We start from the raw sequence: 115,343 nt of genomic DNA, 5'->3' as shown, positions 1-115,343 counted from the left end.
ACGACCGATTGAAGGTCAGCGTGCCAACGGAAAGCCAGGGCGACGTTTCCTCGCGTTTCTGGGTTCGCTACAAGGAATTGCGCGCCGGGCTGCGACTGCTCGGCGATCTGCTCGAAGGGATGCCCGAAGGCGAGCGGGTGGCGCGCTGGCAGGTCCCGGCCGAGGGCGCGGAAGGGTTCGCAGCCATCGAGGGCTGGCGCGGCGAGATTCTCTGCTTCGTGCGTTTCGGTTCGGACAACGCCATCCGCCGCTACTGGCCGCGCGATCCCAGCGTCATCAACTGGCCTGCGCTGGAAAAACTCATACTCGGCAACATCGTTCCCGACTTCCCGGTGTGCAACAAATCGGTCAACGGGTCCTATTCCGGCCACGACCTTTAACGAGGCATTTTCATGCTGCAACTGTATGGCAAGATTTTCAAGACCGGTGTCCTCACCGAGAAAGTCCCGAAACTGGCCAAACCCGGCATCAGCGCCACCGAGCGCGAGGAACCGATCGAGCAAGTCGGCCAAGCGCTCAAGGTCGTCGTGGACAAACGGTTTCGCGGAAGTCTCGCCATTCGGCAAGTGGACGCGGGCTCCTGTAACGGCTGCGAGCTGGAGATTCACGCCCTCAACAACGTCTACTACGATGTCGAGCGCTTCGGTGTCCATTTCGTCGCTTCACCTCGCCATGCCGACGTTCTGATGGTGACGGGACCGGTGTCGCGGCACATGGAAGCCGCCTTGAAGCGTACCTACGCAGCCACCGCCGATCCCAAATGGGTGATCGCCGTGGGCGACTGCGGCGCTTGCGGTGGTGAGTTCGGGGTGTCCTATGCCAGTTGCGGGGCGGTGAGTAACGTCATCCCCGTCGATCTCGCCGTGCCGGGTTGCCCGCCGACACCCCTGGCGCTGTTGCAGGGCCTGCTGTCCTTGTGCGGCCGGTTGTAAGGTCCTGCGATCCCGCCCATGCCGGGCACTTCAAACGCAAACAGCATTGCGGAAACACCGAAGGCTGCCCGATCGCTGCGATTCCACCACCCTGGGTGAAGCGACAACGCCAGTCGAGAAGAACGGCTGAAGGGTGTTTCCGTCAGGCGAGTGCCGCGGCGCGCAAGCGAACGGCTTGGATGCGCTGACCCAGCTGGTCCAGCAGGGCCAGTTGCCCCTCCAGCCGCTGAAGCCGGGGACCCGCTTCCCGTGAGGCCCGGGCGTGTTCCCCGGCGCCCCGCGCCAATGCCTGCTCCAGGCCGTCCGCCGCGCCCTCCAGGCGCTGGGTCAGATCGGCCGAAATCTCTTCCCGCACCTGTTCCAGGCGCCGAAGAAAGTCGCTGCGGATGCGGCCCGTGTGCATTTCGATGGCTTCGGCCAACTGGCTTCTGCGCCGCCGGACGATGCCGCGTTTGGCCCAGCGTTCAGCCAGAACCTTGAGCCTTCCGAAGCGCGGTGTCACCCAAGCCGGTCCCCGTCTCAGCGCCTGCTCCGCGAGCAGTTCCAACCCCATGGGCTCGCCGGCGGGACGGAAGCCGGGACGGGATCTCGCCGGCCAGCGTGCTTCCGGGGCGGCGGCCGGCATGGCGAGCCGGAAAAGATCGCCGGCGAAGCGCTGGAGTTCGGCGATCGACTCCTCGATGCCACGGCTGAATTCCTCGGTCATCTCAGCGACCGCCGCGGCGCCTTGCCGTTCCAGCGCATCCCGCCAGTCGACGAAAGCCGCTTCGACTTCCTCCCGGATGAAGGTGTCGAGCCGTTCGTCGAAGTCCTTGGGCGTCAGAAGGTCCTGATTCAGGACCAGCCCGTCGAACTTCCTTCCCAGGTGTGAAGCCAGTTCGCTCTGTCGGTCCTTGAGGTCGCGCTCGAAGAGGCGGGTGGCCAGCAGGCGGAATTCCTGCCGGAGATGTCCGTCGAGGCGCTGCATCTCGCGGACCGCCAGGGTACGGCGAGCCGCGAACAGCGCCATCTTTTCGTCCAGTTCCGCCATCGATGCCGTCAGCGAGCGCCGCTCCAGTTCGATCTCCAGGCGATTCCGAGCGATCAGGCGCGCCACGCCGGCGGCCGCGGCATCAAGCAGCAGCTTGCCTTTTTCCTCCATCAGGAAGCGCTCCAGCGCCTCGGTGAAGGCCGGGAGGCGGCTCCTCGCCAGCCGGGCTGGATCATTTGCGGTTTTTCCCGCCAGCGCCTCCGCGGCGGAAATGGGGAAGAGACGGATATCCGACCCGACGGCCCCGGCCAGGACGCGGCGGGAAAAGGTCTCGATCTCGGCCGCGTCCGCTTCCTTCAGGATGTCGATTTTATTCAGCAGGAAAAAGATGCGTCCGGCGTATTTCCGGACCTCGCGCAGGAATTCCAATTCGGCTTCGCTCACCGGCTGGTCGGCGGACAGCACGAACAGGGCCGCGTCGCACTGCGGCAGCCGCGCGCAGGCGGTGTCGGTATTGTGGCGGAACACCGAGCCGACACCGGGTGTATCCACGATGCGTACGCCATTTCTGAGCAGGGGCGAAGGCATTCGGATCAGCACTTCGCTGACGCCTTTTTCATTGCCCGGGTTGCCCGGCTCCGTGACGTAATCCGCCAGGGCCTCCTCCGCAATGTCGAGCGAGCCGCCATCCAGAAAATGGACGGTGATTCGGACGGCATCGCCGTGGTCGAGGATCGTCACCACTGAAGTCAGCGGTACGGCCCCGACGGGAAGCAGACTTTCTCCCAACAAGGCGTTGATCAGGCTGGTCTTGCCGCGCTTGAACTGGCCGACCGTCAGGACGTCGAAATGCTCGGCCTGCAGCTTGTCCCGCAAGGCGAGGGCAGGACGGAGGCTGGCGGGAAAGTTTTCCGCCAGCTCGTCGATCAGGCCCATCAGTTCCGACTTGAGGTCTGCGTAGCCGGGCGCCGGCGGCGTTCCGGCTGGCGCGGAGAAACGGGCGATGGCGTTCATTCCGCCGTGGTGGGATCGATGACGGTACGGACCCGCGCGATCGAGTCGGCAGGAAAACCGCCCTCCAGGGCATGTTGCAGCAGCGTGGCCTCGTCCGGCGCGATGTAGATGCAGTACACCTTGTCGTCGGTGACATAGCTCTGAAGCCATTGAACCTGTGGTCCCATGGCGTTGAGGACGGAACAGGATTTCCGGGAAATCCGTTGCAGCTCGTCGGCCGACAGGTTTCCGGCGCCGGGAATCGTACGCTCTATCACATATTTGGGCATGTTGATTCGCTTGATAAGGTCTGGTTTATGCAAAAGCGGCCTGTTTTGTGCACGTCGATCGGTGCACCTATGGCCTTACCCCATTTTGCCGTAGATCGATATCTCGTTGAATGCGGCGAAATGTCTCATATCCCCATGACGATGGATGACTGTTCGCCAAGATACCAGTGGCGATGTTATGTCCGATGTTATGTCCGATCGCTGTCCGGATATCGGACACATGTCGCATTATCGGACACATCGTCCATTCAAGGCGGTTGCGGCGGGATAGTCGGGCTGTCGGATCAACGTATTGATATTCCTGTCTATCGGGCCTAAACGAATAGTTGGCACGATCCATGTAATGAGATTGTCACGACCTCCCCGGAGGCCGTATGTCCGAAGGCTCGTAACCGCCGCCGGACATTCATCACTCATAGAATGTGTTATTGGAGGAAACAACAAATGCCACTTAGCACCGCAACCAAGGCCGCGACGGACGCGCTGGCCGCCCATCGGGCGCCCACCAGCGTGAATGCACAGGAAGTGCACCGTTGGCTTCAAAGCTTCAACTGGGAGTTCAAGAACAACCGGACCAAGTACGCCACCAAGTACAAGATGGCGAACGAGACCAAGGAACAGTTCAAGCTCATCGCCAAGGAATATGCGCGCATGGAGGCCGTCAAGGACGAGCGCCAGTTCGGCAGCCTGCAGGATGCGCTGACCCGGCTGAACGCAGGCGTCCGCGTCCATCCGAAATGGAACGAGACCATGAAAGTGGTCTCGAATTTCCTGGAAGTGGGCGAATACAACGCCATCGCCGCCACCGGGATGCTGTGGGACTCCGCCCAGGCCGCGGAACAGAAGAACGGCTATCTGGCCCAGGTGTTGGACGAAATCCGCCACACCCACCAGTGCGCCTACGTCAACTACTACTTCGCCAAGAACGGCCAGGACCCGGCCGGCCACAACGACGCCCGCCGCACCCGTACCATCGGGCCGCTGTGGAAGGGCATGAAGCGCGTGTTCGCTGACGGCTTCATCTCCGGCGACGCGGTGGAATGCTCGCTCAACCTGCAGTTGGTGGGCGAGGCCTGCTTCACCAACCCGCTGATCGTCGCGGTGACCGAATGGGCCGCCGCCAACGGCGACGAGATCACCCCGACGGTGTTCCTGTCGATCGAAACCGACGAACTGCGCCACATGGCCAACGGCTACCAGACCGTGGTGTCCATCGCCAACGATCCGGCCTCCGCCAAGTACATGAACACGGACCTGAACAACGCGTTCTGGACCCAGCAGAAGTACTTCACCCCGGTGCTGGGCATGCTGTTCGAGTACGGCTCCAAGTTCAAGGTCGAGCCCTGGGTCAAGACCTGGAACCGCTGGGTGTACGAAGACTGGGGCGGCATCTGGATCGGCCGTCTGGGCAAGTATGGCGTGCAATCTCCGGCCAGCCTGAAGGACGCCAAGCAGGACGCTTACTGGGCGCATCACGACCTGTTCCTGTTGGCCTACGCGCTGTGGCCGACCGGCTTCTTCCGCCTGGCTCTGCCGGATCAGGAAGAAATGGCCTGGTTCGAAGCCCACTACCCGGGCTGGTATGACCACTACGGCAAGATCTACGAGGAATGGCGCGCTCGCGGCTGCGAGGATCCGTCCTCGGGCTTCATTCCGCTGATGTGGTTCATCGAAAACAACCACCCGATCTACGTCGATCGGACGTCCCAGGTGCCGTTCTGCCCGAGCCTCGCCAAGGGCGCCAGCACCCTGCGGGTGCACGAGTACAACGGCCAGATGCACACCTTCAGCGATCAGTGGGGCGAGCGCATGTGGCTGGCCGAGCCGGAGCGCTACGAGTGCCAGAACATCTTCGAACAGTACGAAGGCATGGAGCTGTCCGAAGTGATCGCGGAGCAGCACGGCTTGCGCAGCGACGGCAAGACCCTGATCGCCCAGCCTCACGTCCGTGGCGACAAGCTGTGGACGCTGGACGACATCAAGAGGCTGAACTGCGTCTTCAAGAACCCGGCGAAGGCGTTCAACTAATCGCGTGTCGGACTCCGTCCCGGGACGGAGTCCGATCCCGCCATCGCCTGATCAACATCAAACGAAAGGAACATTGATATGAGTATGTTAGGAGAAAGACGCCGCGGATTGACCGATCCGGACATGGCATCAGTGATTCTCAAGGCGCTTCCCGAAGCTCCGCTGGATAGCAACAACAAGATGGGCTATTTCGTCACGCCGCGCTGGAAGCGCCTGACGGAATACGAAGCCCTGACCGTCTATGCCCAGCCCAACGCCGACTGGATTGCCGGCGGCCTGGACTGGGGCGACTGGACCCAGAAGTTCCATGGCGGCCGCCCGTCCTGGGGCAACGAGACCACCGAGCTGCGCACGGTCGACTGGTTCAAGCACCGCGACCCGCTGCGCCGCTGGCACGCGCCGTATGTCAAGGACAAGGCCGAGGAATGGCGCTACACCGACCGCTTCCTGCAGGGCTATTCCGCCGACGGCCAGATCCGGTCGATGGACCCGGCCTGGCGCGACGAGTTCGTCAACAAGTACTGGGGCGCGTTCCTGTTCAATGAATACGGATTGTTCAACGCCCACTCCCAGGGTGCCCGCGAGGCTTTGTCGGATGTGATTCGGGTTGACCTGGCTTTCTGGGGCTTCGACAAGATCGACCTGGCCCAGATGATCCAGCTGGAGCGCGGGTTCCTGGCCAAGATCGTGCCCGGCTTCGACGAATCCACTGCGGTGCCGAAGGCCGAATGGACCACCGGCGGCATCTACAAGGGCGCTCGCCTGGCGGTGGAGGCGCTCTGGCAGGAGGTGTTCGACTGGAACGAAAGCGCCTTCTCGGTCCATGCCGTCTACGACGCGCTGTTCGGCCAGTTCGTCCGCCGCGAGTTCTTCCAGCGGCTGGCGCCGAAGTTCGGCGACACCCTGACGCCGTTCTTCATCAACCAGTCCCAGACGTATTTCCAGATCACCAAGCAGGGCGTACAGGACCTGTACTACACCACCCTGGGCGATGATCCGGAATTCGGAGACTACAACCGCACCGTGCTGCGCAACTGGACCAGCAAGTGGCTGGAGCCCACCGTGGCCGCGCTGCGCGACTTCATGGGGCTGTTCGCGAAGCTGCCGGCCGGCACCACCGACAAGGAAGAAATCACCGCTTCGCTGTACCGGGTGGTCGACGACTGGATCGAGGACTACGCCAGCAAGATCGACTTCAAGGCGGATCGCGACCAGATCGTCAACGCCGTTTTGGCAGGACTGAAATAGGACATATCACGATGAGCGTAAACAGCAATGCATACGACGCCGGCATCATGGGCTTGGACGGCAAGGATTTTGCCGATCAGTTCTTCGCCGAGGAAAACCAGGTGGTCCACGAGAGCGACACGGTCGTTCTGGTGCTCAAGAAGTCGGACGAGATCAACACCTTCATCGAGGAGATTCTTCTGACCGACTACAAGAAGAACGTCAATCCGACGGTGAACGTGGAAGACCGCGCCGGCTATTGGTGGATCAAGGCCAACGGCAAGATCGAAGTCGACTGCGACGAGATCTCCGAGCTGCTGGGCCGGACCTTCAACGTGTACGACTTCCTGGTCGACGTTTCCTCCACCATCGGTCGGGCCTACACCCTGGGCAACAAGTTCACCATCACCAGTGAACTGATGGGGCTCGACCGGAAGCTCGAAGACTATCACGCATAAGGAGATCGACATGGCCATACACAGCAACGCCAACCGCGACGCCTGGGTGAGCAAGATCGCGCAGCTCAACACCCTGGAGAAGGCGGCCGAGACGCTGAAGCAGTTCCGGATGGATCACACCACCCCGTTCCGCAACAGCTACGAGCTGGACAACGATTATCTTTGGATCGAGGCCAAGCTCGAGGAGAAGGTCGCCGTCCTCAAGGCGCGCGCCTTCAGCGAAGCGGATTTCCGCCACAAGACCGCCTTCGGCGAGGACGCCAAGGCCGTCCTGGATGGCACCGTCAAGAAAATGAACGCGGCCAAGGACAAGTGGGAAGCCGAGAAGATCCACATCGGTTTCCGCCAGGCCTACAAACCGCCGATCATGCCGGTGAACTACTTCCTGGACGGCGAGCGCCAACTGGGAACCCGGCTGATGGAGCTGCGCAACCTCAACTACTACGACACGCCGCTGGAAGAGCTGCGCAAGCAGCGCGGCGTGCGGGTAGTGCATCTGCAGGCGGCGCACTGACGGGAGGAAGTCTCCGGCCGGCCTCGACGGCCCTGCCGTAAAGGCCGGCCGGGCAGGGATGCCGCTTCGGGCCGGTCCCGCCGGCCCGGAGCCTCCGGCTTTCAAGGAACGCGCGGGTTCGCCGCACGCTTCTCCATTTTTCGTAAGGAATTCACCATGGTCGAATCGGCATTTCAGCCATTTTCGGGCGAAGCAGACGAACGGTTCGAGGAATCAAGGCCCCAGGCCGGTTTCTTTCCTTCCGCGGACTGGCATCTGCTGAAACGGGACGAGACCTACGCGGCCTACGCGAAGGATCTCGATTTCATGTGGCGGTGGATCATCGTTCGGGAGGAAAGGATCGTTCAGGAAGGCTGCTCGATCAGCCTGGAATCGTCGATCCGCGCCGTGACGCATGTTCTGAATTATTTTGGCATGACCGAACAACGCGCTCCGGGAGAGGACCGGACCGGCGGGGTTCAACATTGAACAGGTAAGTTTATGCAGAGAGTTCACACTATCACGGCGGTCACGGAGGACGGCGAATCGCTCCGCTTCGAATGCCGTTCGGACGAGGACGTCATCACCGCCGCCCTGCGCCAGGACATCTTCCTGATGTCGTCCTGCCGGGAAGGCGGCTGCGCGACCTGCAAGGCCTTTTGCGCGGAAGGCGATTACGATCTCAGGGGGTGCAGCGTTCAGGCCCTGCCCCCCGAAGAGGAAGAGGAAGGGCTGGTTCTGCTTTGCCGGACCTATCCGAAGACCGATCTGCAAGTCGAGCTGCCCTACACCAGTTGCCGGATCAGTTACTGCGACGTCGGCAGCTTCGAAGCGGAAGTGGTTGCGGTCAATTGGGTTTCTTCCAACACCGTCCAGTTCCTGCTGCAGAAACGGCCCGATGAATCCGGCAACCGGGGGGTGAAATTCGAGCCCGGCCAGTTCATGGATCTGACCATTCCGGGTACCGATATTTCCCGCTCCTATTCGCCGGCGAATATCCCCAACCCGGAAGGCCGGCTGGAGTTCCTGATCCGCGTGCTGCCCGAGGGCCGGTTTTCCGACTATCTGCGCAACGAGGCGCGCGTGGGCCAGGTGCTTTCCGTCAAGGGGCCGCTCGGCGTGTTCGGGCTCAAGGAACGGGGCATGGCGCCGCGCTATTTCGTGGCCGGCGGAACCGGGCTGGCGCCCGTGGTCTCGATGGTGCGGCAGATGCGGGAGTGGAGGGCGCCGAACGAGACGCACATCTATTTCGGCGTCACCACCGAGCCCGAATTGTTCTACATCGACGAGTTGAAGTCTCTCGAACGATCCATGCGCAATCTCCAAGTGAAGGCTTGCGTATGGAAGCCAGGCCCGGATTGGGAGGGACAGCAGGGTTTGCCCATCGACCTGCTGCGCCAGGATCTGGAATCCAATGGGTCCAATCCGGACATCTACCTATGCGGCCCGCCCGGCATGATCGACGCCGCCTTGGAGGTGACGCGCAGTCACGGCATTCCCGGCGATCAGGTCTTCTTCGAAAAGTTCCTGCCGTCCGGCGCCGCCTGATCCGGAGAAGCGTCATGAGCACCGAGCCATTCCCGCCCCAATTCCTGCGCGAAATGATCGAGCAGCTGGATGCCAGCATCCAGGAGCTCGCGCGCAAGGAGAAAGGGCTCGCGGCATCCCTGGGCACCTGCCGGGTCGCCGAACTCAAGGAGTACTGGGACCACGACCTCAGTCCCGAGGAAGAATGGGAACTCAAGCGGACCATGGACTTCCGCGACCGCGAACTGGTGTGGATCTGGTCTCGGCTCAAGCGTGCCCGCGCCAGCCGCGCCAACGCCGGGGAGGCCTACATGCGCCACCTGTCGCCTTCGGCGCGTAAAAACAATCAATCCTGACTGGAGTCGACCCAACATGGCAAAGGAAGTGGTTTACCAAGGGGATGCGCGGCGCCGCATGATGCAGGGCATCGAGATCCTCGCGCGCGCGGCGATGCCGACGCTGGGCGCGACCGGCCCCAGCGTCATGATCCAGCACCGGGCCGACGGCCTGCCCCCGGTTGCGACCCGGGACGGGGTCACGGTGGCGAATTCCATCGTGCTCAAGGACCGGATCGCCAATCTCGGGGCCCGGCTGCTGCGGGACGTCGCCGGCACCATGTCACGGGAGGCAGGGGACGGCACCACCACCGCCATCGTGCTGGCCCGCCATATCGCCCGGGAGATGTTCAAGAGCCTCGCCGCCGGGGCCGATCCCATCGCGCTCAAGCGCGGCATCGACCGGGCCGTCGCCTGCGTGACCGAGGACATCCGGGCCCGCGCCTGGCGCGGCGAACAGGAATCGCTCATTCTGGGCGTGGCCGCGGTGGCGACCAAGAACGAACCCGGCGTCGGCCGGCTGCTGCTGGAGGCGCTGGACGCGGTCGGCGTCCACGGCGCCGTGTCGGTCGAGCTGGGGCAGCGGCGCGAGGACGTGCTCGATGTCGTCGACGGTTATCGCTGGGAGAAGGGCTACCTGTCGCCCTATTTCGTGACCGACCGGACCCGGGAGCTGGCCGAACTCGACGACGTCTACGTGCTCATGACCGATCTGGAGGTGAACGATTTCGTCGATCTGGTGCCGCTGCTGGAGCAAGTCACCGAGGCCGGCGGGAGCCTCTTGATCGCCGCCGACCGCGTCCAGGAAAAGGCCCTGGCCGGCATTCTGCTCAATCATGTGCGCGGCGTGTTCAAGGCGGTTGCCGTCACCGCTCCGGGGTTCGGCGACAGGCGGCCGGACCGGCTCTTGGACTTGGCCGCGCTGACCGGCGGAAGGGCGGTCCTGGAGGCTAAGGGCGACCGGCTGGATCGGGTCACGCTGGCCGACCTGGGGCGGGTGCGCCGGGCGGTGGTCAGCGCCGACGCAACGGCCCTGCTCGGCACGCCAGGCACCGAAGCCTCCCGCGCCCGTCTGGAGGGTCTGCGCCTGGAGGCCGAGCAGTATCGTGCCCTCAAGCCCGGCCAGGGATCGGCGACCGGGCGTCTGCACGAACTCGAGGACATCGAGGCACGCATCATCGGCCTGAGCGGCAAGTCAGCGGTTTACCGCGTGGGCGGCGTGACCGACGTGGAGATGAAGGAGCGGATGGTGCGGATCGAAAACGCCTACCGCTCGGTGGTTTCCGCCCTGGAAGAAGGCGTACTGCCCGGCGGCGGCGTCGGGTTCCTCGGCAGTCTCCCCGCATTGGCCGAACTCGGGGCGCACGGCGCGGACGAAGCGCGCGGCATCGACATCGTCCGGTCGGCGCTGGCGGAGCCCTTGCGAGTCATCGGCGAAAACTCGGGGCTATCGGGGGAGGCCGTCGTCGCCAAGGTCATGGATCACCCGAATCCCGGCTGGGGCTACGACCAGGAAAGCGGGAGTTTCGGCGACCTCCATGCCAAGGGGATATGGGACCCCGCCAAGGTGCTCAGACTGGCCCTGGAGAAAGCCGCGTCGGTGGCCGGCACTTTTCTCACCACCGCGGCGGTGGTGCTGGAAGTCCCCGATGCGGATGCGTTCGCCGGCTTCAGCGCGGAATGGGCCGCCGCGACCCGGGAAGATCCGAGGGCCTGAAGCCGCGCACCGGACCTGCAACCGCGTCACCGGTCGAGCGCGCGATGCGAGGTGACGCCTATGCCCCGTGTCCGGCGTAATGGACGCCGTTACGGCCATTCTGTTTGACATGGTAGAGGGCATCGTCGGCTTTCAGCAGCAGGTCCTTCACGCTGGCGGTGGCGGACGTGGAATCGGCCACGCCGATGCTGGCGGTCAACGGCCGGGATAGCGTCAGTTCCCCGGGCTGGCGCCGTTCGATCGCGCTGCGGATGCGTTCGGCGGTCTGGAGTGCGGAGGAGCCGCTGGTATCGGGCGTGATGATCAGAAATTCCTCGCCGCCCATCCGGCAAACGATGTCGCTGCTGCGAACGGTTTCCCGCATCACGCGGGCGGCATGAACGAGCGCCTGATCGCCGGCGTCGTGGCCGAGGGTGTCGTTGATGGATTTGAACCAGTCGAGGTCGAGCACCATGACGCTCAAGGGCCGGCCGAACGTGCGCGCCTCCGCCCACTCCCGTTCCAGCTTGCCCATCGCGTAGCGGCGGTTCGGCAGCCCGGTGAGCGGGTCGGTATGGGCCATGAGTTCCAGGCGGCGGTTGGCGGCGGCCAGTTCCGAGGCGTAGCGTTCGATTTCCTTGCGTTCCCGCGCGAGCTTCTTGTGCAGGCTGATGATGCGCTGGCCGGCCCGGATGCGGGCCTTGAGAACCCTGACGCTGGGCGGCTTGGTGACGTAATCGTCGATGCCGGCGCCGAAGGCTTCGACCAGGGCGTCTTCGCTCTCGGTCGCGGTGAGCATGACGATGTAGACATTGCTGCCCAGCGCGGACGCCCGCAGCGCCTTGCACAGCGCCAGGCCGTTCATGGGCTTCATGTGCCAGTCGGTGATCACCATTTCCGGCTCGTGCTCGAGCGCGTATTCCAGCGCCGCTTCCCCATCCCGCCGTGAGGCGACATGATGTCCATCGGCTTCGAGCTGCCGGGACAGTCGCGTCAGCATGATGGGGTCGTCGTCCGCCAGCAGCACGTGCAGCTTTTCCTCCGCTTGCAGCCCCGGACCGGAAGGCTCGGTCGTGGTGGTCCGGTCTTCCTCGGCGATCCCGATCACCCGCGTCCAGTCGTTCCACTCCTCCTGCTGCCCGCCGAGCAGAAGCGCCAGATCCTCGTCGTCGAGGTTGCATTTTCTAGCTTCCGCCGCCAGAGCCGGCGCCAATCCGATGCGCTGCGACTCGTCCGCGAGGCGGTAATCCGCGACCCGCCGTGCCAGAGCGATCTGCCGGGCCAACCGGCCGGTGCGGCCTTCTTCCAGGATTTCGTTCTGCTGGCTGCATTTCAGCGCATCGATGAAGACCTGCGGAAAACCCCAATCGGTCAGCAGCATGAGGGTCAGGTCGTCGTGATCCGTGGCGAAACGCTCCCGCTCCAGCGCGTTCAGCCTTTCGTCGTGCGCCTGCCGCAGACATTCGCTGTATTCCTCCGGCCAGGCCGTCGCCAGAGCGAGGCGGCCTACATCGGCCAGCAGGCCCAGCGTGAAGGCTTCTTTCGGGGCGACGGTGGGAGCCTGGGCCATGATCGTCTGGAGCGTGATCGCGCAGGCGAGGGATCTCTTCCAGTAGGCCGTGTAGTCGAACGCTTCGCATTGGCCTTCGCGATGGGCCTCGATGAGCGAGAGGCTCAGCGCGAACTGGCGAATGGCTTGGAGACCGAGGAGGTTCATGGCGTCGATCACGCTGGCGATCGGGCGGCGCGTGCCCTTGGCGGGGGCGTTGGCGAAGCGCAGGATCCGGCCGGTGAGCGCCGGGTCGGTCTGGATCAATTGGGCCAGCGCTTCCGCTGTGACGTCTTCGCGCTGGGCCAGGCTCAGGATCGCGGCGGCTGTGCGCGACGGGGTGGGCAGCGAGTCGCACAGCTTCTGCTTATGCATCTTCCGTAGGTCCGAGTCCAGACGCCAAGGGGGTTTTCGATCTCCCGGCAGGGGGCTTCGGGCGTTTATCGTGGCTCACCGTCGCCGCCCTTTTCCGGGGACCCCAGGGAGGGGCTGCTTCGCATATCGTCCAATAACCTGGTAGCTGCGGTTTCCAGCGCCCGCATCAGCGCCGGATCTGCGGCCGATCCCGCCGTCCGGGCCTGGTCTTCCAGCCGTGTGGCCAGCTCCCGGACCGCTTCGGCGCAGAAATGCCCCGCCATGCCTTTGATGGCATGCGCCGCATCGGCCAGCGCGGCCGTGTCCGCCCTCGTTCCCGCTTCACGCAAGGCGGCGAGGTGCTTGGGGAGTTCCTCGATACAGAGACCGATCATTTCTGCCAGGAGCTCCTCGTCGTGGTCCAGGCGCGCCAGTGCTTCCGCCCTGTTCCAGGAAGGACCGCCCGGCCCGGGGCCGCCATCTCTTCCCTCGGGGCCATCTGCCGTCTTCTCGATATTCGAGACGGAAAGTCCCAGCCAGCGCTCGAGCGCCTCGGCGAGCCGGTCCCTGGAAATCGGTTTGCTCAGATAGTCGTCCATGCCGGCCGCCAGGCATTTTTCCCGCTCGCCGGTCGCGGCATGGGCGGTGAGCGCGACGACCGGCGTGCGTCCAGATCCCGCGGACCGCTCCCTTGCGCGCAGTTCCTGCGTGGCCTCGTAGCCTCCCAGAACAGGCATCTGGCAGTCCATCAGGACCAGATCGTAGCGGGACCGGGCCAGCCGCTCCAGGGCGGCCTGGCCGTTGTCGGCGACGTCCGGAACGATGCGGAACTTGGCGAGCATGGCGACGATCACTTTCTGGTTGACCCGGTTGTCTTCCACCACCAGGACCCTGCGGCCTTCATAAGCCGGCAGGATGGTCTCCGACTTGTCGGGTGTGCGGGGTTTCTCCCTGGCCTGGGTGGCGAGCACGTCCGCGATGGCGTCGAACAGCAGCGATTGCCGCACCGGTTTCAGCAGGCTGCGCGCGATGCCGAGCGCCCGAAGCTCGGCTTCGCTGGCTAAACCGCCCGAGGACAGCAGCAGGCGCGGAATCTCCTTGAGACCTGGTTTGGCATTCATGGCCCGGGCGAGTCCATAGCCGTCCATGTGCGGCATGTGGAGATCGAGCAAGACGAGGTCGTAGGGTCTCGATTCGCGCTGGGCGGCCTCCAGCTCGGCCAGGGCCGTGTCGCCCCGGTTCGCTTCGTCGACTTCCAGGCCCCAGTGGGTCAGATAGTGGGCAAGGATGACGCGACTGGTGGCGTTGTCGTCCACCACCAGCACCCGCCGGTGGGAGAAGTCCGGCAAGGCCGGTGCGGCCGCACCGGCGACGTGTTCCAGGGGGAGCGTGAACCAGAAGCGGCTGCCTTGGCCGGGTGCGCTTTCCAGGCGGATGTTGCCGCCCATGAGTTCGACCAGGTTCCGGCAGATGGACAAGCCGAGGCCGGTGCCGCCGAAGCGGCGGGAGGTGGAGCCGTCGGCCTGGGTGAATGGCTGGAACAGCCGCTCCTGAACCTCCGGAGCGATACCGATGCCGGTATCGCTTATTTCGAAGCTCAGATGCGTCCGGCCCTCGCCGGCATCCGCTTGCGTCACTTGGACCGAGACCTCTCCCTTTTCGGTGAACTTCACGGAATTGCCGATCAGATTGGTGAGTACCTGCCGGATGCGGGTCGGATCGCCGATCCACATCCGGGGCAGGTCCGCGGGCAGGAAACAGTTCAGCTCCAGGCCCTTATCGTGGGCGCGGCCGGCCAGCAGGGCGCAGACTTCCTCGACCAGGTCGGGCAGATTGAATTCGGTCCGCTCGATGTCGACCTTGCCCGCTTCGAGTTTGGAGAAGTCGAGAATCGAGTTGATGATTTCGAGCAGGGATTCGGCAGAATTCGAAGCGGTTTCCACCAGATCCCATTGCTCGCGGGACATGTCGGTATCCTTCAGCAATTCCAGCATGCCGAGCACGCCGTTCATCGGGGTGCGGATCTCGTGGCTCATGTTGGCAAGGAATGCGCTCTTGGCCTGGGTGGCCTCCACCGCGGCATCATGGGCGGCTTTCAGTGAGGCCTTGGCGCGGTCTTCGAGTATCGCCAGCGCCAGCATTTCGCCCACCTGCCGGAGCATCGCCATCCGCGCCTCGTTGCGTGCGGGGGTGGGATCGGTGTAAAGAAACATCACGCCCAGCACGTCGCCGCCGGATGCGATCGGCACGATGTAATGGCCATGGGCCTCCATGCCCTCGAAGCGGTGTTCGTGCCGGGCGTCGCTGAAGCAGTCGTCGGACACCAGGATTTCGCCGGAAACGGCGGCTCGGCCGCACAGGCAGGCGCCCATGGGAATGGCCTGTTCGCGCCGGATGAATTCGTCGCTGAATTTTCCTTGCAGCACGAACAGGTTCAGGCAGTCTTTGTTTGTCGCCTTCAGGAATATTCCTCCCTTGCGCTGCAGGTCGAGGCTGCCGAGCCCGAACAGGATGTCCAGGGCGCGCCGGCAGCGGTCGTGCAGCGGGTCGCTTTGCTGCAGGGTTTGGGTGATGCGGAGGCGGGCGGCGGTGTCCTCCTGTTCCATCGTCAGCGCGCGTTCCCGTTCGACCGCGGCGCTCACGTCGTGCTGGATCTGGACGTAGCCCACCAGCCGGTCGCCTTCGGTATGGATGGGCGTGGTGCTGATTTCCGCCCAGTAGTCCCGGGCATCTTGAGGGTCCGGTCCGGCCCGGCGCCGGTTCAGGAGCCGTCCGGACCAGGGCTGGCCGGCCCGGAGTGCCGCCTGCATCGCGGCCAGCGTCTCCGGATCGGCGAGCGGGCTGTCGAGGACGCTGGGGCTCTGGCCGAGCAGTTCGTGTTCCACCATCCCGCTGAAGCGGCACAGCGCCGGGTTCGCATAGATGATGCGCCCGGCACGGTCGGTGATCAGGATCATCTCGCTGTTGGCGTCCATCGCCTGCTTGAAGAGGGCGAGCTGAGCCTCGGTTTCCTTTTGCACGGTGATGTCGCGGCGTATGGAAATGTACTGCCGCGGCTTGCCGGCGCTGTCCATGAGCGGGACGATGGTAGTGTCGACCCAGTAGCGGGTCCCGTCCTTGCGGCGATTGCAGAACTCGCCCTGCCAGATATTGCCGCGGGCGATGGTGCGCCACATGTCGCGGATGTAGGCCTTGCCGTGGTAGCCGGCATTGACGATGCGATGGTCCTGGCCCACGAGTTCGTCGCGGCCATAGCGCGAAACCGCGCAGAAATTGTCGTTGGCGTACAGGATCTTGCCCTGCAGGTCGGTGATGCTGACGAGGGCGTGTGCGTCCAGCGCTTCCCGCAGCTCCTTGTTCTGCTGGATTTCCCGCTCGATCCGCCGCGCCAGGGGCCGCAGCGCCAGCAGCCACGACAGAGGGGTGCTGAACAGCGCCAGCAACAGGCCGTCCAGCGCGGTTTCCTGCCAGGGCGGCAGTTCCAGACCGGCGCGCCGGATCGGCTCCAGCAGCGTCATCACGACGATTTCGGTCAGGATGACGATGAGGCAGATGCTGCCCAGCGACCACAGGAAACGCTGCTTCATGACGGGGGGTGAGGTGAAATCTCCGGACATGGTTTCCTTACTCGTTGTGGGCAGGGATGGTCCTTGACCTGGGCGGCTTCCGAGGTGCCATGCCCTGCTTGGATTGCGGTGCAGTCTAAGGTGAAACCGTTTCGCGCTTCAACATTGTCCGACAGTAGGAAACAAGGTTTGTGCAGGCGCGCCCCGTTTCGACCAGCCGGAGCCATGCCATTGATTCTCTGCGACAATCAGCCGCATTGAAGGCTCGTGATCGAGTTGCTACCGTGTCACCCACAAGCCCCGTTGCCGATGAACGGACATCGGTCCCGCACAGGGGCGGCCCTACATATAAGAAATCGAGTTGTGGTTATGCATGACCGGCCGCGCCTGGAAGGGTGGCCGTGGTACGAATGGTCGATCGTAGCTTCATGCCAAGGAGATAGCCACAGATGGTGAACGAACAGTCCCTGTCTTCCGTTTCCAGCCCCGTCGAATTTCCCGATTGGAACCGTTTCAGCAGCTTGTACGTGGACCGGCCCGATCAGGCGTGGGAGTGGATGCGCCAGACGGGTGTTCTGCCGGCCGCCCTGGATTGGGTCCGTCCCGAAGTAGCGGATGCGTGGTGCCGCTGCTTCGAGGACTACCGGCTTCCTCCGGGCACCGATGACTGGCCGCGCAAGCTTGACGATCCCTCCGAGCCCGGTCCGTCGGCTTCATCGGACTTGGCGGCCGTCTGGGAGCGGGTCCGCGGCGTTTTCGATTTTCTGAAGGGTGCCCAGGCCGCGCTGGTCGTCGCGGACAGCCGCTGCCGGATTTTCCGGGTGCTGGATGACGGGCTGCGGATGGCTCCCGTCGCCAGGGAGGTGCTCAAGGCGGGCGGGGACTGGCGGGAGGAAGTGCTCGGCAACAACGGCATCGGCAGCGCCGCCGTGCTGGGTACGGCCGTCGCCTTCGAAGGCAAGGAACACTACGGAGCGAGACTGCACGCCTTGGTGACCGCCGGCTGCCCGGTCAGGAATGCGGCCGGTGAGGTGACCGCCCTGGTTGGCCTCGTGAGCGACAGGCGCGGTTCCGCGGGGGCGCTCCTCGCCTTTCTGCGCATGGCCTGTGAGGGCCTGGCCGCGAGCGAGCGAGATGTCTTCCGGGCCAGATCTGATGATTCGTTCGCAGCGCCGCCGGTTCCTGTTGCCGGCGAACACGGCCTGATCAGCGACTCGGCGGTGAAAGTCCTCCTCGACAAGGCCTTGCGGTTGCAGGAGCGCGGGATTCCGCTTCTCGTCAGCGGCGAATCGGGCACCGGAAAGGAATATCTGGTGCGCTTCGCCCATCGCCTGGGGCCGCGGCGGAAAGGCCCGCTGGTGGCCGTCAACTGCGCTTCGATTCCGAGGGACCTCATCGAAAGCGAGCTGTTCGGCTATGAAGCCGGCAGTTTCACCGGCGCCAGGAGCCGCGGCAAGCCGGGCAAGTTTCTTCTGGCCGACGGCGGGGTGCTGTTCCTGGACGAAATCGGCGATATGAGCTTCGATCTTCAGGCGACGCTGCTGCGCGTGCTGGAGACCGGCGAATTCGTGCCTGTCGGTGGAGCTAAACCCTTGCACGTGGATGTCCAGGTCGTGGCCGCGACCAACGTCGACTTGCAGGACGCGATCCGCCAGGGACGTTTCCGGCGCGATCTGTATTACCGGCTCAATGGGGCACGCCTGCATCTGCCGCCGCTGCGGCAGCGGCCCGATCGGTCCCGCATCGTGCAGGCGGTTTTCGAACAGGAAGTCGCGGCGGCGGGAGTCCGGCAGATTCGTTTGGGCGATGAAGTCATGGCCTTGTTCGAGCGTCACCCCTGGCCGGGAAATCTGCGTGAGCTGCGCAACGTGATCCGCAATGCCCTGTTCGTCTGTTCCGGCGCCGTGCTGACCTTGGAGGATCTGCCGGCGGATTTCCTCGAAGAGGCCGAGCAGGGCGGCTCCCATGCCGGTGCGGAAGGCTGGGGGGTTTCCCATTCCGCCGGTGGAATCAGCCTGTCGAAAATCGAATCGGAAAGCATCGCCGCGGCCATCTGCAGGTGCCGCGGCAACATGAGTCAGGCCGCCCGTGTTCTCGGCATCGCGCGCTCGACGCTGTACAAGAAGGTTTCCCGTTACGGGTTGAGCTGATCGGCCTGGGAGCCATGTTTGGAGCGCGGGAAATCCCGCAGTCAGGGCATGATTTCGCGCGGTTTCCGGCGCCGGGAGGCGGCCCGGTTCCGCAAGGGACGGCGCCGCGCTGGTGGTCCGGGATTTGCTTGAGTCATTGGCAGTGGTCGTCCGGGGTCCATGCGTCGAAGGCCCTCTCCCTTCCCCGGCCGGCCGCGCCTCCTAGTCTTCGCACTGCTCGCAGGTGCCGGCGACATCGTGTTGCTGGGAACCGAGCACGAATTCCCTACCTTTTTCCGTGAACCCCGCGGTGGTCGCGAGGATTTCCCGCCGGTACTTGTGCACGAGATAGCCGGCGGCGATGCCCAGACCGAAAACGACCAGTGGATGCTTGAACAAGAATTTCATGGATTCATTCCTCAAATCAGGTTGCCAATAGCCGTTGCGCGCTCCGGGCGGCGCCGCGCATCCGGCTCCGCGCGATGATAGCACCGTTGCCGGACAAGGATCTGACGCCGCGGGGTTTACGGCGCGTAAACCGTGGCCCCGATCCGGAACAGGTAAAACAGCAGTTCGAGCGCGGCGATGCCGATGGCGATTTCGACCAGCTTGCGCAGATAGGGTGAGCCGAGCTTCATGCCTTGCCACCCCTCACTGTCCGGTCACTCAGGTGAGACTTCATCCGAAATGGCACACGTAGTGGAGCGTATCGCTCACCTCGATCTGGAAGCTGCTATCGCCCGGAACACCGAATGAATCGCCGGCCTGATAGTTTTGCCACTCGCTCTGCCCGGCGAGCTGCACACGGCAACGTCCGGCAGTGATTTCCATGACCTCCGGCGCGCCGGTGTTGAAGTTCAGGCTGGCGGGCAGGATGACCCCCAAGGTCTTGCGGCTGCCATCCGGGAACAGCACGGTGTGGCTGACACATTTGCCGTCGAAATAGACATGGGCTTTCTTGACGACGCTGACGTTGTCGAACTGGCTCACGAGTGAAGTCCTGGTCTGTAAAAAGGCCCGGTATTATAGACCGGGCGGCGGCGTCCGCCAGTGTCCGTGCCTATTTCCCGCCGATCACCCGCCGGTACCAGCCCGGATGATGCTTGCGTGCCCAGGCCCGGGTCACGGTGCCGCGGACCATCGCGCCGATGGTGCCCTTGATCCACAAGGCGGCGTAGATGTGGACGATGATGCCGGCGATCATGACGAAGGCACAAACCGCATGGAGCAGCAGCGCCAGGCGGACGATGTCGATGCTGAAATAGGGAGCGAACCAGGGCCGCCAGATCGCGATACCGGTGAGGAGCAGGGTCGGGAGGGTGGCGATCATGGTCCAGAACAGCATCTTCTGGCCGGCGTTGTAGCGGTCCACCTCCGGCAGCCGGTCCTCCCGGTTCCTCACCACATCGGCGATCCGGCCGAGCCAGACGATGTCGTTGCGGGTCAGCAGGTTGTGATGCCAGAACTTGAGCGCCAGGCCGGAGAACGAGAGGAACAGTACGATGCCGATGTAAGGGTGCAGGATGCGGGTCCAGGTGGGCCCGCCGAAGAACTGAGTGAACCAGAACATGGAAGGGTGGAACAGCGCCAGGCCGGAGAAGCTCAGGAGCAGGAAGGTGAGGGCGGTGACCCAGTGGTTGAAGCGTTCCGCCGGGCTGTAGCGCTCGACGGGTGGCGGGTGGCGGTCGGTGCTCATGCCTTTTCCTCCTCTTCGTCGTCGTCCTCGGTCTCGTTGGGGCCGACCGTGACATAGTGGAAAAACCCGGCCAGCGCCGTGAACGCCAGGGCGGCCGTGGCCAGGGGCTTGAAGATTCCTTTCCACAGGCCGACCGTGGGGGAGATGGCCGGGTCTTTCGGCAGGTCGTTGTAGAGCTGCGGCTTGTCGGCATGATGCAGCACGTACATGACATGGGTGCCGCCCACGCCGGCCGGGTCGTAGAGCCCGGCATGGTCGAAGCCGCGCTCCTTGAGGTCGGCGATACGCTCGTTGGCGTGCTCGATCATGTCCTCCTTGCTGCCGAACACCAGGGCCTGGGTCGGGCAAGCCTTGATGCAGGCCGGTTCCAGCCCCACCGACACGCGGTCCGAGCACAGGGTGCACTTGTAGACCTTGCCGTCCTTGTTGGACAGGCGGGGGATGTCGAACGGGCAGCCGGCGATGCAGTAGCCGCAGCCGATGCAGTTCTCCTCGTGGAAATCGACGATGCCGTTGCTGTACTGGATGATCGCGCCCGGCGAGGGGCAGGCCTTGAGGCAGCCGGGGTCGGCGCAGTGCATGCAGCCGTCCTTGCGGATCAGCCATTCGAGGGTGCCGTTTTCCTCGGTCTCGGCGAAGCGCATCAGGGTCCAGCTGTTGGCGGTCAGGTCGTGCGGATTCTGGTAGGAACCCTCGTTGATGCCGACCTCCTCGCGCAGATCGTTCCACTCCTGGCAGGCCGACTGGCAGGCCTTGCAGCCGATGCACTTGGTGACGTCGATGAGCTTGGCCACCTCCGTCGTCTGCCGCTGCTGGGGGCTGGGCGTGGTGGTGGCGGAGCGCCGGACGATGTCCAGGGATTGCAGTGCCATGGTTCTATCGCTCCCTAAAGAAATGGATGGGAGATCGAAAATGCGCGCGTTTTCATGTCTTTCCGCTTCATTCGAAGGGATCCACGATCATCAGGCCGGGAATCCGCTGAAAGTCACCGGTGTTGCGCGTCATCAGCGGGAGATTGGAGAGGACCGCCGTCGCCGCGATGATGGCATCGGGCAGTTTGACATTGAACGCTCGGCGCAGGCCAATGCAGTGCTGTATCACGGATTCGGACAAGCCGAACTCTCGACAAAGGCCGAGCAGAGCCGTGGCCTGGAATGCCGTTTCATCGGTGTGTCCACGCCAGGCCAGCACCTCGATTCGTGTGATCACGGAAATACCGGCTCCCGCTTGCAACGTGGACCGGAAACGATCGACAAACCTGTCTCCTCCTTGATTATTCATGTGGTAAATCAAGACGTTCGTATCGAGGAGCGTCGTGACGGGAGTCATGGGGAGGTTGCATCCCACTCGCTTCGCATGGTGGACAGCTCCGCATCGATTTCATCGGCGGAGTGCCGGCCCAAGATGCCCTGGGTTCGAATCAGGATCGCCTCGATTTCATCATCCCGGCTGGGTTCTGTTTGGGGCGTTTCTTCGTAAAGCACGATCACCCTTGCTTTTGAAACGTGCTCGGGAAGTGCTGGGCTGGTCAATTCCAAATGATGCCCGGTGATCGATGTTTCGAGTTCGACGGCAATCATAGGGGACTCCAAAGCTCGGTGGTATTCATCGTAAACCTTTTGGAACGCCGCTCGGTTACGCCGTTCATGATTCGGCTCTGCCCTTCAGCACACGTAGCCACCAGGAGGAGGACGCCTGGACGATGCCGGTTTCCGCTGCGGCCTCCGCCCGCCTGCGTTCCTCGTGCTCCTCGCCCGGCTTGTGGGTGTGCGGCATGAGTTCGGACAGGTCCTTTTCCACATTGACCAGAAAGGCCTTGAACTCCGGCGTCTGGGTATTGGCATCGCCCAGGAACGGCGTCAGGGTGTTGGCGATGTAGCCCTTCCGGGTCGCGCCGGTGAAGCCCCAGTGGATCGGGATGCCGATCTGGTGCACGGTCTGGCCCGCGACCTTCAGCGCCTTGATGCGCCTGGTCACCAACGCCACCGCCTTGATGCGGCCGCGCCTGGAGCGCACGACCACCTTCTCGCCGTTGGCGATGCCGAGTTCCGCCGCCAGCGCCTCGCCGATTTCCACGAACTGCTCCGGCTGGAGCGAGGCATTGATCCGCGCATGCTTGGTCCAGAAGTGGAAGTGCTCGGTGAGGCGGTAAGTGGTGGCGACGTAAGGGAATTCCTCCCGGCTGCCGAGCATGGCCTTGTCGCCCGCGAACACGCGCGCCGCCGGGTTGCTGATCACCTTGCTGTGCAGGGGGTTGGCCGCCAGCGGCGTTTCGAACGGCTCGTAATGCTCGGGGAAGGGGCCTTCGGCCATCAGGTGCCGCGCGAACAGCCGGGCCACTCCTTCGTCGGTCATGATGAAGGGCGACACGCCGCTGTCGGGGCCGGCGTCGGTCTTGAAGTCCGGCACGTCCAGCCCGCTCCACTTGCTGCCATCCCATTCGATCAGCTTGCGCCTTTCGTCCCAGGGCTTGCCGGCGGGATCACAGGAGGCGCGGTTGTAGAGGATCCGCCGGTTCAGCGGCCAGGCCCAGGCCCAGTGGGGCGCGATGCCGAGTCCGGTGGGGTCCGAGGTGTCGCGCCGGGCCATCTGGTTGCCGGCCTCGGTCCAGGCGCCGCAGAAGATCCAGGTGCCGCTGGCGGTGCTGCCGTCGTCGCGGAGCTGGGCGAAGCTCGAGAGCTGCTGCCCGGCTTTGACCAGCACTTTCGTCGGGTCTTTGGGATCGGTGAGGTCGGCCAGGGCGTAGCCATTGAACTCCTTGGCCAGTTCGTCCGGCCCCGGCGCTTCCGGAATCCGGTAAGGCCAGTGCAGGCCGAGGATCGGATCGGGGAAGGCGCCGCCTTCCCGCCGGTACAGTTCACGGATTTTGATGAACAGCTCGGCCATGATGTCGATGTCGGTGCGGCATTCCCCCGGCGGTTCGGCGCCTTTCCAGTGCCATTGCAGCCAGCGCGAACTGTTGACCAGCGAGCCGTCCTCCTCGGCGAAGCAGGTGGTGGGCAGGCGGAACACCTCGGTCTGGATGGCTTCCGGCGTTGCCTCGTGGTATTCGCCGTGGTCCTGCCAGAACTCCGAGGTTTCCGTCGCCAGCGGGTCCATCACCACCAGGAACTTCAGCTTGGACAGCGCCGAGGTGATCTTGGCCTTGTCGGGAAAGGACGCCAGCGGGTTGAAGCCCTGGCAGAAATAGCCGGTCAGCTTGCCCTGTTCCATCTGGTCGAACACCCGCAGGCCGTCGTAGACCTGATCGAGCTTCGGCAGCCAGTCATAGCAGAAGTCGTTGTCCGCGGTCGCCGCCTTGCCGTACCAGGCCTTCATCAAGCTGGTATGGAACTTGGGGTAGTTCGACCAGTAGTTGACCTGTCCCGGCCTCAGGGGCTTGGGCGTGTGCTTTTCCAGATAGGCGGCGCGGGTGGTCTCCTCGTCATGGGCGAGCGTCATATAGCCCGGCAGCTGGTCGGACAGCAGCCCCAGGTCGGTCAGGCCCTGGATGTTGGAATGGCCGCGCAGGGCATTGACCCCGCCGCCCGGCATCCCGATGTTGCCCAGCAGCAATTGCAGGATCGCCAGCGTCCGGATGTTCTGGGCGCCGATGCTGTGCTGGGTCCAGCCGAGGGCGTACAGGCTGGTCAGGGTTCGGGTCGGGACCGCGGTGGAGGCGATCGTCTCGCAGACCTCCAGGTACAGCTCCCTCGGCGTGCCGGTGAGGTCGCAGACCATGTCGACGGTGTAGCGGGAGACATGCTGCTTCAGCAGGTTCAGCACGCAGCGGGGATGCTGCAGGGTCTCGTCGACCCGGGCATAACCCTGGCCGTCCAGCTCGTATTGCCAGCTCGCCTTGTCGTACTTGCGGGCGCTCTCGTCGTAGCCGGAGAACAGCCCGTCGTCGAAGCCGAAATCCTCGCGCACGATGAAGGCGGCGTTGGTATACGCCTTGACGTATTCATGCTGGAGCGCGTCGTGCTCGAACAGGTAGCGGATCACCCCGCTCAGGAAGGCGATGTCGGTCCCCACCCGGATCGGCGCGTACAAATCCGCCACCGAAGCCGTGCGGTTGAAGCGCGGATCGACCACGATCAGCTTGGCCTTGTTGTGCGCCTTGGCTTCCACCACCCATTTGAAGCCGACCGGATGCGCCTCGGCGGCATTGCCGCCCATCACCAGAATGACGTTCGCATTCTTGATGTCCATCCAGGTATTGGTCATGGCGCCGCGACCGAATGTCGGAGCAAGACTTGCCACCGTCGGTGCGTGTCAGACCCGTGCCTGGTTGTCGAGTGCGACCACTCCTAAGCTGCGGAGAACCTTGTGGGTGAGGTAGCCGGCTTCGTTGGACGAAGCGGAAGCCGCCAGGAAGCCGACCGTCGGCCAGCGGTTGACCGTCTGCCCCTGGCCGTTGCGAGCGACGAAATTCCGATCGCGGTCTTCCTTGACGAGCTTCGCGATGCGTTCCAGCGCGAAATCCCAGCTGACGCGGGTCCACGCCTTGGCGCCCGGCGCCCGGTACTCGGGGAACCGGGTGCGGGTCGGGCTGTGGACGAAGTCGAGCAGCCCGGCGCCCTTGGGGCAGAGGCTGCCGCGGCTGACCGGGTGATCGGGGTCGCCCTCGATGTGGATGATCTCGGCCTTGGCGTTCTTGGCGCCGTCACCGAGGCTGTACAGGATGAGACCGCAGGCTACCGAGCAATACGGGCAGGTATTGCGGGTTTCCGTGGTGCGCGCCAGCTTGAACGCGCGCACTTCCGCCAGCGCCTCGCGGGGCGAAAACCCCATGACGGCCAGCGAGGAACCCCCGAGCGTTGCGGCACTCAGTCTGAAGAACTGGCGCCGGGTGACTTGCATGACGTCCTCCTGCGAAAAAAAGTCTGACAACGGAGCAAGGTTATCGTGTGGCGATTGTAAGCCTTCGCCGACTCTTCAGCCATCGCATTTCCAACGCTATAGGCTCGACATGATTTAGGCATTCCGAGTTTGTTCGCCGTTCGGCGTCTCGTCCCGTCAGGCTCCTGCTGTCACATTTTCCGTCCATTCGTTTGATACGTGCAGGATGAATGCTGATGTGACGTCGGTGTCCTGTCCGGCATAGTCTAGCCAGGTCATGAAAACTCGGGAGCACGAGCATGGCAAGGCAAGGGTTTCTTTCCGATTTCGCGCGGGAGACGAACGGGAAAAAAGATGTCTCGTATGGGTCGTGGCGCCCTGGCCGTCGGCTTGTTCACAGGGCGGCGGTGGAAATGGCGTGCCATCGGCAAGCGTCGTGGTCAGTTCGCTGCTGGCCGATAGCGGAACGGCTCACCAAGAACGGCGGAGTCTCCGGCATGGCCTGCGCCGCCCATGGCTGCGCCCGTCGTTGATCGAGGTTTCCAACGGGCCTTCGACCGCCAGGCTGGGGAAAAGGGTTATATTGTCCAGCATTATCCCCACCCGAAGCGAGGCATGGGCGATGAGTCTGTCCCAGATGATGCGAGACCTCGAGGCGGAGGTCGCGCTGACGCGCCATCTCACCGGCCGCAGCACGCTGTCGCCCGGCGTGATGAAAGCCATGCGCAAGGTTCCGCGAAATCGCTTCGTGCCCCCCGACCGGGTGCCGTTCGCTTTCGACAACGGGCCGGTCCCCATCGGCTGCGGCCAGACCATCTCCCAGCCCTTCATCGTCGCGCTGATGACCGATCTTCTGAATCCGAGGGAGGACTCGGTCATCCTCGAAATCGGCGCCGGTTCCGGCTATCAGGCGGCGATCCTGTCGCGGCTGGTGAAGCAGGTCTATACCATCGAGATCATTCCGGAACTGGCCGAACTGGCGGCCGAAAGGCTGAAGAAGCTCGGCTACCGCAACGTGGAAGTCCGCATCGGCGACGGCTATTTCGGCTGGCCCGAACACGCGCCTTACGACGGCATCATCGTCACCGCGGCGGCGCCCTACCTTCCCGACCTTTTGATCGAACAGCTCAAACCGGGGGGACGCATGGTGATTCCGGTCGGCCTGCCTTACCACCATCAAGAGTTGATGACGGTGGACAAGAACGCCCAGGGCGAAATCGAGACCTGCAGCGTGCTGCCCGTGGCTTTCGTGCCGTTGACCGGCGAAGGCGGGTACCGGCCGGAACGGGAATGAGATGGCATTGCTCCGCATCGATGGTTCTCACGGCGAAGGTGGCGGGCAGATTCTTCGCAGCGCCTTGAGTCTGGCGGCATTGACCGGCAGAGCGGTGCGCCTGGAGAACATCCGTGCCCGCCGCCCGAAGCCAGGGCTGGCGCCGCAGCATCTCACCGCGGTGAGGGCGGTGGCCATGCTCTGCGACGCCCGGATCGAGGGCGCCGAGCTCGGCTCGCAGACACTGGAGTTCGTTCCGTGCAGGCCCGTGCGGGCGGGCGATTATGCGCTGGACGTGGGGGATGCCCGCGAAGGCGGCAGCGCAGGCGCTGTGATGCTGGTGCTGCAGACCGTCCTGCTGCCGCTGGCCCTGGCCGAGGGCACCTCGACGGTCAGTCTGAGCGGCGGCACCCATGTGCCGATGAGCCCAGCCTTCGACTACGTCCTCGACGTCTGGCTGCCGACTCTGGCCCGCATGGGCCTGCGGGCCGAGCTGTCGCTGATCCGGTCCGGCTGGTATCCCGTCGGCAAGGGGGAGGTGACGCTGACGGTGCAAGGAGGCCGCCGAACTCTGCGAGCCTTGCGCGTGGAGGACCGCGGCGTCCTGCAATCGGTCACCGGGCGGGCCCTGGCGGCCAATCTGCCGGCCCACATTCCGGAACGCATGGCCGCCCGAGCCCGGGCGGTCCTGGCGGAAGCGGGCATTGCCGCCGCCATTGAACCGGCCGTACTGCAAGCGGCCTGTGCCGGTGCGGGCTTGTTCCTGACCGCCCGCTACGATCATTGCCTGGCCGGTTTCACGGCGCTGGGACGAAGAGGCAAGCCTGCCGAACGGGTCGCCGAGGAAGCCTGTGTGGCGCTGCTGGCCCACTATCGTTCCGGCGCGGCCCTGGAGCAGCATCTGGCCGACCAGATCGTCCTGCCCGCCGCCTTGTGCCCGGAGGAGTCTTTGTTCAGCGTCGAGCGCATCAGTCCGCACCTGACCACCCATGCCTGGGTCGTGGAGCGCTTCGGGCTGGCGCGGGTGGATGTCCGGCCGGCGGAGAACGGGACCGGCCTCGTCCGAATCCGTGGAAATCCAGCGGGAGTGTGCCATGCCCATCCATAATGCCGATATCGCCGCCATCTTCGAGGAAATCGCCGACCTGCTGGAGATCGAGGGCGCCAACGTGTTCCGGGTGCGGGCCTACCGCAATGCCGCGCGCACCCTGCAGGAGCTGGGTCGGGACGTGAGGGCCATGCTGCACGAGGGCGAGGATCTGACCGAGCTGCCCGGCATCGGCGACGACCTCGCCGGCAAGATACGGGAGATCGCCGAGACCGGCCGGTGCGCGGCGCTGGACAAGCTCCACAAGAAGCTGCCGCCGGCCATCACCGAACTGCTCAAAATCCCCGGATTGGGGCCGAAACGGGTGAAGGCCCTCTACCATGAACTCGACATCCACACCGTCGAGCAGCTGCAGCGCGCGGTCCGCGATCACCGCATCCGGTCCCTGGCCGGCTTCGGCGAGAAGACGGAAAGCCGCATCGCCGAATCCCTGGCTGCTCAGGCCGGCGGGGCGGGACGTTTCAAGCTGGCCACCGCCGCCCAGTACGCCGAGCCGCTGGCCGCCTGGCTGCGCGCCGTGCCCGGCGTGCACGACGTGGTGGTGGCGGGCAGCTACCGCCGGGCGCGGGAGACCGTGGGCGATATCGACATCCTGGTCACCGCCGGGCCGGACAGCCCGGTGATGGAGCGCTTCACCGCCTACGACGAGGTGGCGGAGGTGCTCTCGCACGGTTCCACCCGCGGCAGCGTCGTGCTCGGCTGCAAGCTCCAGGTCGATCTCCGGGTGGTCGAGCCGGAAAGTTACGGCGCAGCCCTGCACTACTTCACCGGCAGCAAGGCGCACAACATCGCCGTCCGCCGGCTGGGGCAGGAGCGGGGTCTGAAGATCAACGAATATGGGGTGTTCGAGGGGAAGGAACGCATCGGCGGCGAGACCGAGGAATCGGTGTTCCGGGCGGTGGGGCTGCCCTTCATTCCGCCGGAGCTGAGGGAGGATCGGGGCGAGATCGAGGCGGCCAGGGCAGGGCGCTTGCCGAAACTGGTGGAACTGGGCGACCTCAGAGGCGATCTCCACGTCCACACACGGGCCACGGACGGCCACAACACTCTCCGGGAAATGGCCGAAGCCGCCCGCCAGCGGGGCTTCGAATACCTGGCCATCACCGAACATTCGCGCCGGCTGACCGTCGCCCACGGTCTCGACCCGCTGCGCCTGGCGCAGCAGATCGACGAGATCGACCGGCTCAACGGCGAGCTGCGGGGCATCACCCTGCTCAAGGGCATCGAGGTCGACATCCTGGAAGACGGCCGGCTGGACTTGCCCGACGAACTGCTGGGGCGGCTCGATCTGGTGGTCGGGGCGGTCCACAGCCGTTTCGAGCTGTCGCGCGCCAGGCAGACCGAGCGCATCCTGAAAGCCATGGATCACCCGCATTTCACCCTCCTGGCCCATCCCAGCGGCAGGCTCATCGAGCGGCGCGAGCCTTACGACGTGGACATGCCGCGCATCATCCGCAAGGCCAAGGAACGGGGCTGCTACCTGGAGCTGAACGCCCATCCCGAACGGCTCGATCTGCTCGACACCTACTGTCAGGCGGCCAAGGCCGAAGGGGTGCTGGTCAGCGTCAACTCCGATGCCCACAGCGTCCTGGATTTCGACCATCTGCGCTTCGGCGTCGGCCAGGCGCGGCGCGGCTGGCTGGAGAAGGGCGACGTGCTGAATACCCGTTCGCTCGATGCGCTGAAGCCGCTGCTGAAGAAGACGATGTAGGCCGCCGCCGCTCGTCGAAGCCATTCGGCCCCCGGGACCCGGGTGAGACGGCACGCCAGTCGACCGGAGACCTTCTCTTTCCACACATCATTACCGCTTTTGAGAGCCGTGCTGCGCTTGTTCGAGAAACTGCTCCATCCCTATCCCGAGGCGTTGCCGCCCCATCCGCCGCCAGGCCTGTTTGCCTTCCTCTGGGCCTGCACGGCGGGGTTGCGCGGTTTCATCGCGGGCATGATGCTGCTGACGGCCGGCATCGGCGTGTTCGAAGCGCTGCTGTTCAGCATGCTGGGCAATATCGTCGACTGGCTCAGCCAAATCCCGCCGGACCGGTTCTGGATCGACGAACGCAAGCATTTGCTTCTGCTGGCGGGCGTGCTGCTGGCCAGTCCCCTGGTCATCGCGCTGCAGACGATGATCAAGCACCAGACGCTGGCCGGAAACTTCCCGATGCGGCTGCGCTGGAATTTCCACCGGCTGATGCTGGCCCAGAGCATGAGCTTCCATCAGGACGAGTTCGCCGGGCGGGTGGCGGCCAAGGTGATGCAGACCGCGCTCGCCGTGCGCGACACCGTGCTCATCGTCACCGACATGCTGGTCTTCGTCGTCATCTACTTCACGACCATGAGTCTGGTGGCCGCCGGGTTCGACCGTCTGTTGCTTTTGCCGTTCCTGGGGTGGGTGCTGCTGTACCTCGCCATGCTCAGATTCTTCGTGCCCCGGCTGGGCCGGGTGGCGGCCCAGCAGGCGGACGCGCGCTCGCTGATGACCGGGCGCATCACCGACGCCTACACCAATATCGCCACGGTCAAGCTGTTTTCCCACGCGCGGCGCGAGGCCGAGTTTGCCCGCGGCGCGATGAACGAATTCCTGGCGACGGTGTACCGGCAGAGCCGCCTGATCAGCGGCTTCGAAATCGTCAACCATTCCCTCAGCATGTCGCTGATCGCCAGCACCGCCGGCGCGGCGCTGTGGCTCTGGACCCAGGGTATGGTGGGAATCGGCGCGGTCGCAGCGGCCACGGCGATGGCCTTGCGCCTCAACGGCATCTCCCACTGGGTCATGTGGGAGATGGCTGCGCTGTTCGAGCATATCGGGACCGTGCAGGACGGCATGAACACCTTGTCGAAGGGCCACGCGGTGACCGACCGCCCCGATGCGAAGACACTCCAAGTGAGCCGCGGCGATATCCGTTTCGAATCCGTCGGCTTCGCCTATGGCGGCGGCGCGCCGGTATTCCGGGATTTCTCGCTGCATATCCGCCCCGGTGAAAAAATCGGCCTGGTCGGCCGCTCCGGCGCGGGGAAATCCACCTTGGTCAACCTGTTGCTGCGGTTCTACGACGCCGATAGCGGCCGCATCCTGATCGATGGCCAGAACATCGCGAAAGTGACGCAGGACAGCCTGAGGGCACAGATCGGCATGGTGACCCAGGACACATCGCTCTTGCACCGCTCGGTGCGCGACAACCTCACCTACGGCAGGCCGGATGCCGATGAGGGCGCCATGATGGCCGCGGCCGAAAAGGCGGAAGCACACGGCTTCATCCTCGGCCTGGCCGATCTCCAGGGCCGCAAGGGCTACGATGCCCACGTGGGCGAACGCGGCGTCAAGCTCTCCGGCGGCCAGCGGCAGCGGATCGCCATCGCCCGGGTGATGCTCAAGGACGCGCCGATCCTGATGCTGGATGAAGCCACCAGCGCCCTCGATTCGGAAGTGGAGGTCGCCATCCAGTCCAGCCTGTACCGGCTGATGGCGGGCAAGACCGTGGTGGCGATTGCGCACCGCCTGTCCACGCTCGCCGCCATGGACCGGATCATCGTCCTGGACCAGGGCCGGATCGTGGAGGAAGGCAGCCACCGGAGCCTGCTTGCGGAAGGAGGCCTCTACGCCCGTCTTTGGGCGCATCAGAGCGGCGGTTTTTTGGGCGAGGATGTTTGACGCAAGGCCGGCAGCCGCAACCGGGCAAGATTCGATTCCGCAGCCTCGCCGCTATTGAACTTATGAACTTATACCCCGGCAGGATCGTTCAAACCTTGGTCAGTATGCTTGATTGATAGCGAAGCTGTCTCTTGGCCAGCGCCTCACGATCAAGTTCCTCGATCCGCCGGTCGATCGCGCCGATGACGTAACGGGAATACGGTCCGAGATGGAGGTACATTGCCATGAGCATGACAACGTATCCCTGAATCCGTGTTCATGATCCCGAAATAACAATCCAACGCATTGATTTAATGAACTCATTGAGCGCACTTCAACCTCACCCAAGCGACCATGGCGCACTTTGAAGTCAAGCAATCCGGCAAGCTTCAACTGACCTCGTATTCTGGACGGCTGGCCGGGCGTTGATCGGCCAATGCTGTCAGGCGGCGCAGGTAGAGGCGGTGATCGACCCGAAGCTCCTGGTATCGCAAGGCATGCGCAGCTTGCAACATCGTCAAGAGCGTGGTGGGGTTGTTGAGCCTGGGCAAGAGCGACTTCGAAGCGATCGAGGCGTTTCGGCAAGACCGCTTCTTCCATGAAGCCTTGGGGCTGTCCAAGGTCCCCGGCAGTGCTGGATGCGCCAACGGCTCGACGCCAAGGCGTCGGCGATCCGCGACTTGGCCGACGAGGTCGTCCTGCATCTGCGGGAGGTGGCTTCGGGATGAGACCGATCGAAAGGCGAATCCCTGGCATGAACCCATCTTCCGACAGGGCGGAAGGGAGAACCCTGCGCGGAGCGCTGAGAATGACCTCATTTCAGACAGAATAGAGACCCCCTTTGCCATGGCTACCTGATCGATTGGTTCCCCGGATCGTGGTGGCCCGCGGCAAAAACAGGACTTGGTTGCTGAAAAATCATGCAATCAGGTGCGGATTCTTGGCTTCTAATCTATTGTAATGACTCAAAATTAACAAACCTAATGGCATGGAAGCCGAGCATCCTTGGCCAGGATTTTTCGAAGCGAATCGGCGCAGACTGATCACATCCAGTTTACTATTCGCAGACCAGTGAATCGTACGCTTAAAATGTATACCCCGCACCGACGAAGAGAGAGTAGTTGAGCAGACTGCCGAATTCACTTTTCGACCCGCCCGTGTAGCCGTTGGCGATCACATAGAGCAGCGTATTTCTGTTCGCTTCGTATTCGAATATTCCTATAATCTGATTCGATTGGTCGTTGATGTCATGGATCCAGCGGAGGTTCAGGTTCAAGTCGCCGATGATCTTGTTGTCCGTGAACTGTCCCATCAGGTAATCCTGTCGATAATAAACGTCCCTATAGGTGATCTGGCGCGTGGTGAAACAGCTCCTTATGTTGTCGAGCAGACATCCATTTTCATTATGATAATACTCAAGGTTAACAGTTTCGCCTTCCTCGAAGGTATAGGAGGTGCCGATTTGCACCTCGAAATCCCGCTGCTCGCCTGCCGAGCCTTCGGAATACAGAAGAAGTGCGTCGGAGACATTCCAGCCGCCTAAGTATCCGACCTGATAGCCGTTCTGGTTCCGGTAGGTGGGAATAAGGGAAAAGTACTTTCCGTCTCCCGTAAAATCTGTCTTGAGGGCGTAGCTTTGTTCAAAGCGTCTGCCTTCGACATTGGTTGCAGGGCCGATGAACGAGGTTTGATCCAGACCGAAGAGTTTCGCACTGAAGAGCCTTCCCGGACTGGTGTTGGCGATAAACGACACCGACCAGTTTGAATCCGGTACCCATACGGCGCGGGCGTAGTCGAGGCCTGGGACTTCCACGCGGGGATTGTTCCGCCCGTTCTGGGGGTTGAACGGGTTGGAGGAAGAGAGGAGCACCGAAGGTCCCCATTGGAGGTTTTCCCGGCCGAAGGAAACGAAGAGGTCATCCAGAAGGCGATAACGTGCGAATCCTTCGTTGAGGTAAAACTGCGCCGTGCTGTCTTCCCGCCCCGAGGGAAGGCCTTCTTCCCAGCGCTGCCAAACATAGAGGAACCGTTCCTTTACCGATAATTCCAGTCGTTGGAAATCGAGATTGAGATCGATGCGTGGGTTGAGGACTGCCTGATATCTGGAGATACCCAAGACATTGTTCGTGTTCAGGGCCGACGGATCGGCAGGTTGCTGCGTAATACCAAAGGCCAGCACGTTCACTCGGGAGTAGAATCCGCGTTCGATCTCGTCATAAAGAGACTCTTCCTCGGGAAGGCTGGACGTCGAACTCGGCTCGTCACTCGCGTTTGCCGTGCCAAGCGAGATAGCGATCAGCGACGAAAAGACAATCCAGCGATGCGGTTTCATTTCATGAAGAGATTGAGGTTGAATATGTAATCCGGGAGCGGCTCCAGCCGCGGCTTGTTCATATTCATATAGGTTACATTCTCGTTAATAAGCGTGTCACGCATGGTGATCTTGGAAATAAACGGCCTGGTCTTTCCATCAACCTTCACGGTATTTGAATATTCCATATTGGCTGTCTTGAATTTCTTCCCTGAGACTGTGTAGTAGTCGGCCTTAATCCCGACGAGACGCTTCTTGGATACCCAGTACTTGATCTTGTCATAGGTCGTTTTATCACTCTTGCTCTTGAGATCGAAGACATAGCAATCTTCGCCGTCGACGATCTCGTCAGGAAGAGCGGCGGGTTCGTAGTCTTCAGCATAATTTGTGGACGCGATGTCGCCATAGGCTGCGTTACCCATGAGCTTTTGTCTCTGCGCAATGGGTATGGGTTTGCTCAGTCCTGGCTTGTAGAACCACATGTTGTTATTTGTCATAAGGACCTTGTTGCCTTTATATTTTGGTGGTTCCAGACTCAGGCCCGATATATCGAATCCGCGTGCTTTGATGTTGTACACGACGGTATCTGTGGTGCGATCTGCCTCAATCGATTCTATGACAACCTCCCAGGAAATGCCAACGACATTGCCTCGGGATTCATCAGCTTTCTTGAGGATATCGTAAACGCTTTGCGTCGCATGTCCCTCATTGGATAAAAATAAAGAAATAATACTCAGAAGGAACAAATATCCACTTCTCATTTTATTTGCCTCTCAGGTATGCCCTAACGCGGTTACAATTTCCATCCGAGCCGCTTTTCTAACCGGAAGTGTCGCCGCCATCAGCGACAAGACACCCAGCAATATGACGCTGAAGGCCATGTATTCAGGCACCAGGTAGATTTCGAGGGGGACCCGCCCGGTGATCATGGGGGGAACCCAGGTGGGTTTGAACAAGGCGATACCCGACCATGTCAGCAGGGTGAGAACCACGCCCAGGGCGGAGCCGAACAGGCCGAGCATCAGGCTTTCGGCGGCAAACAGTACGACGATGCCACCGCGCTTGAGTCCCAGGGCGCGCAGCGTGCCGATTTCCCGGGTTCGTTCCATGATGGCCATGCTCACGGTGTTGATGACGCTCATCACGACGATCGTGAATACGATCAAAAACGTGAAAAGGAAGATGATGTCGAACATCTGCTTGACTTTCACATAAAAGGTGGAAAGCTCGTTCCATGTCTTGATTTCCAGATTCAGGCCACGAGCGTTGAAATCTTGCGCCATCCGTTTCCGGATCGGTTCGGTCTGTGTAGTGTTTTCCAGCAGCACGATCAGGCGGTCGACGCTGCTGGTGTCGTAAAGGCTTTGGGCAAACTTGAGCGGAACCAGCATGAGCTTGTCATCCAGAGCCTCGATCGGGGCCGAAAATAACTGGAATACCTGGGCATCGAGCGCATTGACCTGACCTGATACGGTGGGCGCCATGGCGACGCCCGTGGCGCCGATGTCCAGATTCAGCTGCTCCGCCAAGCCTCTGCTGAGTCCGACGCCGTAAACGACGTCGTCTTCGAGCGGCCTGCCGGTGAACTGTTGGAATTTGCTTGCGAGTCCCCGGCTGTGGCTGTTGATGGTGCGGATATCGGAGGGAATGCGCCCTGACGCCAGGAATATGGTCGAAACCTTGCCATTGCTGAGAAGTCCGGAAATATGCAGTTGGGGCGTAACGACCAACACCTCGGGGTAGTGATGCAGGATCTCTTCGATGGTTTTGGTGGATTCCTCGTCCAATAGATAGCGGGTCGGGTCGAGTTTTCCTTCCTTCAGGAATCCCGGCTTGAAAATCGTGAGGTGGCCGTTGGCCTGAACGTGGATGTACGAATTCTCGAGATTACTGAAGATGTAGTCGGTAAACCCTCCCAGAACGTTGACCGCGGCAAAGCCCAGGGCAATGGCCAGGATGGTGAACAGCGACCTGCGCCGGTTGCGGAAAAGGTTTCTTACAGCGAGCTTGAGCCAAGTCATCACAGTGCCACCTGAACTCGTCGGCAGGACTCCGTCGGCTCGGCTATCCGGTCTTCGATGATTTGGCCGTCACACATCTGTAGCTGACGTTCGACGCGTTCCAGCAAGCGATGGTCGTGGGTGGAAAAGATGAACGTGGTGCCGTTTCTCTGGCTGAGTTCCCGCATCGTTTCGATCACTTTGATGGCGTTTTCGGAGTCCAGATTGGCGGTGGGCTCGTCGGCGATCACCAGTGAAGGATTTGCGACAAGCGCGCGGGCGATGGCGACCCGCTGCTGTTGTCCGCCGGACAGTTTGGCCGGCCGTTGTGACTCGTGTTCGGCCAACCCCACCTCGGCGAGCCGCTCCTTTGCGAGCTGTTTCGCTTGCATCGTAGGGATTTTGGCGATCTGCAACGGCAGCATCACGTTTTCCAGGGCTGAAAGTACGGGAATCAGGTTGAAGCTCTGAAATACGAATCCTATGGTTTTGTTTCTGATGTCGCTGCGTTTTCCGTCGGAGAGCATGGTCACATCCTGCCCGAGAATCTGGACGGTGCCGGAGGAGGGGACGTCGAGCATCCCGATGAGATTGCAAAGCGTCGATTTGCCCGATCCCGACGGCCCCCATATGGCGACGAATTCGCCGGAAAAGATACGGAGGCTGACGGCTTGAAGCGCCGTGATACTCCGTTCGCCGAGGCTGTAGACCTTTCCGACCTGGCGAAGCTCGACCAGGGGCGTGGTGTCCTTGGGCGTCATTGTCTGGGCTCCGCTGGTATCGGGTTCAGGCAGGATCGCACGGTTTTGTTGGGGAGGCATGTCAGGGTTCGGGGGTGGCGTAAGCGATGATGCATTCCTGATCTCTGAGAGTCCGCACCCCGACGAGCCGGCCGCTCTCGCCATGCGTGATCTGCATTCGTCCCTCGGGGCTGACGGTTTTCAGTTGGTAGTTCCGCGGGGAACCGTTCAGTCCTTGACCGAGCAGCTTTCCCGTGGCCTCCTTGGCACACCACAGGCGTGTGATCCATTCGTCCGGTTTGTCGGTAAATTCGCCGTCCAAGGCCTCCAGCAATGCGGTTTCGGTGTCGATGGCGATAGATCGGAGAAAGCCGGGATCGCGGACCTCGATCGTTTCGATATCCACGCCGATCGGTTCGCCATGTGCCACGGCGATCGCGCCGGACTCGCAATGAGAAATGCTGATGTAGGGTGCGACTCCCGGAGCCGTGGGCAAGGATGCCACCTGCGGCTGGCCTGCCTCGGTATTTCGCAGGGCGAACGCGGCGGGATGCAGCATTGCGGACGCTCCCTGCCGTCGGGCCCACCAGGAACGCACGGCGTCCTTCGCGGCAATGCGCCCGAGCAACCAGTGCAGTTGACGGCGGGGTTGCGCCTTCTTCTCGGAAAATGCCGTCGTCTCTTCCCTCTGAAGGTAGAAGCATGCCAGGAGCCGGGCATCGAAATCCGAGACGTCGGCGGGCGATATCGTGCAGCAGACCGCATCTTGGGCAAGCCCCGGCAGCGGCACGGACTTGCTCAGGAGATAGCGGGTCGGCATGCGGCGGAAATCGACGAGCCTCCGCTCCCAGCGGAATTTCCAGTCTTTCCAGTCCTTGATTCGCATCCAGACGGCACCCGCACCATCCTGAATTTCGACGTCGCAATCCAGCGTCTTGCCCTCGTTCCGGGTGACTTCGATGCGCACCGGGACGTTCGTTCCGGCAGGTGGCGGAGGCCGGTAAAACTCCATTTTGCCGATGCCGATGGGAAAAACATAACGTTCCTGCTCCATCGCCCAGATACCGATCAACTGGCCAACGGCGTCCAGCAGCGCGGGGTCCGTCAGGAACTGGGGGCGGGCCGTGGATCGAAAAAAATCCGTAGGCGCTTTGACCGCCAACTCACCGACAGCCCCGCGGTCGCCCAGTACGATTCTCCCGGTCAGGCATTGGTAGACGGGGCCGTGGAACAAGTAGCGATCCGCATAGATTTCCTTGGCATCCCGAGGATGGACGCGCGGGTTGCCGAGCTCGGTGAAGCTCAGAGACAGCTCGAGACGATAATGCGACGCAAACAACACTTGGGCCTGAATGGCGGGGCCGCTCCGGCCTTCGGCCTGGATGGCGGCTGCGATCCGGCAGTATTGTTCCTGCGCGTCGGATTCCAGCGTGCGGGCCGAAATCGTCAGGCGCAGCTTGTCGGTGTCGGCCAACTCGATCCAGCTGGTGGCTTTCACGTCTTCAAAGCCGATGAGGCCCAAACCCGGCGCCAGGCAGGCTGCCGTTTCCGCCAGCATTTCCAGGCTGAGTGTCATGGGCACCACCGGCAGGCAAGCGGAGACCGGTTTGACTCCCTCGGCGCTCACAAAGGCGTGATCCGCGAGATGGAGGTCCTCTTCCAAGTCCAGCCAGCGTTCGACGAGGATCGAATTGTTAGCGACGTAATCGACTATTCGACCGACGAAGGGCAGCTCGGCTCCATATTGCGGCTCAATTGTTTCCGAATGGCCAGCGGTTTCTCCCGTTGCGTCCGGCAGCGAACTTCCCATGGCCTCCGATGCTTCACGGAAAGCCTCCATTTCGTATAGCCGTCCTATCAAAGGAAGGGGATTGCCGTCGTCGGGCAGCTTGGCTGGATCAGCCATAATCAAAGTTTCTCCAAAACCAATCCAGTCACGGTGAGGCCTGGTCCGAAACCGAGGCAGACGACTCGTGTTCCGCATTTGATGGATCGTTCCTCCAAAATAGACTTTAAGATATGGGGTACAGTAGCTGAAGACATATTGCCATTTTCAAGAAATACCTCCTTGCTGATTGCAACTTGGTCTTCGTCAAGACCAAGTTCGTTTTGGATGTGTTCGACGATTTTTGGACCGCCGGGATGAATAGCAAAGGTGAGCGTGTGTTTTTCGTGGGCAAAGTCCACCCCAATCCGGCGCAGCAGAGCTTCTACAAAGCGTTTCACATGATTCTTGATTACCACGGGAACCATTACCGAAAGGGTCATGTGAAACTGATGGGATCCCGGCACCCAAGTCATGTCGTCGGCGGAGTCAGGCAAAAGATGTTCGTGGAAGGTCAGTATCTTCAAACCAGCAATACCTTTCTCGCGTGCGACCCCCTCAGGAAGTGCGGAATATCGGATAAATCCGTCAGCGAACAGTGACATCGTGATGATATTTTCGGCGCTTAGATCCGTAATATCGTTGTGGCCGGATAGGAGCTCGGTATGGATGATATCAATACGCTCCTTCGGGGGAGTCGCGGCACAATGCGAGGAGGCCAGAAATCCATGGGCCATTCTGATAGCAGGGAAGGCCCCATAACATCCCATGTGATAGCTGTGGGTCACTGTGGTATCGAACCACTCTTTCCTCGCCACCATTCGTTCCACGGGGCTGGGGGCCACGTAACCAGAGCAGGTGACATGGATAACATCGTCCGGCGCTTTCACTTCCTTGGGTGGATACATCTTTTTCAGACATTCGTCCACCACTTTGGCGTAGTTTTCGTGTCGGCTCTTAAGATCCAAACCACGGGGGTCGCTCTTGTCCTTAAAAAGACGCAGGTACTCGTGTTTCGGTTCGGCAAGAACGAATTCTCCATCGACCATCCGAATATCGGTGAGGCGCGGGAAGAATACCAATTGCCTGCGCTTGATGTGAGACGGCGACAACGCGTACTTCTCGAACCGTTTTTTCACTTCTTGATACGCTTGGCGAAAACCTTCTTTGTCCTCGATAGAGTTATTCAAGCAATGGGCTTTCGCAAAGCCGAAAGCTGACAATTCCAGCGAGATACGTTGAGGGACCGGCTTGGAAAACTGTACCGGGACAAAGTCGCCTAATACGGTAGAATCGAAATTTGGCATATTGGTCTTGAATTCAGTATATGATTGGGGGCTTCCATAGAGTTGTTGCCAAGCATAAGTTATTGATTAGCAAGGTGTCAAGTCCTTGGGGATATTTTCACGCAATTTTGTTTTCCGATTTACCGCAGCGATGGAATCCAGGCTTGCAGTGATCACGAGTTCTGGAGCTTGTCCCGGGGGATTTCCTAGTGCTTCCATGAAACGCCTCGTCCCAGTCGCCACTGGGATGAGATGGATGTTGCGCGTAGCGTATAACCGCCGTAGCTCGTCGTTCACCATGCCGGAGTCCCAAGGTCCCCAGTTGATGGAAACCGTATGGACATTCGGCCATTCCAGACTGAGGCGATCCGCCAGTTTATTGAGCACTTCATTCGCCGCACTGTAATCGCATTGGCCGATGTTTCCAAACCGTCCCGCCACCGATGAGAAGAAAACTAGAAACTTCAAACTCTCAAACCTTAGCTTTCGTTCCAAAGTCAGGGCCGGAACAACTTTAGTCTGGTAGACGGCATCGAAAGAAGCCTCGGACTTATCACGAACCAGCTTATCTTCGATGATTCCGGCACCATGCAGGACACCATCAATGCGCCCCAGCCGGGCGTAGAGATCATCGATCAATTGGCCGAACATTTCGGCATCGCGGACATCTACAGCGTGGTATTCCACCTTGACACCGGCCTCCTTCAGGAAGTCCAGATTACCCCGGAGCTCTCGTATCTTGAGAATTCGCTTCAGTTCCGCTTCCACTTCTGCTGGCTTGACTTTATGTTCGCTTTTTGCCTTTTGTTCGCCGATAAGAAATTGACGTAATTCTCCTGGATCGGTGATATGTCGGGTCGATTCCCCTTCTTCCTTAGGAAGATGCGTCCGCCCGACCAGTACGAACTGTGCCTGGTACCGTTGCGCCATGAATTTCACGATGTCGCTTGTGATTCCCTGAGCGCCACCCATAGCCAGTATTACTGCGCCAGGTTCGAGCTCCGGTCCAGAAAGACCGCTTTCGCTATCGTAAGATTCCAGCTCCAGCCGCCAGCGCCCGGAAGTGGTGAAGCCCACCTCCGGTGCGGAATCCCCACAATGCAATTCCATGACCAAGTTTTCCGCCCATTGGGAAGGACTCAATGCTGTCTGAAGGTCGACGCATTTAAGCCGTAACTGAGGCCACTCCCGTGCTGCCGACTTGGCAACGCCGTGACTGCCCGCACCCCCCACGGAAAATATTCCGGTGCCTCCGAGGCCAAACTGCCCATCCATGGCAGTAACATTGACGAGCCAGCCCCCACCGGCAGATACGCCTTCCTCAAGGCTGCTTCCCAATGCTTTCATAGTGAGAAACAGGATCCGTGCCGGATCGGTTCTGCCGCCCAACGAATCGTCGGGCGTTGCTACGCCGAGAACATTGATGAGGCCCCCCGGCGTCTTTCCCGTATTCGCCACCAAAGCTTTCAGTTTCTCGACTGTATTCGGTGAAGTGAAGTCTACCTCGAACAATCCGTCTTCCCGGCTGACCGTTTCCTGGCCCGGGACGATCCGCCATACGGTATGCCCTTCATCCGCCAATGTTTGCCTGAAAGTCTCGGTGACCTCCCCGGCCGGTCCGAGTAAGAGCAAGGGTAGCTCGCAGAAACCAGTAAGCGTTCCGTTCCAGGGTGCCGGCACCGGTTTTAACGCATAACATCTTACGGGATCCGCCGGCTCGTATGCAGTCGGTCTGGACTCCGCCGTCTCAACCGGCGAGACTGACGGCGGAGTCTGGGATTTTTTTGGGGATGGAATCCCTCCTTCCTTCGCTTCCGACCCCGATTCACGCAAGCGGTCATACCAAGCGATGATTTCATTCAGGGTCTTCAGGCCCGACAGCTCCTCGATGACGGTTTCTTCATCCCGCCCTTCCAGAAGGTTGTGCTGGTCCTTCAACATGCTGAACACTTCGATGCGCTTGATGGAGTCGATGCCGAGATCCGCCTCCATGTGTGCATCCAAGTCGAGCATCTCTTCCGGATAGCCGGTACGCTCCGCGATCGCCCGAAGCAAATCGGCCTTGAATTGTTCCGTAGGCGCGAGATTACCTCCAGCCTTGGCTGCTTGGGGAGGGAACGCATTGGGTAAGGGAACCACGTTGTGGGCCTTGGATGCCGACTCCTGCGGACGAACTGATGCATTCTGGACGATCGGAGCGCTTGGAGTCACCGGGCCACTCGCGGCAAGTATCTGGTTGGGCAATACTGGGGCGGGTGGAACCGCGGCGAGGACCACTCCTCGTGGCGGGCTGGGTGGGACTGCCTGTGTTTGCAAAGGTTGCGGTGCGATGGCCTGAGATTCCGTCTGCCATCCCTGCAGTGGCAGCTCCGTACCGGCAAGATTCGCGTGCAAAAAGCTCAGGAAATGGCGCAATGTCTGCTGTTGCTCCTTTTGCAGGTCGATGAATTGGGCAAGACTTTGCTGCACAAAGGCGAGGCGGGCGTCGCTTACTGCCGGTGGGGGGACTGCCGGTGGGGGGCTTGCATGTTCGGTTGTCTCTGTCCAATGGGTCATTTCCGTAGTATTCATGATGTTACTCCTTTGATTTGGGGCAAGGATACGGTTTTCCTGGTGTTCCGGACCGACAGTTTTGGCCGGGGCCGGCGCGTCAAGGGCGGCTCCTTGCTCAGGTAGAGAAAGAGGAACGGTATCCTGGATTCCGTCCGCTTTGTCCGTTTTGATCTCCCAAGGCGCTGCCCTGCCTCCGTTGATTCTCCAGGTTAGGGGGCCTGGATGGGCTTTCCTCTCTGCCTCGGCGAACGAATCGGCCGGAGCGAAATCCTTGAATCCTCGGCCTTGGAACCACGTTTGGAAGGTTACCGGCACCCCTAGGGTGAACAAATGGGTCATTGCATGGGCCAGTTGCAGCCAGCCGGGACGCCCCGGAGCATCGATCCCCAAGGCCGTGTGGGGCCGCTCTGCCAGAATGCGGTCTACAATCCCAGTCAACACCGAGCCCGGTCCGACCTCGATGAAAACGCGGGCACCCGCCTCATAGAGGTGGTTCACCTCTTCCACGAAACGCACGGGTTCGACGATATGCCGGGTCAGGAGAGCACAAACGTCTCCGGGTTTGTCGGGATAACGGCCCGCCGTGGTGTTGCTGTAAACTGGGATGGTCGGTGTCGTGAACTTGATCCGAGACAGTTCTGCCGCGAGAGCATCGCGCGCATCGCTCATCATAGGACAATGGAACGCACCGCTCACCTGCAGTTTGGTGACCCGTAGCGATCCCCCACTGAGAACGGCCACCGCCTGATCGATCGCCGCACTGGGCCCGGCGATGATCGTTTGATCGGGGGTATTGAAATTGGCGATATGCACGGGCAAACCATGTTTGGCGATGAGCGCTTCGGTGCCGGGACCATCACCGCTTACCGCCGCCATCGCTCCACCGGATTCGCGCCCTGCGTTGGCGGCGATGCGTCCGCGGATTTCTGATAGCCGGATGAGGTCATCGGGGTTGACTCCCCCTGCCGCACACAGGGCCACGTACTCGCCGTAACTGTGCCCGGCGACGAAGTCGGGTCTGATGCCGAAGGATTCCAGGAGCCGGGCCGCAGCCAGCTCCACGACTCCGAGAGCGGGCTGCGCGATCTGGGTGGCATTTAGGGCAGTTTGCTGACGTGCCCGCTCTTCGTCGCTGAATACGGGGAGTGGGTAAATGTACCTGGAAAGCGGCTGGGGGAGACGGTCCGCCAGGAGCCGATCTGCGCGTTCGAAAAGTTCATGCAGGGCGGGACGAGCGAGAATCAGGTCGCGGAGCATATTGATCTTCTGCGACCCTTGACCAGGGAACAGGAAACATACCGCCATCGGATCGATATTTTCCCGGAAGTAGATTCCCTGCGGATATTTGAATTCCGTTTTGCCGTTATCGGCCAGAGCTCGCAATGCCAATTCGAGCTTTTGCCTCAAGTCGATCGTCGAAGTTGCCACCAAGGCCAAGCGGCACTTGCGGTCGGAAGACGGAATGCGCTGTTGTTCCAAGTGCACGGCATGAGCCAGTTGCCCGAAATCCAGGTAGTCCGGATGTTCGAGCCCCTCCAACAGGCATCGTAGGGTCTGCTCGATATGCTTGCGGTCAGCCCCCCAAAAGGCGAAGGGTTCGGCGTCGCGTGGATTGAGGTCCACCGTGTCCGTATCGCGATATCCGCGCGTGTACTCCTCCAGCACGACATGAAAATTGGTGCCGCCGAACCCGAAGGCACTCACCCCACAGCGGCGGGGATGACCCTTGGGGGGAGCGAGCCAGGGACGAGGCTCCGTGCAGATATAGAACGGGCTGTGGGCAAAATCCACGCTGGCATTCGGCTTTTCGACGCCCAGTGTCGGCGGCAGTACACGGTGCTCGAGGGCGAGTGTCGCCTTGGCGAGCGCTGCCAGACCGGAGGTCACCTTGGTGTGACCGATCATCGACTTCACTGAACCGACCGCGCACGTTTGCGGCTCGGCCCCTGATTCACCGAAAACGGTGTTCAGTGTCTCGATCTCGGATTTGTCGCCCACGGCGGTCCCCGTGCCATGCGCCTCGATCAGCGTCACTGTGGATGGTTCGACGCCGGCATCCTCGTAAGCCCGATGCAAGGCCCGGGCTTGGCCCTGAGGGTGCGGAGCCGTCAGACTGCGGTTGCGGCCGTCGGCGGAACTTCCGATGCCCTTGATGATGCCACGAATGCGATCGCCATCGCGTTCGGCATCCGCCAGGCGCTTGAGAACCAACGCAACCACGCCTTCGCCGATGGCGATGCCGTCGGCGCTATCGTCGAACGGGCGACACCGGCCGCGTGGCGAGAGCGCATGGGTTTGCGCAAAGGCCATGAACGACGTGGAATTATTGGTGCCATCGACCGCCCCAACCAAGGCTACGTCGGCGTCACCATCACGCAACTGCCGGATGCCGGCGTCCAGCGCGGCTAGAGAAGAGGCGCAGGCTGCGTCCACCGTGAAGTTGGTTCCACCGAGATCGAGCCGGTTGGCGACCCGACCCGCCACCACGTTGCCGAGGAACCCTGGAAAAGAGTCCTCGGTCCAGACCGGCAGCTCCTTTTCATAAAGTGACTTAATGATGTGTTGCCGCGTTGACTCCGGAAGACCCGGGACCTTGGGAAGGTATTGAGCGAGGAGGGTGCGGAAGATATAGAGTGTACCAAGGTCATGCATACCGCCCGCCCCGAAAATGGTCGCCGTGCGTTCACGGGCAAACGGTCGCCGCTCCAAGGCAGCATCTTCCAGCGCTTGCCGGGCCACCACCAATGCCAGCAATTGCATCGGTTCGATGGCTTTCAGGCTGGCGGGAGGGATCCCCCATGCAGTCGGGTCGAATTGGATGTCGTCGAGAAAACCGCCCCATTTTGAATAAATTTTGTCCTTGATCCCGCGTCGGGGATCGAAAAAGTCGATGGGACGCCAACGGTCCTCGGATACTTCGCGAATGGCCTCCACTCGGTTGATGATATTCTGCCAATACGTGCGCAGGTTCTGAGCCTTGGGCAAGAGGCAAGCCATGCCGATGATGGCGATATCTCGTTGCGTCACTCCGCGACCCGCGCGCATCGGACGCTGGCGCTCATTCTCATTAGCGTGAACAAGTACCTCGCCGCTCCCTTCCGACACTGACTGGTGCAGTTCGGCGATCTTCAATGTACTATTACGAAGCCGCGCGACTTCCCCGAGCATGTACATCCCTTCGCGTCGCTGCGTCGCAACGTCCACCTTGAAATATCGATCACCACTACTCTTCGCCGTCGGATCCAGATCATTGCGGGTGATACCCTTCGATGCGATGCGCAGACGGCCGATATTGAGCATCTCCAACGATTTCAGGATATCGTCATCGCTTTCCTGTGCCAACAACAGCTCGCGTCGTTTGCGATTGAACTCATCGCAGAAATCCGTTTTGGCGCAACGGGTGTAGACTCCCACGCCCGATTGCAGCAAAACCGTTTCCTTGCAAGTAACGGCATGCGCCTGAAATTCCTCGACGATTGCTCCGGTGCGCACGATCTCTTCGGTGAAGAGATACGCGGTGCCCATCAATATCCCCACTTTCATGCCTCGGGCAACGAGCGGGGCGGCGAGAACCGAAAGCATGGCGGTCGATACCGCGTCATGAATGCCTCCGGCGAATAAGACATGGACCGATTCGGCATCCGGGATCTCGGCTGTCAGCAGGATCTCGATGGCAGACTCCCACAGGATGAAACTGGTCCGTGGCCCCGTGTGCCCGCCGCATTCACTGCCTTCGAAAATGAACTTCCGTGCGCCTTCCTTGAGGAATCCATGCAAGAGCCCCGGGGACGGCACGTGCAGATAGGTGGCGATCGACAGTTCTTCCAGCTCACGGGCTTGGCTGGGTCGACCGCCGGCGATGATGGCGAAGGGCGGCTTGATCTCTCGAATCACCTCGATTTGCTCTTGGCGAAACTCGAGCGGCATGAAGCCCAGCAATCCCACGCCCCAAGGTTGCTCCCCCAACAAGGATCGGGTCTCCGTCAGCAGTTCCCGGACTTGCGGCTTGCGCATCACGGACAGCGCGAGAAAGGGCAGCGCCCCGCCATCGGCCACCGCCTTGGCGAAAGCGGCCGTGTCGCTGACCCGTGTCATGGGACCCTGCACGATCGGATACCGGGTGCCGTGGCTACGCGCCAATGGGCTTTCCGGAGAAAAAACCCTCTGAGAGCGGGCAAGTCGCACGGTCGACTCCATGTCGTTGCGGATCGCCGTGACGATGCGGCCGACCGTGCCGTAACGTTTTGCCAATGGGGCGGCAAAGGTAATATCTTGGCCTAACGGCAATAGCGGATCGTCCGCCTCGCCCAGGTATTGGGACAACCGTTCTCGCCACGGCTCGCCGTGCAGAATCCGTTGCTCCAGTTCGCGAAGTTTGCCTCGGCCCCAGCGGCTGAACAGGCGATAGGGAACATCATCGGGTCCAAGCAGGATGGTTTCACTTCCGTCGAGCCGACTCCAGGCATTGCGCATATCGGTGCGGGAGAAAGGACTTTCGTCGGCAAGCCAGAGTTGTTCGCACAATACCACGCCTCTTGCTCCGGCTAAGATCGCCGCGGCGGCGCTGCGCGGGCCGATCCCTCCCTGTACCCAATAGGGAGCGTTCAGTTTGCCATGGAGTTCTTGGAGCAGGATGAAGGTCGAGTGCTTGCTCACCAAGCCGCCCGCCTCGTGTCCCTTGACGATCAGACCGTCGTATCCGGCGGCAATGGCGCTTCGGGCAGACTCCAAATCATGAACCTCGACGAATGCTTGTCGAGCGATCCGTCGCGTTAGCTCGCGGAAACGGGGGAATTCAGCGGGTTGCTGGCCCGCCAACACGAGAATCGGAACAGGACGAGAACGGCGAAATAATTTGAGTAATAGTTCCGGACTGCGCTGCGGCAAACCCAAGGTATCCCAGCGGACACCCCAAAGCGAGGTGCGATCGACGCTGGATTCAATACGGCCTAAATTAGCGACCGACCAATCGAATATGTCGCGGTAGCCTAGATCCACCACCCCTATGCCCCCGGCTCTGCATGCCGCGATCACCATTTCGGGGCGGGTACAGTGAGGAGGAGTGATTGCAATGACTTTTTCCATAGAAGGGCTCCAGAAGGCTTTCATACTACTTAAGAAAACTCACAAATTAAGGGTCTCGCTCCGTTTCACATCCCCCACGACGTATCCGAAAAAATTAGAATTAATACTATATTAAGTCTAGTGTAACGTCCCCAACGTCACTTTAGGGAACCTCTGAACAAACCCGATTTGGCCGGTAAAAACACATCCCGCTGATAATCAGGCTTTGAAAATGGGTGAAGGGTACCGAAATTCCTTACTTACCGTGGCGATCCCCCCCGGATGCGCCCGTCGGGGCGGATGCCGGGCGCACCTCGCCCCTCAGGTCATCAATGCGCGCATCTTTAGGTAAAGATGGGTCAACCCTATCAGGGTCAACACCTGGGCGGCGTTCTTAGCCAGACCCCGGTAGCGCGTCTTGGTGTAGCCGAACTGCCGCTTCATCACCCGAAAAAGGTGCTCGACTCGGCTGCGGATCGACGACATTCGCCGATTGCGGCGTTTCTGCGCAGCCCCCAAGCGCCGTTTCGGACGGGCTTTCAAGGCGACGCCCCACACGACCCCGGCCTGCCGCGCAGCGCGCTTATAGGTGTCGTTGACGTAGCCGGCATCGCCGAGGATCAGCCGGTCGTCCTCGCGCAGCAGGTTCGGCAACTGGCTGATGTCGGCGGCATGGGCCGGTGTCACCGAGACCGTGTGGGCGACGCCGGTGTGAACGTCCGCTCCCACGTGCACCTTCATGCCGAAGAACCACTGATGGCCCTTCTTGGTCTGGTGCATCTCGGGGTCGCGGGTCTTGGCTTTGTTCTTCGTCGATGGCGCGGCGTGGATAATCGTCGCATCCACCATCGTGCCCCCCCCTTGAGCAGCAACCCTCGCGCTTCCAACACGTCATTGATGGCGTTCATCAACTTCGCCGTCAGCTCGTGACGTTCCAGCAGGCGCCGGAAGTTGAGGATCGTGGTTTCATCCGGCAGCGCGTCATCGGCCAACTCCAGACCCGCAAAGCGCCGCATCGATTCGATCTCGTACAGGGCATCTTCCAGGCCCGGGTCGGACAAGGCATACCATTGCTGGAGGAAGTAAAGCCTGAGCATCGTCGCCAACGGGTACGGTTGACGACCGCGCCGACCCGCTTTCGGGTAATGCGGTTCGATCACCGCCAGCAACTCCGGCCACGGCACCGCCTGCTCCATCTCGGCCAGGAACTTCTCACGCCGGGTCTGCTTCTTCTTCCGGTCAAAGGCTAAGGAGGCGAAGGTGGTCTGTTTCATCGGGGCTCCGCGTTCAGGGGTTCTGGGCAGGAATAGCTTACCCGCAGGGTTTGTTCAGAGGTTCCTTAGCTTTGGCGACTTTTGCCAAAATCGCGTCGGGCTTGGCAGTCCAGTGGTACGGCTTTGGATTGGCATGGTGGTGCTCCAGGTACTCCATGATGGCCGTCTTCAGTTCCTCAACGCTACGAAAGACGCCACGACGGATGCGTTCCTCGGTGATGTCGCGGAAGAAACGCTCCACCAGATTCACCCAGGATGCTGACGTCGGCGTAAAGTGCAGATGAAAACGTGGATGCTTGCCCAGCCAATCTTTCACGTTGGGATGCTTATGCGTGGCATAGTTGTCGACGATCACATGCACCCCCCAAAGCCTTGTCCGTAAGTTTATCGAGCTTCTTCAGAAATTTGAGAAACTCATCGTTGCGGTGCTTGGGCAGGCATTCGCCGATGACGGTCCCCGCGTGGACATTGAGGGCCGCGAACAAGGTCGTGGTGCCGTGGCGCTTATCGTCGTGCGTCATGGTGCCGTTCTTGCCCGGCTTCATCGGTAAGCCCGGTTGCGTGCGATCCAGTGCCTGGATCTGGCTTTTCTCATCGACGGAAAACACGATGGCCTTCTCCGGTGGATCGAGATACAGTCCCACGACATCCCGCAGCTTCTCCTCAAATTGCGGATCGTTCGACACCTTGAAACCCTTGACGCGGTGTGGCTTCAACCGATGCTCCCGCCAGATGCGATGCACCGCCATGCGCGAAATGCCCACCTGCTCGGCCAAGGTTCGGCAACTCCAGTGCGTAGCTGCCGCTGGCTTTCCACTCAGCGTCAGGGTCAGCACTTCCTGGACTTTTTCCACCGGCAAAGGCGGCACCCGCGACGGGCGCGTCTTCCCATTCTTCAAGCCCTCGATGCCGCACTCCAGATAGCGCCGGCGCCAGAGATTCAGCGTCGGATTGCTCACCTTGAGCGTCTCCATGATCTCCTGGGTCGAACAACCCTCCGCCGTCATCAGAACGATACGCGCCCGTAAGGTTGGTTTATCGCCCACCGCCCGACTCTTTACCCAACGCGTGAGTATCGCAAGGTCACCCTCTCTCAGTTCAATCGTCATCGGCTTTCGCATCAGCCAATGATAACATTTATAAATTTATGTCAGGGGACGCTACACTAGCATAATTCTATGCCCTTCTCAATAGGGTTGCTTCCAATGATAACCATATGATCACAAAGACATTTTTAGATTCCAAAGGCCAGCGGCAAGGCCGAAAAACCCATCGATGAATATGTTGAGTCGGTTTCTAATCCGATGCATCAAGCAGTGAAAGGTCTTCATTCCTCCAATGGAGTGCTCGACTGAGATTCGGGTTCGTGCTTGCTTTTTATTCTCTCGTATTGGTTGAACTGTCAACGCGGCATGAGGATTGTTCTTGGATGTCCTGGGTTTCTTGTGAGGAAGGTGAATTCTGGCTTTATTCCCATCATCGGCAGCGGCACCAAAGAACCCCAAATCCAACCAGACATCGGCGCCATCAAACCACGATAATGCAGGATCGAACAGTTGCTTCATCAGCGCATCATCATGAACGCTGCCGGCCACCATACCTCCAACGAATAGAATTTGCCGCTCAAGGGTCGAAATGACTAAGGTTTTAACCGTATGTCGTTTTTTTTGCCGCTATAGCGGGCTTTTTGCTGATCGTCATCCTGCGGCCTGACGCAACCGCATTCCACTCCGTCAATGATGAGATCGCCATGTTTTTCAATCAGTTTCATCATCTCTCCCGGTGTCGTCAGCGCCCGCTCTGGCAGCAGATCGAGCTTCGCCAAGCTGCGCCGCAACACGGGCAGAAGTTGTTCCACATGTCGATGCGCATGCCCCGAACTCAAGCCAAAATGAAAGCCCAGGACATCGAAGGTACAGTAGGTCTTGAGGTAATACAAAATGAAGAACAGCTTCTTATCCATCCGATCGAGATAGCCAACATGACCTCCTTTTTGTACCCGTTTTATTTCGCCTTGCCTAACACGTTCTTGCTGAATCTCCGCATAGGCCTCTTCAAAGATAGGGTAGAGCTTGGCGAATTGAGCCTTGTTCATTCCGATCAGGGCTCTGACAGTACGTTCGCTGGTTTCTTCCATGAACTTTTCAAAAATCACTGACTGACACCATTCGATTGTTGTTAATGGGTATATTTATACCACAATAAATCCATTTTTATCATCGGAAGCAACTCTAATATATCGCACGGGATGATGTTTTCGTCTACACCCTCTTATTGCCGAAAAATGAGCCGGCCAATTGGGTGCCTGTGGTGCACTTCGCTGCCAGGAATGGAATGACGGTAAATGCAGGCTACTTTGGCAGAGCCGATAACGCCAAGATCGATCGCGTCAGACGCGATCTGGCTTTGTCCCTGTCCCGCAATGAACTGTCTCGGGATGCGTTATACGTATTTGAAGACGACCCGTTATGGGCGCTGGCCTCTGGGCGCGTTTCCAAGGCGGATTTGGCCGGAGAAGTGGATGGTTTGCGCATCATTGCCCCGAATTTCAGATGAGGTTTGCGCCGTCGTGCACCTCAATCCCTGGGATGCACCGGCGGGCCGTGTTCGAAGCCGTGCCGGGGCAGGTCCTCGCGGCTATTTCCCGTCTTGGCCCCGGGTGCTCCCCGGCGCCTTCGGGAAACAGGTGTCGTTTGCCGCTGCCTTGGCGTCCTTGAGCTTCTTGCGCAGCTGTTCGGATTGAGGGGGATCGCGGAAGACGCTGCCGCGTTCGCCCGCCATGCCGAACAGGTTGGTGAAGGTCACGGCCTGGTCGTACTCTTCCGGGGCCATGGCCTTGGCAATGACGTCGACGGCGCAGGCGCAGTGGTACATGTTGTCGTAGTTCTGCCCGCCGTGCTCCTGCATGCATTGCAGGACGTATTCGACCCGTGTCAGCGTCGGGAAATCGTTGGCGCCTTGGGGAGCCGCCGCCCCGGCGGGAGTTTGCTCGGAAGCGGCCGAGGTCTGGACCGTCGGTTGCACCGGTTGGGGGTCACAAGCATTCAGGCCCGCCAGCAGCAGAGTCAATGCGACGGGCCGGGTCGTTTTAGCGGGGAAGGTCTTCGCCATGGTCATGTCGGATCGGTGAGGAGGTATGAGGAGGTATAAGGAACTAATTCTCGGCGGCAAAGTCGACGATTTTCTTGAGTTTTTCATTCATCCCCCGGGCGAAATCATCGAGGGGCGGGTTTCGGGTGGTTTCGGGCAAGAGATGCGCCGTGATCCGAGTGCGTCCACCCTCGAAGCGGACGGCGACGTTGCAGGGCATCCACGCCACCGCCGCCGGCTCGATTTCCAGCATCTGCCGGGCCAGGGTCAGATTGCAGAATTGCAGCGTATCATAATCGGGAAAGTCTATATGATCCCGCTGGCGTATCACACTGCCGATCTTGTTGTGGCCGGTGATCCGGAAATTCCGTTCGGTGATCGCCAGCTCCAGTTCGGCCATCACGTCGGCGTAAGGCTTGGTGGTTTCCACTTCGTAGTAATCCGCGCGCCAGTCCGGCGTTTTCGCGGCGCAGCCGCTCAGGACCGCTACCGCGAGGATCGGCAGCAGGCGTCGCATGGGTTGTTCGGTCATCTTAAAGGATCAGCGTCGTGAATTACCCTTCCCCCAAGATTACCGGATGCGTGCTGGCCGGCGGAAGAGGAAGCCGCATGGGCGGCCGGGACAAGGGGCTGGTGCCGTTCAGGGGCAGGCCGCTGGTGGTCTACGCGCTGGAGGCCTTGCGGGCGGTGGCAGGGCAGGTGGTGATCAGCGCCAACCGTAGCCGGGAAATTTACGCCGGGTTCGGCTGCCCGGTCATCGCCGATGAGTGCCGTGAATTCGAGGGGCCGCTGGCGGGGCTCTTGAGCGCGATGGCCTGGGCCGACACGGAATTCGTTCTGACAGTGCCTTGTGATACGCCGCTGGTCACCGCCTGCGTGTTGAAACGCCTGGTCGAGGATCAGGTGGCGTCGGACTGTGATATCGCCGTGGCGCACGATGGCGAGCGCCTGCATCCGGTCTTCCTCATCGCGCGGCGGTCCTTGCTGGCCGATCTCCAGGCATTTCTGGCCTCGGGAGAGCGCAAGGTCGAAGCCTGGCTGGCCCGGCACCGGACGCGGCGGACCGACTGCAGCGATGTGCCGGAGCTGTTCGCCAACGTGAATTCCCTCGAGGAGCTCCGGGCGCTGGAAGCGCGCGACGGTCAGGCCAACACCTGACCGGACCGGTCGAAAAAATGCAAATCTTCCGGCGCCAAGGTGAGGCGGACGGCATCGCCCCGGGAATGGGGCTGCAGGCCGGGGAGGCGGCCGATCAGGCATGCCGGACCCGATTCATGGGCGAAATGCAGCAGGGTCTCATGGCCCAGATATTCCACGTCCTGGACGCGGGCATCGATCCCCTCGGCCGGGTCTCCCGCCAGCCGGACCGCTTCCGGCCGGATGCCGGCGACGGCCGCCTGTTGCGGTGCCCTCGCCCTTCCCAAGAGCAGGCGGCTGTGACCGAGACTCGGGAATACGATCTCGCCGGGCCGTTCGACCCGGACCGGCAGGAGGTTCATCGGCGGATTGCCGATGAAGCCGGCGACGAAGGTATTGACGGGACGGGCATAGAGTTCGCGGGGCGAGGCGGCCTGCTGTAACCGTCCGCGGTCGAGAACCGCGATGCGCTGGCCCAGGGTCATGGCCTCGACCTGGTCGTGGGTGACATAGATCATGGTCGTCCCGGTCCGCCGCTGCAGTTCGGCGATCTCGGCGCGAACCTGGGCGCGCAGGCGGGCGTCCAGGTTGGCGAGGGGCTCGTCGAGCAGGAACACTGCGGGCTCGCGGACCAGCGCCCGTCCCATGGCGACGCGCTGGCGCTGGCCGCCGGAGAGCTGGGCGGGGCTGTGGTCGAGGAGCGGCAGCAGATCGAGCATTCCGGCCACCCGTTCGATTCGCCGCTTGCGTTCGGCGCCGCCCATGCGGCGCATCTTCAGCGGAAACTCCAGGTTGCCGCGCACCGTCATCGTCGGATAGAGCGCGTAATCCTGGAACACCATGGCGACGTTGCGCTCCGCCGGGGACAGGGCGTCCACGTTCGTGGCGCCGATCCGGATCGAACCGCCGGTGGGCTGGTCGAGCCCGGCCAGGAGCCGCAGCAGGGTGGATTTGCCGCAACCCGATGGGCCGACGACGACGAGAAGTTCACCGTCGGCGATTTCGAGGCTCAGCTCGGACAGCGCCGCGAAACCGCCCGGATAGGTCTTGCTCAGGCGTTCGAACGCGATGCTGCTCATGTGAATTCGCCGGATTCGGTGTCGGCATGGCACTCGACCCGATTGCGGCCGGCCTTTTGGGCCGCGTACAGCGCCCCATCGGCGGAGCGGATCAGCAGGTCGCCGGTGACGCCGAAAGACGCCGTAACCTGCAAAACCGCATCGCCGCGATCGAACGGCACCGCGGCGCAGCTTTTCCGCAAGTGTTCCGCGCGTTCCGCCGCCTTGGCCAGCGGCATGCGCGGGCAGACCAGCACGAATTCCTCGCCGCCGCAGCGGCAGCCCATGTCGCTGCCCCGCATTGCCTTTTCGTCGCGCACCCGCTCGGTGATGAGGATGCCGACCAGTGACTGGTCAAGCACGGCGCGGAATTTCGCTTCGGATTCCTTCAGCACCCGGTTGATCTTTTCGATTTCGCGCAACGCCGCGCCCAGCTCCGGGGTGCGCTGCCTGACTTGGTTCTCCAGCACGATCTTCCCCTGGAACAGCCCGAAGTAGGAGGTCGGCCGCAGGTTCGGATTGTTTTCCACCCGGTCCATGATGATATCGATGATTTCGTTCAGGCGAGCGATTTCCGCGCGCAGGACCTGCTCATTGTCCGTCATGCCGAGGTCTCCCGGGGGCGCCGATAGCGATTCCGGTAAAGGTCTGGTTGATATGTACGCCGAGATATTGCTCGCCGTAGGTGCTGAAGCCCACGGCGTGGTTGTTCTGAAAAATCCTGCCCACCTGCTGCTTGACGCCGCAGCGGGTCATTTCCAGGTTGCGGAAAATGCAATCGCAGGCAATCACGCCTTGCAGCGGACCCAGGGTTTCCCGCAGCTGCTCGAAGGTCTGCGCCACGTTCCGTTCCAGGTCTCCGCTACGGCCCAGGCGCAGCACCATGCCTGTCTCGATGGCGCAATAGAAGGTCAGGCTGCCGTCGGCGTTGGCTTTCTGGATCGAACGTACATAGTCCGTGCCGCCGATGCGCACCACGACGGGCGAGGCCGCGAAATGCTCGGAACCGACCTGCGCGGGATCGATGCCGATCAGCCGTGCATATTCCTGAAGAGCCGGCCTGCCGTTGATTTCCCGGACGATGCGGTGGGCGGTATCGGCTTCGGTGACCATCATGCGTTCGTCGGTGACGGCGAAATGTTCGGTCATGAACGCCTTGAAAGGCAAGGGCGTGCTGAAAAGCGTCAGAACCGCGGTGTCGGTGTGGAAATGGCCGTCGAAATAGACCTGGGTCTTCGCGAACTTCATGCCGTCGCCGGCCGAGCCGCCGATCAGCGGAAGTTTGCCCAGAGCATCCTGCAATACATGGGCGACCTCTTCCTCGCGAACCGATAGGCCATCGATCATCAAGAGGGCGAAACTGTTCTCCGGACGCGCCCCTGGGGCCGAAACCTCAAGCCGTTGCAGGAGTGCTTGCGCCAGGGCATAAGCTCTGGCCGCGACGAATTGCTGCAGACCGGTCAGGATATCCGCCACCGCATGGAAGCTGTCGGCCTGGAAGCTCGCACCCGCGAGGCTATGTTCGCGGTAGCCGGCCGGTCCGATTTCTCCGGCCGTGGTGCAGCCGACGACCTGGAGACCGGCGAACAGACGGCGCATTTCAGCGGCGATCGCGTCGAGATCGTATTCGCTGGAGCAAAAGAACGTCACCAGCGCCGGCTGCTGAGATTTGACGCCTGCGTGGAACTCCCGCACGGCTTCGCGGGGATCGGCGGCGCACGACTGGGCGATTCGGATGGAGGAGGAATTTTTTCCTCCCGTAGCTGAGCGGGAATTCCGGTTTTTCATGAAAGGGCGCTGGCTATTTTTGCCTTTCTATCGGTTGAGCGGGTCAACATGAGCGTCATCGCGCCGGTGAAAATCCGGAAGTGCATGGCGATGCCGCTTGGCTCGAACAGGATGGGACCGCTTTAGGTCACGTCACTTGACATGCTTGGCTGTCTCAGCCAACATTCGAGCGGGTTTAAGGAATTCTCCAATCGTGCTGAATTCGTTCAGATACAGAAGACATCGATGCTGGATATGCTTTCTGGCGCTGATGTTAATTGCCGCGCAGTTTTCGTCCATGCTGCGGGTGAGCTGCGTCGTGCCTGTGACACACGATGAACATCCTGTCTTGCTGGATTGTGCCGGCCAATCTTCCCATGCGCATGACGGTCGCGATCATCATGCCCAGGTACCACTGGATTGTGCGGCCCATCCTTGTATAAACGCTATCTCCGGCAGCGACGACGATGCCGTCCTGAAAAAACAAACCGCGCCTGAGATGGTTATCTGGATAGCTATCGCTATCCTACAGACTCTGATATCCGTCGCGCTCATTGAGATTTCCAGTTGCGCGCGTAATCCACGCGATTTCCGGCTGCGCGCGCGCGAAACTCCCCTCATCTACCAATTCTGCAGTCTGCTCAACTAGCCCCTCTCCGTCTAAAAACCTCGGGATATAAGGTTTTTACGATGGGGAGTGGCTATGTCTTTGTCATGCCGGTTTTCCCCGGCAAACTCAAGTTCGTTCATTGCTGCGCTTTATATAATCGGGATTTATCCGAGGAACGCGTTCGCCTGCGTTGACGACCCTCTGTTAGAAGAAAACCTATGCCGTAGGGCGCGCTCCGGAAAAAATTCCGGGAGGCCCACGACAGCATCACGGTTGCAAGTCCAACTTCCGGAACATCATTCAGAAATGGAGGAGGTAACATAAAGCGGACAGTTAATCATATTTTGTGTTTCAACAAATAAGCCCGTAATTAATCTGACATTGATCAATGAGGTATGCCATGAACAATATGATCAAAATATTGCTGCCAGTTGCTCTAACTCTTGGGCTGCTGGCCAGCTGCGCCCAATCGAATCTCCACCCTATGGACATGACTGCCGCGGTACAGAGCGCCAAGACCAGGGCCGACCACGAAGCGCTGGCGGCGCATTATGAACAAGCTGCCAAAGATGCCGCGATCAAAATTGACGAGCACAAGAAGCTTCTCGAGCAATATAAAACACGGGGCTACCTCTATGGAAAACAAGCCTTGAACTTCCAATCTCATTGTGAAGCGATTATTCGCTCTTATCAGCAGATCGGGAATGCCAACTCGGAGATGGCGAAGATGCATCGGCAGTTAGCTGAAAGTGCGAAGTAATCAGTAAGACCAAGGAGTCGCGGCAGAGGCAAGTTTCGGAACTGCCGCGTATCTCCTGGTAATTATTTGTATAAGGATGAGATATGAGTATACATGGTATCAATCGGAACAGACGTAGAGCACTTAAATGTATTGGAGCCAGCGTGGGGCTGTCCTTGCTGGCTTCTCAAAATTGGTTGGTCAGAGCCTCTGAAAATGACATGGCGACTTCGTCCGATGCAGACTTTCAGCCCAATGTAGAAATCAAACTTACGGCCCGGAAAGTAGATGTGCCTATCTTTCAAAAAGGGAGAAATACATCGTGCTATAAATATGTTGGTGAAGTTATTAAAGGGCCTGCGGATACGCTGATTGATATGCCTAGCTATCTTGGGCCAACTCTGAGATTTCGCAAAGGTGATAAAGTCAAAATATACTTTACGAATGATCTGCCGTCCGAGCAAAGCAATATCCATTGGCATGGATTGCATGTGCCAGAAGCGGCCGATGGGCACCCCAAAGATCAGATTGGCCACGGGGACATCTATGTTTACGAGTTCGAAGTCATAAATCGCGCGGGAACCTATTTCTATCATTCTCATGCGCATGGCGCGACCGCCACCCAGGTTTACAAGGGATTGGCAGGCGCCTTGATCATAAGTGACGACGACGAAGAAGCCGTAGATTTGCCACGCGGCGAATATGATATCCCCTTGTTGATTCAAGATCGCAGCTTCACAAAAACAAACAAACTTAGTTATTTTGGGGGCGTTGACGGCTTCTTCGGTAACCGTATTTTAGTTAATGGCAAGCCAAACGCAAAGCTCAGTGTGAACCGAGGGCAGTACCGCTTCCGTTGCATAAATGGATCAAATTCCAGGATTTACAAACTGGGCTGGAGCAATAAAATGCCGCTTGTCGCCATCGGTGTGGATGGCGGCCTATTGGCGCAGCCGGAAACGCGGCCTTATATCATGCTTGCACCTGGTGAGCGTATCGATTTATGGGTCGATTTCAGCCACATGAAACCCGGCACTGAACTTCTATTAAGGAGTCTGGCTTACGCTGGGTTCATGCCACATCAAGGCATGCAGAATAATGAACACGGGGGCATGGGGATGAGCGGCAAGGGAATGGACATAGTAGATATGCCCAGCAAGAAGCCTGGCCACCTCATGAGGCAGAGCGCTGCAGTGGATATTCTAAAGATCAAGGTAGGAAAAAACAGCGCGGCAAATCAGCTGACTTTGCCGAATAAGTTGTCGGAGATCGAAGCCTTGGGGATTCAGGATGCGGATAACGGCAGCACACCGCGCGTCATCCGCATCACCCAGGCAATGGATGCCACCATGACCCCTCTGTTCAATGACGAGCCTTTCCCGCAAGACCTGGTGTCCGTAGACCCGGATGAAATCATTAATATTAACTCAGCGCAATACTTTTCAATTACCCATGACCATGGTGGCATGGGAGTGCAAAATATGACGATGATGTCGATGGCGCATCCCATCCATATGCATGGATCATCGTTTCAGATAGTCAAGCGCTCATTCAAGGAAAGCGGAGACCATAGAAACTACGCGACCATCAAGGATGGTTTCATCGACGCCGGATGGAAAGACACGGTTCTGGTCGTCGAGGGTGAGGAGGTGGCGCTACTGAAGCGGTTCGATACCTATTCAGGACTCAGCCTATACCATTGTCATAACCTTGAACATGAAGATAACGGCATGATGCGAAATCTTCTCATCCGGTAAATCGTTTCGCTCTTTTTTCCGGTCGGTTTTCTGTTTTATTAGAGGCGACCTGCCGCCGTTGCGATCCTTCTGCGTTTGCAACCTTATTCTAAAACAGGCGGAGGGCGGAATGAGAACTTTAGGAAATATAGGCCAGGATGTATTGACCCTGTGGGTGGCCAATCCGACGGCTGCCGTGGACTACATGATCGGTCAGGTGCCATAGGGTCGGAAAGGGACACTCAGTCTCAGGACCGGCCCGCTGCCGGTCCTGCGGCTCCGCCGAAAAAATCATTATTCGGGAGATGTTTCGATGGTTCTGGAGCGTAAATATCACGGCGTCCCTCCGACGCAATCCAGCTGGCGCCATAAGGCGGCGTTGATGGGTTTTTTGGCTCTGAGTCTCTATTACCTGGTGATGGAGCACACGGCCCATTTGTTCGGTCTCTTGTCCTATTTGTTGGTACTGATCTGCCCGCTGATGCATTTCTTGCACCATGGAAGTGAAGGCATTCATTCCGAGCACAAGGAGCGTAGTCCATGAACCACGCACCCGTTTACGGCCTTTGGGGTTTGGTGATCGCCAATTCGGCGGTGTTCATCCTGTTCGCCTTCAGTTTCTTCAAACCACGCACGGCGCTGGATTGGCGCAGTTTTGGGGCCTTCTCGGCTTTTCTTGTCGCGTTGTTCACCGAGATGTACGGCTTTCCGCTCACCATCTACCTTTTGTCAGGCTGGCTGAGCCTGCATTATCCGGATATCGACCTTCTCTCCCACGAGGCGGGACATCTTTGGCATACCCTGCTGGGCCTGCATGGCGATCCCCATTTCGACCTTCTTCACATCCTGAGCATGGCGTTGATTGCGGGCGGCTTCTGGCTGCTGGCCTCGGCGTGGCCGGTGCTCTACGCCGCGCAGCGCAGCGGCACCCTGGCAATTACTGGACCCTATGCCCGCCTGCGTCATCCTCAGTACGCCGCCTTCATCCTGATCATGCTGGGATTTCTGCTGCAGTGGCCGACCCTCCCGACGCTGGCGATGTTCCCTGTCCTGGTCTCAATGTACCAGCGGCTCGCCCGCCGGGAAGAGCAAGAAGCGCTAGTCCGCTTCGGAGCACGCTACGCACGATATAAAGCGCGGACACCGGCCTTTATTCCCCATCCCGGCAGAAGAACGCAAACGGATCGCAACACTCGGGGTACCGAGCAAGCAGGCAAGGCTTCTCGCCTTGAGACTTGGCACGACCGACTGATCGAGGACATTACCGCGCAACTCGGCGCCGATTTCACCCACGGACTGGCTTCGGAGGAGGCCAGGCGGCGGCTCCTCGAACAGGGCCGCAATGAGTTGAGCAAAGGCAGAAGCGTTTCAGCACTGGCCATTCTGGCCGGGCAATTCAAAAGCCTGGTCATCTGGATATTGATCGGCGCGGCTTCCGTCTCTATCGGCCTCGGCGAATGGAGCGACGGCATCGCTATCCTGGCGATCGTGATCCTGAACGCGATCATCGGTTTTTTTCAGGAATACCGTGCGGAGAAAGCCGCTGCCGCCTTGGCTCGCCTCGCCGCGCCCAAGGCCCGCGTGATCCGCGGTGGGCATGCCACCGTGGTGGCCGCTGCGGAGATCGTGCGGGGTGACATCCTGCTATTGGAGGCCGGCGATCTGGTAGCGGCGGATGCCCGTCTGGTCGAAGCTTCGGTCCTGCAAGCCAATGAGGCCTCCCTCACCGGCGAGTCGCAGCCCGTGGAGAAACGGGTCGCAATGCTGCCGAAGGAAACCCCTTTGGCCGATCGCCGCAACATGATCTTTCTCGGCACGAACATCGTCAACGGTTCCGGACGCGCCTTGGTCGTGGCGACGGGCATGGACACCGAAGTCGGGCATATCGCCCGGCTGCTGCAAACAGCGAGAGCCGATGAAACCCCCTTGCGGCACCGGCTGGATCGCGTCGGACGCCGCCTCCTGTGGATTTGCCTCGGAATCGTAGCGGTTGTGTTTGGGTTGGGACTCCTGCGTTCGAACGAGCCGTTCGAATTGTTCCTGAACGCGGTGAGTCTGGCAGTGGCAGCGATTCCCGAAGGGTTGCCGGCGGTGGTGACCGTGGCGCTCGCCTTGGGCGTACAGCGCATGGTGAGGCGCAATGCCCTGGTCCGGCGTCTGCCGTCGGTGGAGACGCTGGGTTGCGCCCAGGTCATCTGCACGGATAAGACCGGCACCCTCACGGTCGGCGCCATGACGGCGCGCAAGATCGTTACCCAGGAGCGCCTGTTCAGCGTGACCGGCGAAGGTTATCACCCCATCGGTTCATTCATATGTGAGGGAAGGGAGCAACGCGACGATCCTGCGCTGTCCGCACTTTTATGGGCTGCCGTCGCCTGCAACGATGCCGAGTTGACCGTGCGGGACGGACGCTCCGAAATCGTGGGTGATCCAACCGAAGGGGCGTTGCTGGTGGCCGCCGCCAAATGGGGCATCAACCGCGCTGCCGTCGAGATTGAGATGCCCAGGTTGGCTGCTCTGCCGTTCGATTCCGATCGCAAGCGGATGACCGTCATCCGGCGTTGGGAAGAGGACAAATCGGCAGAAAAGCCGATTTGCACGCCGAGCGCCCAAGGGGTGCGGTATAGGGAGGTACCGCACGAACCCCGTGCCTTTGTCAAAGGCGCTCCTGAAGTCATCCTGGAGCTCTGCACTTTCATACAGACCAAAGAAGGCGTGAGACCCATGACTGCCGAGGATCGTGTCGCCATGATCCACGCCAGTAAATTGCTGGCCAGCGATGCGCTGCGGGTATTGGCCATCGCCGAACGGGTGCTGGAATCGTTTCCGGATCGTCCGCCGGACTCAATCGTTGAAGCCGAAATCGAACAAGGGCTGACACTGCTTGGACTGGTTGGCCTGCAAGACCCGCCGCGCGGAGAGGTTCGCGAAGCGGTCGCCAAATGCAAACGCGCCGGCATCAAGACCGTGATGATTACCGGCGATCATCCCGCTACGGCGCAAGCTATCGCCCATGAGTTGGGGATACTCGATCGGGGCGACGAGGTGGTCCTAGGGGCTGAACTGGAACGGATGAGCGATGGGGAACTCCTGGAACGGGTGCGGAAAGTCGCGGTGTACGCCCGCGTCACCGCCGAGCACAAGTTGCGGATCGTACGCGCATGGAAGGCGACCGGCCGCATGGAAGGCGACCGGCGCCGTCGTGGCGATGACGGGCGATGGCGTCAACGACGCCCCAGCGCTCAAGGAGGCGTCGATCGGCATCGCCATGGGCATCGCCGGCACCGAGGTGACCAAGGAAACCGCCGACCTCATCATCACGGACGACAATTTCGCCTCCATCGTCGCGGCGGTCGAGGAAGGACGGGGCATTTACGACAATATCGCCAAGACGCTGGCTTATCTGCTCGGCGGCAATGCCGGGGAGCTTGCGGTCATGCTCATCGCAGCAATGGTGGGTTGGCCGCTTCCTCTTCTGCCGCTACACCTGCTTTGGATCAACCTGGTGACCGATGGGCTGCCCGCACTGGCGTTGGCAACCGATCCCGTCGATCCCGATGTGCTGGCCCGACCGCCGCGCAATCCGCAGGCCGATTTGCTCGACCGGGCTTTTCTCAAGCTGACCTTGCTGACCGGCTTGCTGACCGCCAGCGTCTCCCTGGGCGCGTTCGCCTACGAGTGGACTATCGACGGCAATCTCGGGCAGGCGCGCGACGCCGCCTTCACCGCCCTCATCACCGCCGAGCTGTTGCGGGCCTTCGGCGCCCGCAGCAATCGCCAAACCGTCTGGCAACTGGGATTATTTACCAATCTGCGCCTGTTTCTGATCGTGGCAGTGAGTTTTGCCCTGCAACTGGTGATTCATCATATCCCCGCGCTACAAGCCCTATTCGGCACCGAGCCGATAACGCTCTATCAATGCGCGGCCTGGTTCGGCCTGGGCTTTGTCCCGCTACTGACCCTGGAAGCGCTTAAAGTGCGACGACAGTTTCGGGAGCAACGTCGGCCATCCCGCCCAGCGGTGCCCCATCGCGAGAGAGCCCCTTCGTTATGAAGAAGCGCTCCCGTTACATTCCGGCATTTCATTTCCGCTGGCTGACACCCTGGTACGATCCGATGATGCGGCGCTTATATCCGGAAAGTGCGCTGAAGGCCGCTTTGATCGCGCAGGCACACATCCAATCCGGTCAAAACGTCCTGGATGTAGGCTGCGGTACGGGAACGCTCACACTTCTGATCAAGCAGACCCATCCGAACGTGGCGGTGTACGGACTCGACGTGGATTCCGAGGTATTAGACATCGCTCGAAGAAAGGCTGAACAAGCAGGACAGACCATCTTCCTGCAACAGGGTACTGCGACTTGCCTACCCTATCCGGATGGACACTTCGATCGAGTTTTCGCCAGCCTTATGCTGCATCACCTCACGCGGGAGGATAAAAGGCACGCACTCGCGGAAACATTCCGCGTACTCAAGCCCGGCGGAGAACTGCATGTGGCAGATTTCGGTGAACCGGGCGATCCCTCCATGTGGCTGATTTCCCTGGTGGTGCGCTGGGTGGAAGAGGTGCACGATAACGTCCTGGGCCTATTGCCGGTTTTCATGGCGGAGTCCGGATTCAAGCCGGTGGGGGAAACGGCCTCATACCGGACGGTATCCGGTGCGCTTGCTTTATATCGGGCCTGTAAGCCAGCGGTGGATCGCACATGAATCTGCGCGGAGGATGAACGCCGTGAAATCCGCATTGTTCTGGGTGGGGCTGATGTGGCCCGTTTTCGCTGTCACTCAGGAGAACCTCCCGCAGGTGTCACTGGAGCGACTGATCCAGGAGGCACAGGACCATAACCCGGAGATTCATGCCATGCGCCAGCGATGGGAATCCGCAAGAGCGGTGGTTCCGCAGGTGCAAACTTTGCCGGATCCCAAGGTTGCAGTCGGGTATACCGATATAGCCCCGATGAAGGGACCGATGTACGGGATAAGCCAGGAGATCCCCTTTCCCGGCAAACTGGCTCTCAAGGGCGAAATTGCTTCGCGCGAAGCCGAGCGTACCGAACAGGATTATCTGGCGACCCAATTGACCGTCATCGCGCGCTTGAAAGAACTGTTTTATGAACTTTGTTTCATCCATAAATCCAGCCAGGTCATCATCAAGAACAAATCTCTTCTGGAGGGTTTCGAGGAAACCGCCGAGGCACGTTATTCGGTCGGACAGGCCGCCCAGCAGGACGTGTTGCGGGCGCAAACGGAAATATCTCGTCTATTGGCTCGCTTGGCCATACTGGAGCAGCGCAGGCAATCTCTGCATGCCGAAATCAACCGCATCCTGAACCGTTTGCCCAGCGATCCTTTGGGCGCCCCGCAGGAAATTCGGATCACACCGATGAGGCATACGCTCACGGAGTTGAATACCCTGCTGGAGCAGGGCTCACCATTGCTGCGCGGCCAACAGAAGGGTCTCGAACGCGGCAATCAGGCCATCGCGCTGGCGAACCGGCAGTATTATCCGGACTTTGAACTGGACGCACGGGGGCAACACGATACCGCGATGCATGCGGAAGGCTACCAGGTTATGTTGCGCGTACAGGTTCCCCTCTATTTCGTCACCAAACAGCGGGAAGGCGTGCGCGAGGCTGTGGCCAGCCGCGAGGCTGTTTTCCAGGATCTGCAAGCGCTGCGTCAGGACTTGTTGTCCCGGATCAAAGACAACGTGGCCCAAGCCGAGCGGGCGGAGCAACTCATCAAGCTGCTGAAAGACGGCATCATTCCCCAGTCCCGGCTCACGCTGGCCTCCGCCCAGGCCAGTTATGCGGTCGGCAAGGTGGATTTCCTCACCCTCCTGAACAGCCTGCTGACGCTTCAGGAGAACGAACTGGAGTTTCACGGTGAGATAACCGAGCACGAAAAGGCACTGGCGCGGCTGGAAGGCATCATCGGAGAAATGCCATGACCTTGCGCTATCGAGATGTGCTTGGCGGGGCGGTCTTGGGATCGGTCTTCACCTTGGCCATAGTCCTGCTCTTCCGCGCGGATCACCCAAACCTAAGGCAGGCTTCGCCCGCCGAAGGAACGGAAAAACCGGTCCAAGGAGATCGTGGGGCGGCAGTGGAGCTTCCCGCCACTCGGGACGATCATTCGGGCCACGTGCAAACCACGGCGGCACCTGAAAATTCCCTGGTCATCAGCCCGGAGCGGATGCAATCCATCGGCGTAAAGTTCGAGCCCGCGGCGCGGCGCCTCCTGGAGCGGACGATCCGCACGGTGGGCAGGGTCGAAGTCGACGAGCGGCAGCTCGCCCGGGTCACCGTCAAGCTGGAAGGCTGGATCGACCGGCTGTTGGTCAATACCACGGGGGCATCGGTTCGCCAGGGCCAAGTCTTGTTCACGCTTTACAGCCCGGAACTGCTGGCCACCCAGGAGGAATACCTGATCGCTCTTCGCAGCATCAAAACCCTGGGCGAAAGCGAGTTTCCGGAAGTCGCGGCCGGTGCAAGAGCCTTGTTGGAAGCGTCACGCCGCAGGCTGTTGCTTTGGGACATCCACGAGAGCCATATCCGTGACCTGGAGCGCACCGGGAAGGTATTGACGACCTTGCCGATCCACGCACCACGCGCCGGCACGGTCATTAACAAGATGGCGGTGGAAGGCTTGCAGACAAAGCCGGGGGACGAGTTGTACACGATTGCCGATCTGTCTCGCATCTGGATCGTCGGCGATATTTACGAGTACGAAATGCCCGTCGTCGCCATCGGTCAGATCGCCAGCGTGAGCCTGTCCTACGTGCCGGAAGTCTCGCTCCAAGCACGCATTGGCTTCATCTATCCCTCGGTCGACCCGCAGACCCGCACCGCCAAGGTTCGCTTCGAGCTGGACAATCCGGGCGAACGGCTCAAACCCGGCATGTACACCAATCTGGAACTGAAGATTCCACTTGGTATGCGACTGGTCGTGCCCAAGGACGCGATACTGGAGTCCGGAGAACGGCAGATCATTTTTATCCGTCTCGGCGGCGGTCGGCTCGAATGGCGTAACGCCAAGACCGGGCTGCGCAGTGGAAACTGGGTGGAAGTCCTGGAGGGTATTCGGGAGGGCGAACACGTCGTGACCTCGGCGAATTTCCTCATCGACTCCGAAAGTCAGTTGAAATCGGCGGTCGGTGGCATGCCGGGCATGAAACATTAACGTTTTTATCAATTGAGGTTTTTTCTCATGAGCGGTTGTTGTGATGACAGTTGTTCTTTGGATCGGTTGCGCGAACGGCAGCGAGGAACGTTACAGATTGTTCTCGGCATCAACGCCGCGATGTTCCTGGTCATCGTTGCCGCTGCCTTCTATGGAAACTCATCCGCCCTGTTGTCCGACAGTCTCGATAATCTCGGAGACGCCTTGACCTATGGTCTTAGCCTTCATGCCGTTTCAAGGGAGCGTGTCGTCAAGGCCAAAGTAGCCTTGTTTAAAGGCGGGCTCATTTTTCTAGCCGCCTGCACCGTGGCTGTTCAAATAGCTTTCAAACTGATTGCCCCCACCGTCCCGCTGTTCGAGGTTATGGGCAGCTTTAGCTTTCTAGGCCTTGCCGCCAACTCCCTTTGCCTGTTCCTTCTATGGCGCCATCGCCGTGACGACGTGAATATGAGTTCGGTGTGGGAGTGTTCACGAAACGACATTGCATCGAATCTGTCCGTTTTTGTCGCCGCCGGCGCGGTTTGGTTCACCGGATCGGGCTGGCCCGATATCGTCGTCGCGTCCTGTCTCGTGCTGCTCTTAATGCGCTCCGCTCTTGGCGTCATGGCCGCAGCAAAGGCGGAGATGAGAGCGGCAAGTTAACGCTAGCGCGAACCTTCGGATGGGAACCTGAGGTAACCGTGTGGTAGAAAAACTCATCGAGTTCTGCGCCAAGAACCGCTTTATCGTTTTTCTGCTGGTCTTTGGCTTGGCCGCCGGCGGCTTGTGGGCCATGAAGAACACCCCCATCGATGCTCTGCCGGATTTATCCGACACCCAGGTGATCGTCTATACCCCATGGATGGGGCGCTCGCCGGACCTGGTGGAAGACCAGATCACCTATCCCATCATCACCGCCCTGCTGTCCGCACCCAATGTGACGGTCGTGCGGGGGTTTTCGGACTTCGGCTACTCCTACGTCTATGTCCTGTTCAAGGACCGCACCGATATCTATTGGGCGCGCTCCCGTGTACTGGAATATCTCAACCAGCTCTCAGGACGCCTGCCGGAAGGGGTGGCGCCGCAGCTAGGCCCGGACGCCACGGCGGTGGGCTGGGTGTTCCAGTACGCCTTGGTGGATGAGACCGGGCAACAGGACCTGGCTTCGTTGCGTTCCTTTCAGGACTGGTATCTGCGCTATTGGCTGCGCAGCGTCGACGGCGTGGCCGAGGTAGCCAGTGTGGGGGGCTTCGTGCGCCAGTACCAGATCAATCTCGATCCCACTAAAGTACTGGCTTACCGGCTCAACCTCAATGAGATCATCGAGAAAGTGCGAATGAGCAATCTCGATGTGGGGGGGCGCGTCGTGGAGTTTTCCGGGGTGGAATACATGATCCGGGGTCGCGGCTATATCAAATCCACCGCCGATATCGATCAAATTGCGATAGGCGTGAATTCGAACGGCACACCCATCCTGCTGCGCGAGGTCGCTACGGTTACCCTGGGCCCGGATATGCGGCGTGGGCTGACGGAATGGAACGGCCGGGGTGAGGCGGTGGGCGGCGTCGTCATCATGCGCTACGGCCAGGATGCCATGGAGGTGATCGACCGCGTCAAAGCCAAGCTCAAGGAAATCGAGTCGTCCCTGCCCAAGGGCGTCAGGATCGTCACAGCCTACGACCGCAGCGACCTGATCAAGGAATCGGTGGCAACGGCCGCCGAGAATTTGACCGAAGAGCTGGTCGTCGTCAGCGTACTGATTATCGGATTTCTGCTCCATATCCGCTCCGCTTTGATCCCCATCATCACTCTGCCTCTCGCCATCCTTATTGCGTTCATCCCGATGTACTGGCTCGGTGTCGCCCTGAACATCATGTCCATCGGCGGCATCATCGTCGCCGTGGGCGATATGGTGGACGCGTCCATCGTCATGGTGGACAACGCCCACCGTCGGCTGGAGGAATGGGAGCGGGGTGGAAGGGTGGGGGAGCGCAATCGGGCCCTCATCGATTCCGCCAAGGAGGTTGGTCCGCCGATTTTCGCCTCGCTCCTGGTGATCGCCGTTGCCTTCATGCCGGTGTTCACCCTGGAGGCTCAGGAAGGCCGATTGTTCAAACCCCTGGCGCTGACCAAGAACCTGTCTATCGCCATGAGCGCGGTGCTGGCCGTCACGCTGATCCCGGCTCTTCTATCCCTTTTTATTCGGGGCCGGATCATTCCGGAGCGGCGCAATCCTGTCAGCCGAATCCTGCAAGCGCTTTATGTCCCGATACTGAGGCTGGCGCTGCGCTATCGGGCGCTGGTGGTTGTACTCGCCCTCCTGTTGATGGCCAGCATCGCCGTACCGTTCCAGCGCATGGGTTCGGAATTCATGCCGCCATTGTACGAAGGCACCATTCTCTACATGCCGACCACGCTGCCGGGCATCGCGGTGACCGAAGCCGGGCAGCTCCTGCAACAGATGGATCGCAAACTCATGGCGTTTCCCGAAGTCGAGCATGTGTTCGGCAAATCCGGCCGTGCCGAGACCTCCACCGACCCGGCCCCGTTCAGCATGATGGAGGTAGTGGTGGCGCTCAAACCGAAGGAGCAGTGGCGAGAGGGACTGACCTACGAAGACCTGATCGCCGAAATGGATCGCGCGCTGCAATTTCCCGGGGTGACCAATGCCTGGACTATGCCGATCAAGGCGCGCATCGACATGCTCACCACCGGTGTGCGCACCCCCGTAGGCATCAAGATCTTCGGGCCGGATCTCAAAAAGATAGAGGAGATCGGAAAAGCCATCGAGATGATCGCCAAGGCGGTCCCCGGCACCCGCAGCGTTTACGCGGAACGGGTTTCTGGCGGCTATTTCCTGGACTTCGCGATCAAGCGCGACGAGATCGCCCGCTTTGGGCTGACCGTCATGGATGTGGGCAGGATCATCGAGTCCGCCATCGGAGGGGAAAGCATCACCACCACCGTCGAGGGGCGCGAGCGCTATCCTGTCAATCTGCGCTATCTCCGGGAACTGCGAGATGACCTGGACAAACTGGGCCGTCTGACCGTCAGTACGCCCAGCGGTGCCCAGGTGCCCCTCGCCCAGCTCGCCGATTTACGGATGGTCAGCGGGCCGGCGATGATACGCGACGAGGACGGCATGTTGTCCGGTTATGTTTATGTGGACATGGCCGGGCGGGACGTGGGCGGTTACGTGGAAGACTTAAAGCGCGTGGTGAAAGAGAAAATCGAGCTGCCCGCGGGTTATACCCTGATTTGGTCCGGACAATACGAATTCATGGAGCGGGTCCGGCAAAGGCTCACGATTTTCGTGCCGTTGACGCTGGCCATCATCTTCGTACTGTACTACTTCACCTTCCGTTCAGTGGCGCAAACCCTCATGGTCATGCTGGGTGTGCCGCTGGCTCTTGTGGGCGGCGTCTGGGCGTTGTACGGGCTCGGTTACAACTTGAGTATCGCCGTGTGGGTGGGACTGATCGCGCTGGCCGGTGTCGCCGCCGAAACCAGCGCAGTCATGCTGGCCTACCTCGACGAAGCTGTCCGGCGGCGTCGGGACGCCGGCCAACTACATTCGCTGGCGGATCTGGTGGAAGCCGTACAGACGGGCGCCAGGGAGCGCATCAGGCCGGTGATGATGACAGGCCTGGCCAATATCGTTGGCCTGTTCCCGACCATGCTGGCGACCGGTACCGGCGCGGATGTGATGAAGCGCCTGGCGGCACCCATGATCGGCGGCATTGGTTCGGCCATGTTGTTGACATTGCTGGTCATTCCGGCGATTTACGTCATCTGGCGATGGCACGGCGACATAAAGTCGATCGCCGAAGAGGCAAGGGCTTGAGGTGACCGGGATAGGGGAGCAGTACCTGATCAGGTTGGCGCCGGCATGGAATTCCCGCGCGGCTTTACGTAGATCGGCGGAGTCATACCTTACTCGGACTCGGCGGCCATTCGACAAAAGCGGTTCCTCGTCATGGCAATCACGGCGAATCCAGCACGGCAGCGACAAGCGCAGGACGTCAGGCCCCGCGCTGTTGATCCAGGCACCGCGAACGATCTACCTGCTAGCGGACAACGAGACCGGTGATGCCTGGGGGCAGGGCGCCCAGGCTCTGGAGCTTTTGCAGCGCGCCTCCCTTCAGGATGCGGTAAACGCCGATACTGTGGTCGCCACCGCTCAAGGTAAACAGCATTCGGCCGTCGGTAGAAACAGCGAGGTCGGTGGGCCGGTTTTCCTCGGCTGCACGGGTGTGCAACAACGACAGACGGCCGGCGGCATCGATTGAGAATGCGGAAATGGCGTTGGCGGGGGTATCGGCGGTGAAGGCAATGCGGCCCGTGGGTGTCGTGGCCAGCCAGCAGGCGGCGGTTTGTCCGGCCGCGACCGCTCCATCGATCAATTGGGCGGTTCCGTCTTCCAGCAATTGGTAGGACGACACGGTCGCGCCATCCGGGGCACCGCCCTGGGCTTCGGAAACGAAGAACTGGTCGCGCTTGCCGAAGGCAAAGCCGAAGGGCGTCGATCCGGCGGAATCGATCGAATGCTTTGCTTCCGGGCTGCCGTCCTCGTTCAGAGAAAATGTCGTGATTTTGTTGGTCGCTTTTTCGGTGACGACCAGGGCGTCGCCCCCGCGGTCGAAGCTGATCTGGGCCGGCGCCGTGCCGTCTCCGCTGAGCTTCTGGTGGGATTCGGGCAGCGGGTGCAGCTTGCCGGTGCGGTGGTCGAATCGGAAGCCGAAGATGGAATCGTCTCCCGAGTTGACGACATAGACCCGATTCGGGCCGACGGCCACGCTGACGGGGGTGGTGCCTTCCTCACCGGCGCGGTCGATGAGTTGCAGCCCGTCCCGGTCGATCCGGAACACCGATAAGTCGTTGCTGCCCGCATTGACGGCGAACAGGTACCGCGCATTTTCGCTCAGTGCCAGAGCACCCTGGTTGCCGAGTCCGGAGCCGGTACCGGTTCCTCCGGTGGCGAAGCGGCCTGCCGGCTCCATTTGGCCGTTGCCGTAGTGGTGAAATGCGAGCACCTCGTTTCCATCGGCATTGTTGGACAGCGTGTATACCGTCTCCACCGGCGGATTTCCGGCGAATTTGGAGCGTTTGTCGGGATCGGCCAGGCCAATGCCCGGGATCAGCGATGCGAACGCAAATGCGGTGAAGGTGAGCTTGAATAGGGTCTTCATGACAGGCCTCGTGTGAATCGAAAAAAGGTTCCTCCCGCAAGCCATGGGCTTTTCGGGCGTGGCCATTGTGCGTGGCCAAAAATCACGAATTCATCACGGAGCGCTCAAATAAATGTGACTGGCCTGTACCTTGCCGTGTGCCGATAATTCAGGCCACACCATCCAATCGGCGGGAGTCCGGCTCCGGCAATGAAACGCATCCTGGTCATCGAAGACGATCCCGACATCGGGGACATGCTCGGCATCAACCTGCGGGATGAAGGTTACGCCGTGGAGATCGCAAGAGACGGTACCGGCGGACTTGCGTGTTTGAATGCCGACCGTTACGACCTCCTGGTTCTGGACCTGATGCTTCCCGGCATCGACGGCCTGGAAATCTGCCGTGAGGTCCGGCGCATGCCCCATTACCAGCCGATCGTCATCATCAGCGCAAAGTCCACGGAAACGCAGCGCGTATTGGGCCTTGAACTCGGGGCTGACGACTACCTGACCAAACCCTTCTCCATCCCCGAACTCATCGCGCGGATTCGAGCCCTGTTCAGACGAGTCGAAGCGATGGAACGGGAGTCGCAGGCAAAGGCCGGCGTCATCGTTCGTGGGCCGCTGACCATCGACCCGGTCGGTTATTCCGTCATGCTGGAAGGTCGGCCCGTCGCCCTGACGCTGAAGGAGTTCGAGTTGTTGCTGTTCTTCGCCCGCCATCCCGGTCAGGCATTCACCCGCCTGGCGCTGCTGGATCGGGTGTGGGGCTATAGCCACGACGGCTACGAGCACACCGTGAATTCGCATATCAATCGCCTCCGTGCGAAGATCGAACGCGATCCCGGACGGCCCGAATTCATCCAGACGGTCTGGGGTGTCGGCTATAAGTTCGCGGATTTTGGGGAGAATCGCCCGTGAAATTCAGGTCGCTCTACAGCCGCATCGCGCTTACCTTCGCCGCTCTGGTTCTCCTTTTCGGCGGCTTGTGCGGCGGGCTCGATCTGGTCGCGGCAAAAAATCACCAGCAGGAAATCATCCAGCGGCTCAGCCGCGGCCTGGCGGAACACATCGCGAGCCACTGGCCCTTGTCGAAAGGGGAGGGGTTCGACGGCAAGGCGGTGAGCGAGCTGTTCCACATGCTCATGATCGTCAACCCCAGCATCGAACTCTATCTGTTGGACGCAAAGGGTGCCATCTTGGCCTACGATGCGCCGCCGGGGCGGGTTCGGCTGAAGGAGGTTTCCCTGGCCCCCTTGCGCGGCCTTTTCGGAGGCGATGCGCTGCCCGTGAAAGGGGACAATCCGCGCCACCCCGACCGCCGCGAGATATTCAGCGCCACACCGCTGAATCGGGATGGGCAAATCATCGGTTACCTATACATCGTGCTGGCCGGAGACGAGTACCAAAGGCTGGCCGAAGACGTCTGGCAGGGGCATGTGTTCCAGAGTGTCATGTGGACGGGAGCGGGAGCGTTGCTGCTGACCCTGGTTGCCGGGTTGGGCCTGTTTTCGCTGGTGACCCGTCGTTTGGACGCCTTGACGCGGACGATCGCCGCCTTCGACGACGCGAGTTTTTCCGGCACCTTGCAACTGGATGGCGCGCTGCAAAGCAGTCCCGACGAGATCGGCCGGCTCGCCGCGACATTCTCGCGGATGGCCGAGCGCATCGCCGCGCAGGTGCAACATATCAAGTCCCAGGACACGCTGCGGCGCGAAATGGTCGCCAATGTGTCGCACGACCTGCGCACCCCGCTCACTTCCATGCAGGGCTATCTGGAAACCATGCTGCGGAAGTCCGACCGGCTTTCTCCGGCGGAACGGCAGCAGTACCTTGAGGTCGCCGTGCGGCAGAGCCGGCGTGTGGCGCACTTGGCTCAGGAGCTGTTCGAACTGGCGAAGCTGGAATGCGAGGAAGTGCGGCCGAGTCTCGAGCGTTTCTCCTTGCAGGAGCTTGTCCAGGACGTGGCGCAGAAATTCGAGCTGGCCGCCGATGCCAAAGGAGTCCGGATTGCCGCCCGGTTTCGCGATCGCATTCCCTTGGTCTATGCCGATATCGCGATGATCGAGCGGGTTTTGACCAACCTCATCGACAACGCGTTGCGCCACACGCCGGAGGGCGGTCAGATCGACTTGACGCTGAGGCGCGAAGCCGGAGACAGGGTGACGGTCCGGGTGGAGGACAGCGGTGCCGGCATCGCCAGCGAACTTCTGCCAAGCCTGTTCGAACGGGATTCGCCGTTGCGCCGGGATTCCGGAAGGCATATGGGGGGCGGGCTGGGTCTGCTTATCAGCAAGCGGATGCTGGAACTGCATGGAAGTACAATCGAGGCATTGAGCGGAGAAGGCCGCGGAGCAGTCTTCACTTTCAGCCTGGCGGCTCCGGCCTGAGAGACTGGATAGGCCCGTTCTTCCGATGAGCCGGACCAGGAATCGCTGTCCCCGTTCGATCCTTCTGGCCTGTGCCTTGATCCTGAGCGGCTGCCAGCCGGCGGAAAATGCCGAAGTCGTGGAATTCTGGGCGTTCGGCAGCGAGGGCGAAGTCGCCCATGAGCTCGCCGGGGAGTTCGAGCGACTGAACCCGGAAATTCGCGTCGAGGTCCAGCCGATTCCCTGGAGTGCCGCGCACGAAAAGCTGCTGACAGCTTATGCCGGCGGCAACCTGCCGGACGTATTTCAGCTCGGCAACACCTGGATAGCGGAATTCGCCGCGCTCCGGGCACTGGAGGATGTCGCCCCCCGGTTCGAGAGCTCGGCGGCAAAACACGACTATTTCGAAGGGATTCTGGATGCGGCCGTCGTCGGCGAAAGGATGCTGGCCGTGCCCTGGTATGTCGACACGCGCATTCTGTTTTACCGCCGTGATTTGCTGGGGGCTGCCGGCGTTGCGCTACCGCCGCGGAGCTGGGATGCCTGGTTCGATGCCATGGCCCGCGTTCGCGACCGCCAAAACGGTTTCGCGGTGTTCCTGCCCATCGACGAATGGGAGGTTCCCGTCATTCTCGCCATGCAGCGCGGCGCGGCTTTATTGAAGGACGGGAATCGCTATGGCGATTTTCTCCATACGGATTTCAGGGCGGCGTTCGACTTCTACCTGCGCTGGTTCCGGGAAAAACTGGCGCCCTCGGAAACCTCCGGCCAGGTGGCCAATCTTTATCGGGAGTTCGGGCGCGGCGATTTCGCCGCCTTGATCACCGGGCCGTGGAACCTCGGCGAGTTCCGGCGGCGGCTGGCCGATCTCGACGCCTCCGCCTGGGACACCGCGCCCTTGCCGTCCTTCGACGGTTCCTATCCGGGAATCTCCCTGGCCGGCGGGGCCAGTCTTGCGCTCGCCGCCGGGTCCACGCGCAAGGAAGCGGCCTGGAAGCTGATCGAGTTCCTGACCGCTCCGCCGCAGCAAATCCGCCTGTACCGTCTCACCGGCGACCTCCCGCCGGGACGGACGGCCTGGAGCGATCCCGTCCTGGCCGGGGATCACAAGGCGCAGTCCTTCCGGAGGCAGATGGACCGTCTGCTTCCGCCCCCGAAAATCCCCGAGTGGGAGCGGATCGCCAGCCGCATCGCGGCGTATGCCGAGAAGGCTGCGCGGGGCGAAATGGCTCCGTCGGTGGCCCTGGAGGCCTTGAACGATGAAGCGGACCGGATACTGGAAAAACGCCGCTGGCTGCTGGAGCGGGGGCGATGAGGTTCAATCCCGCCTTCTGGTTCGTAGCGCCGGCGCTGGCGCTGCTCGTGGTGTTCTTCTTCTTGCCGGTCGGAGCGGCGCTGGGTCTCAGCTTCACCGATTTCGACATTTACGCTCTGGCCGACATCGGGCGGCTCAGATTCGTGGGTCTGGACAACTACCGCCGCTTGTTCGGCGATGCGGAGTTCTGGACCGCACTGCGGAATACCCTGTATTTCGTGGCCGTGGGCGGCCCGTTGTCGGTGCTGGTTTCGCTGGCGGCGGCCCTGCTGGTCAATCACCGCCTGACCCCGTTCAAGGGGCTGTTCCGTTCCCTGCTGTTCCTGCCGGTGGTGACGACCCTGGTGGCCGTGGCAGTGGTCTGGCGCTACCTGTATCAGCCGCGCTATGGCGTCCTCAACTACCTGCTCGGCGGGTTCGGCATCGGACCGGTCGACTGGCTCGGCGATCCGGACTGGGCGATGCCGGCGATCATCCTCATGGCGGTGTGGAAGAATTTCGGCTTCAACATGATCGTGTTCGTCGCCGGCCTCCAGAACATTCCCGAATCGCTGTACGAGGCGGCCAGCATCGACGGCGCCGGCGCCCGCCAGCAGTTCCTTTATATCACCCTGCCGCTGCTCGCGCCGACCTTCCTGTTCGTCGCCGTGATCACCATGATCGGCCACTTCCAATGGTTCGCCGAACCTTATGTGATGACCCAGGGCGGTCCCGCCGGCAGCACGCTCAGCATCGTGTTGCTGATGTATCAGCAGGGATTCCGCTGGTGGAATCTGGGCTATACCTCGGCGATCGCCTTCGTGCTGTTCGGAATGGTGTTCTTGTTCGCTGTATTCCTCGCGTGGCTGAAGCGGCGTTAAGCCGTCTCTTCGAGCCGCTACCTTGCTTGTCTTCACAGTTCCGGCGCTCTGCCGGCAATACTCGGGCGGCTGCGGTCATTGAACCGATTTTTCGTCTTAATTTGCTGTTAAGAGTCGTTGATGGAAACTGCTTACCAGATTCGAAGAGGGGCCTCATGCGTTTACTGCTTGTCGAAGATGATCAGATGATTGGCCAAGCCCTTCGCGAGGGTTTGAACCAAGAGGGCTTGGTCGTCGACTGGGTGCAGGACGGGCTGCAGGCTGGGCTCGTATTGAAGGCCGCCGTAGCCGAGTACACCCTGCTTTTGCTCGACTTGGGGTTGCCGCGCCTATCAGGTTTGGATTTGCTTACGGACCTTCGCCGCAGTGCGAACGACATTCCGGTCCTCATTCTGACGTCGCGTGATTCACTGGCGGATCGTGTCCTGGGGCTCAACAGCGGCGCTGACGATTATCTGGTGAAACCTTTCGAGCTCGAAGAGCTCATAGCCCGCATTCACGCCTTGGTCCGGCGTGCAGCGGGGCGTTCCGAGCCCATGATCGAATACGGCGAACTGAGACTGAATCCGGTGACTCGAGAAATCTGGCTACGAGGAAACCCGGTCAATCTGTCTGCCCGCGAATTCGATTTGCTCTATGCCCTGCTGGAAAAGCCGGGAGCGGTGTTGTCTCGGGTTCAGCTGGAGGACCGCCTTTATGGCTGGGGGCAGGAAGTTGCGAGCAACACCATCGATGTCCATCTTCATCATCTGCGCAAAAAGTTGGGCGCCGGGATCATTGCCAATGTCCGTGGCGTAGGCTATCGGGTTGCCAAATCATGAACATATCGATAAGGAACCGTCTTCTGCTCTGGCTATCGCCAGCCCTTCTCCTGGCCGGATTCGCCTTTACGGTATCGACGTATTTCCATGTTCGGGAGGAAATCGACGAACTCTTCGACAAGGTTCTGCAGACCATGGCGTACTCCCTGCAAACCTTGCCGCACACGACGGCCGAAGCTTCGGTGCCGGCTCATCGCTTTGCCAAGGCGGCAGACCTCGACCTTATCAGCCAACGCTGGAACGCAGACGGGCGGCTGAGTTATCGCTCGCATCCGTTCGAGCCCCTCCCCAACAATACTCCCGAAGGGTGGAGCATCGTTCGTTGGCGTGGTGAGCCATGGCGTATTTTTAGCCTCAATACCCCTGAGGGCCTTGTCCAGGTAGCTCAAGCTATTAGCGAACGGCAGGAGACTGCCGATGAGATCACTTTAGATCTATCGGCGCCGCTGCTGTTTCTGCTGCCGACGGTAGCCATGGTCGCGTGGTTCGGTGTTCGCCGGGGACTGATGCCTTTGCAAACCATTGTCGACGCAGTGCAACGGCGGGCTCCCGATGACGTGAGCCCCTTTCCCAACCAAGACGTACCGCAGGAAATCGGCTCCCTGACCGCTGCGCTAAACGGCTTGCTGATGCGTTTGCAGGCTGCATTGGCAGCACAGCGCAGGTTTACGGCAGATGCAGCACACGAACTCCGGAGCCCTTTGACGGCCCTGTCCCTCCAGGCCCAGATTGCCGAACGCGCTGCCGATCCGCAAAGGAAAACTTTGGCTTTGCAGCGATTGCGGCAAGGGATCAACCGGGCGACTCATCTCCTTAACCAGATGCTTACGTTGGCCAGGTTCGATCCTGAGGCACCTCCTCTACCGTTCACGCAACTACAACTCGACGAATTGGTGCGCTCCGTGGTGGGAGACATGGCCGCTCTGGCAGCCGATCAAGCAATTGATTTGGGCGTTGCCACGCTCGAGTCCATGGTGATTCAGGGAAATGAAGAGGAGCTCCGCATACTGCTTGGCAATCTGATCGACAACGCGGTGCGCTATACCCCGAAGGGAGGACGAATCGATGTCAGCGTAAGGAAGGAAGCGGGTGCCGCAGTTCTGGTTGTCACCGATAACGGCCCGGGCATCTCCATCGAAGAACGCGAGCGCGTGTTCGACCGCTTTTACCGTGGCCAGGACAACACCGAGGCGGGCAGTGGGCTTGGTTTAGCCATCGTCCGGCGCATCGCCGACCAGCACGCCGCTGCCATCGAATTGACAACGGGCTGCACCGGAAGGGGATTGAGCGTAATCATTCGCTTTCCGATGAAATCAAATGATTGATCGTTCGCCATGCAAGCGCAACAGCGGGCGTAGGAGAAAGCTCAAGCACCGTCTGTGTCTGATGGCGGCCGGCTTTCTCTTGCCGGGTTGTGCGACTTACCAAATCAAGCCGTTGGATGATGCTGAGCTGCATCGGGAGTTAGCGGTACCGGACCCGGCGATGCTCACGCAAGCCGCTGCAAAGCTGGATCATCCACGGCTGCGCCCCGTTTTTTTGGACTTTTCCAAGCCTCTGACCGATGAAGCCATAGGTATCCTCGCCGTCCTGGTGAACCCTGATCTCAAGGCTTTCCGAGCGCGGGAAGGCGTCGCCGAAGCCCAGGTCTTCAACGCCGGCCTCCTGCCTGATCCCAAGCTGTTCGGGCGTTTCGACTGGGTGTTTAGCGGCCCGGCCGGGCTGGTCAGCCCCTATACCGCGACCATCCAGTGGGATCTCGCCAAACTGGCGACGCGATCCACCGACGTGCGTATCGCCGACGAACACGCACAGCAGGTCAGACTGGATGTCGCCTGGCAGGAATGGCTGGTGGCGAATCAAGCGCGTCTCCTGACCCGACGCTGGGTCTATCTCTCTCGGCAGGAGACAGTCGCAGCCGAGGCCGCGCAGGTTTCGGGCCACTTGCTGGATTTGACCAAGCAGAATCTCGCCGTAGGTGATGCGACCCTCGCCGAATTGGGGATCCGCGAGGCCGCCTTTCTCGACGCCCAGGATCGAACTCTGGCATTGGCGCGACAGATCGCGAAAACACGCCAGGATATCAACCGGCTGTTGGGACTTCCTCCGGATCATGTCGTGCCGATAGCGGAGGTCGATGCCGAGCCGCCTCGCAGCCTGGATGCGACTCGCCTTTTTGCGTCGGCGGAACGGCAACGGCTCGATCTGCAGGCGCTCAAAGCCGGTTATGCCAGCCAGGAGGCAGCGGTATACCGAGCGATTCTGGGGCAATACCCGGCATTTACGCTCGGTCTCAACGACTACCACTATTACAGCGATTACAACACGGGCGGCCCCACCGTCAGCGTTGACCTGCCCCTGTTCAACCGCAACCGCGGCACCATCGCCATCGCCGAAGCAACCCGTGAGCAACTCCACCGGGAATATGTGGCTCGTCTGAACCAGACCCGTGCGGACATCGGCACCGTGGTGACCGATCTGACGCGGATAGCCCTCGAGCGGACACCGCTCGCGCGCGAACTGCCCGAACTGACCCGCGCCGAACGTCTGTTGCGGGAGGCTGCGGCAGCGGGTGACGTCACGCTGGTGAACTATGAAACCGTGCGCGCGAACTATCTGGACAAACGTCTCAAACTGCTGGCCTTGGAGCAGGCCGCCGCCGAACAGGCAGTCGCCCTGCAGCTCGCAGTAGGTTCACCTTCACTCCTTTGACCGAACGCCATGAGCCGAAAATCAAAACCCGCGAACCGTTGGTGCGTCTCGCTGGCCGCTATGCTTGGCCTTGCATCCAGCTACGGGGCGAGTGCCGAACCCTCGGTCTTGGTGACCCTGGCGCCGGCGGAACATGCCGACATGCGGAAGACCTTGACGGCTTACGGCACTGTGGAGTTTTCGCCGGACCAGCTTCAGGTATTGAGCATTCAAGGCGAGGGTTTGGTCACCCAGGTGCGCGTCGCACCTGGACAACGGGTCCGAAAGGGCGAGGTCTTGGTGGAACTTACAGCGACTGCCAACAGCGCGAGCGAATTGGAACATGCCGGCATCGCAGCCGAGTTTGCTGCCAAAGACCTTGATCGCCTCAAAGACTTGCGGAGTCGTCAACTGGCCACCAATGCCGAGGTACGCACCGCGGAAGAAAATCTGGTCAAGGCCGAGTCGGCCTTGGCCAATGTGCGAAGGCGCTTGGGCGAAACCAGCCGCAGGAGTCTGTGCGCTGGCATCGACGGCTATGTAGAAGCGGTCCATGTTCATGTCGGGGATATCGTATCCCCCGGTGCCCTGCTGCTGCTTCTAGCCCCCGCCGATAAGCTCAGGGTGCGATTGGGTATCGAACCGGAAGATTTGCCTATCGTCCATGAGGGGCAGAAGGTTGAGATACATGCACTGCATCCTGGCATTCTGCCAAAGGAAGGGCAAGTCCACCACATCTATTACCAAGTGGACCCAAAGACGCGGTTGGCCGAAGCTGTCGTACTGTTGAGCGGCTCCCCGGATTTGTTGCCGGGCACCATGGTCAAAGCGGAGCTCGTCGTCACTGAACATCAACACGTCCTCACTGTGCCGCGTCAAGCCGTGCTTATCCGGGACGGAAAGCCTTATCTGTTCGTGGACGATCATGGTTACGCGCGGCAGCGCTGGGTCGAAACTGGCTTGGATGATGGCCAAAGGGTGGAGATCCAGGCTGGCATCGAAGCCGGGGAACGTGTGATCGTCATCGGCAATCATGAACTTGGCGACGGGGTGGCCGTCCGGACGGGGGAGGCACCGTGATGGCCTCCTGGCTTGTGACGCACCGACGTTCGCTACTGTTCTTGTTGGCGCTTCTGGCCTTGGGAGGGATGGCTGCTTCGCTGCGATTGCCGGTAGCGCTCTTTCCGACGGTGGATTTTCCAAGGGTTGTGGTGAACGTCGATGCCGGAGACCGTCCGGTGGAGCGCATGGCCGTGGAAGTGACCCAGCCGTTGGAGCAGGCGCTTCGTGGCGTTCCGGAAGCGCGCGCGATCCGCTCGACGACCAGCCGCGGCTCGGCTGATCTATCACTGACCTTCGATTGGGGCACGGATATGGTCACTGCGCTGTTACAGGCGCAGGCTGCGGTCTATCAAATCCTTCCGCACCTCCCGGCGGGGGTCCGTTTTACGGCGCGGCGGATGGACCCCACGGTTTTTCCTGTGTTGGGACTGGCGTTGACTTCCAGCAGGAACGACCCCGTCGCCTTGCGGGATTTTGCCTATTACCGTTTGCGTCCGCTCCTTTCGGCCTTGCCTGGAGTCGCGGAGGTCGAGGTTCTGGGAGGGCGGCAGGCGGAATACCAGGTCATGGTGGATCCGGATCGCTTACGCGATCTGGGGCTTACCCTGGCCGATGTTGCATCGGCGCTCTCCAATGCCAATGTATTGAGTGCAGTAGGCAAAGTGGAAGAGCGTTACCACCTTTACCTGACGCTCGCCGACTCGCATCAAGGAAACGAGGAGGACATTCTGCATTCGGTTCTCAGAAGCGGGATAGATGGTGTCGTGGAGCTGGAAGACGTCGCCCGGGTCGAACGCGGCCATCGGCCCGAATGGACGCAGGTCAGCGCCAACGGGAAGGACGCCGTGCTGGTGAATATTCTTCAACAGCGTGGAGCCAATACGGTGGCCATCGCCGAGGAGACCCGGCGAGCGCTGGCCGGCTTCTCGTCGCAGATTCCTGACGAGGTCGAACTCAAACCCTATTACGACCAGTCGGAACTGGTCAACGATGCAGTCATCAGCGTACGCGACGCCCTCGCCTATGGGGCAGTCTTGGCAGCATTGGTTTTGCTCATATTTCTGCGTAATCTGCGTGTCACGCTGATCATCCTCATCGTGCTTCCGGGTGTCATTTGCGCCACGGTTTGGCTGCTGAAGCTGTTCGGACAGAGTTTTAACATCATGACGTTGGGCGGGCTCGCCGCAGCCGTAGGACTGGTGACGGACGATGCCGTTGTCATGATCGAACACATCATGCGCCGCTCGAGCGAAACACGGGACGACCGGCCGACACACGGAATCGTCCTGACGGCCGCCAGAGAGATGCTTCATCCGTTGACGGGCTCCTCACTCGCTACGATCGTGGTGTTCCTCCCCCTTGCGTTTCTAGACGGCATCACGGGGGGATTTTTCCGGGCGCTTGCCTTGACTATGGTATCGGGCTTGGTCATTTCCTATGGGGTGGCAGCGCTCGCCGTTCCGCTGTTGGCAAATCACTTGTTGAGCCGGCGGGACGCGCTCCGTTTGGAGTCGGTGAGGCCGCTGGAGGCTCGGCTCCACCGAGCCTACGGCGGCCTGCTGCATCGGCTTCTGCGGCAGCCGCTTTGGACGCTGTCTATCATCATCGTCTTGGTCGTCACGGGTGGCGTGGCGTATGGCCGGCTGGGCTCCGGCTTCATGCCCCATATGGACGAGGGAGGGTTCGTGCTGGACTATCGGGCATCGCCGGGAACTTCCCTCGCAGAGACTGACCGGCTGCTCGACCAGGTCGAGCAAATGATCGCAATGATCCCGGACATCGACAGTTATTCCAGGCGCACCGGCTTGTCGCTGGGCGGGCATATCACCGAAGCCAACGAAGGGGATTTTTTCATTCATCTCAAACCGCCCCCCCGCCGGGACGTGCAGGAAGTCATGACGGAATTGCGGGAGGCTATCGAAAGCCGTGTTCCCGGCTTGCAGATCGAAACCGCCCAACTCATGGAAGATTTGATCGGCGATCTCACCGCCGTGCCTCAGCCCATCGAAATAAAGCTTTTCGGTGACGATAGCCGGGTGTTGCGCCAGTTGTCGCCCCAGGTGGCAGCCATACTGGAAGGCATTCCCGGGGTCGTAGAAGTGTTCGATGGGATTACGCTCGCGGGTGATGCCATAGAAATTCACTTCGATCCGGTAAATACCGCCTTGGAAGGTGTGAGTCCTGGCATGGTGGCAGGACAAGTACAGGATTTCCTGGCAGGAACGGTAGCGACTCCAATCGCGATGGGGGAGAAGATGATCGGGGTGCGCGTCTGGACTAAGGAGGCGCTTCGCACCCGCATAGGGCAGTTGGAAACGCTGCGGGTTCGCTCGCCCGACGGCCACGATTTTCCTTTGAAGCGCGTTGCCCGTCTGCAAGTCATCGAAGGGCAGCCTCAGGAAACACGGGAAAACCTGAAAGCGATGGTTGCTGTCACTGCCCGAATCGAGGGACGCGATCTCGGATCGACCGTCGCGGACGTGCAGGCAAGGGTGGCCACGCTACCCCTCCCTCCGGGCGTCTATCTCGACTATGGCGGACTCTACCGCGAACAACAGGATTCATTCCGGGGGCTGATCCTGGTTTTCATCGGCGCCGTCCTGCTGGTCGCTCTATTGCTCTTGTTCTTTTATGAACGCTTCAGGGTCGTACTCGCCATTCTGGCTACCACCTTGCTGTCCCTCGCAGGCGTGTTTGCGGGGCTATGGCTGACAGGAACCGAGCTCAATATTTCTTCGTTGATGGGGATGACCATGATCGTGGGCATCGTTACCGAAGTGGCCGTGTTTTATTTTTCCGAAGTTCGCCAAGTCGGCAATCCGGATCACCCTGCTCTGGTCCGTGCCGGCACCTTGCGCATGCGTCCGATCTTCATGACATCGCTGGTCTCGATTTTGGCGCTCATGCCGCTCGCCTTAGGCATGGGGCCCGGCTCCGCCATGCAAAAACCGCTCGCCGTCGCAATCATTTCCGGCCTTCTTCTTGCCGTGCCTTTGGTCCTGATTGTCATGCCGGCGCTTTATGCTTTACTTCACGCGAACCGTTGGGGTGTTCATGGACCATGAGCGGCAGCACGCATTTCCCGGCTATTGACCGGGTCGCAGCCGCGTGTGTGCTGGAGTTCGATGCCGGTCGTGACCCCAGCGGTTGTCGGAGGCTTTCGCGGCGGAGTTGCGCATCACCCCGGCTTCGGGCTCTCGCGCCAAGTCCTCCGGGGACGTGTGGGCCGCTTTTCCCGGAAAGCCTTTTCTGTCATTCTTCGGGAAGCACGGCTGCAAACGCCCTACCGCCTCGATTTGCGCATCAGCGCGGCATCTTCGAAGCCCCTTGCGCTGCTCGGCATTGCCCATCGGCCCGACCAGGTTGCCGGGAGCCGGATCGGATTCGTGCCGCATCGGTTTCTGATCGATTCGAGCCGCTCGGAACTTTCGCCGCTCGACATCGCCTCTGCCGCGGCGTTTTTTGACCTCTGGACCATCACCTGAAAGGAGTCTCCATGAAGACCCGTATCGAATCCATTCAAGCCATGCCGATTTACGATTCTCGCGGCGTGCCAACCGTGCGCGTCAGGCTGACGCTGACCGATGGAACGGCGGCTACCGCCTCGATCCCGTCGGGGGCCTCCACCGGTGAGAACGAGGCCGTAGAGTTGAGAGATGACGACCCGAAGGCCCATGGCGGAAAAGGAGTGTTGAAAGCCGTGAGCAATGTGAACAACGTCATCGCACCGGCCATCACAGGTTTGGAGCCTTGGCGGCAGGCAGAGATCGACCGTCTCATGATCGAGCTCGATGGCACGGCGAACAAGGAGAGGCTGGGGGCCAACGCCATCCTGGGCGTTTCGGAGGCCGTGGCCGCCGCCGCAGCGAAAAGCGCGGGGCTGCCGCTCTATGCCTACCTCGGCGGGGCCAGCCAGGCGCGCCTGCCCATCCCCATGATCAACATCTTGAACGGCGGCAAGCACGCGGACAGCAGCCTGGATTTCCAGGAGTTCATGATCATGCCGGTGGGCGCACCGAGCTTCGCCGAAGCGATGCGCTATGCCACCGAGACCTTCCAGGCATTGAAATCTATCCTCAAGGCCAAAGGCCATGCCACCAGCGTGGGGGATGAAGGCGGTTTCGCCCCCCAACTGCAGAGCAATGACGAGGCCTGCGACCTGATCGTTGAAGGGATCACGAAAGCCGGCTACGAGCCCGGCGAGGACATCGCTATCGCCCTGGATCCCGCCGCCAGTTCATTCCATGAGAACGGTCTTTATAGACTGACGCGCAGCGGGCAGGGAGACCTGACCAGCGCGGAAATGAACGAGCTCTACCGACGCTGGATCGAAACATACCCCATCATTTCCATCGAAGACGGTCTGGCGGAAAACGACTGGGATGGCTTCCGCGAGCATACGGCCATGCTGGGTGAGAAAATCCAGATCGTCGGCGATGATCTCCTGGTCACCAACACCCGCTTCATCGCGCGCGCGATCGAGGAAAGGAGTTGCAATGCCGCGCTGATCAAGCTGAACCAGATCGGTACCGTCACCGAGACGGTGGAAGCAGTCCACCTCTGCAGGAAGGCCGGCTGGGGCTTCGTGATTTCCCATCGCTCGGGCGAAACGGAGGATACCTTCATGGCCGATTTCGCCGTTGCCATGGGAGGCGGACAGATCAAGACCGGCTCCGTGTGCCGGTCCGAACGCATGGCCAAGTACAACCGGCTCCTGGAAATCGAGTCGGAGCTGGGCAAGGCCGCCAGATTTGGCCGGTAAGCCGTCCGATCCCGCGGCCGCCGCACTCCTGGCCTGTGCGTTGCGCCATCCGGTCGATGTCACCGAGGGCGTGGCGGTGGTGCAGGCTTTGGGGCAGATGCTCGATTCCAGAGACGCGGTCCGGGCGTTGACCGCGCTTTCGGAATGCCACCCCGCCCGGACTGTGCGTCGAGCCTCGCGGACCTTGTTGCGGGCGGGAGGAAGTTGACGGCATGGTCTTTGAGCACCCCGCGCTGCGGGAAAGACGGCGTCGTTGGCCCCATGGCTCGAATTCCGATCGGGGTAAACCCACCATGATGACCCGTTCAGCAACCGAAGGAGTCCCGATGTTCCGGCAGGTTTTTTCGTTGCCCTCCACCGTCTGGCTGCTCGGCTTGGTCAGCCTGTTCAACGACTCGGCGAGCGAGTTGGTTTATCCCATCGTCCCGATTTACCTCGCGTCCGTCCTGATGGCGGGTCCCAGGGCACTGGGCATCATCGAGGGCATCGCCGAGATGGTGAGCAGCCTGCTCAAGCTGTTTTCCGGGATCATCGCCGACCGGGTGCACCGGGCCAAGTTGATGGTCGTGGGTGGCTACGGTCTGGCGGCGGTATCGCGTCCTTTGCTGGCGATGGCGTCCGCCTGGCCGGTCGTCCTGGCCATCCGCTTCGCCGACCGTTTGGGCAAGGGTCTACGCTCGTCGCCCCGGGATGCCATGCTTGCCGCCAGCGTCTCCTCCGAACAGCGCGGTCTGGCTTTCGGATTGCAGCGCGCCATGGACAACGCCGGCGCGGTGATCGGACCGCTGGCCGCGGCCGTCATGCTGGCGGCGGAAATGCCCATCACGGAAATCTTCCTTTGGGCGTCGCTCCCCGGCGCCGTGGCGGTCTTCCTGGCGGTTTCGGTCAAGGAGCCGGCGCGGGACATCCGGTACGACGGCAAGCCGCTCGACTGGGAGCTGCGGAAGCTTCCCCGGGTTTTCAGGCGCTATCTCGGGGTGCTGGCTTTGTTCACGCTCGGCAATTCGTCCAATATGTTCCTGCTGCTGCGCGCACGCGAGTTGGGTTTGCCGGAATACCAGGTCCCCTTGTTATGGGGCGCGACCTCGCTGGTCGCCATGCTGTTTTCCACGCCGCTTTCGGGGCTGTCTGACCGTGTCGGACGCGTGCCCATGATTTTCGCGGGGTGGACGATCTATGCCCTGTTTTATTTATGCCTCGGCCTGAACGGCTCCAACCTTTCTCTGTTGTGGCCGCTGTTCGCCTGGTACGGCCTGTTTCTGGCAGCGACCGAGGGGGCGGAAAAAGCACTGGTCGCCGACATCGCGCCGCCCGCCCTGTTGGGGACGGCTTACGGCTGGTTCAACCTGACCACCGGTATCATGCTATTGCCGGCGTCCCTGGTGTTCGGAATGTTGTGGCAATATTCCAGCCCGGAAGCCGCCTTCGGTTTCGCTGCCGCTTGTGCGCTGGCGGCCGCATTGCTGCTGAAATTCTGGGTGAGAGACTGCCGAAGGTAGGGCAATGCTTCCGCTCCAAAACAACATGAATGAGGAGGAGACCCCGATGTCATCGAAGCCGAATATCTGCGATCTGGCGCGGTCCTGGGCCGCTAGGCTGTCCGAAAACAGGGACGACATCGCATACTGGAATGCCAGGTTCGATCGCTTCGCCAGGTTGTTTTCACGCCTTTCCGGCCGGCCGCTCGCGTTCAACCTCGCCCTGTTCGTGATTCTGGCCTGGGTGATCACGGGGCCGATTTTCCGCTTCAGCGACACCTGGCAGCTGGTGATCAACACGACCACGACGATCGTGACTTTCCTCATGGTCTTCCTGATCCAGCACACCCAGAATCGGGACACGGAGGCTTTGCAGGTGAAGCTGGACGAGCTGATCCGGGCGGTCGAGCGCGCCGACAACACCTTGCTGGATCTCGAGGAGCTGGAGGAAGAAGAACTGGCGCTGATGCGCCGGAAATACGTCAGTCTCGCACGCGCGGCCCGTGAAGAACGCATGGGTGGGAAAGGTGCCGGGGACGAATAGAACGGCCCGGCGCGAGGAGGCATTCCCGCAGGCCGTGCCGCACCCTTCCGGAGTATCCTGATGCGTTTGTCCTCGGCGGGGTTGTATCTCGTCCTGCTGACGGCGGCCGCGGCGACGCTGTTTCCGCTGGTCTGGATGGTTTCGGTGTCATTGATGCCAGGGGCCGAAGCCATGCGTTACCCGCCCCCGCTGTGGACCCATACGCCGACGCTGGAGCATTACCGGGCGTTGTTCGACCGGCTGGCAGTGGGGCGGTATGCGCTGAACAGCTTGGCGTTGGCCGCCTCGGTCACCGCGCTGTCGGTGCTGGTCAACGCCGCGGCCGGCTATGCCTTCGCCCGCCTGCCGTTCGCGGGGCGGGATGCGCTGTTCCGGACGCTGCTGGCGGCCATGGTCATCCCGGGGCAGGTCGCCATGCTGCCCTTGTTCCTGCTGCTGAAGTATCTGGGCCTGATCAATACCTATGCGGGGGTGATCGTTCCGGGGCTGGCCAGCATCTTCGGAATCTTCCTGGTGCGGCAGTATGCGCTGTCGCTTCCGCAGAGCTTGCTCGATGCGGCGAGGCTGGACGGGGCAGGGGAGCTGCGCATCTTCTGGTCGCTGATCTTGCCGCTGTGCCGGCCGATTCTGATCACTCTTGCGGTCTTCACCTTCCTGGGGAGCTGGAACGATTTTCTATGGCCTCTGATCGTTCTGACCGACAGCCGTCTTCATACCCTCCCGGTGGCGCTGGCCAACCTCATGGGCGAGCACGCGGTGGACACGGAGCTGATGATGGCGGGCGCGGTCCTTACGGTGCTGCCGGTGACCCTCCTGTTTCTGGCGGTGCAGCGTTACTACATCGGCGGTTTGATGCGGGGCAGCGTCAAGGGATAGTCGCGCACACGGCGTCCGTTCACCACCCACAGCCGGCGGTCTTCGTCTCCCCGAGGCGCCGAGCGTGCCACTATCCGAATCATGGTGTCGCGAGTACGCGAAGAACACCAGGCATGCCGGTCTGGGCATCCTGGGCATTTTCTCCGACTGGCCGGCAACCGTGACTTATTACGCCAATTGCATGCGCCTGAAATAAGAAGCCGCTTGCCAGGATGCGGGTTGTCGGAGTTCGGGATGAAGTTTGGTCGGGAAGATTCTATGTCTGGTATTTGGCGGTTTGCTTTGCAAAGTCTCTTGATCTTGGCCAGCGGTTTTGCCGGGTCCGCTGGCGCGAGGTCAGAAGATCGGCGGATTCTCGATGATTTCGAAGCGTTGTCGGGATGGACGGCGGAAGGCTCGCCCGGCACCCGCTTCGAGCTGAAACAGGACCAGGGTTTCAAGGGCAAGGGGTTGCGGCTGGACTTCGAATTCGCCGGAGGCGCCGGCTACGTCATCCTGCGCAAGCGTTTCGAGTTGCCCTTGCCGGAGAACTATGCCTTCAGCTTCCGCGCCAAGGGCGCGGGGCCGGCCAACACCCTGGAGTTCAAGCTGCTGGACGCCGGGGCGCAGAACGTGTGGTGGCACCGGCGCCAAGCCACGGGGTTCCCCGCCGACTGGCAGCGCCAGTCGATCCGCAAGTCGGCCATCGAGTTCGCCTGGGGGCGTTCCGGCGGTGCGCCGCTGCTGGCGCTGGGCGGCATCGAGTTCGCGCTGTCCGCGGCGGCCGGCGGCAAGGGGACATTGTGGCTGGACGACCTCCGCTTCGAACGGCTGGATGCGGTGGTGGATTACCGCGCTAAGCCTCGGATTTCGGCGTCTTCCGCCACTGGCGGGGACCCGGCGGAGCAGGCGCTGGACGGGCAGGCGCAGACCGTCTGGCGCAGTGCATCCAAACCGGCCCGCCAGTGGTTCCGGCTCGATTTCGGCCAGCGCCGCGAATACGGCGGCCTGGTTCTCGATTGGGACGGGGATTGCCATGCGCGGGACTATGCGGTCGAGGTTTCGGACGACGGTCGGCGTTGGCGCAACGTTTACCGGGTGGCGGAGGGCAACGGCCGGCGCGACTACCTGCCGCTGCCGGAGACCGAATCGCGCTACCTCCGGCTGGATCTGCGCAAGAGCGCTTGCGGCAAGGGCTACGCGCTCCGCGAACTCACGGTGAAGCCGCCCGATTTCGCCGCCTCGCCCAACCGCTTGTTCGAGCACATCGCCCGCAACGAGCCGCGTGGCGCTTACCCTCGCTATTTCCAGGGCGAGCAGATGTACTGGACCCTGGTCGGTGCCAATGGCGGGCACCGCAAGGGCCTTTTGGGGATGGATGGCGCGCTGGAGACGGCACGCGGCGGTTTCACGGTGGAGCCGTTCCTGTACGCCGAAGGCCGGCTGCTGGGCTGGAACGAGGGGCGGATCTCGCAGTCGCTGGAACAGGGCGATCTACCCTTGCCGTCGGTCGAACGCAACGCCGGCGATCTGAATCTCAGGGTGACGGGCTTTGCCGGGACCGTGGGCAACGCTCCGGTGCTGCTCGCCCGCTATCGGGTGGAAAACCGGTCCGCGGGGGTCCGCCAACTCAGGCTTTACCTGGCGGTGCGTCCGTTCCAGGTCAATCCGCCCTGGCAGTCGCTCAACATGAAGGGCGGAGTGAGTCCGATCCACCGGATCGAGGCTGCCGGCCGCGTCCTCAAAGTGGACGGCGCCGACGCGCTGGTGGCGGTGAACCCCCCGGATGGCTTCGGCGCCACCGGTTTCGACCAGGGGGACATCACCGATTTCATGGGTGAATCCCGCCTACCGCCGCGCACCGCGGTTTCCGATGCCGCCGGCTATGCCTCGGGGGCCTGGGCGTTCGACCTCGAGCTGGCGCCGGGTGCGGCACGGGAGGTCTTCATCGCCGTGCCGGAACATAAGGCCGGTTCGTCAAACGCCGTCGAAGCGGCGCTGAAGGCCGAAGCTGAGACCCTGGGAGCCCGCCTGTGGCAGGAAGCCGTCGGCTACTGGCGGAAGGCGCTGGCCGGGCCTGATTTTCTGCTGCCGGAATCCGAACCGGGCCTGGTGGAGAGCCTCCGGGCCAATCTGGCCTATATCCTGGTCAACCGCGATGGCGCCGCGCTGCAGCCGGGCTCCAGGACCTATGCCCGCACCTGGATCCGCGATGGCGCCCTGATGTCCTCGGCCCTGCTCATGCTGGGACGCGGGGAGGAGGTGAAGCGCTTCATCGAATGGTATGCCCGCTTCCAGACTGCGGACGGCGCCATTCCCTGCTGCGTCGACAGCCGCGGTCCGGACAGCGTGCCGGAGAACGACAGCCACGGCGAATTCGTCTACACCCTGGCCGAGTACTACCGCTATACCCGCGACCTCGCTGTCGTGCGGACGCTGTGGCCGCACGTCATCGGCACCCTGCGGTACATCGACGCACTCAGGCACCAGCGGATGACGGAGAGCTACCTCAGCGGCGAAGGCAAGGCGTTCTACGGCCTGATGCCGGCTTCGATCAGCCACGAAGGCTATGCCTCGCAGCCGGTGCATGCGTTCTGGGACGACTTCTGGACTCTGCGTGGCATCCGAGACGCGGTGATGTTGGCGAAAGCCTTGGGCGACCAGGCCCACGCGGAGAGCTGGAGCAGCATGCGGGCGGAATTCGGTGACCACCTTCATGCCGCGCTGCAAGCCACCCTGGTTCGCAAGGGCATCGACTACATCCCGGCCTCGGCCGACCTGGGCGACATCGACCCCAATGCCGTCGCCATCATGGTGTCGATCGCAGGCGAAGCCAGCCGCCTGCCGCAGGCCGCGCTGGCCAAGACCTTCGACGACTATCTCGCGCATTTCCGCAAGCGCCGCGACAGCAACGGCGACGACGGCTATACCCCCTACGAGGTGCGCATCGCCGAGGCGCTGGTGCGGCTGGGCCGGCGCGAGGACGCCTGGGAAGTGCTGCGCGTCCTGCTGCGCGACCAGCGGCCGCAAGGCTGGCGCCAATGGGCCGAGGTGGTCTGGCGCCATCCCGAGGCGCCGCGCTTCATCGGCGACATGCCGCATTCCTGGATCGGCGCCGAGTTCATCCGGTCGCTGCGCAGTTGCTTCGCCTACGAGGACGATGGCGACGATTCGCTGGTGCTGGCCGCCGGAATCCCCGCCGAATGGCTGTACAATGCGGCGAACGCCGAAGTCGGCGTCCGCCGTCTGCCGACTGCCTACGGCCTGCTCGATTACGGTTTGCGCGCGGAAGGCGCGGATACCCTGAAGCTTCACATCGCCGGGGGCTTGGCCGTGCCCCCGGGAGGCATCCGCATACGCCCGCCGACGGGGAGGCCGATCAAGGCGGCGAAGGTGAACGGCGCCGACGTCTCCGGTTTGGCCGCCGCCGAGCTGAGGATCGAGGCCGCACCGGCGGAGGTCGAGATCCGGTATTGAACCGGAGAGACTGCACTGGTCATCCCGGAAGGCTCCGTGAAGTGGCATCATGACGCCGTTGCCCCTCATTTCCCGAATTGGGCATGAACCGATCTTTCGCCATGCAGAGTCTTGCTCGACATGACGACGAACCGGTTCGCCGGTTCGGGGTCGCGCATTCTGGCGTTGTTCGGCTCGACAGGGCAAATCGCTTTCGACGGTCCTGCGACCTCGGAGCATTGCTGGAGTGCGGTTCTATCTGGATGATCTGCGGGGGGCGGTGGACCCGGTGACCGAAAAAGCGTTGCGCCCGGCACTTTGGTCTTTCATCGAGCGGGAGGCCGTCGATGTCTGAGGGCGATGATGCGCCGTTGCGCGAAAGGCAGTTTTATATCGACGCTATGATCGATTTTGCGGAAAGGGTGATGACCGATGGCGAGGGATTCGGCCAGGCCGGCTTTGAAGGCACAGCTGTGGATGAGGATGTCCTTGCCGAAGGATGATGGACGAAAGAGGACGCGTTCCGCCATGGCGGACCTAAAGCTGGCGCTGGCGAAATCGGACGGTTCCGCGTGAACAAAGCTGTCATTGCACTGGTCGCAGTATGCCTGGTCGCCGGTGCCGTTGGTCTCGGCGTATGGCGCGACCGCCATGCCCGCGCGCTTCCTCCCGGCATCGCTCGCGGCAACGGCCGGCTGGAGGCCACCGAGATCGACGTGGGCGCCAAATACGGCGGGCGTATCACGGATGTGCTGGTGTACGAAGGCGACGACGTCGCTCCGGGGCAGCCGCTGGTCCGCATCGATACCAGCGAGGAGCAGGCCCAGTTGCAAAACATCGACGCGGAGCTGCGGCGGGCGCGGGAGTCGCTCGACTATGCCGGCCACATGCTGCGGGTGGCCCGGCACGATCTGGAACTGGCGCAGAAAATCTTCAGGCGTTCGTCCCGCCTGGTCGAACAGGCGGCGGTTTCGGCCGAGAAACTGGATCACGATCGCGCCGAGCTGAGCAACGCCGTGGCTCGGCTCGATGCGGCCCAGTCGCGGATTGGCGAGGCGGAAGCGGGGATCGATGCCGTCGCTGCCGAAAGGCGCCGGCTCGAATCCGTGGTACGGGAAGGCGTGCTCCTGGCCCCCAAGGAGGCCAGGGTCCTGTACAAGCTGTCGGAGCCGGGCGAGGTGCTGCCCAAAGGCGGCAAGGCGCTGACCCTCGTCGATCTGAACGACGTCTACATGATTCTTTACCTCGGCGAGGCCGAAGCCGGGCAGGCGGCGATCGGCGGCGAGGCGCGCATCGTGCTGGACGCCCTGCCCGAGCTGCCGCTCCCGGCGCGGTTGGTGTTCGTTTCCCCCAAGGCCCAGTTCACGCCCAAGCAGGTGGAGACTTCGAGCGAGCGGCAGAAGCTGATGTTCCGCCTGAAGGCTCAGGTCGATCCGGAATTCCTCCGCGCCCATCGCGGCCTGGTCAAGCCCGGCATGCCCGGCGTGGCTTACGTCAAGCTTTCGCCGGAGGCGTCCTGGCCGCCCTTGCCGCAATGAGCGCCGTCGTCCGGGTCGAGGCGTGCCGCCACCGCTATGGCAGGGTCGAAGCGCTGGCCGGTATCTCGCTGGCATTACCTGCCGGCAGGCTGATCGGCTTCGTCGGTCCGGACGGGGTGGGGAAGTCGACCCTGCTGGGCCTGATCGCGGGAGTCCGAGAAGTCCAAGCGGGGCGTATCGAGGTGTTCGGCGAGGACATCGCCGATCCGAAGGCTCACCGGCGCTTGTGCTACCGCATCGCCTACATGCCGCAGGGCCTGGGGCACAACCTGTACGCGACGCTTTCGGTGTGGGAGAACGCGGAGTTTTTCGGCCGGCTGTTCGGATTCGGCGCAGACGAGCGGCGCCGGCGGATCGAGCGCCTGCTGGCGGCGGTGGGGCTCGCGCCCTTCCGCGACCGTCCGGCCGGGAAGCTCTCCGGCGGGATGAAGCAGAAGCTCGGTCTCTGCTGCGCCTTGCTGCACGAGCCGGACTTGTTGATCCTGGACGAGCCGACCACGGGGGTCGATCCGTTGTCGCGGCGGCAGTTCTGGGAGCTGATCGACATGCTCCGGGAGGAGCGCTCCGGCATGAGCGTCCTCGTCGCCACCGCCTACATGGAAGAGGCCGCGCGCTTCGACCGCCTCGTCGCCATGGATGCCGGGCGTATCCTGGCGACTGGGACCGCGGCGGAACTGCTGGACCGCACCGGAGCAGCCGACATGGAGTCGGCCTACGTCGCCTTGCTGCCGCCGGACAAGAGGCGGGGACATGCGGCTCTGTCGATCCCGCCGCGCCGGAATGGCCGCGGCGAGGCGGCGATCGAGGCCAGTGGGCTGACCCGTCGCTTCGGCGATTTCCTGGCCGTGGACGGCGTGAGCTTCCGGATCGAGCGCGGCGAAATCTTCGGCTTCCTCGGCTCGAACGGCTGCGGGAAGACCACGACGATGAAGATGCTCACCGGGCTCCTACCGGCCAGCGCCGGCTCGGCCTCGCTATTCGGCCAGCCGGTGGCGTCGGGCAACTCGGCCATGCGTCGCCGCATCGGCTTCATGTCGCAGGGGTTTTCGCTCTACACCGAGTTGACGGTCAGACAGAACCTGGAACTGCATGCCCACATCTTCGGTTTACCGCCTTCCACGATCGAAGCCAGGATCGGGGCGCTGGTGTCCCGCATGGACCTGACGGCGCATTTGGATGCCTTGGCGGAGTCGCTGCCGCTCGGCATCCGCCAGCGGTTGTCGCTGGCAGTGGCGTTGGTGCACGAGCCGGAGCTGTTGATCCTGGATGAGCCGACCTCGGGCGTCGATCCGGTCGCCCGCGACCGTTTCTGGGAAATCCTGGCCGAGCTGTCGCGCGACAAGGGGGTGACCATCTTCATCTCGACTCATTTCATGAACGAAGCGGCGCGCTGCGATCGCATTTCCCTGATGCATGCAGGGCGGGTGCTCGCCCAGGGCGCGCCGGCCGATCTGGTGAGGGAAGCGGGGGTGGCGTCGCTGGAGGACGCCTTCATCGCCTGCCTGGAGCGCGAGAGCGCTTCCACGGTGGTCGAAGCCGGGGCGGCTTCGTTCGCCCCGGCCGCCGATGCATCGGTGCCCGCCGCCAGCCCCTGGTTCAGCGCCCGCCGTTTCAAGGCCTATGTCTGGCGCGAGACCATGGAACTGGTCCGCGACCCGATCCGCCTGGCATTTGCGCTGATCGGGCCGATGCTGCTGATGGTGGTCATGGGCTACGGGATTTCGCTGGACGTCGAGCATCTGCCTTACGCCGCCCTCGACTACGACCGGACGCCGGAAAGCCGGCGCTATCTGGAGCATTTCGCCCATTCGCGCTATTTCGAGGAACGGGCGCCGCTGAGCGACGACGAGGACCTTTTGCGGCAAATGGCGCGGGGCCAGCTCAATTTCGCCGTGGAGATTCCCCCGGGGTTCGGGCGCGACCTCAAGGCAGGGCGTCGGGCCGAAGTGGGCATCCGCATCGACGGCAGCATCCCGTTCCGCGCCAACACGGTGCAAGGGTATGTGGAGGCCGTGCACGCCCGTTTCCGCAGCGATTTGATCGACGAAAGCGGAACCCGGGGTCTGACCGCGCCGTTGCGGGTGGAAACCCGTTTCCGCTACAACCCGGATATGAAGAGCGTCTACGCCCTGGTGCCGGGCGTGATCGCGGTGATGCTGGCGGTGATCCCGCCGATATTGACCGCGGTCAGCGTGGTTCGGGAAAAAGAGATGGGTTCGATCACCAATCTGTATGCCACGCCTTCGACCCGTCTGGAGTTCCTGCTGGGCAAACAGCTTCCCTACGTCGTGGTCGGGCTGGTCAACGCGCTGTCCCTGATTGCGCTGGCGCTGTGGCTGTTCGGCGTGCCGGTGAAAGGGGACCTGTGGGCTCTGTTGCTGGGGGCCGTGCTGGCCGTTGCCGGGACCACCGGCTGGGGACTGTTGATTTCGGCGTTCACGCGCTCGCAGATCGCTGCCCTGTTCGCGGCGTTCCTGCTGTCCATCGTGCCCGCCATCAATTTTTCCGGATTCCTGGCGCCGGCGGCTTCGCAGACCGGTGCCGCGGCCGTGATGGGCTACGGATTTCCGACCTCCTGGTTCTTGACCATCAGCGTCGGGGTGTTCACCAAGGCTCTGGGCTTCCCCGAACTCTACCTCAATCACGCGGCGCTGCTGGCCTTCGTGCTGGGCTATCTGGGGCTCAGCCTCATGCTGCTTCCCACCCGGGGACGTTGAGCCGGTCGGGCGGTGACGGTTCCGCCCGACGGCGTGATGATCGTTCAGCCCGCTGTGGCTTCTGCGGCGGCTTCCGTTTCCAGCGACATCACGGTTTCACCGGTATCGGCGGCCGCCGGTTCCGGTTCCTCGGCGGCGGCGATTTCCTCCTGCGCTGCTACGGCTTGTGCCGGGATCGGAGGTTCGTCGGGCATGGCGGTTTCCGCCGCGCTGGTGGGCGAGGAAGCCGCCGCTTTCCCGGCGGCGGGCGACGAATAGACGGCATAGAGCACATAGGCCAGCAGGCCCACTGCGATTGCGATAACGGAAAGGTCCATCGGTCCTCCTGATATAGTTGTGGTCAATGTGTGAACGATGCGCCGCATGGTGTTCCTAAGGGGAAACACGGCGTCAATCGTATGTCAATTATGGACCAGACGGAAAAACCACACCATCCTTATGTGAATGAGGCTTCCCCCCGCCCGGCCGAGTTTCCGATCGGAATGCCGTGATGAAGAAAGGGAAGCGTCTACGCACGATCTTTCGGCTGGGGCTGAAGGAGCTGGCGAGCCTCCGCCGCGACCTGGCCATGCTGGTTCTGATCGTCTATGGATTTACCGTGATGATCTACATCCCGGCCAGCCGCGGCTTACTGGAACTTAGGAACGGCGCGGTGGCGGTGGTGGACGAGGACCGCTCCGAGTTGTCCAGGCAGATCGTCACCGCCCTGCCGCAGCCTTATTTCCTCCCGCCCGATCCGCTGCCGATGGACCAGGTGGACAGCGTGCTCGATGCCGGACGCTACGCCTTCGTGATCGACATCCCCCCCCGTTTCCAGGCCGATTTTCTGGCCGGAAGACAGCCGGAAATCCAGGTCAACGTCGATGCTACGGCGATGAGCCAGGCTGGTATCGGCGCCGGCTACATCGAACGGATCATCCGCGAAGAGGTCGGCGGTTTCGGCAGGAACGGGGTGGCTCCCGCGGACGCCGGCGTCAGCCTGGCGGTACGCACTCTGTACAATCCCAACGCCCAGGACCGCTGGTTCGTCTCGGTGATGGTCCTGATCAACGTGGTCAACCTGCTCTCCATCATCACCTCCGGTGCTGCGCTGATGCGGGAGCGGGAGCGTGGCACGGTCGAGCACCTGCTGACCCTGCCGCTCGGCCCCTTCGAGATCGTGTGCGCGAAGATCTGGGCCAACGGCCTGGTGGTCGTCGTCGCGGTCGGCCTGTCATTGACCCTGGTCGTGGAAGGCGTGCTCGACGTGCCGCTGGCGGGATCGCTGCCCTTGTTCCTGGCCGCCACGGCGCTGTATCTGTTCACTTCCACGGCGATCGGCATCTTCCTCGCCACGGTGGCCCGTTCGATGCCCCAACTCGGGCTGTTGTGCATCCTGGTGGTGTTTCCGATCACCACGCTGTCCGGCAATACCGTTCCTCTGGACAGCATGCCGGAACCGATCCAGCGGGTGATGGCGTTTTTCGCCTCGACGCATTATGTCAAGATCGCGCAGGCCGTGCTTTACCGCGGTGCGGGTTTCGCCGCCGTCTGGCCGCAATTCCTGATCATGGCCGGCATCGGCGCGCTGTTTTTTCTGCTGGCTCTGGCCCGCTTCAGGCATACCGTTGCGCGGCAGGTCAGCTGATCGCTTTTTTCTTTCCCATTCAAGGAGTCCCGATGAAATTCCCGGCTTTCGCATTGGCTGCGCCGCTGTTCCTCTCCGCATGCAGCCTGTTTCATAGCGACGAAACCAACCCCCATTTCGCCAAGGTCACCGGCACGGTGAGCTGGCGCGACCGGGTCGAGCTCCATCCGAATGCGGAACTGGTCGTCAGGCTGGAAGACGTCACCCGCCATGACGTCCGGCCGGTCCTGGTCGGCATGGCGGAGGATACCTGGCCCGGCTCCTCGCCGGTTCCCTTTGAAATTTCGTTCGACCGGCGGGTGGTCGCGGAGGACCGGCATTACCGGGTGAGCGCCGTGATCAAGCAGGACGGCGAGACGGTACTCGCATCCAAGCACGGAGTGCCGGTGCTGACCTTCGGCCATCCGGACCGCGCCGATCTGGAGCTTCACCGGGTTTCGGCCCCCTAGGGGCGGTTCCGAAAACACGCCGTTTCATCGCCAGGGAATACCTGTTGTCATAGTCGCCGGCTATGCTTGCTTTCGGGTTGGATTGAACCTTGCTTGGAAAAAGATACGCGCGCGAGCGGTTCCAGTTCAGTGGAGGCAAGACATGGCGGCATTGGCGAGAGTCATCGCACAAGGTGATACGGATCTGGTGGCGGCGATAGCCGAAGATCCGGGCGAGTTGTTTCGCGAGAGCAAGCTTGGCGTGGACCTGCGGGTGTGTCACCGCGAGCCCGAGGCGGTGATGGGCGGTTTCGTCGATACCGTGCTGCGGCAGATGGTGCGGCTCGATGTGACGCACAGCATCGATTTCGAAAACTTCGACTTCCGCTCCCTGCTTTCCTGGGCCCAGGATATTCCCGGCTACCGGGCGTGGGTGTGGGACGTCACCCAGCTGACCTGCCGCTGGTGCGATTGGCACCGGACCGAATATGCGGTCCTGCGCCTCCGCATCCTGGATGCCGGCGCGATCGAAGAAGAAACCGGCGGGTTGCAACTGGCCTGCGTTTACGGAGGTGCCCCGAAGTCCAGGCGCTTCGATATGGCGCTGGGAGAGGCGGAGAAGGACGGTTTCGACGGGATGTATCGCGTCGCGGCATCCCCCGATCTGGTGCCGCCCTACGCCGTCGCCATCACCAGCCCGAAAGCGAGACAGGTGTTGGATTTCCCGCGTGGACTGGGTCAAATGCCCCGGCGTTTGCTGCTGACCGTCGATTTGCAACGATAAGGCTGGCAGCGGTTTCCGGCTCCGGAGCTTGGGGGGCCACCGGCCCGACCCGGCCGCGTGGCGCCCTTGCGGCACTTCCGCCCGCCCTGTGATAGATTAGTCGGCGTTCCGGGCGGCGGTAGCGCTTTCATGTGGTTTCAGAAAACGATCGTTCTCAGGCCTCGCTCACGGGGATTTCATCTGATCACCTCGGAACTCCTGGAGCACCTGCCCGAACTCAAGCGGATTCGCCAGGGCCTCGCCCATTTCTTCATCCAGCACACTTCCGCTTCCCTGACCATCAACGAGAATGCCGACGCCGACGTGCGGCGCGATCTCGAATCCCATCTCCAGGCCCACGTGCCCGAAGGTGCGCCGTATTACCGCCATACCCTGGAAGGGGACGACGACATGCCGGCGCACATCAAGGCCATTCTGGTCGGCAGCAGCGTGATCGTTCCGGTGCGGGAGGGCCGGCTGGCCTTGGGGACCTGGCAGGGAATTTACCTGGGCGAACACCGGACGCACGGTGGCGCCCGCTCCATCGTCGCCACCTTGCACGGCGGCGACTGATCCATGAACCAAACATCGAGGTTCCCATGCGCAGAACGATATTTTGGGGGCTGGCACTGTGTGTCGCCTATCCTTTGTCCGCCAAGGAAAAGCCGGCGCCGGTCGAGGCAACGGTCTACCGCAGCCCGACCTGCGGCTGTTGCAAGAGGTGGGTAGAACACATCCAGGCGAGCGGTTTCGCCGTCAAGGACATCGTCAAGGACGACATGGCGGCGGTCAAGCGCGAGCTGGGCGTGCCGGAGAACCTGGCCTCCTGCCATACGGCGGTGATCGGCGGCTACCGGATTGAGGGCCATGTGCCGGCGGCGGATATCCGCAAGCTGCTGGATGCCAAGGCGCCGCTCCTCGGATTGAGCGTGCCCGGTATGCCGGCCGGTACGCCGGGGATGGAAACGGGCGGACGCAAGGACGCCTACAGCGTCGTCGGTTTCGGACCGGGCGACAGCGTTCAGTCCGTGCACGACTACGCCGGGGACTGATCCGTTGGGCGGGGCGAAGAAGGTGCTGCTGGCGGGTGACATCGGCGCGACCAAGACGGTCCTGGGGCTGTTCGACTGCTGGGGCGACAGGCTGGTCAGCCTGAGCGAGGCGATTTTCGCGAGCGCGGAATACGCCTCGCTGGAGGCGGTCGTGGCGGACTTCCTGCAGAGGCAGAACGGAGGGAAGCCCGAAGTCGCCTGTTTCGGGGTTCCAGGCCCCGTGAGCGGCGGCCGCTGCGAAATCACCAATCTGCCGTGGGTCTTGTCCGAGCGGGAGCTGGCGGTGGCGACCGGCGTGAGCGAGGTGCGCCTGCTGAACGACGTCCAGGCCATGGCCCTGGGCATGGCCTACCGGCTGGGCGAAGGCGACTGGGTCGACTTGAACGCCCAGGCCGCCCGTCAGCAGCCCGGAAACATCGCAGTGATTGCAGCAGGGACGGGGCTGGGGGAGGCGATCCTTTACTGGGACGGCGAGCGTTACCATGCAGTGCCGACCGAGGGCGGGCATAGCGATTTCGCACCCAACGGGCCGCTGGAAGAGGGGCTGCTGGCATTTCTGCGCGACCGCTTTGGCGGGCACGTCAGCTATGAGCGGATACTGTCCGGATCGGGGCTGGCCAACCTCTACGACTATCTTCGCCATGCCGGCGTGGCTCCGGAAAGCGAGGCGCTGCACGCGGCGCTGGCCCGCGCGCCCGACCGCGCGCCGATCATCGCCGAATGGGCTCTGAAGCGGCGCGACGCGCTTTGCTGTGCGGTGCTCGATTCGTTCGCCGCGATCTACGGGGCGGAGGCCGGGAATCTGGCCCTCAAGTCGCTTGCGCTCGGCGGCGTGATCGTCGGCGGGGGCATTGCGCCCAAAATCCTGCCCGTCCTGCAGTCGGGGAAGTTCATGGCCGGATTGACCGCAAAAGGGAGGCTTTCCTCCCTGCTCGGCGGACTGCGGGTGAGGGTGGCCGTCCATCCCCAACCGGCCCTGCTGGGGGCGGCGCACGCTGCATCGGCCATGCTTTAGCGTATCGGCAGGCACTCCGCCACGACTCATTTGTGGCAGAATGCAGGCAAGCGGAGCCGGCCATGGCCGGAAACAATCCGTTTGCAATTGCACCCTTTATTCACCAACGGAACAGGGAGGAAACTATGTTCAAGACATGGGTGGTTGCCGCAGAGAGCAGCCGGGCGCGAATCTTCGCCATTGACAATCGACAGAATCCGCTCAAGGAAATCGACGATCTGGTGCATGTGGAGGGTCGAGCCAAAGAGCAGGATCTGACTTCCGACCGGCCTGGCCGGATGCTGAACAGTTCGACCGAGGGGCGCCACGACTACGAAAAGCCGCAGGATGCCAAGCAGCACGAGGCCCAGGTGTTCGCCAAGCGGGTGGCCGAACGCCTCGAACAGGCGCGGGTCAATGGCGAATGCCTCTCGCTCATCCTGATCGCGGCGCCCGAGTTTCTCGGTCTGCTGCGCCAGGCTTTGAGCGGTCCCACCGCCAAGCTGGTCAGCAAGACCCTGGACAAGAACCTGGTGCAGAAGACCGAACAGGAAATACGCAGTTACCTTTTCTCATGAAAATCGGTGTACCCAAGGAAATCAAGGACCTGGAGAACCGCATCGCCGTCACCCCGCAAGGGGTCGCGGCCCTGGTGCGGGCCGGGCACGAAGTGCTCGTGGAGATCTCGGCCGGTGTCGGCTCGGGATTCGCCGACGAGGAATATCTGGCAGCGGGAGCGCGGCTCGGCGATGCGGCCGACGCTTGGGCCGCGGACCTCGTGGTCAAGGTGAAGGAGCCGGTGCCGTCGGAATACCCTTACCTCAAGCGGCAGATGGTGTTCACGTTCTTCCACCTGGCCGGCGTCGATCCCGGCCTGACCCGGGTATTGCTGGACCGCGGGACCACGGCGGTGGCCTACGAGACTCTGGAAGACGAGCAAGGGCGCCTGCCGCTGCTCGCGCCGATGAGCGCGGTGGCGGGCAACATGGCCGCCCAGGTCGGCGCTTATTATCTGGCGCGCTTCAACGGCGGCCGAGGTGTCCAGCTCGGCGAGGTCATGGGCGTGCGCCACGGCAAGGTCGTGGTGATCGGCGACGGCGTGGTCGGCTCGCACGCCGCCCTGACCGCGTGGGGCATGGGCGCCAATGTCCAGGTCATGGGGCTGGTGCCGGCGAAGGGCGAAGCCCTGTGCCGGCGCGCTCCGGGCCTGGCGTTCTTCCTCTCGGACAGTGCGCGCCTGGCCGAGACCGTGCGCGACGCCGATCTGGTGGTAGGGGCGGTGCTGCAGCCGGGCGCTCGTGCCGATTACGTCGTGACCGACGCCATGGTGAGGTCGATGCCGATGGGATCGGTGATCGTCGACGTCAGCATCGACCAGGGCGGTTGCGTGGAGACGTCCAGGCCGACCTCGCATTCCCATCCTGTCTACGTCGAGCACGGCGTGATCCATTATTGCGTGACCAACATGCCGGGGGCGTATCCGCGCACTTCGACCCTGGCGCTGACCGACGCGACCCTGCCTTATGTGCTACGCCTGGCCAACGAAGGCGAGGCCTGCCTGCGGGCCGATCCGGGACTGGCCAAGGCCGTGAACGCCTACGATGGCTACATCACCTGCAGGGCGGCGGCGGAGGATCTGGGGCTGCTGGACCGCTATCGCCCGTTTCCTGCGTAATTCGCCCTCAGTAAGGCTCTTTGTCCTCGTCTTCCAGCACGTCGTCCAGCGTCAGATCGTCCGTGTCGGGCAGGTGCAGATCAGGATCGCTGTAGCCCAGATCGTCTATTTCCACATCGTCGAAAGGCGCGCTCCAGTCTTCCGGGGCTTCGATCTCCACGATCGAAGCCTGGTCCCAAGAAGTTCGGTCCAACTCGCTCAGCTCTCCCTCCAGATACTGGATCTCGATGGTGTCGCCGGCATCGTCCAGGGCCACGATCCTAAATTGCCGGCCGGTTTCCCGCTCTTCGTACCAGTTGTCCACCAGCGGTGTTGCGATGGTCATGCGGATTCTCCTGCTTGTGGTGCCGGCAGCGTACTGCCGCTGTCAGTGGTCGCCCACGAAATCTATCAGCGCCTGCCGCAGGGCCGACCGGTCGGCTTCATCGCTCAGCGGCCGGTCTTCCCGGTCGGTGATGAAAAAAATGTCTTCGGCGCGGCTGCCGATGGTGGAAATTTTAGCATTGTGCAGGCGTATGCCTTTCTGCATGAAAGCCTGGCCAACCTTGGACAGCAAGCCGGGGCGATCGGTGGCGATCAGTTCGAGGATGCTGAACCGGTTCTGCGGGTCGTCGTGGAAGAACACCTTGGTTGGCACGGTGAAATGCCGGATCTGGCGGGCGGCCAGACGGCTGACCGGCGGCGGGGCGCTGCCGCCGCTCAGCACCTCCTTCAGCCGGCCGCAGATCTGGGCGAGCCGGAACAGCCCTTCGGGCGCGGTGCCGGACTGTTCCAGCACATTGAAGCTGAGCAGCGCGAATCCCTGCCGCGAGGCGATGATCTTGGCGTCCAGCACGGTGAGGCCGAGTTGGTCGAGCACGGCGGTACTCTGGGCGAACAGGAAGTCGCGGTTGCGGTCGTAGATCAACACTTCGGCACTGCCGCGCAGGCTTTCCGGACGCAGCAGGACCAGCGGCAGATGTTCCGGCCGGCAGGCGGCGATGGCGGTGGTGTGCCAGGCGATTTCCTCGGGCAGGAAGCGCAGGAAATAATCGTCGCCATTGTTTTCCCATACTGCGGTGATGGCGTCCTCGGCCAGGCCGAAGCGGTGGAGCAGCGCCCGCGCTTCATCCTTGGCGGCAGATATCTGTTCGGCATAGTCCGGGGGCGTATCGAGTCCGCGCCGCAGGGTCCAGCTGGTGCTGGTATAAAGTTCCTGCAGCAGGGCGCCCTTCCAGGAATTCCACAGGGATGGATTGGTGGCGCGTATGTCGGCGATGGTGAGCAGATAAAGATGATTCAGCGTGTTCTGGTTGCGCACGATCCGGGCGAATTCGTGGATGACTTCCGGGTCGCTCAGGTCCTTGCGCTGCGCCGTCATCGACATCACCAGATGGTGCCGCACCAGCCATTTCACCAGCTGGGTTTCTCGTGACCCGATCTGGTGGCGCCGGCAGAATTCCTCCGCGACTTTCTCGCCCACTTCCGAATGGTCGCCGCCCGAGCCTTTGGCGATGTCGTGCATCAGCGCGGCGATATAGAGCAGCTCGGGTTTTTCGATGAGCTGGAACAGTTCGTAGCACAGCGGATTTTCGTGCCGGAACTCCTCCAGGGCGAAACGCCGCAGGTTGCGGACCACGAACAGCGTGTGCTCGTCCACCGTGTAGACATGGAACAGGTCGTACTGCATGCGGCCGACGACCCGGCCGAATTCGGGCAGGTAGGCGGCAAGCACGCCGTAGCGGTTCATCCGCCGCAACTGGTGGGTGATGCCGCCCGGCTGCCGCAGAATGGCCATGAACAGCCGGCAGGCTTCCGGATCGTTGCGGAAGGCATCGTCGATCAGATGGATGTGCTGGCGGATGAGGCGAATGGTGGCGGCGCGGATTCCTTCCAGCGTGCTGTTTTTCTGCAGGATCAGGAAGACTTGTAGCAGGGCGAGTGGGTGCTCGCGGAAAACCTCGGGGCGCACGGCTTCCAGGTAATCGTTGACCGCCTGGAAATGGTCGTTGACGGGGGTGGGCGAGAACTCTTCCGCGCGATGCAGCACGGCCTCGTTGAACAGCTGCAGCAGCAGCTCGTTCAGGCGCTCCACTCCGGTGACGGTGCGGAAGTAGTCCTGCATGAAGCCTTCGACGACCTCATTGCTGGTGTCGCCCCGGTAGCCGAAAAGCCCGGCAAGTTCGCGCTGGTAATCGAACAGCAGCCGGTCTTCGCAACGGCCGGTGAGGACGTGCAGCGCGAAGCGGATTCGCCAGAGGAATTCCTGGGCCTCCTTCAGTTCCCGGTATTCGGCGTCGGTCAGCCAGCCGTATGCGACCAGATCCTGCAGTCCCTGCGCGTCGCTGTGGCGGCGGATGATCCAGCCGATGAGCTGGATGTCGCGCAGGCCGCCCGGGCCTTCCTTGACGTTGGGTTCGAGGTTGTAGGCCGTGTTGTGGTACTTGGCGTAGCGCACCCGCTGCTCGGCCATCTTGGCCTCGAAGAACGCGGCGGAAGACCACATGTGTTCCGGGGCGATCTTGCTCTTCACCGTTTCCCACAGCGCTGCCGAGCCGGCCAGCACACGGGCTTCCAGGAGATTGGTGATGACGGTCTGGTCGGCGCGGGCTTCTTCCGCGCATTCGGCGACGGTGCGGACGCTGTGCCCCGGTTTCAGCCCGATATCCCACAGAAAGCGCAGGAAATCGGACAGTTCCTGCTGGCACGACGGTGCCGCGGCATCATCGAGCAGCACGAGCAGGTCGATGTCGGAATGCGGCAGCAACTCGCCGCGTCCGTAACCTCCGACTGCCACCAGAGCGACCCCGGCGGCATGCGGCCCGAGGCGCCGGTTCCAAGCGTCGGCGAGCAACAGGTCGATGAACGAGGTGCGTTCGCGAATCAGCTCCGCGACGGGGACGCCGGACCGGAACCGCTCGGCCAGTTCGGCGGTGTTGTGCTGGATCTGCGCCTTGCGGGCCGAGATCGGGTCGGGCGCAGAGAGGTCGTGCGGCTTATCCGAGTTCGGTTCGCCCAAAATCTTCCTCTTGCCGCAGCGTAAGCACTTCGTAGCCCGTCGGCGTCACCAGCACGGTGTGCTCCCATTGCGCCGAGAGCTTGTGATCCTTGGTGACAGCGGTCCAGCCATCGGACAGCATCTGCACGTGCCGCTTGCCCTGGTTGATCATCGGCTCGATGGTGAAAATCATCCCCGCTTCCAGCCGGATGTCCAGTTTCGGTTCGAAATAGTGGAGCACCTGCGGCTCTTCGTGGAATTCCCGGCCGATGCCGTGGCCGCAGAACTCCCGGACCACGGAATAGTTGTGTTGGCTGGCATGCCGTTCGATGGCCGCGCCGATCCGGTTGAGGGCGGCGCCGGGCCTGACCTCCCGGATGCCCAGATACATCGCCTCCTGGGTGACTGTGACCAGCTGCCGGGCATAGGGCTTGACCTGGCCGACCAGGAACATCTTGCTGGTATCCCCGTGGAAGCCGTCCTTGATGACCGTGATGTCGATGTTGACGATGTCGCCGTTCTTCAGCTTCTTGGGGCCGGGAATACCGTGGCAGATCACATGGTTGACCGAAGTGCAGATCGACTTCGGGAATCCCTTGTAATTCAGCGGGGCGGGAATGGCGTGCTGCGCGTCGACGATGAAGTCGTGGCAGATCCGGTCGATTTCTTCGGTGGTGATGCCGGCCTTGACGTGGGGCGCGATCATGTCCAGGACTTCGGCGGCCAAGCGGCAGGCCACGCGCATGCCTTCGACTTCCTCGGCGCTCTTGATGCTGATGCTCATGAAATTACGACGGAAACGGGAGGGCTCCCGGTCCGTGGCGGGCGGGAGAGCTGATTGTTCAAACAATGTCACTATGGTATAAAGCACAGCTTTATTTGGCAACACACCACACACGCATCGTCACGGCCGGTGGGGTGCCGTCCCGAAAGGGCGGTCGCCGGCCGGGGTGCGTGGAGGCGCAACCCGACCGCCGGGCTTTGCCAGCCCGGCAAGACATTTACGGAGAAATCGATGACCTCAGTTACCATGCGTCAGATGCTCGAAGCGGGCGTCCACTTCGGACATCAGACGCGCTATTGGAACCCGAAGATGGCCCCTTTCATCTTCGGCGCGCGCAGCAACATCCATATCATCAATCTGGAAAAGACGCTGCCGCTGTTCAATGATGCCATGAAATACCTGGAACAGGTCGCCGCCAACCGCGGTAAGATTCTGTTCGTGGGCACCAAGAAGACCATGCGCAAGGTCATCGAGGAAGAAGCCGTGCGCTGTGGCATGCCCTATGTCAATCACCGCTGGCTGGGCGGCATGCTGACCAATTTCAAGACCATCAAGGCATCTATCGCCAGGATGAAGGATCTGCGGGCCATGCGCGACGATGGCCGTCTCAACCGTTTCAGCAAGAAGGAAGCGCTCGGCATGATGCGCGAGCTGGAAAAGCTGGAGTGCAACGTGGGCGGCATCGGCGACATGGACCGCCTCCCGGACGTGATGTTCATCATCGATACGGGCTACGAGAAGAACGCCGTCAGCGAAGCGCGCAAGCTGGGCATCCCGGTCGTTGGCGTGGTGGACACCAACAATAACCCCTTCGGAATCGACTACGTGATACCGGGCAACGACGACTCGATCCGCGCGGTCCAGTTGTATGCCCAGAGCGCCGCGACGGCGATTTTGCGGGGCAAGGCATCCGGCGTGGATTTCGGTACGGCGGCTGCGGACGAATTCGTGGAAATGGAGCCGGAAGCGGAACAGGGGGCCACGGGCGAGAGCCTGGGAGGCTGAAAGCCCGCACCCGGCAGTGTCGTGAAAAGCGCCTCCGCCCGGAGGCGTTTTTTTGAGATTGATTAACGGTTTTTTATTTCGAGAGGTTGGCTGTAATGAGCATTACTGCGGGGATGGTGAAGGAGCTGCGTGAACGCACCGGCTCCGGCATGATGGAGTGCAAGAAGGCACTGACGGAAACCGGCGGCGATCTGGACGCCGCGGTCGAGCTGATGAGAAAGCAGGGGCTGGCCAAGGCCGACAAGAAATCCGGCCGCACCGCCGCCGAAGGCCGCGTCTGCGTCAAGGTGAGCGCGGACGGCAAGACCGCGGCGATCGTCGAGGTCAACTGCGAAACCGACTTCGTCGCCAAGGGCGACGATTTCGTCAAGTTCGCCGACGATGTCGCCGCTGCGGCTCTGGTTTCCTCGGCGACGAGCGTCGAAGAATTCCTTGCCGGGCCGATGGCGGACGGCACCCCGGTGGAGCAGGCGCGTCGGGAGATGATCGCCAAGATCGGCGAGAACATCAACGTTCGCCGCTTCGAGCGGCTGAGCAGCCAGGACGGCTGGGTGGCGAGCTATCTGCACGGTACCCGTATCGGTGTGCTGGTCGAGCTGGTCGGCGGCGATGCCGAACTGGGCAAGGACATCGCCATGCATATCGCGGCCAGCAAGCCCTTGTGCTGCGACGAAAAAGGCGTGCCCGCCGAAGTGATCGCCAAGGAAAAGGAAATCTTCAGCGCCCAGGCCCAGGCCAGCGGCAAGCCGGCGAACATCATCGAAAAGATGGTCGAGGGACGGATCGGCAAGTTCCTCGGCGAAATCACCCTGGTAGGCCAGCCGTTCGTCAAGGATCCGGACCAGACCGTGGGCAAGCTGCTGCAGTCCAAGAACGCTTCGGTGGTGCGTTTCGTCCGTTTCGAAGTCGGCGAAGGCATCGAGAAGGAAGCAACCAATTTCGCCGAAGAAGTGATGGCGCAGGTGCGCGCTTCCTGAGGTACCGTCGCCCGGCGCCGTGCTGCGCCGGGCGAGCTTCCGGGCCGGGTGTGGCCCGGATCAGAGTGGATTAACCAGCTTCCGACGAGTTTATGACAGAACCGGTATACAAGCGTATCTTGCTCAAGCTCAGCGGCGAAGCCTTGATGGGAGACCAGGGGGCGGGCATAGACGCCGACATCCTGAAGCGGCTCGCGACGGAAATCGACGAGCTGTGCCGGGCCGGCGTCGAAGTCGGACTGGTCATCGGCGGCGGCAACATCGTCCGCGGCGCCGAAAAAGCCTCCGAAGGACTGGACCGCGTGACCGGCGATCACATGGGGATGCTCGCCACGGTGATCAACGCGCTGGCCATGCAGGATGCCCTTGAGAACCTGGGGCGGCCGGTGCGGGTCATGTCGGCCCTCAAGATCAACCAGGTCTGCGAAGACTACATCCGCCGGCGCGCAGTCCGGCATCTGGAAAAGGGACGGGTCGTGGTGTTCGCCGCGGGGACGGGCAATCCGTTCTTCACCACCGATTCCGCCGCCAGCCTCAGAGCCATCGAGATCGGCGCGGATCTGCTGATCAAGGCGACCAAGGTCGACGGCGTCTATTCGGCCGATCCGCTGAAGGATCCCGAAGCGAAATTCTATTCGCGCCTGACCTACGACGAGGCGCTGGATCAGCGTCTCCATGTCATGGACACGACGGCGCTGGTGCTGTGCCGCGACTATAAGATGCCGCTGCGGGTCATGAACGTTTTTCGCCCGGGTGCGGTGATGCGGCTGATCCGGGGTGAGGATATCGGATCTTTGCTGGTAACGGGGTAATGAACTCATGATCAATGACATACAGAAACGTACCGCCGAGCGGATGCAGAAAAGCATCGAGGCGTTGAAGCATGAATTCGCCAAAATTCGCACCGGACGCGCCCATCCCAGCCTGCTGGAGCATATCCGGGTGTCGTATTACGGCAACGAGGTGCCGCTGACCCAGGTCGCCAACGTGGCCGTGGAAGACGCCCGCAGCCTGGTGGTCACGCCGTGGGAGCGGAACATGGTGCAGGCGATCGAAAAGGCGATCATGACCTCGGACTTGGGACTCAATCCCTCCACCGCCGGCACGGTCATCCGGGTGCCGCTGCCGCCGCTGACCGAGGAGCGCCGCCGCGACCTGATCAAGGTCGTGCGCCATGAAGCCGAGAATGGCCGCGTGGCGATCCGCAACATCCGCCGCGATGCCAACAACGAACTCAAGGCGGCGCTCAAGGAAAAGCTGATTTCCGAGGACGAGGACCGCCGCAGCCAGGAGCAGATTCAGAAAACCACGGACCAGTTCATCAAGGAAGTGGACAAGCTGCTGGAGCAAAAGGAAGCCGACTTGCTTGCTGTTTAATACCCTGCGATCCATGGTTTTCTCGCCGGACAAAGTCAAGCCGGTGGCGGTTGCACCGGAACATGGCGCCGAGACGCGCAGCCTGCCCCGCCATGTCGCCATCGTCATGGACGGCAACGGCCGCTGGGCACAGGAGCGCTATCTGCCCCGCACCGCCGGCCATCGCGCCGGCGTCGGTGCGGTCCGCAAGGTGGTGGAACACTGCGCGAAGCGCGGCGTGGAAGCGCTGACGCTGTTCGCGTTCAGCAGCGAGAACTGGCGGCGGCCCGAGCAGGAAGTCTCCGTGCTGATGGAATTGTTCCTGTCGACGCTGGAACGGGAGACGGAAAAGCTGCACCAGAACGGCGTGCGCCTGCGCATCATCGGTGACCGCACGGCGTTTGCGGAGGCGCTGCGCCAGCGGATGGATGCCGCCGAATCACTGACGCGCGGCAATACCGGCTTGCAACTGGCGATCGCGGCGAATTACGGCGGGCGCTGGGATATCGTCCAGGCGGCCCAGACGCTGGCGGCAAAGGTCGGGCAAGGCGAACTGTCGCCAGACCGGATCACGGCGGATCTGCTGCAGCAGCAGCTCGCCCTGGCCGATCTGCCGGAGCCCGACCTTTTCATCCGTACCGGCGGCGAACGGCGGATCAGCAACTTCCTCCTCTGGCAACTTGCCTATACGGAGCTGTATTTCACGCCCGTGCTGTGGCCGGAATTCGACGAGGAGGCGCTGGATCTCGCGTTCGAGGACTACGCCGGCAGGCAGCGCCGGTTCGGCTACACCGGCGAACAGGTCGCGGGGCAGATGCCCTGACCTCACACCGCCAAGATTTTCCAACTCACCCCATCCGATTCCGCCATGTTCAAAAATCGTTTGATTACGGCACTGGTTCTGGCGCCACTGGTCATTGCGGCCGTTCTGCTGCTTAAGCCCACCCCATTTTCGGTGGTGTGGGGCGGTGTGATTCTCCTGGCCGGCTGGGAATGGGCGGGCGTTTCCGGCATCGACGACCGCGTCGGCCGGATCGCTTTCCTGGTTGCCCTGGGATTGCCCATGGCCATCGCCAGTTTCTGGGCACCCTACACGGTCGACTGGCTGATGTGGCCGGTGGTGGCCTGGTGGTTCGCCGTCGGCATGCTGCTCCGGGCCAAGCCGGACAAGGCGCTGGCGATCCGGTTGCCGGTCGGGCTGAAGCTGGGGCTGGGCTGGTTCATCCTGCTCACCTCCTGGATCCTCTTTATCTGGCTGCGCTTCAATTTCGGCGCCGTGCAGGCGCTGTATCTGCTGGTGCTGATTTCTTTCGCGGACATGGCCGCCTATTTCGTCGGGCGGAGCTGGGGCTTCACCAAGCTGATGCCGGAAATCAGCCCCGGCAAGACAGTCGAGGGGCTGTACGGGGCCTTGGCAGTGTCGGCCGTCCTGGCAGTCGCCGTGGGTCTGTGGTTTAAGCTGGAGCCTTTGACGATCGCCGATTTCGTCATCCTTTCCCTCGTCACCGTCGTGACTTCCGTGGGCGGCGATTTGTTCGAGAGCCTGCTCAAGCGGCAGCGGGGCGTGAAGGACAGCGGTTCGCTGTTGCCCGGTCACGGCGGGGTGCTCGACCGTATCGACGCCTTGCTGGCCTCGGTCGCGGTGTTCTATGCCGGCTCCATGCTGCTCGGCCTGTTCCTGCAGAGCGCGGAGCCGGTGACGATCGAAGTGCCCACCGAAATGGACGGCGCACCGGTTCAGGTCGAACCGATCGAGCCGGAGCCGGATGACAGCGCTTCGGAACACGCACCAGAACCGATGGCACCGGAAGCAGACGAACCGGATGCCACGGATGCCGGGACCGACGAATCGGCGCCGGAAGAATGAACCACGGCGATGGCAGACATCGGGAGAATTCCGTGAAAGGCATATGCATCCTCGGTTCCACCGGCTCGATCGGCGTCAGCACGCTCGATGTGGTGGCGCGCCATCCCGACCGCTACCGCGTCGTGGCGCTGACCGCCAATGGCAACATCGACCGCTTGTTCGAGCAATGCCGCGATCACCGGCCGCGCTATGCGGTGGCGATCCGGGCCGAGGCCGCGGCGGAGCTGCGGGAGCGGCTGGCGGTAGCGGGTCTGGGCGGCATCGAAGTCCTGTCCGGTTCGGCCGCGCTGGAGCAGGTCGCCTCCCTGCCGGAGGTGGACAGCGTGATGGCGGCGATCGTCGGTGCCGCGGGGCTGCTGCCCACGCTGGCGGCGGCGCGGGCCGGCAAGGATGTGCTGCTGGCCAACAAGGAAGCGCTGGTGATGTCCGGTCCGTTGTTCATGGCCGAGGTGGTTCGGGCGGGGGCCCGGTTGCTGCCGATCGACAGCGAGCACAATGCGGTGTTCCAGTGCATGCCGGCGGACTATCGTGCCGGCACCGCCGCCATCGGCGCGCGCCGCATCCTGCTCACCGCTTCCGGAGGGCCGTTCCTGCACACCCCCCTCGCCGAGCTGGAGTCGGTGACGCCGGAGCAGGCCGTGGCGCATCCCAACTGGGTCATGGGCCGCAAGATATCGGTCGATTCGGCCACCATGATGAACAAGGGTTTGGAAGTGATCGAGGCCTGCCTGCTGTTCAACATGAAGCCCGACGACGTACAGGTCGTCGTGCACCGCCAAAGCGTGATCCATTCCATGGTGGACTACGTCGACGGTACGGTGCTGGCCCAGATGGGCACGCCCGACATGCGCATCCCGATCGCCCACGCCCTGGCTTGGCCCGAGCGTTTCGAATCCGGCGCGGAACCTCTCGACCTGTTCGCTGTCCATCAATTGAACTTCGAGCGTCCGGATTTGGCGCGTTTTCCCTGTCTGCGCCTGGCCTACGAGGCAGTGAGGGCGGGCGGCACCGCGCCGGCGATCCTGAATGCGGCGAACGAAGTCGCGGTCGCGGCATTTCTGGACCGACGGCTGGCTTTCACCGGCATACCGCGAGTGATCGAACATTGCATGGCGACCGTTGCGTCCGGAGCGGCGGATGCCATCGAGTCGGTCTTGCAAGCGGACGCGGAAACCCGCAAGGTAGCGGAGACGTACATCACCAACTGTAGGATTTAATGTCGCTCATCCACACGGTTTTCTATTTTCTAGTCGCGCTGGCGCTGCTCATCGCGGTCCACGAGTTCGGCCATTTCTGGGTGGCGCGCAAGCTCGGCGTGAAGGTGCTGCGGTTTTCCCTCGGTTTCGGCACCCCGCTGCTGAGCTGGCGCAGGAAACCGGACGGCACTGAATTCACCCTCGCCGCAATCCCGATCGGCGGCTATGTCCGCATGGTCGACGAGCGGGAAGGTCCGGTCGCTCCCGCCGATCTCCCCTTTGCCTTCAACCGGCAGCGGCTCCCGGTCCGATTCGCCATTGTCGCGGCGGGGCCGATATTCAATTTTCTCCTGGCCGTCCTGCTTTACTGGGGCGTATTCATGGCCGGCGAGACCGGCATGAGGCCGGTGCTCGGCCCGGTGGAAGCCGGCACCTTCGCCGCCGAGGCGGGGTTCGAGCCGGAGGACGAAATCCTCGCCGTCGACGGCAACCCGACGCCAACCTGGGGCCTCGCCATCGGGCGGATTTTCGAGCGGGTCATGGACGAGGGGGTGGTGGAGGTCGACGTCAAGACCAGCGACGGTGGACGGGTGATCCGTACCCTCAACATACCGTCCGACGTGCTCAACACCCCGGAAGTCCTGGGGGATCGGCTCGGCTTCCAGCCCTGGGAGCCTGAGCTGCCGCCTGTGGTGGAGCGGACCGAACCCGGCAGTCCGGCGGAAAAAGCCGGCATGAAAAGCGGCGACCTGCTGCTTTCTGCGGACGGCGTGGCCCTGCGCAGCTGGCGCCAGTGGGTCGATATCGTGCGTGCTCGTCCCGGCCAGAGCATCGGACTGGTGGTCGAGCGCGACGGCGTTCACGTTTCCCTTGAAGTCCGGCCCGAGTCCGTCAACGGGCCGAAAGGTCCGGTCGGAAGGATCGGGGCGGCGGCCCGGATCCCGGACTCGGTGCTCGCCGCGATGGAGGTCGAATACCGCCTGGGCGTGTTGCCGGCCTTGGGGGCGGCGGTGGAGCGCACCGGCGATTACGCCTGGCTCTCGCTCAAGATGATAGGGCGCATGCTCATCGGCAAGGCGACCGTGGAAAACTTGAGCGGTCCCATCAGCATCGCCCAGTACGCAGGGCAGTCCGCCAAGCTGGGTCTGTTGCATTTCGTCAAGTTCCTGGCCTTGATCAGCGTCAGCCTCGGCGTGCTCAACCTGCTGCCGGTCCCGGTGTTGGACGGCGGCCACCTGATGTTCTATCTGATCGAAGCGGTGAAAGGCGGCCCGCTCTCCGAAAAGACCCAGATGCTGGCGCAGCAGATGGGGCTTTTCATCCTGATTGCCTTGATGGCGCTCGCCTTCATGCTCGACATCCAACGGCTGTTTTCCTAAGCTCCCAACTCCTTCCCATCTCCGAGGTATGCCCCGATGAAACCTGCGTTCCGTTCCCTGTTGTCCTTGTTCGCGTTCCTGGTGGTACCCGTCTCGTCCGTCCTGGCGGACGCCCAAGCCGTAGAGGATGCGATCAAGCAGGCATTGCCCGGGGTGAAGCCCGATTCCATCAAGCCCTCGCCGCTGGCCGGCATTGCCGAGGTCATCGTCGGTCCCAAGCTATTCTATGTCTCCGACGACGGCAAGTACCTGATCCAGGGCTCTCTGATCGACCTCAAGAACCGTGAAGACCTCACCGAGCCCAAGCTGGCCAAGGCGCGGATCGGAGCGCTGGAAAAGCTGGGTGAGAAGAACATGATCGTGTTCAAACCGAAGATCGGCAAATACGTGGCCTACGTGTTCACCGATATCGATTGCGGCTACTGCCGCAAGCTCCATTCGGAGATGGACAATTATCTCAAGGAAGGCATCGAGGTCCGTTACCTGTTCTTCCCGCGCGCCGGCGAAGGCTCGGATTCCTGGGACAAGGCTGTCAGCGTGTGGTGCGCCAAGGACCGCAACGCCGCCTTGACCAAGGCCAAGAAGGGCGAGAAGGTGGAAGAAAAATCCTGCGACAACCCCGTGAAGGAGCAGATGGCGCTGGGGACCGCCATCGGCGCCCAGGGCACGCCGATGATCGTGACCGGCGGCGGCAACGTGCTGCCGGGCTATGTTCCGGCCGAGCAGCTTGCCCGCATGCTGAAGCATGAAAAGGACGAAGGCGGCAAGCAGGCCAAGACCCCGTAATTTCCCTTGCCGAGCCCGGCGGCGAACCGCGCCGCCGGGCCGTTTTACAGCGACTGCTTCAGCTCGTACAACAGATTCAATGCCTCGCGCGGGCTGAGTCCGTCGATGTCCAAGGTTTCCAGCCGCCGCACCACGGGGTGCGGCTCCGGCGCCAAAAACAAATCGAGCTGGGTCACCGGCACAGCTTGCTGAAGGGCCGAACGCGCCTGCCGTTCCAGCTGCTCCAGTTTTCGCCGCGCGTTGTCGATCACGGCCCGCGGGACCCCCGCCAGCGCAGCCACCTGCAAGCCGTAGCTCTGGCTCGCCGGCCCTTCCCGGACCGCATGCAGGAACACCACCTTGTCGCCGTGCTCCACGGCATCCAGGTGCACGTTGCCGACCCCGTCACACTCCTCGGCCAGCGCCGTCAGCTCGAAATAATGGGTGGCGAACAGCGTATAGGCTCGCGTCTCGCGCGCCAGGTGCTCGGCGCAGGCCCAGGCCAGCGACAGTCCGTCGAAGGTGCTGGTGCCACGGCCGATCTCATCCATCAGCACCAGGCTTTCCGCCGTGGCGTTGTGCAGGATGTTGGCGGTCTCCGTCATTTCCACCATGAAGGTGGAGCGGCCGCTGGCGAGGTCGTCGGAGGCGCCGATGCGGGTGTAAATGCGGTCGATCGGGCCGATTTCGGCTTCCGTCGCCGGCACGTGGCTGCCGATGTGGGCCAGCAGCACGATCAGCGCGGCTTGGCGCATGTAAGTCGACTTGCCGCCCATGTTCGGCCCGGTGATGACCAGCATGCGCCGGTCCGGGCCGAATTCCAGGTCATTGGGCACGAAAGGCGTGCCGCTGACCTGCTCGACCACCGGATGGCGCCCTTGGACGATGCGGATGCCTGGCGCGCCCACCAGCCTCGGGGCCACCCAATTCAGCCGATCGGCGCGTTCGGCCAGGGTCGCCAACACGTCCAGTTCGGCCAAGCCCGCCGCGCAATCTTGCAGTGCCGGCAGCCAATTCCCCAGGGTTTCCAATAATTCGTCATAGAGCGCCTTCTCGCAAGACAGCGCTCGCTCACGGGCACTCAGTACCTTGTCCTCGAAGGTTTTCAACTCCGGAGTGATGTAGCGCTCGGCGTTTTTCAACGTCTGGCGCCGGCTGTAGTGCACCGGCGCCTTTTCGGCTTGGCTCCGGGGCAGCTCGATGTAGAACCCCTGCACCCGGTTGTAGCCGACCTTCAGCATGCTGAGTCCGGTGCGCTCGCGCTCCTTTGCCTCCAGCTCGACCAGGAAGCGGTCGGCGTTCTCACTCAACTGGCGCAGCTCGTCCAGTTCGGCGTGGTAGCCGTCGGCGATCACGCCGCCGTCGCGGATCAGCATCGGCGGGTTGTCGACGACGGCCCGCTGCAACAGACTGCTCAGCTCGGGCTGATCGACCAGCC

General features: G+C 61.8%; 95 protein-coding genes and 4 pseudogenes (2 of these 99 only partly in view). 65 read left to right on the top strand and 34 right to left on the bottom strand.

The annotated features are described in order from the left end of the window. Nucleotides 1-380, top strand: partial view of a hydrogenase large subunit gene (locus GNH96_RS12045; RefSeq protein ID WP_169603904.1) — the end only. The gene continues 1,204 nt to the left of window position 1, outside the view; the window shows 380 of its 1,584 coding nt (coding positions 1,205-1,584); its start codon lies beyond the left edge, outside the window; it ends in the stop codon at nt 378-380. 12 nt (nt 381-392) lie between these two features. Continuing rightward, nucleotides 393-932, top strand: a complete 540-nt coding sequence (locus tag GNH96_RS12040) for an NADH-quinone oxidoreductase subunit B family protein (protein WP_169603903.1) — start codon at nt 393-395, stop codon at nt 930-932. Between the two features lie 142 nt (nt 933-1,074). Here GNH96_RS12040 and GNH96_RS12035 read toward each other — a convergent pair whose 3' ends face one another. Both GNH96_RS12035 and GNH96_RS12030 read right to left on the bottom strand, forming a co-directional pair. After that, nucleotides 1,075-2,916 (bottom strand): dynamin family protein, encoded by a 1,842-nt coding sequence (locus GNH96_RS12035; RefSeq protein ID WP_169603902.1) that lies wholly within the window; start codon nt 2,914-2,916, stop codon nt 1,075-1,077. After that, nucleotides 2,913-3,185, bottom strand: coding sequence for a DUF4242 domain-containing protein (locus GNH96_RS12030; protein ID WP_169603901.1), 273 nt, complete (start codon nt 3,183-3,185; stop codon nt 2,913-2,915). Before GNH96_RS12030 ends, GNH96_RS12035 begins: the two co-directional genes overlap by 4 nt. A gap of 444 nt (nt 3,186-3,629) precedes the next feature. Between GNH96_RS12030 and mmoX the strand changes: the two genes are divergently transcribed. The 8 genes from mmoX (at nt 3,630) to GNH96_RS11990 (ending at nt 10,970) form a co-directional block, all read left to right on the top strand. After that, complete coding sequence (gene mmoX / locus GNH96_RS12025) at nt 3,630-5,213, top strand: aromatic/alkene monooxygenase hydroxylase subunit alpha (protein ID WP_169603900.1); 1,584 nt, start codon at nt 3,630-3,632, stop codon at nt 5,211-5,213. A gap of 78 nt (nt 5,214-5,291) precedes the next feature. Continuing rightward, complete coding sequence (gene mmoY, locus GNH96_RS12020) at nt 5,292-6,461, top strand: aromatic/alkene monooxygenase hydroxylase subunit beta (RefSeq protein WP_169603899.1); 1,170 nt, start codon at nt 5,292-5,294, stop codon at nt 6,459-6,461. Nucleotides 6,462-6,472: 11 nt separating this feature from the next. Continuing rightward, complete coding sequence (gene mmoB, locus GNH96_RS12015; RefSeq protein WP_169603898.1) at nt 6,473-6,898, top strand: methane monooxygenase regulator MmoB; 426 nt, start codon at nt 6,473-6,475, stop codon at nt 6,896-6,898. A gap of 10 nt (nt 6,899-6,908) precedes the next feature. Next, entirely contained in the window at nt 6,909-7,412 is a 504-nt protein-coding gene (gene mmoZ / locus GNH96_RS12010; protein WP_169603897.1) for an aromatic/alkene monooxygenase hydroxylase subunit gamma, read from the top strand. A gap of 156 nt (nt 7,413-7,568) precedes the next feature. After that, on the top strand, nt 7,569-7,880 hold the full coding sequence (gene mmoD / locus GNH96_RS12005) for a soluble methane monooxygenase-binding protein MmoD (protein ID WP_169603896.1): 312 nt from the start codon (nt 7,569-7,571) through the stop codon (nt 7,878-7,880). A 12-nt stretch (nt 7,881-7,892) separates the two neighbouring features. Beyond that, the gene (gene mmoC, locus GNH96_RS12000) at nt 7,893-8,939 is read left to right on the top strand and encodes an aromatic/alkene monooxygenase hydroxylase FAD-binding subunit MmoC (protein ID WP_169603895.1); all 1,047 of its coding nucleotides are present in this window, start codon (nt 7,893-7,895) and stop codon (nt 8,937-8,939) included. 14 nt (nt 8,940-8,953) lie between these two features. Then, complete coding sequence (locus GNH96_RS11995) at nt 8,954-9,274, top strand: hypothetical protein (protein ID WP_169603894.1); 321 nt, start codon at nt 8,954-8,956, stop codon at nt 9,272-9,274. Nucleotides 9,275-9,290: 16 nt separating this feature from the next. Continuing rightward, nucleotides 9,291-10,970, top strand: coding sequence for an Hsp60 family chaperonin (locus GNH96_RS11990; RefSeq protein WP_169603893.1), 1,680 nt, complete (start codon nt 9,291-9,293; stop codon nt 10,968-10,970). 58 nt (nt 10,971-11,028) lie between these two features. On the opposite strand, the gene GNH96_RS11985 is transcribed toward GNH96_RS11990, so the two are convergent. Both GNH96_RS11985 and GNH96_RS11980 read right to left on the bottom strand, forming a co-directional pair. After that, nucleotides 11,029-12,873 (bottom strand): GGDEF domain-containing response regulator, encoded by a 1,845-nt coding sequence (locus tag GNH96_RS11985; RefSeq protein ID WP_169603892.1) that lies wholly within the window; start codon nt 12,871-12,873, stop codon nt 11,029-11,031. A 65-nt stretch (nt 12,874-12,938) separates the two neighbouring features. Further along, entirely contained in the window at nt 12,939-16,469 is a 3,531-nt protein-coding gene (locus tag GNH96_RS11980; RefSeq protein WP_169603891.1) for a response regulator, read from the bottom strand. Between the two features lie 398 nt (nt 16,470-16,867). Here GNH96_RS11980 and GNH96_RS11975 point away from each other — a divergent pair, with 398 nt between their 5' ends. Further along, the gene (locus GNH96_RS11975; protein ID WP_169603890.1) at nt 16,868-18,568 is read left to right on the top strand and encodes a sigma-54-dependent Fis family transcriptional regulator; all 1,701 of its coding nucleotides are present in this window, start codon (nt 16,868-16,870) and stop codon (nt 18,566-18,568) included. A 201-nt stretch (nt 18,569-18,769) separates the two neighbouring features. Here GNH96_RS11975 and GNH96_RS11970 read toward each other — a convergent pair whose 3' ends face one another. The 7 genes and pseudogenes from GNH96_RS11970 to fdnG form a co-directional block, all read right to left on the bottom strand. Beyond that, a complete protein-coding gene (locus GNH96_RS11970) occupies nt 18,770-18,955 on the bottom strand; it encodes a hypothetical protein (RefSeq protein ID WP_169603889.1) in 186 nt (61 codons plus the stop codon). 270 nt (nt 18,956-19,225) lie between these two features. Next, nucleotides 19,226-19,537 (bottom strand): pyrimidine/purine nucleoside phosphorylase, encoded by a 312-nt coding sequence (gene ppnP / locus GNH96_RS11965; RefSeq protein ID WP_169603888.1) that lies wholly within the window; start codon nt 19,535-19,537, stop codon nt 19,226-19,228. A 70-nt stretch (nt 19,538-19,607) separates the two neighbouring features. Next, nucleotides 19,608-20,243 carry a formate dehydrogenase subunit gamma gene (locus GNH96_RS11960; RefSeq protein WP_169603887.1) on the bottom strand — a complete coding sequence of 212 codons (636 nt, stop codon included), beginning with the start codon at nt 20,241-20,243 and terminating at the stop codon, nt 19,608-19,610. Further along, complete coding sequence (fdxH, locus tag GNH96_RS11955; RefSeq protein WP_169603886.1) at nt 20,240-21,115, bottom strand: formate dehydrogenase subunit beta; 876 nt, start codon at nt 21,113-21,115, stop codon at nt 20,240-20,242. The genes GNH96_RS11960 and fdxH overlap by 4 nt, the downstream gene beginning before the upstream one ends. A 67-nt stretch (nt 21,116-21,182) precedes the next feature. Further along, a complete protein-coding gene (locus GNH96_RS11950) occupies nt 21,183-21,572 on the bottom strand; it encodes a type II toxin-antitoxin system VapC family toxin (protein ID WP_169603885.1) in 390 nt (129 codons plus the stop codon). After that, nucleotides 21,569-21,823, bottom strand: a complete 255-nt coding sequence (locus GNH96_RS11945) for a hypothetical protein (RefSeq protein ID WP_169603884.1) — start codon at nt 21,821-21,823, stop codon at nt 21,569-21,571. The genes GNH96_RS11950 and GNH96_RS11945 overlap by 4 nt, the downstream gene beginning before the upstream one ends. A gap of 211 nt (nt 21,824-22,034) precedes the next feature. Further along, a pseudogene (fdnG, locus tag GNH96_RS11940) lies at nt 22,035-25,085 on the bottom strand (formate dehydrogenase-N subunit alpha); the annotation flags it as partial. 601 nt (nt 25,086-25,686) lie between these two features. On the opposite strand from fdnG, the gene GNH96_RS11935 reads away from it, so the two are divergent. The 4 genes from GNH96_RS11935 to GNH96_RS11920 all read left to right on the top strand — a co-directional run bounded on the left by GNH96_RS11935 (nt 25,687) and on the right by GNH96_RS11920 (nt 31,094). Further along, nucleotides 25,687-26,358 (top strand): protein-L-isoaspartate(D-aspartate) O-methyltransferase, encoded by a 672-nt coding sequence (locus GNH96_RS11935; RefSeq protein WP_169603882.1) that lies wholly within the window; start codon nt 25,687-25,689, stop codon nt 26,356-26,358. Between the two features lies 1 nt (nt 26,359). Then, complete coding sequence (rtcA, locus tag GNH96_RS11930; RefSeq protein WP_169603881.1) at nt 26,360-27,445, top strand: RNA 3'-terminal phosphate cyclase; 1,086 nt, start codon at nt 26,360-26,362, stop codon at nt 27,443-27,445. Next, nucleotides 27,432-29,156, top strand: coding sequence for a DNA polymerase/3'-5' exonuclease PolX (gene polX / locus GNH96_RS11925; RefSeq protein ID WP_169603880.1), 1,725 nt, complete (start codon nt 27,432-27,434; stop codon nt 29,154-29,156). The genes rtcA and polX overlap by 14 nt, the downstream gene beginning before the upstream one ends. A gap of 108 nt (nt 29,157-29,264) precedes the next feature. Continuing rightward, on the top strand, nt 29,265-31,094 hold the full coding sequence (locus GNH96_RS11920) for an ABC transporter ATP-binding protein (protein ID WP_169603879.1): 1,830 nt from the start codon (nt 29,265-29,267) through the stop codon (nt 31,092-31,094). 88 nt (nt 31,095-31,182) lie between these two features. On the opposite strand, the gene GNH96_RS11915 is transcribed toward GNH96_RS11920, so the two are convergent. Then, nucleotides 31,183-31,326, bottom strand: coding sequence for a hypothetical protein (locus GNH96_RS11915; RefSeq protein WP_169603878.1), 144 nt, complete (start codon nt 31,324-31,326; stop codon nt 31,183-31,185). Between the two features lie 101 nt (nt 31,327-31,427). Between GNH96_RS11915 and GNH96_RS11910 the strand changes: the two are divergent. Beyond that, nucleotides 31,428-31,786 (top strand): annotated as a pseudogene (locus GNH96_RS11910) (IS1380 family transposase); the annotation flags it as partial. Between the two features lie 371 nt (nt 31,787-32,157). Here GNH96_RS11910 and GNH96_RS11905 read toward each other — a convergent pair. The 11 genes and pseudogenes from GNH96_RS11905 to GNH96_RS11855 form a co-directional block, all read right to left on the bottom strand. Further along, a complete protein-coding gene (locus tag GNH96_RS11905; protein ID WP_169603877.1) occupies nt 32,158-33,405 on the bottom strand; it encodes a hypothetical protein in 1,248 nt (415 codons plus the stop codon). Beyond that, nucleotides 33,402-34,130: an outer membrane lipoprotein-sorting protein gene (locus GNH96_RS11900; RefSeq protein WP_223163414.1), complete on the bottom strand. Its 729-nt coding sequence runs from the start codon at nt 34,128-34,130 to the stop codon at nt 33,402-33,404. The genes GNH96_RS11905 and GNH96_RS11900 overlap by 4 nt, the downstream gene beginning before the upstream one ends. Before the next feature lie 27 nt (nt 34,131-34,157). Continuing rightward, the gene (locus GNH96_RS11895) at nt 34,158-35,405 is read right to left on the bottom strand and encodes an ABC transporter permease (protein WP_223163413.1); all 1,248 of its coding nucleotides are present in this window, start codon (nt 35,403-35,405) and stop codon (nt 34,158-34,160) included. After that, nucleotides 35,405-36,289 (bottom strand): ABC transporter ATP-binding protein, encoded by an 885-nt coding sequence (locus GNH96_RS11890; RefSeq protein ID WP_223163412.1) that lies wholly within the window; start codon nt 36,287-36,289, stop codon nt 35,405-35,407. The genes GNH96_RS11895 and GNH96_RS11890 overlap by 1 nt, the downstream gene beginning before the upstream one ends. Then, the gene (locus GNH96_RS11885) at nt 36,207-38,030 is read right to left on the bottom strand and encodes a polyketide synthase dehydratase domain-containing protein (protein WP_169603874.1); all 1,824 of its coding nucleotides are present in this window, start codon (nt 38,028-38,030) and stop codon (nt 36,207-36,209) included. The genes GNH96_RS11890 and GNH96_RS11885 overlap by 83 nt, the downstream gene beginning before the upstream one ends. 2 nt (nt 38,031-38,032) lie before the next feature. Next, complete coding sequence (locus tag GNH96_RS11880; RefSeq protein ID WP_169603873.1) at nt 38,033-39,256, bottom strand: 3-oxoacyl-[acyl-carrier-protein] synthase III C-terminal domain-containing protein; 1,224 nt, start codon at nt 39,254-39,256, stop codon at nt 38,033-38,035. Nucleotides 39,257-39,322: 66 nt separating this feature from the next. Then, nucleotides 39,323-46,873, bottom strand: a complete 7,551-nt coding sequence (locus GNH96_RS11875; protein ID WP_169603872.1) for a type I polyketide synthase — start codon at nt 46,871-46,873, stop codon at nt 39,323-39,325. 300 nt (nt 46,874-47,173) lie between these two features. Then, nucleotides 47,174-48,126, bottom strand: a protein-coding gene (locus GNH96_RS11870; RefSeq protein ID WP_228719842.1) for an IS5 family transposase whose coding sequence is annotated in 2 segments (ribosomal slippage) — nt 47,174-47,710 and nt 47,713-48,126 — 951 coding nt in all. Because the reading frame shifts where the segments join, the coding sequence is not laid out codon by codon here. A gap of 37 nt (nt 48,127-48,163) precedes the next feature. Further along, nucleotides 48,164-49,247, bottom strand: a pseudogene (locus GNH96_RS11865) (IS630 family transposase). A gap of 99 nt (nt 49,248-49,346) precedes the next feature. Next, nucleotides 49,347-49,742, bottom strand: a complete 396-nt coding sequence (locus GNH96_RS11860) for a transposase family protein (protein ID WP_267313397.1) — start codon at nt 49,740-49,742, stop codon at nt 49,347-49,349. A gap of 23 nt (nt 49,743-49,765) precedes the next feature. Then, complete coding sequence (locus GNH96_RS11855; RefSeq protein ID WP_169603871.1) at nt 49,766-50,263, bottom strand: helix-turn-helix domain-containing protein; 498 nt, start codon at nt 50,261-50,263, stop codon at nt 49,766-49,768. Nucleotides 50,264-50,460: 197 nt separating this feature from the next. On the opposite strand from GNH96_RS11855, the gene GNH96_RS11850 reads away from it, so the two are divergent. Further along, on the top strand, nt 50,461-50,682 hold the full coding sequence (locus GNH96_RS11850) for a hypothetical protein (RefSeq protein ID WP_169603870.1): 222 nt from the start codon (nt 50,461-50,463) through the stop codon (nt 50,680-50,682). 81 nt (nt 50,683-50,763) lie between these two features. Here GNH96_RS11850 and GNH96_RS11845 read toward each other — a convergent pair whose 3' ends face one another. Together GNH96_RS11845 and GNH96_RS11840 are read right to left on the bottom strand one after the other, a co-directional pair. Next, entirely contained in the window at nt 50,764-51,243 is a 480-nt protein-coding gene (locus tag GNH96_RS11845) for a hypothetical protein (RefSeq protein WP_228719841.1), read from the bottom strand. A gap of 37 nt (nt 51,244-51,280) precedes the next feature. Continuing rightward, nucleotides 51,281-51,748 (bottom strand): DUF302 domain-containing protein, encoded by a 468-nt coding sequence (locus tag GNH96_RS11840; protein ID WP_169603869.1) that lies wholly within the window; start codon nt 51,746-51,748, stop codon nt 51,281-51,283. A 17-nt stretch (nt 51,749-51,765) separates the two neighbouring features. Here GNH96_RS11840 and mobA point away from each other — a divergent pair, with 17 nt between their 5' ends. Beyond that, nucleotides 51,766-52,374: a molybdenum cofactor guanylyltransferase MobA gene (gene mobA, locus GNH96_RS11835; protein ID WP_169603868.1), complete on the top strand. Its 609-nt coding sequence runs from the start codon at nt 51,766-51,768 to the stop codon at nt 52,372-52,374. Here the strand turns inward: mobA and GNH96_RS11830 are convergent. Genes GNH96_RS11830 through GNH96_RS11820 form a run of 3 tightly spaced genes read right to left on the bottom strand, consistent with a single transcriptional unit; the run spans nt 52,359 to nt 55,199 of the window. Further along, entirely contained in the window at nt 52,359-53,432 is a 1,074-nt protein-coding gene (locus GNH96_RS11830; protein ID WP_169603867.1) for an ABC transporter ATP-binding protein, read from the bottom strand. The two genes, mobA and GNH96_RS11830, sit on opposite strands and share 16 nt — an antisense overlap. Further along, nucleotides 53,429-54,016, bottom strand: a complete 588-nt coding sequence (locus GNH96_RS11825) for a GGDEF domain-containing protein (protein WP_169603866.1) — start codon at nt 54,014-54,016, stop codon at nt 53,429-53,431. Before GNH96_RS11825 ends, GNH96_RS11830 begins: the two co-directional genes overlap by 4 nt. After that, a complete protein-coding gene (locus tag GNH96_RS11820; RefSeq protein WP_169603865.1) occupies nt 54,003-55,199 on the bottom strand; it encodes an FIST N-terminal domain-containing protein in 1,197 nt (398 codons plus the stop codon). The genes GNH96_RS11825 and GNH96_RS11820 overlap by 14 nt, the downstream gene beginning before the upstream one ends. 193 nt (nt 55,200-55,392) lie before the next feature. Here GNH96_RS11820 and GNH96_RS11815 point away from each other — a divergent pair, with 193 nt between their 5' ends. From GNH96_RS11815 to GNH96_RS11770, 11 genes and pseudogenes are all read left to right on the top strand, one after another. Further along, nucleotides 55,393-55,827 carry a hypothetical protein gene (locus GNH96_RS11815; protein ID WP_169603864.1) on the top strand — a complete coding sequence of 145 codons (435 nt, stop codon included), beginning with the start codon at nt 55,393-55,395 and terminating at the stop codon, nt 55,825-55,827. 361 nt (nt 55,828-56,188) lie between these two features. Next, a complete protein-coding gene (locus tag GNH96_RS11810; RefSeq protein WP_169603863.1) occupies nt 56,189-56,548 on the top strand; it encodes a hypothetical protein in 360 nt (119 codons plus the stop codon). A 143-nt stretch (nt 56,549-56,691) separates the two neighbouring features. Next, a complete protein-coding gene (locus tag GNH96_RS11805; RefSeq protein ID WP_228719840.1) occupies nt 56,692-58,284 on the top strand; it encodes a multicopper oxidase family protein in 1,593 nt (530 codons plus the stop codon). A gap of 361 nt (nt 58,285-58,645) precedes the next feature. Further along, a complete protein-coding gene (locus tag GNH96_RS11800; RefSeq protein ID WP_223163411.1) occupies nt 58,646-58,807 on the top strand; it encodes a DUF2933 domain-containing protein in 162 nt (53 codons plus the stop codon). Beyond that, nucleotides 58,804-61,275: pseudogene (locus GNH96_RS11795) on the top strand (HAD-IC family P-type ATPase); the annotation flags it as partial. The gene GNH96_RS11800 and the pseudogene GNH96_RS11795, both read left to right, overlap by 4 nt. Nucleotides 61,276-61,342: 67 nt before the next feature. After that, nucleotides 61,343-62,317, top strand: a complete 975-nt coding sequence (locus tag GNH96_RS16085) for an HAD-IC family P-type ATPase (RefSeq protein ID WP_228720092.1) — start codon at nt 61,343-61,345, stop codon at nt 62,315-62,317. Then, nucleotides 62,314-62,973, top strand: coding sequence for a class I SAM-dependent methyltransferase (locus tag GNH96_RS11790; RefSeq protein WP_169603859.1), 660 nt, complete (start codon nt 62,314-62,316; stop codon nt 62,971-62,973). Before GNH96_RS16085 ends, GNH96_RS11790 begins: the two co-directional genes overlap by 4 nt. Nucleotides 62,974-62,995: 22 nt before the next feature. Next, complete coding sequence (locus tag GNH96_RS11785) at nt 62,996-64,213, top strand: TolC family protein (protein WP_228719839.1); 1,218 nt, start codon at nt 62,996-62,998, stop codon at nt 64,211-64,213. A gap of 245 nt (nt 64,214-64,458) precedes the next feature. Then, nucleotides 64,459-65,445: an efflux RND transporter periplasmic adaptor subunit gene (locus GNH96_RS11780; protein ID WP_228719838.1), complete on the top strand. Its 987-nt coding sequence runs from the start codon at nt 64,459-64,461 to the stop codon at nt 65,443-65,445. 27 nt (nt 65,446-65,472) lie between these two features. After that, a complete protein-coding gene (locus GNH96_RS11775; RefSeq protein WP_169603857.1) occupies nt 65,473-66,087 on the top strand; it encodes a cation transporter in 615 nt (204 codons plus the stop codon). 40 nt (nt 66,088-66,127) lie between these two features. After that, a complete protein-coding gene (locus GNH96_RS11770; RefSeq protein WP_169603856.1) occupies nt 66,128-69,268 on the top strand; it encodes an efflux RND transporter permease subunit in 3,141 nt (1,046 codons plus the stop codon). Nucleotides 69,269-69,491: 223 nt separating this feature from the next. Here GNH96_RS11770 and GNH96_RS11765 read toward each other — a convergent pair whose 3' ends face one another. Then, complete coding sequence (locus GNH96_RS11765; protein WP_169603855.1) at nt 69,492-70,613, bottom strand: lactonase family protein; 1,122 nt, start codon at nt 70,611-70,613, stop codon at nt 69,492-69,494. Between the two features lie 189 nt (nt 70,614-70,802). Between GNH96_RS11765 and GNH96_RS11760 the strand changes: the two genes are divergently transcribed. The 19 genes from GNH96_RS11760 (at nt 70,803) to rbbA (ending at nt 95,060) form a co-directional block, all read left to right on the top strand. Continuing rightward, nucleotides 70,803-71,513 carry a response regulator transcription factor gene (locus GNH96_RS11760; protein WP_169603854.1) on the top strand — a complete coding sequence of 237 codons (711 nt, stop codon included), beginning with the start codon at nt 70,803-70,805 and terminating at the stop codon, nt 71,511-71,513. Further along, nucleotides 71,510-72,982, top strand: coding sequence for a HAMP domain-containing sensor histidine kinase (locus GNH96_RS11755; RefSeq protein ID WP_169603853.1), 1,473 nt, complete (start codon nt 71,510-71,512; stop codon nt 72,980-72,982). The genes GNH96_RS11760 and GNH96_RS11755 overlap by 4 nt, the downstream gene beginning before the upstream one ends. A 25-nt stretch (nt 72,983-73,007) precedes the next feature. Next, nucleotides 73,008-74,276 (top strand): extracellular solute-binding protein, encoded by a 1,269-nt coding sequence (locus GNH96_RS11750; RefSeq protein ID WP_169603852.1) that lies wholly within the window; start codon nt 73,008-73,010, stop codon nt 74,274-74,276. Continuing rightward, nucleotides 74,273-75,136, top strand: a complete 864-nt coding sequence (locus GNH96_RS11745; protein WP_169603851.1) for a carbohydrate ABC transporter permease — start codon at nt 74,273-74,275, stop codon at nt 75,134-75,136. Before GNH96_RS11750 ends, GNH96_RS11745 begins: the two co-directional genes overlap by 4 nt. 155 nt (nt 75,137-75,291) lie before the next feature. After that, nucleotides 75,292-75,957: a response regulator gene (locus GNH96_RS11740; protein WP_169603850.1), complete on the top strand. Its 666-nt coding sequence runs from the start codon at nt 75,292-75,294 to the stop codon at nt 75,955-75,957. Then, entirely contained in the window at nt 75,954-77,282 is a 1,329-nt protein-coding gene (locus GNH96_RS11735; protein ID WP_169603849.1) for an ATP-binding protein, read from the top strand. Before GNH96_RS11740 ends, GNH96_RS11735 begins: the two co-directional genes overlap by 4 nt. Before the next feature lie 61 nt (nt 77,283-77,343). Then, nucleotides 77,344-78,669 (top strand): TolC family protein, encoded by a 1,326-nt coding sequence (locus tag GNH96_RS11730; protein ID WP_169603848.1) that lies wholly within the window; start codon nt 77,344-77,346, stop codon nt 78,667-78,669. A gap of 9 nt (nt 78,670-78,678) precedes the next feature. Then, a complete protein-coding gene (locus GNH96_RS11725) occupies nt 78,679-79,728 on the top strand; it encodes an efflux RND transporter periplasmic adaptor subunit (RefSeq protein WP_223163410.1) in 1,050 nt (349 codons plus the stop codon). After that, nucleotides 79,728-82,775: an efflux RND transporter permease subunit gene (locus tag GNH96_RS11720; protein WP_169603847.1), complete on the top strand. Its 3,048-nt coding sequence runs from the start codon at nt 79,728-79,730 to the stop codon at nt 82,773-82,775. Before GNH96_RS11725 ends, GNH96_RS11720 begins: the two co-directional genes overlap by 1 nt. A 60-nt stretch (nt 82,776-82,835) precedes the next feature. Beyond that, nucleotides 82,836-83,195, top strand: coding sequence for a hypothetical protein (locus GNH96_RS11715; RefSeq protein ID WP_169603846.1), 360 nt, complete (start codon nt 82,836-82,838; stop codon nt 83,193-83,195). An 11-nt stretch (nt 83,196-83,206) separates the two neighbouring features. After that, a complete protein-coding gene (eno, locus tag GNH96_RS11710; protein WP_169603845.1) occupies nt 83,207-84,472 on the top strand; it encodes a phosphopyruvate hydratase in 1,266 nt (421 codons plus the stop codon). Next, nucleotides 84,462-84,680, top strand: coding sequence for a hypothetical protein (locus GNH96_RS11705; protein WP_169603844.1), 219 nt, complete (start codon nt 84,462-84,464; stop codon nt 84,678-84,680). Before eno ends, GNH96_RS11705 begins: the two co-directional genes overlap by 11 nt. A gap of 118 nt (nt 84,681-84,798) precedes the next feature. Continuing rightward, nucleotides 84,799-85,971 carry an MFS transporter gene (locus GNH96_RS11700; protein ID WP_169603843.1) on the top strand — a complete coding sequence of 391 codons (1,173 nt, stop codon included), beginning with the start codon at nt 84,799-84,801 and terminating at the stop codon, nt 85,969-85,971. 46 nt (nt 85,972-86,017) lie between these two features. Beyond that, on the top strand, nt 86,018-86,494 hold the full coding sequence (locus GNH96_RS11695) for a low affinity iron permease family protein (RefSeq protein WP_169603842.1): 477 nt from the start codon (nt 86,018-86,020) through the stop codon (nt 86,492-86,494). 60 nt (nt 86,495-86,554) lie between these two features. After that, nucleotides 86,555-87,370: a carbohydrate ABC transporter permease gene (locus GNH96_RS11690; protein ID WP_169603841.1), complete on the top strand. Its 816-nt coding sequence runs from the start codon at nt 86,555-86,557 to the stop codon at nt 87,368-87,370. A gap of 372 nt (nt 87,371-87,742) precedes the next feature. Next, the gene (locus GNH96_RS11685) at nt 87,743-90,826 is read left to right on the top strand and encodes a discoidin domain-containing protein (protein WP_228719837.1); all 3,084 of its coding nucleotides are present in this window, start codon (nt 87,743-87,745) and stop codon (nt 90,824-90,826) included. Between the two features lie 326 nt (nt 90,827-91,152). After that, on the top strand, nt 91,153-91,308 hold the full coding sequence (locus GNH96_RS11675; RefSeq protein WP_169603839.1) for a hypothetical protein: 156 nt from the start codon (nt 91,153-91,155) through the stop codon (nt 91,306-91,308). A gap of 69 nt (nt 91,309-91,377) precedes the next feature. After that, the gene (locus tag GNH96_RS11670; RefSeq protein ID WP_169603838.1) at nt 91,378-92,343 is read left to right on the top strand and encodes an HlyD family secretion protein; all 966 of its coding nucleotides are present in this window, start codon (nt 91,378-91,380) and stop codon (nt 92,341-92,343) included. Continuing rightward, a complete protein-coding gene (rbbA, locus tag GNH96_RS11665) occupies nt 92,340-95,060 on the top strand; it encodes a ribosome-associated ATPase/putative transporter RbbA (protein WP_169603837.1) in 2,721 nt (906 codons plus the stop codon). Before GNH96_RS11670 ends, rbbA begins: the two co-directional genes overlap by 4 nt. 44 nt (nt 95,061-95,104) lie before the next feature. On the opposite strand, the gene GNH96_RS11660 is transcribed toward rbbA, so the two are convergent. Next, on the bottom strand, nt 95,105-95,377 hold the full coding sequence (locus GNH96_RS11660) for a hypothetical protein (RefSeq protein WP_169603836.1): 273 nt from the start codon (nt 95,375-95,377) through the stop codon (nt 95,105-95,107). 173 nt (nt 95,378-95,550) lie between these two features. On the opposite strand from GNH96_RS11660, the gene GNH96_RS11655 reads away from it, so the two are divergent. The 8 genes from GNH96_RS11655 to ald all read left to right on the top strand — a co-directional run bounded on the left by GNH96_RS11655 (nt 95,551) and on the right by ald (nt 101,599). Next, nucleotides 95,551-96,687 carry an ABC transporter permease gene (locus GNH96_RS11655; RefSeq protein ID WP_169603835.1) on the top strand — a complete coding sequence of 379 codons (1,137 nt, stop codon included), beginning with the start codon at nt 95,551-95,553 and terminating at the stop codon, nt 96,685-96,687. A gap of 32 nt (nt 96,688-96,719) precedes the next feature. Next, nucleotides 96,720-97,136 carry a YbaY family lipoprotein gene (locus GNH96_RS11650; protein WP_169603834.1) on the top strand — a complete coding sequence of 139 codons (417 nt, stop codon included), beginning with the start codon at nt 96,720-96,722 and terminating at the stop codon, nt 97,134-97,136. 142 nt (nt 97,137-97,278) lie between these two features. Continuing rightward, entirely contained in the window at nt 97,279-97,899 is a 621-nt protein-coding gene (locus tag GNH96_RS11645) for a DUF1826 domain-containing protein (RefSeq protein WP_169603833.1), read from the top strand. A 129-nt stretch (nt 97,900-98,028) separates the two neighbouring features. Further along, nucleotides 98,029-98,451 (top strand): secondary thiamine-phosphate synthase enzyme YjbQ, encoded by a 423-nt coding sequence (locus GNH96_RS11640; RefSeq protein ID WP_169603832.1) that lies wholly within the window; start codon nt 98,029-98,031, stop codon nt 98,449-98,451. Between the two features lie 26 nt (nt 98,452-98,477). Further along, on the top strand, nt 98,478-98,930 hold the full coding sequence (locus GNH96_RS11635; RefSeq protein ID WP_169603831.1) for a DUF411 domain-containing protein: 453 nt from the start codon (nt 98,478-98,480) through the stop codon (nt 98,928-98,930). 4 nt (nt 98,931-98,934) lie between these two features. After that, nucleotides 98,935-99,945, top strand: a complete 1,011-nt coding sequence (gene glk, locus GNH96_RS11630; protein ID WP_228719836.1) for a glucokinase — start codon at nt 98,935-98,937, stop codon at nt 99,943-99,945. Between the two features lie 125 nt (nt 99,946-100,070). Continuing rightward, on the top strand, nt 100,071-100,502 hold the full coding sequence (locus GNH96_RS11625) for a host attachment protein (protein ID WP_169603830.1): 432 nt from the start codon (nt 100,071-100,073) through the stop codon (nt 100,500-100,502). Next, nucleotides 100,499-101,599 (top strand): alanine dehydrogenase, encoded by a 1,101-nt coding sequence (gene ald, locus GNH96_RS11620; RefSeq protein WP_169603829.1) that lies wholly within the window; start codon nt 100,499-100,501, stop codon nt 101,597-101,599. The genes GNH96_RS11625 and ald overlap by 4 nt, the downstream gene beginning before the upstream one ends. A gap of 7 nt (nt 101,600-101,606) precedes the next feature. Here the strand turns inward: ald and GNH96_RS11615 are convergent, their stop codons facing one another. The 3 genes from GNH96_RS11615 to map are packed head-to-tail and all read right to left on the bottom strand — an operon-like array spanning nt 101,607 to nt 105,360. Next, nucleotides 101,607-101,924, bottom strand: coding sequence for a DUF6763 family protein (locus GNH96_RS11615; RefSeq protein ID WP_169603828.1), 318 nt, complete (start codon nt 101,922-101,924; stop codon nt 101,607-101,609). A gap of 42 nt (nt 101,925-101,966) precedes the next feature. After that, nucleotides 101,967-104,597, bottom strand: a complete 2,631-nt coding sequence (glnD, locus tag GNH96_RS11610) for a [protein-PII] uridylyltransferase (protein ID WP_169603827.1) — start codon at nt 104,595-104,597, stop codon at nt 101,967-101,969. After that, nucleotides 104,575-105,360 carry a type I methionyl aminopeptidase gene (map, locus tag GNH96_RS11605; RefSeq protein ID WP_169603826.1) on the bottom strand — a complete coding sequence of 262 codons (786 nt, stop codon included), beginning with the start codon at nt 105,358-105,360 and terminating at the stop codon, nt 104,575-104,577. Before map ends, glnD begins: the two co-directional genes overlap by 23 nt. Before the next feature lie 231 nt (nt 105,361-105,591). Here map and rpsB point away from each other — a divergent pair, with 231 nt between their 5' ends. From rpsB to GNH96_RS11560, 9 genes are all read left to right on the top strand, one after another. After that, the gene (gene rpsB, locus GNH96_RS11600; protein ID WP_169603825.1) at nt 105,592-106,365 is read left to right on the top strand and encodes a 30S ribosomal protein S2; all 774 of its coding nucleotides are present in this window, start codon (nt 105,592-105,594) and stop codon (nt 106,363-106,365) included. Nucleotides 106,366-106,460: 95 nt separating this feature from the next. Next, complete coding sequence (tsf, locus tag GNH96_RS11595) at nt 106,461-107,342, top strand: translation elongation factor Ts (protein ID WP_169603824.1); 882 nt, start codon at nt 106,461-106,463, stop codon at nt 107,340-107,342. Between the two features lie 92 nt (nt 107,343-107,434). Then, complete coding sequence (pyrH, locus tag GNH96_RS11590) at nt 107,435-108,154, top strand: UMP kinase (protein ID WP_169603823.1); 720 nt, start codon at nt 107,435-107,437, stop codon at nt 108,152-108,154. A gap of 7 nt (nt 108,155-108,161) precedes the next feature. Next, complete coding sequence (gene frr, locus GNH96_RS11585) at nt 108,162-108,719, top strand: ribosome recycling factor (protein ID WP_169603822.1); 558 nt, start codon at nt 108,162-108,164, stop codon at nt 108,717-108,719. Between the two features lie 13 nt (nt 108,720-108,732). Next, nucleotides 108,733-109,521 carry an isoprenyl transferase gene (locus GNH96_RS11580; RefSeq protein ID WP_169604692.1) on the top strand — a complete coding sequence of 263 codons (789 nt, stop codon included), beginning with the start codon at nt 108,733-108,735 and terminating at the stop codon, nt 109,519-109,521. Between the two features lie 45 nt (nt 109,522-109,566). Continuing rightward, a complete protein-coding gene (locus tag GNH96_RS11575; protein WP_169603821.1) occupies nt 109,567-110,565 on the top strand; it encodes a phosphatidate cytidylyltransferase in 999 nt (332 codons plus the stop codon). Nucleotides 110,566-110,597: 32 nt separating this feature from the next. Further along, nucleotides 110,598-111,782: a 1-deoxy-D-xylulose-5-phosphate reductoisomerase gene (gene ispC, locus GNH96_RS11570; protein WP_169603820.1), complete on the top strand. Its 1,185-nt coding sequence runs from the start codon at nt 110,598-110,600 to the stop codon at nt 111,780-111,782. Further along, entirely contained in the window at nt 111,782-113,140 is a 1,359-nt protein-coding gene (gene rseP, locus GNH96_RS11565; RefSeq protein WP_169603819.1) for an RIP metalloprotease RseP, read from the top strand. The genes ispC and rseP overlap by 1 nt, the downstream gene beginning before the upstream one ends. A 36-nt stretch (nt 113,141-113,176) precedes the next feature. Then, a complete protein-coding gene (locus GNH96_RS11560; RefSeq protein ID WP_169603818.1) occupies nt 113,177-113,926 on the top strand; it encodes a DsbC family protein in 750 nt (249 codons plus the stop codon). Nucleotides 113,927-113,970: 44 nt separating this feature from the next. Here GNH96_RS11560 and mutS read toward each other — a convergent pair whose 3' ends face one another. Next, a protein-coding gene (mutS, locus tag GNH96_RS11555; protein ID WP_169603817.1) for a DNA mismatch repair protein MutS crosses the window boundary here: on the bottom strand, nt 113,971-115,343 show its 3' portion. 1,192 nt of this gene lie beyond the right edge of the window; 1,373 of the gene's 2,565 nt are visible here — the last part of the coding sequence; its start codon lies beyond the right edge, outside the window; its stop codon occupies nt 113,971-113,973.

It is taken from the genome of Methylococcus geothermalis (assembly GCF_012769535.1).
GTDB classification, from domain to species: Bacteria; Pseudomonadota; Gammaproteobacteria; order Methylococcales; family Methylococcaceae; genus Methylococcus; species Methylococcus geothermalis.
Note: the sequence above shows the minus strand (reverse complement) of the source record. Positions and strands in the feature narration are given on the sequence as shown.

Bases quoted from the DNA above. Each gene is read 5' to 3' on its own strand.
- GNH96_RS11890 (WP_223163412.1), bottom strand. From the start codon at position 36,289: ATGGCGAGAGCGGCCGGCTCGTCGGGGTGCGGACTCTCAGAGATCAGG.
- GNH96_RS11845 (WP_228719841.1), bottom strand. From the start codon at position 51,243: ATGACCATGGCGAAGACCTTCCCCGCTAAAACGACCCGGCCCGTCGCA.
- frr (WP_169603822.1), top strand. From the start codon at position 108,162: ATGATCAATGACATACAGAAACGTACCGCCGAGCGGATGCAGAAAAGC.
- GNH96_RS11720 (WP_169603847.1), top strand. From the start codon at position 79,728: ATGGCCTCCTGGCTTGTGACGCACCGACGTTCGCTACTGTTCTTGTTG.
- GNH96_RS11750 (WP_169603852.1), top strand. From the start codon at position 73,008: ATGAGCCGGACCAGGAATCGCTGTCCCCGTTCGATCCTTCTGGCCTGT.
- GNH96_RS11790 (WP_169603859.1), top strand. From the start codon at position 62,314: ATGAAGAAGCGCTCCCGTTACATTCCGGCATTTCATTTCCGCTGGCTG.
- mmoC (WP_169603895.1), top strand. From the start codon at position 7,893: ATGCAGAGAGTTCACACTATCACGGCGGTCACGGAGGACGGCGAATCG.
- mmoB (WP_169603898.1), top strand. From the start codon at position 6,473: ATGAGCGTAAACAGCAATGCATACGACGCCGGCATCATGGGCTTGGAC.
- polX (WP_169603880.1), top strand. From the start codon at position 27,432: ATGCCCATCCATAATGCCGATATCGCCGCCATCTTCGAGGAAATCGCC.
- GNH96_RS11575 (WP_169603821.1), top strand. From the start codon at position 109,567: ATGTTCAAAAATCGTTTGATTACGGCACTGGTTCTGGCGCCACTGGTC.
- GNH96_RS11640 (WP_169603832.1), top strand. From the start codon at position 98,029: ATGTGGTTTCAGAAAACGATCGTTCTCAGGCCTCGCTCACGGGGATTT.
- GNH96_RS11780 (WP_228719838.1), top strand. From the start codon at position 64,459: ATGCAATCCATCGGCGTAAAGTTCGAGCCCGCGGCGCGGCGCCTCCTG.
- GNH96_RS11625 (WP_169603830.1), top strand. From the start codon at position 100,071: ATGTTCAAGACATGGGTGGTTGCCGCAGAGAGCAGCCGGGCGCGAATC.
- GNH96_RS11690 (WP_169603841.1), top strand. From the start codon at position 86,555: ATGCGTTTGTCCTCGGCGGGGTTGTATCTCGTCCTGCTGACGGCGGCC.
- GNH96_RS11895 (WP_223163413.1), bottom strand. From the start codon at position 35,405: ATGACTTGGCTCAAGCTCGCTGTAAGAAACCTTTTCCGCAACCGGCGC.
- GNH96_RS11985 (WP_169603892.1), bottom strand. From the start codon at position 12,873: ATGCATAAGCAGAAGCTGTGCGACTCGCTGCCCACCCCGTCGCGCACA.
- GNH96_RS12030 (WP_169603901.1), bottom strand. From the start codon at position 3,185: ATGCCCAAATATGTGATAGAGCGTACGATTCCCGGCGCCGGAAACCTG.
- GNH96_RS11660 (WP_169603836.1), bottom strand. From the start codon at position 95,377: ATGGACCTTTCCGTTATCGCAATCGCAGTGGGCCTGCTGGCCTATGTG.
- GNH96_RS11950 (WP_169603885.1), bottom strand. From the start codon at position 21,572: ATGACTCCCGTCACGACGCTCCTCGATACGAACGTCTTGATTTACCAC.
- GNH96_RS11820 (WP_169603865.1), bottom strand. From the start codon at position 55,199: ATGAAAAACCGGAATTCCCGCTCAGCTACGGGAGGAAAAAATTCCTCC.
- mmoX (WP_169603900.1), top strand. From the start codon at position 3,630: ATGCCACTTAGCACCGCAACCAAGGCCGCGACGGACGCGCTGGCCGCC.
- GNH96_RS11740 (WP_169603850.1), top strand. From the start codon at position 75,292: ATGCGTTTACTGCTTGTCGAAGATGATCAGATGATTGGCCAAGCCCTT.
- GNH96_RS11825 (WP_169603866.1), bottom strand. From the start codon at position 54,016: ATGACGGACAATGAGCAGGTCCTGCGCGCGGAAATCGCTCGCCTGAAC.
- GNH96_RS11975 (WP_169603890.1), top strand. From the start codon at position 16,868: ATGGTGAACGAACAGTCCCTGTCTTCCGTTTCCAGCCCCGTCGAATTT.
- GNH96_RS11580 (WP_169604692.1), top strand. From the start codon at position 108,733: ATGGTTTTCTCGCCGGACAAAGTCAAGCCGGTGGCGGTTGCACCGGAA.
- pyrH (WP_169603823.1), top strand. From the start codon at position 107,435: ATGACAGAACCGGTATACAAGCGTATCTTGCTCAAGCTCAGCGGCGAA.
- GNH96_RS11560 (WP_169603818.1), top strand. From the start codon at position 113,177: ATGAAACCTGCGTTCCGTTCCCTGTTGTCCTTGTTCGCGTTCCTGGTG.
- tsf (WP_169603824.1), top strand. From the start codon at position 106,461: ATGAGCATTACTGCGGGGATGGTGAAGGAGCTGCGTGAACGCACCGGC.
- GNH96_RS11875 (WP_169603872.1), bottom strand. From the start codon at position 46,873: ATGGAAAAAGTCATTGCAATCACTCCTCCTCACTGTACCCGCCCCGAA.
- rpsB (WP_169603825.1), top strand. From the start codon at position 105,592: ATGACCTCAGTTACCATGCGTCAGATGCTCGAAGCGGGCGTCCACTTC.
- fdxH (WP_169603886.1), bottom strand. From the start codon at position 21,115: ATGGCACTGCAATCCCTGGACATCGTCCGGCGCTCCGCCACCACCACG.
- eno (WP_169603845.1), top strand. From the start codon at position 83,207: ATGAAGACCCGTATCGAATCCATTCAAGCCATGCCGATTTACGATTCT.
- ald (WP_169603829.1), top strand. From the start codon at position 100,499: ATGAAAATCGGTGTACCCAAGGAAATCAAGGACCTGGAGAACCGCATC.
- GNH96_RS11735 (WP_169603849.1), top strand. From the start codon at position 75,954: ATGAACATATCGATAAGGAACCGTCTTCTGCTCTGGCTATCGCCAGCC.
- GNH96_RS11880 (WP_169603873.1), bottom strand. From the start codon at position 39,256: ATGCCAAATTTCGATTCTACCGTATTAGGCGACTTTGTCCCGGTACAG.
- GNH96_RS11915 (WP_169603878.1), bottom strand. From the start codon at position 31,326: ATGCTCATGGCAATGTACCTCCATCTCGGACCGTATTCCCGTTACGTC.
- mmoZ (WP_169603897.1), top strand. From the start codon at position 6,909: ATGGCCATACACAGCAACGCCAACCGCGACGCCTGGGTGAGCAAGATC.
- GNH96_RS11725 (WP_223163410.1), top strand. From the start codon at position 78,679: ATGAGCCGAAAATCAAAACCCGCGAACCGTTGGTGCGTCTCGCTGGCC.
- GNH96_RS11715 (WP_169603846.1), top strand. From the start codon at position 82,836: ATGCCGGTCGTGACCCCAGCGGTTGTCGGAGGCTTTCGCGGCGGAGTT.
- map (WP_169603826.1), bottom strand. From the start codon at position 105,360: ATGAGCATCAGCATCAAGAGCGCCGAGGAAGTCGAAGGCATGCGCGTG.
- GNH96_RS11760 (WP_169603854.1), top strand. From the start codon at position 70,803: ATGAAACGCATCCTGGTCATCGAAGACGATCCCGACATCGGGGACATG.
- GNH96_RS16085 (WP_228720092.1), top strand. From the start codon at position 61,343: ATGGGGAACTCCTGGAACGGGTGCGGAAAGTCGCGGTGTACGCCCGCG.
- GNH96_RS11800 (WP_223163411.1), top strand. From the start codon at position 58,646: ATGGGTTTTTTGGCTCTGAGTCTCTATTACCTGGTGATGGAGCACACG.
- GNH96_RS11730 (WP_169603848.1), top strand. From the start codon at position 77,344: ATGGCGGCCGGCTTTCTCTTGCCGGGTTGTGCGACTTACCAAATCAAG.
- GNH96_RS11885 (WP_169603874.1), bottom strand. From the start codon at position 38,030: ATGGCTGATCCAGCCAAGCTGCCCGACGACGGCAATCCCCTTCCTTTG.
- GNH96_RS11615 (WP_169603828.1), bottom strand. From the start codon at position 101,924: ATGACCATCGCAACACCGCTGGTGGACAACTGGTACGAAGAGCGGGAA.
- GNH96_RS11700 (WP_169603843.1), top strand. From the start codon at position 84,799: ATGTTCCGGCAGGTTTTTTCGTTGCCCTCCACCGTCTGGCTGCTCGGC.
- GNH96_RS11695 (WP_169603842.1), top strand. From the start codon at position 86,018: ATGTCATCGAAGCCGAATATCTGCGATCTGGCGCGGTCCTGGGCCGCT.
- GNH96_RS11945 (WP_169603884.1), bottom strand. From the start codon at position 21,823: ATGATTGCCGTCGAACTCGAAACATCGATCACCGGGCATCATTTGGAA.
- GNH96_RS11905 (WP_169603877.1), bottom strand. From the start codon at position 33,405: ATGAAACCGCATCGCTGGATTGTCTTTTCGTCGCTGATCGCTATCTCG.
- GNH96_RS11775 (WP_169603857.1), top strand. From the start codon at position 65,473: ATGAGCGGTTGTTGTGATGACAGTTGTTCTTTGGATCGGTTGCGCGAA.
- GNH96_RS11810 (WP_169603863.1), top strand. From the start codon at position 56,189: ATGAACAATATGATCAAAATATTGCTGCCAGTTGCTCTAACTCTTGGG.
- GNH96_RS11935 (WP_169603882.1), top strand. From the start codon at position 25,687: ATGAGTCTGTCCCAGATGATGCGAGACCTCGAGGCGGAGGTCGCGCTG.
- GNH96_RS12035 (WP_169603902.1), bottom strand. From the start codon at position 2,916: ATGAACGCCATCGCCCGTTTCTCCGCGCCAGCCGGAACGCCGCCGGCG.
- mmoY (WP_169603899.1), top strand. From the start codon at position 5,292: ATGAGTATGTTAGGAGAAAGACGCCGCGGATTGACCGATCCGGACATG.
- GNH96_RS11675 (WP_169603839.1), top strand. From the start codon at position 91,153: ATGTCTGAGGGCGATGATGCGCCGTTGCGCGAAAGGCAGTTTTATATC.
- GNH96_RS11855 (WP_169603871.1), bottom strand. From the start codon at position 50,263: ATGGAAGAAACCAGCGAACGTACTGTCAGAGCCCTGATCGGAATGAAC.
- GNH96_RS11980 (WP_169603891.1), bottom strand. From the start codon at position 16,469: ATGTCCGGAGATTTCACCTCACCCCCCGTCATGAAGCAGCGTTTCCTG.
- GNH96_RS11995 (WP_169603894.1), top strand. From the start codon at position 8,954: ATGAGCACCGAGCCATTCCCGCCCCAATTCCTGCGCGAAATGATCGAG.
- rtcA (WP_169603881.1), top strand. From the start codon at position 26,360: ATGGCATTGCTCCGCATCGATGGTTCTCACGGCGAAGGTGGCGGGCAG.
- GNH96_RS11830 (WP_169603867.1), bottom strand. From the start codon at position 53,432: ATGAGCAGCATCGCGTTCGAACGCCTGAGCAAGACCTATCCGGGCGGT.
- GNH96_RS11655 (WP_169603835.1), top strand. From the start codon at position 95,551: ATGAAGAAAGGGAAGCGTCTACGCACGATCTTTCGGCTGGGGCTGAAG.
- GNH96_RS11635 (WP_169603831.1), top strand. From the start codon at position 98,478: ATGCGCAGAACGATATTTTGGGGGCTGGCACTGTGTGTCGCCTATCCT.
- GNH96_RS11645 (WP_169603833.1), top strand. From the start codon at position 97,279: ATGGCGGCATTGGCGAGAGTCATCGCACAAGGTGATACGGATCTGGTG.
- GNH96_RS11745 (WP_169603851.1), top strand. From the start codon at position 74,273: ATGAGGTTCAATCCCGCCTTCTGGTTCGTAGCGCCGGCGCTGGCGCTG.
- mmoD (WP_169603896.1), top strand. From the start codon at position 7,569: ATGGTCGAATCGGCATTTCAGCCATTTTCGGGCGAAGCAGACGAACGG.
- GNH96_RS11840 (WP_169603869.1), bottom strand. From the start codon at position 51,748: ATGACCGAACAACCCATGCGACGCCTGCTGCCGATCCTCGCGGTAGCG.
- rseP (WP_169603819.1), top strand. From the start codon at position 111,782: ATGTCGCTCATCCACACGGTTTTCTATTTTCTAGTCGCGCTGGCGCTG.
- GNH96_RS12040 (WP_169603903.1), top strand. From the start codon at position 393: ATGCTGCAACTGTATGGCAAGATTTTCAAGACCGGTGTCCTCACCGAG.
- GNH96_RS11960 (WP_169603887.1), bottom strand. From the start codon at position 20,243: ATGAGCACCGACCGCCACCCGCCACCCGTCGAGCGCTACAGCCCGGCG.
- GNH96_RS11990 (WP_169603893.1), top strand. From the start codon at position 9,291: ATGGCAAAGGAAGTGGTTTACCAAGGGGATGCGCGGCGCCGCATGATG.
- rbbA (WP_169603837.1), top strand. From the start codon at position 92,340: ATGAGCGCCGTCGTCCGGGTCGAGGCGTGCCGCCACCGCTATGGCAGG.
- GNH96_RS11850 (WP_169603870.1), top strand. From the start codon at position 50,461: ATGACGGTAAATGCAGGCTACTTTGGCAGAGCCGATAACGCCAAGATC.
- GNH96_RS11650 (WP_169603834.1), top strand. From the start codon at position 96,720: ATGAAATTCCCGGCTTTCGCATTGGCTGCGCCGCTGTTCCTCTCCGCA.
- GNH96_RS11765 (WP_169603855.1), bottom strand. From the start codon at position 70,613: ATGAAGACCCTATTCAAGCTCACCTTCACCGCATTTGCGTTCGCATCG.
- GNH96_RS11970 (WP_169603889.1), bottom strand. From the start codon at position 18,955: ATGAAATTCTTGTTCAAGCATCCACTGGTCGTTTTCGGTCTGGGCATC.